Source organism: Actinomadura rayongensis, assembly GCF_009831215.1.
Lineage (GTDB): Bacteria > Actinomycetota > Actinomycetes > Streptosporangiales > Streptosporangiaceae > Spirillospora > Spirillospora rayongensis.
Window position 1 is genome coordinate 1 of the sequence record NZ_WUTW01000006.1, and the last position, 114,781, is coordinate 114,781.

Below are 114,781 nucleotides of genomic sequence, written 5' to 3' on the forward strand. Positions count from 1 at the left end.
GAACCCGGAAGTTAAGCCTTTCAGCGCCGATGGTACTGCATGGGAGACTGTGTGGGAGAGTAGGACACCGCCGGACTCACAGTGGTTGAGGGCCATCCCGCGAGGGGTGGCCCTCAACGCATTTCTGGGGGCTTCGCCGATGGCGAAGCCCCTTTTGCGTTTCCGAGGACATTTGGGGGTCCCGCCAGTTGGCGGGACCCCCTTTCTGTTCCCAGGGGCCGTGGCTGTGCTCGCGGTGCGGCACTCGCGGTCCGGCGCTGGAGGTGGGTTTTCCACAGGTTGGCGGACGGGTTGAGGCGCGGGCCGGCGGGCCGGGAGACTGGAGGTGTACGGTCCGCCCCCGGGCGGGAGGGGCGTCGTTTGGGGCTTGGGTTTTGTGGGGTTGGGCTGGCTGGGGCGTCGGTGGTGGTGGGTGGGTTACGCGGGCTGACCTGGGGTTCTTTTTGGTTGGTGTGGGGTGGGATGTCTCTGGGATGTGGCATGGTGGTCGTGTGAATCTGGACGACCTCGTCCGCCTGCGTCGGGCTCGTGACCTCATGGATCGTGAGTACGCCCAGCCACTGGACGTCCCAGCGCTGGCGCGTGCCGCGCTCATGTCGCCGGGCCATTTCTCGCGTAGCTTCCGGGCCGCCTTCGGCGAGACGCCCTACAACTATCTGATGACGCGTCGGATCGAGCGGGCCAAGGCGCTGCTGCGGCGCGGTGATCTGACGGTGACCGAGGTCTGTTTCGAGGTCGGGTGTACGTCGCTGGGGTCGTTCAGCTCGCGGTTCACCGAACTCGTCGGGGAGAGCCCTAGCGCTTATCGGTCTCGGAGCCACGATGACGGCGCGGTGATCCCGGCCTGCATCGCGAAGATTCATACGCGTCCGATCCGGTCCGGAGGGGCGAAGCCGACCGGCCGGTCGTAGCATGACCTGCATGGACATCCAGCTTGCCCAGTGTTTCATCGCCGTGGACGACCATGACAAGGCGCTCGCGTTCTACCGGGACGTCCTGGGCTTCGAGGTGCGCAGCGACGTCGGCTTCGAGGGGATGCGCTGGGTGACCGTCGGGTCTCCGGCCCAGCCCGATGTGGAGATCGTGCTGGAGCCGCCGCTGGCTCACCCGAACTCCTCGCCGGCCGACAAGGAGGTCATGGCGGAGCTGCTGGCCAAGGGCCTGCTGCGCGGTGTCATCTTCCGGACGGACGACTGCGACGCGACGTTCGAGCGCATTCGCGCGGCGGGCGGTGAGGTGTTGCAAGAGCCGATCGACCAGCCGTACGGGGTCCGGGACTGTGCGTTCCGCGATCCGTCCGGGAACATGCTGCGGTTCAACCAGCCGCTCAAGAGGTAGCCCCTACTCGTCGCCAAGAGTGGCGGCGGCTCGGGGCCTACGCGCGTGTCGGCTGGAATGGTCTCCCGGTGGTCAGTGTGTGGGCGTCAGGATTGCGTCGAGGGTCTTGGCCCATTGGCGTAGAAGGCGGTCGCGGCGGGCCGAGTCGTCGGTGAGCAGGTCGGCCAGGCCGAGGCCGCGCATCAGGTCGAGCGTCGCCTGCACGGCTTCCCGGACGCCGGGCACGGATTCGTCCGCGCCGAGCGCCTCGACCGTCAGTCGGTGCGCCTCCCGGCCAACGCGGGCCTCCAGCGGGACGACGCTGGCGCGGAGCTGGTCGTCCGAGCTGGCCGCCACCCAGAGCTGGAGCGCTGCGCGGAACAGCGGGCTCGTGTACATGTCGCCGAGCATGAGGACGACCTCCAGCGTGGTCGGCCGTCGGCCCGGCGTGGTGTCGAGGCGTTCGCGCATCCGTGCCCGGCGCACCTCGCTGCCGTACTCGACGGCGGCCGTCACGAGTTCTTCCCGCGTCCGGAAGTGGTGCTGCGCGGCCCCGCGCGAGACCCCGGCGCGTTCGGCGACGACGGCGACGGTCGTGCTCGCCCACCCGACCGAGGCGAGGCATTCGATCGCCGCCTCCAGGAGGCGCTGCCGGGTCGCGCGGCTGCGGTCCTGGCGGGGTTGCCGGGGGGTCGCCTGGGTGGTCATCGCGTCCTTCGGTCGGTGGTTCACCAGTCAACCAAACCGGCGGCACTGAAAACAATCATGCACGATTGATTTTTTCTGGCCGGGCTGGCAGGCTGCGGGCCATGACGCGACCCTTGCGGATCGGGAACGCCTCCGGCTTCTTCGGCGACCGGTTCTCCGCGGTGCGGGAGATGCTGGACGGCGGCCCGCTCGACGTCCTCACCGGTGACTATCTCGCCGAGCTGACCATGCTCATCCTCGGGCGCGGCCGGATGAAGGACCCGGACGCCGGATACGCGACGACGTTCCTGCGGCAGATGGAGGAGTCCCTCGGGCTGGCGGCCGAGCGCGGCGTCCGGATCGTCACGAACGCGGGCGGGCTCAACCCGCGCGGCCTCGCGGCGCGGCTGCGGGAGATCGCGGCGCGGCTCGGCGTCGACGTCCGGATCGCGCACGTCGAGGGGGACGACCTGCTGCCGCGCGCCGCCGACCTCGGCCTGACGTCCCCGGTCTATGGCGCGCCGCTCACCGCGAACGCCTACCTCGGCGCGTGGGGGATCGCGGCGGCGCTGGAGGCGGGCGCGGACGTGGTCGTGACGGGACGGGTGACCGACGCGTCCCTCGTCGTCGGGCCGGCCGCCGCGCACTTCGGGTGGGCGCGGGACGACTGGGACGCGCTCGCGGGCGCGACCGTCGCCGGGCACGTCCTCGAGTGCGGCGCGCAGGCGACCGGGGGGAACTACGCGTTCTTCACGGAGGTCCCGCTGGGGGAGCCGGTGGGCTTTCCGCTGGCCGAGGTCCGCGCGGACGGGTCCAGCGTCATCACCAAGCACCCCGGCACGGGCGGCGCCGTGACGACCGAGACCGTCACGGCGCAGCTCCTGTACGAGATCGGCGGGCCCGCCTACGCCGGGCCGGACGTGACGACGCGGTTCGACACCGTCCGGCTGCGGCAGGACGGGCCGGACCGCGTCGAGATCAGCGGCGTGGTCGGCGCGCCCCCGCCGCCGGACACCAAGGTCTGCCTCAACCATCTCGGCGGGCACCGCAACGAGATGACGTTCGTGATCACCGGGCTGGACGTCGACGCGAAGATCGCGCTGGCGCGGCGGCAGCTCGACGCGGCGTTCGGCGCGCGGAGGCCCGCCCGGATGGAATGGACGACGATCGGTGTCCCGGCGTCCGATCCCGTCACGCAGGGCGAGGCGACCGTGCTGCTGCGGTGCGCCGTCCTGGACGCCGATCCGGGCCTGGTGGGGCGGACGTTCAGCGGCGCGGTCGTGGAGCTGGCGCTCGCCGGGTATCCCGGGTTCACGATGACGTCGCCGCCGGGGAAGGGGTCGCCGTTCGGCGTGTACACGGCGGCGTTCGTGCCGAACGGGGAGGTGCGGCAGGTCACCGTGCTGCCGGACGGGGACGAGGTGGCGATCGAGCCCGCGTCCGTCACCGCGCCGCTGCCGGAGGCGCCGGACGGGTCCGAGCGGCGCGCTGCGGAGGAAAGTGAATCCGCCTCAGATCAGCCCCCGCCCGCCCAGGGGGGCGACCCCACTTCCATTGTCCAACGAGAGAACGCCCCCGCGAAAGCCACCGCCGATCCTGTGGATAACCCACAGACCCCCAGCGTAAGCGCTCCCACCGTTCGAGCCACCGCAGGCGCTCCCACCGCAGGCGCTCCCACCGCAGGCGCTCCCACCGCAGGCGCTCCCACCGCAGGCGCTCCCACCGCAGGCGCTCCCACCGCAGGCGCTCCCACCGCAGGCGCTCCCACCGCAGGCGCTCCCACCGCAGGCGTCGCCGCCGTGGCCGCTTCCGCCGGGGGAGTTCCCGCTGCAGGAGCCCCCACCGTGCGGGCCCCTCTCGGACGCATCGTCGGCGCCCGCAGCGGCGACAAGGGCGGCAACGCCAACATCGGCGTCTGGGCCCGCACCGACGCGCAATGGCACTGGCTCCACTCCTACCTCACCATCGACCGCCTCCGCGACCTCCTCCCCGAAACACGCCGCCACACCGTCACCCGCCACACCCTGCCCCACCTGCGCGCCCTCAACTTCGTCATCGAGGGCATCCTCCAGGACGGCGTCTCCGCCTCCACCCGCTTCGACCCCCAGGGCAAGGCCCTGGGCGAATGGCTGCGCGCCCGCCAGGCCGACATCCCGGAGTCACTTCTATGACCTTCAAAAGCGCCCTGGACCCCCAGAGCCCCGAATACCAGAGCCGCCGCGCCGCGATGCTCCAGAAGATCCAAGAGCTGGAAGCCGAGCACGCCAAGGCGCTGGCGGGCGGCGGCGAGAAGTACGTGACGCGGCACCGCAAGCGCGGCAAGCTCCTGGCCCGCGAGCGCATCGAACTGCTCCTCGACCAGGACTCCCCGTTCCTCGAACTCAGCCCCCTCGCCGCCTGGGGCAGCGACTTCCAGGTCGGCGCGAGCGTCATCACCGGCATCGGCGTCGTCGAGGGCGTCGAATGCATGATCGTCGCGAACGAGCCGACCGTCCGCGGCGGCTCCAGCAACCCCTGGACGGTCAAGAAGAGCTTCCGCGCGTCCGACATCGCCCTGGAGAACCGTCTCCCGGTCATCAACCTGGTCGAGTCCGGCGGCGCCGACCTGCCCACGCAGAAGGAGATCTTCATCCCGGGCGGCCGGATGTTCCGCGACCTCACCCGCCTGTCCGCCGCCGGGATCCCGACGATCGCGCTCGTCTTCGGCAACTCCACCGCCGGCGGCGCCTACATCCCCGGCATGTGCGACCACGTCGTGATGGTGAAGGAGCGCGCGAAGGTGTTCCTCGGCGGCCCGCCGCTGGTGAAGATGGCGACCGGCGAGGAGTCCGACGACGAGGAGCTGGGCGGCGCCGAGATGCACGCCCGCACGTCCGGCCTCGCCGACTACATGGCCGCCGACGAACCCGACGCGCTGCGCCTCGGCCGCCAGATCGTCCGCAACCTCAACCACCGTAAGCACGGCCCAACGCCCGCAGAGACGGTCCCACCCCGCTACGACCCCGAGGAACTGGCCGGGATCGTCCCCGAAGACCTCAAGGTCCCGTTCGACCCCCGCGAGGTCATCGCCCGCATCACCGACGCCTCCGCGTTCGACGAGTTCAAGCCCCTCTACGGGACGAGCCTCGTCACCGGCTGGGCCCGCGTCCACGGCTACCCGATCGGCATCCTCGCCAACGCCCAGGGCGTCCTGTTCGGGGACGAGGCGCAGAAGGCCGCCCAGTTCATCCAGCTCGCCAACCAGACCGACACCCCGCTCCTCTTCCTCCACAACACGACCGGCTACATGGTCGGCAAGGAGTACGAGCAGTCCGGGATCATCAAGCACGGCGCCCTGATGATCAACGCGGTGGCCAACAGCAAGGTCCCGCACATCACGATCGTCATGGGCGCGTCCTACGGCGCGGGCAACTACGGCATGTGCGGACGGGCCTACGACCCCCGCTTCCTGTTCACCTGGCCCAGCGCCAAGTCCGCGGTCATGGGGCCGCAGCAGCTCGCCGGCGTCCTGTCCATCGTCGCCCGCCAGGCCGCCGAGGCGCGCGGCCAGGTCTACGACGAGGACCAGGACCGCGCCATGCGCGAACTGGTCGAGACCCAGATCGAGGCCGAGTCCCTTCCCTTCTTCCTGTCCGGACGGCTCTACGACGACGGTGTGATCGACCCCCGCGACACCCGCACCGTCCTCGGCCTGTGCCTGTCCGTCGTCCACAACGCGCCCGTACGCGGAGCCGACGGCTTCGGCGTCTTCCGGATGTGAGCCGATGATCGAGACAATCCTGGCGGCCAACCGGGGCGAGATCGCCCGCCGCGTCTTCCGCACCTGCCGCGACCTCGGCATCGGCACGGTCGCGGTCCACTCCGACCCCGACGCGGGCGCGCCGCACGCCCGCGAGGCCGACCGCGCCGTCCGGCTCCCCGGCGCCGCGCCCGCCGACACCTACCTGCGCGGCGACCTGATCATCGACGCCGCCCGGGCCGCCGGCGCGGACGCGATCCACCCCGGCTACGGCTTCCTGTCGGAGAACGCCGCGTTCGCGCGGGCCGTCCTGGACGCCGGACTGACCTGGATCGGCCCGCCGCCCGCCGCCATCGCCGCGATGGGCTCCAAGATCGAGGCGAAGAAGCTCATGGCCGCGGCGGGCGTGCCCGTCCTGCCCGAACTCGACCCCACGGCGGTCACCGAGGACGACCTCCCGATCCTCGTCAAGGCGTCGGCGGGCGGCGGCGGACGCGGCATGCGCGTCGTCCGCGCCCTCGCCGACCTGCCCGGCGAGGTCGCCGCCGCCCGCCGCGAGGCCGAGTCCGCGTTCGGCGACCCCGCCGTCTTCTGCGAACCGCTGCTGGAGAACGCCCGCCACATCGAGGTGCAACTCCTCGCCGACGCGCACGGGACGGTCTGGGCGCTCGGCGAACGCGAGTGCTCGATCCAGCGCCGCCACCAGAAGATCGTCGAGGAGGCGCCGTCGCCCGCCGTGGACGACGCGCTGCGCGCCCGCCTGTGCGGCGCCGCCGTGGACGCCGCCCGCGCCCTCGGCTACACCGGCGCCGGGACCGTCGAGTTCATGCTGACCGCCGACGGACGGTTCTACTTCCTGGAGATCAACACCCGCCTCCAGGTCGAGCACCCCGTCACCGAGTGCGTCTACGGGCTCGACCTCGTCCGCCTCCAGATCGAGGTCGCCGAGGGCGCCCGGCTCCCCGCCGAACCGCCCGCCCCGCGCGGCCACGCCATCGAGGTCCGCCTGTACGCCGAGGACCCCGCCGCCGACTGGCGGCCCGGCACCGGCACCCTGCGCGCCTTCGACGTCCCCGGCGTGGACGCGGAGTTCGCCGTCCCCGCCGGGCACGGCCTGCGCCTCGACAGCGGCGTGGCGGCCGGGGACACCGTCGGCGTCCACTACGACCCGATGCTCGCCAAGGTCATCGCGTGGGCGCCCACCCGCGCCGCCGCCGCGCGCCGCCTCCGGGCCGCGCTCACCGGCGCGCGCCTGCACGGCGTCACCACCAACCGCGACCTGCTCGCCACCATCCTGCGCGAGCCCGCGTTCCTCGCCGGGGACACCCACACCGGCTACCTGGACGCCGTCGGACTCGGCACCCTCGCCGCGCCGCTCGCCGGACCGGACGCCGTCGCCCTGTCCGCGCTCGCCGCCGCCCTCGCCGACGCCGCCGCCAACCGCGCCGCCGCGCGCGTCCTCGGCGGGCTGCCGTCCGGGTGGCGCAACGTCCCGTCCCAGCCGCAGCGCAAGACCTACGAGACCCCGGACGGCGCGACGATCGACGTCGAGTACCGCCTCACCCGCGACGGCCTCCACGGCCACGACGCCGACCTCGTGTCCGCGACGCCGGACGAGGTCGTCCTCGACGCGGGCGGCGTCCGGCACCGCTTCGCCGTCGCCGCCGCCGGGGACCGCGTGGACGTCGACTCCCCGCTCGGGCCCGTCGCGCTGCGCGCCGTCCCGCGCTTCGCCGACCCCGCCGACCTCGTCGCGCCCGGCTCCCTCCTCGCCCCCATGCCCGGCACGGTCGTCCGCGTCGAGACCGCCGCCGGGGCCGACGTCGCCGAGGGCCAGACCCTCGTCGTCCTGGAGGCCATGAAGATGGAGCACCGCATCACCGCCCCCGCCGCCGGCACCGTCGCCGTCCTCGACGTCCGCGCCGGGCAGCAGGTCGAGGCCGGAGCCGTCCTCGCCGTCATCGCCGCACCCCCCGAAAGGACCCCCGCGTGAACTACACCGAATCCGAGGAGCGGCAGGCCCTGCGCGCCGCCGTCGCCGACCTCGGCGCCAAGTACGGCCCCGACTACTTCATCCGGAAGGCGCGGGCCGGGGAGAAGACCGACGAGCTGTGGCGGGAGGCCGGACGGCTCGGCTACCTCGGCGTGAACGTCCCCGCCGAGTACGGGGGCGGGGGCGGCGGCATCGGCGACCTCGCCGCCGTCTGCGAGGAACTGGCCGCCGCGGGCTGCCCGCTGCTGCTCATGGTCGTCTCGCCCGCGATCTGCGCGACGATCATCGCGCGGTCCGGCACCGAGGACCAGAAGAAGCACTGGCTGCCCCGCTTCGCCGACGGCTCGGTCAAGATGGCGTTCGCGATCACCGAGCCCGACGCCGGGTCCAACTCCCACCGCATCACCACGACCGCCCGCCGCGACGGCGACGGCTGGGTCCTGAGCGGGCAGAAGACGTTCATCTCCGGCGTGGACGAGTCCGACGCCGTCCTGTTCGTCAGCCGCAGCTCCGACCAGAAGGGCAACCTGCGGCCCTCGCTGTTCATCGTCCCCACCGACACGCCGGGCTTCACCTGGACGCCCATCGAGATGGAGATCGTCTCGCCGGAGAAGCAGTTCGTCTGCCACCTCGACGACGTCCGGCTGCCCTACGACGCGCTCGTCGGCGACGAGGACGGCGGCCTCCTGCAACTCTTCGCGGGCCTCAACCCCGAGCGGATCATGGCGTCGGCGATGGGCGCGGGCATCGGCCGCCTCGCCCTCGGCAAGGCCACCGGCTACGCCAAGGAGCGGCAGGTCTTCAAGACGCCCATCGGCGCGCACCAGGGCCTCGCCCACCCGCTTGCCGCCGCCAAGATCGAGATCGAGGTGGCCCGGCTCATGGCGCAGAAGGCCGCCGCGCTCTACGACGCGGGCGACGACCTCGGCGCCGGCGAGGCCGCCAACATGGCCAAGTACGCGACCGCCGAGGCCGCCGTCCACGCCGTCGACACCGCCATCCAGGTCCACGGCGGCAACGGCCTCACCAGCGAGTACGGCGTCGGGATGCTCGCCGGCGTCGTCCGGCTCATGCGCATCGCGCCGGTCAGCCGCGAGATGATCCTCAACTTCGTCGCGCAGCACACCCTCGGGCTCCCCAAGTCCTACTGAGCCGCCGACGCCGACGGGCCGCCTCCCCGCACCCGGGGGAGCGGCCCGTCGCCGTGAGATGGGCCACAGAAGCCCGTTCGGGTGTGAGATGCGCCACGAAACCGGGCATCCAAAACCACAGGTCAACGGCGACTCATGAACCTGCCTGCCAAGAAACCGGCTAAAACCTCGCCTGAATTGAGGCATTGCATGTGCTAAAACCCGTCTGAGGTTCGCGGGAAGGCACAAGACGGCGGACGGGAAGCGCCCCGTACCGCCCGATCGCCCGTGCCCGCGCGGAGAGGATCTTCATGAGCACCGTGGAAGTCCCGACCATCGGGCAGGTCGTCGACACCGATCGTTATCCCCTCGAAGAACCCGGCGGGCCCGCCTGGAATTCCATTGTCGCCCGCACCCGGAAAGAACTGCGCGAGACCGGCTGCAGCGTCCTGCCCGACTTCGTCCGCCCCGCCGGCCTGGACGCGCTCCGGGCCGAGGGCGCCGCCATCGCCCCGCACGCCCACTACGACGTCGAGACCGTCAACGCCTACAACATCGACCTCGCGACCCCGCTCCCCGACGGCCACCCGGGACGCATCACCGTAGAACGCGGCAACGCCTTCGTCCCCCGCGACCGCATCCCCGCCGAGCACATCGTCCACCGGCTCTACACCGACGCCGGATTCCAGCGCTTCGTCGCCGAATGCTTCGGGCTGCCCCGCGTCCACGAGCTGGGCGACCCCCTCGCGGGCCTGTGCCTCAACGTCGTCGCGCCCGGCATGGAGCACCCCTGGCACTTCGACACCAACGAGTTCACCGTGAGCATGCTCACCCAGGAGGCCGACGAGGGCGGCGTCTTCGAGTACTGCCCCGGCATCCGCAGCGCGGCCGACGAGAACTTCGACGACGTCCGCGCCGTCCTCACCGGGCGCGGCGGCCGGCTCGTCCGGCGGCTCGCGCTGCGCCCCGGCGACCTGCAGCTCTTCAAGGGCCGCTACTCCCTGCACCGCGTCAGCCCCGTCGCCGGCCGCACCGCCCGGCACTCGGCGATCTTCGCCTACAGCGAGCGCCCCGGCGTGATGGGCAGCGTCGCCCGCACCCGCCAGCTGTTCGGCCGCGTCCTGCCCGAGCACCTCGCCGCCGAGGGCCGCGCCGTCCGGGTCGACGCGCTCCTGGACTAGGGCGGCTCCCCGGGGACCGGCGCCCCCGCCGGCCCCCGCCCGCCCCGTCCCCTCCCGGAAGGACCCTTCGTGCAGTCCAGCACCGCCACCGGAAAGATCTCGCTCGACCACATTTACACCCAGCCTGACCCGCGCGATTACTTCACCACGCTCCGTCGGCTCGAATACCAGATCCCGCAGCAGGCCCAGCCGTTCTTCCGGGCCCTCGTGGACGAATACAAAACGGTGACGGGAACCCCCCTGCCCACCGTTCTCGACATCGGCTCCTCGTACGGGATCAACGCCGCGCTGATGAAATGCGGCGCCACGATGGACGACCTCTACGACCGCTACGCCGGACCCGACGCCGCCGCGCTGGACCGCGTCGCCCTCCTGGACCGCGACCGCGCGCTCGTCCGCTCCCGCCGCGACCCCGGCGTCCGGTTCACCGGCCTGGACGCGTCCGGGGAGGCCCTGGCCTACGCGCTCGCCGCCGGGTTCCTCGACGACGCCGTCCACGCCGACCTGGAGGAGAACGACCCGACGCCGATGCAGCGCGCCCGCCTGTCGCGCGCCGACCTCGTCGTCTCCACCGGCTGCGTCGGGTACGTCACCGAGCGCACCCTCGCGCGCGTCATCGAGGCCCAGGACGGACGGCGCCCCTGGATGGCCCACTTCGTCCTGCGCATGTTCCCGTTCGACTCCGTCGAGGACGTCCTCGACAGCGCCGGCTACACCACCACCCGCTACGAGCGGCTGTTCCCGCAGCGCCGCTTCGCGACGCCGGACGAGCGGGCCGACGTGCTCGACACGCTCCGCGCCGAGGGCGTCGACCCCGCGGGACGCGAGACCGAGGGCTGGTTCTACGCCCGCCTCTTCGTGTCGCGGCCCCGGGACGCGGCCGGCCGCGCCATCATCGACCTCGCGCCCGCGAGCAGCGCCGCGACGGGCGGCACCGCCGCAATCCCCCACACCAAGGAACGACGTGAACACGACTGACGAACCCTCCGCCCGCACCTTCGGCAACGAGGACGCCCTGCCGCGCGTCCCGCTGCCCACGCTGGAGGACACCTGCGAACGGTTCCTCGCCTGGAGCGCGCCGCTGCTGACCCCGGCGGAACTGGAGGAGACCCGCGCGGCCGTCGACGAGCTGCTCGCCGACGGCGGCGCGGGCCGCGTCCTGCACGCCGCGCTGGAGGAGTACGACCGGAGTGAAGGCGTCCACAGCTGGCTCGACACCTTCTGGCCCTACCGCTACCTCGGCCGCCGGGACCGCATCGCCCTGAACGCCAACTTCGTCTTCCTCTTCCAGGACGCCGACCTCACCCAGGAGGAGCGCGCCGCCGCCCTCATCACGGCGGCCGTCGACTACAAGCTGCGGCTCGACACCGAGAGCGTCCCGCCGGTCGCGCAGCGCGGACGCCCCCTGTCGATGGAGCAGAACAAGTACCTGTTCTCCGCCACCCGGATCCCGGGGGAGAAGCAGGACACCGTCCGCGTGCCGTACACCGACGCGTGGCCCGGCCCGTCCGACGCGCGGCACATCATCGTGTTCCACCGCGCCAACGCGTTCCGGATGGACGTCATCGGCCCCGACGGCGTCCCGCACAGCCCCGCCGACCTCGCGGACGGGCTCCGCGCCGTCCGCGCGGAGGGTGCCGCCCGCGCCGCTGCCGGGACCGCGCCCGGCCACCTCACCACCAAGGCCCGCGCCGAGTGGGCCGCGTCCCGCGCCGCGCTGCTCGCGCTCGACCCGGCCAACGCGCAGGCCCTGGACACGATCGAGACCGCGCTGTTCTGCGTCTGCCTGGACGACGTCACTCCCAAGGACGACCACGAGGCGACCGACCACCTGCTGCACGGCGACAGCGGCAACCGCTGGTTCGACAAGGCCGTCTCGCTGATCGTGTTCGCCGACGGGTCCGCCGGGATCAACATCGAGCACTGCGGGCTCGACGGCACCACCGTGCTCAGCTTCGTCGACGACATGATGAACACCTCCACCGAGGACCACGCCCGCAGCTCCGGCGCCCGGCCGCAGGGCACCCCGGCGATCGAGCCCGTCCGGTTCGTCCTGGACGACGCGCTGCGCGCCGACGTCCACGCCGCCGCCGTCGCGTTCGCCGACTATGCGGCCGCGACCGCCACCGAGACCGTCGCGTTCGACGATTTCGGCGCCAACGACGCCAAGAAGCTCGGGATCTCGCCGGACGCGTTCGTCCAGATGGCCTACCAGCTCGCCCACCAGCGCGCCAAGGGTCGTGTCGGCGCGACTTACGAGTCCATCGCCACCCGCCAGTACAACCGGGGACGCACCGAGGCCATGCGCGTCGTCACGCCCGAGGTGCTGGCGTTCGTCCGGACCCAGAACGACCCCGCCGCCACCGCCGACGAGCGCCGCGCCGCGCTGCGCGCCGCCGCCGAGGCCCACGTCGCGCGCGCCAAGGACTGCCAGGCCGGCCGCGCCCCCGAGCAGCACCTGTGGGAGCTGCAGCTCATCGCCGAGCGGCGCGGCGCGGAACTCGGCGTCACCGAGGCGCCCGCGCTGTACTCCTCGCCCGGCTGGCGGATCATGCGCGACGACTACCTCAGCACCAGCTCCGCGCCGTCGGTCAACGTCAAGTACTTCGGATTCGGCTCCACCAGCCCGCAGTGCATCGGCGTCGCGTACGTGCTGCTGCCCGACCGGTTCAACGTGTACCTGAGCACGCCGCGCACGGTCGCGGACGCGATGGAGTCCTTCGCCGGGCACCTGCGCGCCGCGGTCGCCGAACTGCGCGACCTGCTCGCCGGCGGCTGACGCGCCCGGGCCCGCGGGACGTCCCGCGGGTCCTCAGCCCGCCAGCGCCGCGACCTGAGCGGCCAGGGACGCGGACGCGGTCAGCCGGTTGTCGATCGCGTCGTGCGGGACGGGCGGCGGCTCGTCCGGGCGCATCCGCTCGACGAACGCCCCGAAGGCCGCCAGCTTGCCCGCGTCGCGGGGCGAGTTGCGGGCGAGAAGCCGGTGCCGCAGCGTCGCGGCGTCCGAGCGGATCCACACCAGGCGGACGTCCGGGCCGCCGAGCGCGTCCGTCCACGCCGCCCACCGCTCCGGGTCCCGGATCTGCCCGGTGAACGGGCCGCTCAGCAGCACCGGGCAGCCCGCCGCGCGGACCTCCCGCGCCGCCGCCGTCAGCCCCGCGTACTCGTGGGCCTTCACGTGCTCGTCGTACCAGGGGCCCTCGCGCTCGCCCGGATCGCGGCCGTGCGCGGCCAGCGTCGCCGCGACGAACGGGCCGAACAGCGTGTCCTTGTCCAGCAGCGCCGGGACGGGCCGCAGCCGCTCCAGCAGCAGCCCGCACACCGTCGACTTGCCCGCGCCCGGCGGCCCCGCCACCACCCACACGGTCCCGCTCACGCGGGCAGCCGCATGCGGCGGGTGGCGAGCTTGCGGATCCGCTCCTCGTCGATCGCGTGGCCGAGGCCCGGCTGCGTGAGCGGCACTCCCACGACGCCGCCCGCCGACCGCACCGGGGGCGTCACGAACACCGGGCCGCCCGCCGGGTCGGTCACCCCGCTCGGCAGCGTGCAGCCCGGCAGCGCCGCCAGCGCCACCGCCGCCGCCTGCCCCACGCCGAACACGCCGACGCCCGTGCACCACACGTCCCAGCCCGCCGCGTACGCGCGGTCGTGCGCTGCGCGCGCCGCCGTCAGCCCGCCCAGCCGGTCGTAGCGCAGGTCCAGGGCGCGGCCCGCGCCGAGCGTGATCGCCGCGTCCAGGCCCTCCACGTCGCGCACCGCCGGGGCCACCGCCGCGTCCACCCGCCGCTGCAGCCGCGCGTGGGCGGCCAGGTCGTCCGCCGGGAACGGGTGCGCGATCGCCAGCGGGCCGTAGGCGTCCAGCGCCTCCAGGGCCGCCAGGTGCGCCGCGTCCTCGGTGTAGGCGTTGCCCGCGTCCGCGACGATCGCGAGCGCCGGGAACGCCGCCCGGACGGCCCGGACGCGCTCCACGTCCCGGCCCGGCCGCACGTCCAGCGTCACCCGCGTGTGGCCCGCGCCGACCGTCCGGTTCACGAGGGCGGGCAGCGCGTCGGGAGCGCCGTCGACGGCGATCCGCGCGCCCGTCACGATCGACGTGCGCGTCCCGCCGAGCGCGTGCGCCAGCGGCAGGCCCCGGTTGCGGCACCACAGGTCCCAGCAGGCGACGTCCACGGCCGCCGCCGCGCTGCGCCCGCCCAGCTCCGCCGCCGCCGAGACGTCCTCGGGACGGTCCCAGTCCAGCCCCAGCAGCGCCGGGCCGAGCCGTTCCTCCAGATCCGCCCACGCGCCGCCCGCGAGCGCCGGATCGGCGCCCGGCGCGACCTCGCCCCAGCCCACCGAGCCGTCACCGCCCGCGAGCCGGACGAGGATGCTCTCCGGCCGCCGTCCGTGCGGCATCCGCACCCGGAAGGCGTCACAGCCCACGATCTGGGGCACCCGAACACGTCCCTCCACAGTCGGCCATCGTCACGTTCCATGATTCACCCGCCGGGCCGCCCGCCGCGCCACGGGGCCGCCGTCAGCGCCGGAACGGCCACCGGATCGGGTGCGGCGTGTACCCGCCGTCGGCGAGCCCCGCCTGCCGCTCGAACGGGTTCGCGGACGCGTGGTCGCCGCAGAGCAGCAGCGACACGCCCGCGCACACCAGGTACAGGGGGATCATCAGCGGGCCGAGCAGGAACGCGTACTGCGTCGCGTGCCGTCCCTCGTGCCGCAGCAGCGCCGGACGGTCCAGCAGGTCCGCCGCCGCGCGCCGCGCCGTCACCACGTTGCCGACCGTGAACACCGGCGCGGCCGGGAGCGGCCAGCGGTAGCCGCCGGCGAGGACCAGCCCGTCCGGGCCCGGACATCGCCCGCGCTCCGGCGAGCCGCGCGACCCGGCCGCCGCGAGCAACAGGCCGAGCGGGGTCGACAGGTTGACGGCGTTGACGATCCGGCGGATCCGGAGGGGACGGTCCACCCGTCCATTGTGCCGCGCGTCACGACGGGCAGGTCGCCTCCAGCGACACCGGATGCGAGTCCCCGCCGCCGACCGGGTTCTCCTCCCCGCCCGCCGCCACCGGCCGCGACGTCGACGGGGACGCCGTCGGCGCCGCCTGCGCGGACTTCTCCTTCGGCGCGACGGCCTTGGCCGCCAGCCGCCGGATCAGCGCGTAGTCCGGGTTCGCCGTGCTGATCAGCGGCGGGACGAACTGGAGGCTGTCGATCTTGGCGCCGTCCTTCATCTTCCCCGACAGCTCGATCAGCCCCGGCAGGAGCTTCTGCGGGATGTCGGTGGACAGCGTGTGCTTGGCGGCCGTGGCGAGCTTGTCGAACTTCGTCAGGACGGTCCGCGCGTCCGCCTGCCGCGCGATGGCCCGCAGCAGGCACTTCTGCCGTCCCATGCGCGTGTAGTCGTCGCTGTCGGTGCGCGACCGCCCGTACCAAAGGGCCTCCTTGCCCCGCAGCGTGCGGTAGCCGGGCTGCAGGACGCCGCCGTTGCGCCCGTAGGGGATCGGCTGGGTGATCCGCACCTTGACGCCGCCCATCGCGTCCACGATGTCGGCGAAGCCGAACATGTCCACGAGGATGTAGTAGTCCACCGGCTGCGCGAGGACCCCGGCGATCGTCTTCTTCAGCAGCTCGGGACCCCGGTGGTTGCGCGCGACGCCCGGCACGACGTCCGGGTGGTCCTCGGCGTACTCGTAGACCTCGTTGAGCAGGCCGGGCGTGCCGGGGCCGTCGCCGGTGAAGCCGTAGGGGAAGCGGTCGCGCGCCGGGCCCGCGGGCAACTGCACGCGCTCCAGGTTGCGCGGCAGGCTCAGCAGCACGGTGTCACCGGTCTTGGTGTCGATGCTCGCCACCGTCATGCTGTCGGTGCGCACGCCCGTCCGGTTCGCCGCCGCGTCGCCGCCGAGCAGCAGGATGTTGACGCGCGGCCGGTCCTTCCACGGGTCGTCGGCGTCCACGGGACGGCCGTCGCCGCCGAACCCGCCCGTCTTGAAGATGCTGGTCAGCGTGTCGCGCCAGACGTACATGTGGTGCGTGGCGAGGGCGAACGGCGCGGCGATCACCAGGCACAGCGCGAGCGTCGCGGCGACGCCCGCCGCGCGGGACACCGCCGCCAGCCCGTCCGGCCGGACGACCAGGTAGCTGCGCACGACGACCGCGATCCACACGGCCGCCAGCACGACGACGCCCGCCGCGATCGAGTTGATGAGGTCCGGGCGGCCGGCGAGCGGGTACAGGTCGTCGCGGTAGGACGACCAGGCGATCAGCCCCGCCGCCACCAGCGCCCCGTAGAGGGCGAGCAGCAGCGCGCCCGCCACGCGGCGTCCGGCCCACAGGTGCGCGATGCCCCACACCAGGGCGGACGCGAGCGTCAGCACGAGCGCCGTGGGCAGCCCCGCCGCGCGCCCGCCGACGGGGCCGTCGTCCCCGGGGTCGTCGCGAGGTGTTCGCCCGTCGTTGGTACGACTCGCCATGTACGCTCCGATTCCCCGGGCGGGGTGCTGTCAGCACCAGACCTACTCTATGGACGCGCAAAACCGGGGCAAGGTTGGCGCGAACGGGCATCAAGCCGCCCCGGGATGATCTTCTACCAGCTCGTCGCGAGCGGCATCCCCTCGGCGTAGCCCGCCGCGCCCTGCACGCCGACCGTGGCGCGCTCGTGGAACTCCTCCAGCGTCCGCGCGCCCGCGTAGGTGAACGAGCTGCGCACGCCCGCGACGATCGCGTCCAGGAGGTCCTCGACGCCCGGCCGCGCCGGGTCCAGGAACATCCGGGACGTGGAGATGCCCTCCTCGAACAGCGCCTTGCGCGCCCGGTCGAACGGGGAGTCCTCGGCGGTGCGCAGCGCCACCGCCCGCGCCGACGCCATCCCGAAGCTCTCCTTGTAGAGCCGCCCGTCGGCCGCGCGCTGCAGGTCGCCCGGCGACTCGTAGGTGCCCGCGAACCACGAGCCGACCATCACGTTGGACGCGCCCGCCGCGAGCGCCAGCGCCACGTCGCGCGGATGCCGCACGCCGCCGTCCGCCCACACGTGCCGGCCGAGCCGCCGCGCCTCGGCCGCGCACTCCAGCACCGCCGAGAACTGGGGACGGCCCACGCCGGTCATCATCCGCGTCGTGCACATCGCGCCCGGCCCGACGCCGACCTTGACGATGTCGGCGCCCGCCTCGACCAGGTCCCGGACGCCCTCGGCCGTCACCACGTTGCCCGCCACGACCGGCACCGCCGGGTCCAGCTTCCGGATGGCCGCGAGCGCCGTCAGCATCTTCTCCTGGTGGCCGTGCGCGGTGTCGACGACGAGGACGTCCGCGCCCGCCTCCAGCACCGCCGCCGCCTTGGCCGGGACGTCGCCGTTCACGCCCACCGCCGCCGCGATCCGAAGCCGTCCGGCGTCGTCCACGGCCGGGCGGTACAGGGTCGCGCGCAGGGCGCCGGTGCGGGTCATGAGCCCGGCGAGGTTCCCGGCGGCGTCCACGACGGGCGCCAGCCGGTGCCCGCCCTCGTGCAGCCGCGTGAACGCCTCGCGCGGGTCGATGCCGAGCGGCAGCGTCAGGACGTCGGCGGACATCACGGTGCGGAGCTGGGCGAAGCGGTCCACGCCCTGGCAGTCCGCGTCGGTCACCACCCCGACCGGGCGCTCGCCGTCCACCACGACGACGGCGTTGTGCGCCCGCTTGCCGAGCAGCGCCAGCGCGTCGCCGACGGTGTCGGTCGGCGACAGCCGCAGCGGGGTGTCGACGACGAGGTCGCGTCGCTTCACCCAGGAGACGACCTCGGCGACGACGTCCAGCGGGATGTCCTGCGGCAGCACCGCCATCCCGCCGCGGCGCGCGATCGTCTCGGCCATCCGCCGGCCCGACACCGCCGTCATGTTCGCGACGACGATCGGGATCGTCGTGCCGGACCCGTCCCCGCTGGCGAGGTCGACCTCCAGCCGGGAGCCGACCGCCGAGCGGCGCGGAACCATGAAGACGTCGTTGTAGGTGAGATCGTGAGCGGGACGCTCACCGTTCAGCAGACGCACGGCCGGACCACGCACCAATCGGAGATCGAGGGTGTCTACCGCCTCACATTCTCCTTCATACCGGGATGTGCCGCCGACATCGCCCCCATCGTCACCGGAGCGGGCGTCCGTCTGGCCGGTTCCGGCAGCGGGCCGCTGACCTGCGACGTTGCGAATCCCCTGTCCCGAAGGGGCTCCCAGAGGTGACGCCGGTCCCGACGTGGCGTTGACGGCTGGGTAAAGTCACCTCTTGACGTTCTTGGACGCTCGTTGCACTTTTCTTACATGTGCTTCGGGAGATCACGGGTTCGTCATGGGCCGCCGCAGAGGAAGACCGGGAGTCGCGCATGCAGGTCACGCCGCAGGAGCCCGCAGCGTGCGCACCCGCGCCGAGGGGGCGCGGAGGCCCGTCCAGTGACCAGGGCCACGCACCGGCGCGCGCGCCGCCCGCTCCCGCTGCCCCGGCGGTCCTGGTCTCGTTGCGCTCCCGCGCCGGTCGGCACCGCGTCGGAAACGTCGTCCCCGGAGACGAGCGCCGACGCTTCGACGGCCATGGGACACCCGAAACACGAGCAGGATCAATATTTGACGGGATACCGCCCGGAAATGGAATGATCTTGCAGTTACCAAATAAACGATCTTTCTACGCATGTCGAGGAGGAGAGCCGTGCTGGATGCGGTCGACGCCGTGCTCGTCCGCGAGCTCCAGCGGGATGGCAGGGCGACGTTCCAGGCGCTCGCCGACCGGGTCGGGCTGTCCCGGACGGCCGTGCGCGCGCGTGTGCAGAACCTTCTCGAAACCGAGGTCGTCCGCGTGGTGGGCATCGTGCACGCCGCGGTCGTGGGCGCCGAGGCCATCGGGCATGTGTCGGTCACCGTGGAGGGAGCCGCGCGCGAGGTCGCCGCGGCAGTCGCCGAACGTCCCGCCGTCAGCTTCGCCGCCCTCATCGCAGGGCCGTACGACCTCGTCGCGCAGGTCCGCACCCGCGACGACAACGCACTGGCGACCGAGATCGACCAGATCCGCGCCGTCCCCGGAGTCCGCTCCGCCGAGGTGTTCCGGTCGGTGGCCACCGTCCGGGACGCGCACGCCGTCGTCCGCGACCTCGGCGAGGTCACGCTCGACGACATCGACTGGCGGCTGCTCCAGGAGCTGCAGCGCGACGGGCGCGCGCCCTACACCCGCCTCGCGGGCATCATCGGGCTGTCGCAGGCCGCGACGCGGGCCCGGGTGGTGCGGCTGATGCGGTCGGGCGTGATCCAGGTGACCGGCCTGGCCGACCCGCTCGCGCTCGGCGCCGCCGAGCAGGGCGGGTTCGGGCTGTCGGTCACCGGGTCGCTGCGGCGCGCGGCCGACGCGGTCGCCGAACTGGAGGGGGTGCGCTACCTCGCCACCGGCTTCGGCCGGTACGACGTGGTGGGGCTCGCCGAGGCGGCCTCCCGCGCCGAGCTGGTCGCCGTGCTGGACGCCGTCCGAGCGGTGCCCGGCGTGACGGTCCGGGAGTCCTGGCACCACCTGGACGTGGTCAAGGAGTCCTACGCGGTGGAGCTGCCCGAGAAGCCGCCGAACGGAATGTGAGGGACGGGACCCGCGGGGAGGCCGCTCACCGACGGCTGAGGGCGGCCTCCTCCAGGTCCAGTTCGTGCAGGACGCGGTTCAGCACCTCGTCGTCGATCCGCCGCTCGTCGCGCATCCGGACGAACGCGGCGCGCTCGGCCGCGAGCATCTCCAGCCGCAGCCTGCGGTAGGTGGCGCTCGGGACCTCGGCGCCGCCCTGCCCGGTGCCGCCGCCGAGCCGTTCCCACGCGCGGAGCTGCTGCTGCTCGGCGAGGTTGCGCAGGCGCTGGACGACGTCCTCGTCCAGCGGCTCGTCGCTCGCGCCGGTCAGCTCGTCCAGCCGCTCCAGCGCGGCGCGGGCGGCGGCCTGGTGCGCGCCGGCCTCGGCCACCGTGTCCTCGTAGCGCTCGCGCTCGCCCCCGGCCCCGAGCCGGCGGATCAGCGCGGGGAACGTCACGCCCTGCACCAGCAGCGTGGCGAGGACGGTCGTGAACGTCAGGTACACGATCAGGTCGCGGCCCGGGAAACGGGCGCCCGACGAACTCGCGAACGGGATCGCGAACGCCGCCGCGAGCGACACCACCCCGCGCATCCCCGCCCAGCTCACCACGACATGGCTCCGCCACCCGGCGCGCCGCTGCACCTCCCGCTGGCGCTCCGACACCAGCGCCGGGCCGTACGTCGTCGCGAACACCCACACGAACCGGGCGGCGACCGTCGCGCCGAACACCGCGACCGCCCACCAGGCCAGCTCGCCCCAGCCCCGGCCCGACAGGCCCTGCACGACGGGCGGGAGCTGCAGGCCGATGAGCAGGAACACCACCGACTCCAGCAGGAAGACGACGACCTTCCAGAACGACTGGCCGATCAGCCGCGTCGCCGCCGGGGACTCGGTGAACCGGTGCCCGAGGTACAGGCCGCTGACGACCACCGCGATCACGCCCGACGCCTCGACGACCTCGGCGATCAGGTACGCGGCGAACGGCGCCACGACCGAGACCGTGTTCTCGACCAGCGGGTCCCGCACGCGCGTCCGCAGCCAGTGCAGCGGCGGGCCGAGCGCGAGGCCGATCACCGCGCCCGCGACCGCCGCGAACGCGAACCGGCCGACCCCCTCGGCGATCGAGAAGCCCGCGCCGACGGCCGCCGCCAGCGCGACCCGGAACAGCGTCAGCGCCGTCGCGTCGTTGAACAGGCTCTCGCCGACGAGGATCGTCACCGTGCGGCGCGGCAGGCCGAGCCGTTGCGCGACGCTCACCGCCGCGACCGCGTCCGGCGGCGCCACGATCGCGCCGAGCACGAACGCCGACGCCAGCGGCAGGCCCGGGACGACCAGCCACGCCACGTAGCCCACGACGAGCGTCGTGAACAGGACGAGGCCGACCGACAGCAGGCCGATCGGGCGCAGGTTCTCCCGCAGGTTGTAGTACGAGCTCTGCCACGCCGCCGAGAACAGCAGCGGCGGCAGGAACACGTACAGGACGAACTCGGGTTCCAGCCGGAACTCCGGGACGCCCGGCAGGTACGCGAAGGCGAGCCCGGCGACCACCAGCGCCAGCGGCGCGGCGATCCCGGCCCGCCGGGCGAACCCCGCCACGACCAGCGCGGTCACGGGTACGGCGAGCAGCCAGAGTGCGTGTGTCGCTCCCACCAGGCGATCATGGCACGAACCGGGCGCGGGCCGGTCGGGCGCGGGTCAGACCAGGGTCTCGTCCACGAAGCACCAGCGCCAGTCCTCGCCCGGCTCGAACGAGCGCATGACGGGGTGGCCCTCCTTCGCGAAGTGCGCCGACGCGTGCCGTTGCGGCGAGGAGTCGCAGCAGCCGACGTGCCCGCACGTCAGGCAGAGGCGCAGGTGGACCCAGCGGGTCCCCTCGGCCAGGCACTCGGCGCAGCCGTCCGGCGTCTGCGGCGCGGGCGGTTCGGCGGGCAGCTCCGTCAGATGGTCGCAAGCGGTCATACCGGTATCGTCGCACGTCCCCGGCCGGGGACGGTCACCAGTGGTCGGGGCTGGCGGGCTCCTCGTCGGGCCGGCGGGAGCCGCCGAGCAGCCGCAGGTCCGACTCGACCATCATCGTCACCAGCTCCTCGAACCCGACCTCGGGCTCCCAGCGGAGCTGCTCGCGGGCCTTCTTCGGGTCCGCGCACAGCAGGTCGACCTCGGCGGGACGGGTGTACTTGCCGTCCAGGACGACGTACCGCTCCCAGTCCAGGTCCGCCGTGCGGAACGCGAACTCCACGAGGTCGCGGACGGACCGGGTCCGCCCGGTGCCGATCACGTAGTCCTCGGGGGACTCCTGGGCGAGCATCATCCGCATCGCGCGCGCGTAGTCGCCCGCGAAGCCCCAGTCGCGCCGGGCGTCCAGGTTGCCGAGGCGCAGCTCCGTGGCGAGGCCGAGCTTGATCCGCGCGACCCCGAGCGACACCTTCCGGGTGACGAACTCGGCGCCCCGGCGGGGGGACTCGTGGTTGAACAGGATCCCGCTCACCGCGAACATGCCGTACGACTCGCGGTAGTTCTGCGTGATGTAGTGGCCGTAGGTCTTCGCGACGCCGTACGGGCTGCGGGGATGGAACGGCGTCTTCTCGTTCTGCGGCGTCTCCCGGACCATGCCGAACATCTCCGAGGAGGACGCCTGGTAGAAGCGGATCTGCTCGCGTCCCGGCGTGCGGGACGCGCTGACGCCCGACACCACCCGGATGGCCTCCAGCATTCGCAGGACGCCCATCCCGGTGACCTCGGCGGTCAGCTCGGCCTGCTGCCAGGACATCGGCACGTAGGAGATCGCGCCGAGGTTGTAGACCTCGTCGGGCTGGACCCGCTCCACGGCGGAGATCAGGCTGCCCTGGTCCAGGAGGTCGCCCGTCGTGATCCGGACGTCGCCGATGTGCTTGCGCAGCCGCGACACGTGCGGGTTCGCCTGACCCCGCACCAGACCCCACACCTCATACCCCTGCTCCAGCAGATGCTCGGCGAGGTACGAGCCGTCCTGCCCGGTGATGCCGGTGATGAGTGCTCGCCTGGACAGCGGATCCTCCTGGCTGAATAGGTCAGACGACGGACCCGTACCGGACGAATTCCGCAACGGGCATGAAACACGAGGTTAGCGACCCATGGGGGATGCTGACGAGCGAGGGCGCCCCAATTGAACCGAATTTGCTTCGACCGGCCGGTGAGGGGCGCGTGGCGCGCCGCGGCGGGATGTGCGACCGTTCGGTCATGCCTTCCGCCGACACCGCCGCGCCGCTGCGCCCGAACGGCCGTCCGCTGCCCCGCCGCGCGGTGATGGCGGTCGTCAACCGCACCCCGGACTCCTTCTACGACCGGGGCGCGACGTACGCGTTCGAGGCGGCGCTGACGGCCGTGGACCGCGTCGTCGCCGCCGGGGCCGACATCGTGGACATCGGGGGCGTCCGGGCCGGGCCGGGGGAGGACGTGGACGCCGCCGAGGAGCGCCGCCGCGTCGTGGACCTCGTCGCGGCCGTCCGGGAGCGGCACCCCGGCGTCGTGCTGAGCGTGGACACCTGGCGGGCCGAGGTCGGCGCGGCCGTCGCGGCGGCCGGCGCGGACCTGATCAACGACACCTGGGGCGGCGCGGACCCCGAGCTGGCCGCCGTCGCCGCCGAGTACGGCACCGGGCTCGTCTGCGCGCACCCGGGGACGCTGGAGCCCCGGATGCGCCCGCACCGGACGGCGTTCGAGGACGTCGTCGCCGACGTCCTCGACAAGGTGCTCGGGGAGGCCGAGCGGGCCCTGGCGCTCGGCGTGCCGCGCGAGGGGATCGTCATCGACCCCGCGCACGACTTCGGGAAGAACACCCGGCACTCGCTGGAGATCACGCGGCGGCTCGGCGAGCTGACCGGGACGGGCTGGCCGGTCCTCGTCGCGGTGTCCAACAAGGACTTCGTGGGGGAGACCCTGGACCGTCCGGTGGATCGGCGCGGGCCCGGCACGACGGCCGTGCTGGCGGTGTCGGCGTGGCTCGGGGCGAGCGTGTTCCGCGTCCACGACGCGGCCGGGACGCGCCGGGCGCTGGCCGCCGTCGAGCGGCTCGCCGGGGGCTAGCCGGGGGCGGCCTGGCGGCGCCGCGCCCGGTAGGCGGCGACGTGCGTCCGGTTCCCGCAGGTGCGGCTGTCGCAGTAGCGGCGGCACCGGTTGCGCGACAGGTCCACGAGGACGCGGGAGCAGCCGGGCGCCGCGCACGTCCGCAGCCGGTCCAGCTCCCCGGCCGACACCACGAACGCCAGCGCCATCCCGCAGCTCGCCGCGACCCGGTCCCGCAGCGGGGCGCCCGGCGCGGCGAAGTGGACGTGCCAGTCGTGCCCGTCGTGGTCGGTGAGGTACGGGCTCGCGCGCACCTGGGCGATCACGGCGTTGACGAGCCGCGCCGCCGCCGGGACGTCCGGGGCGAGGAACACGGCGTGCAGGCCGTCGCGCAGGCACCGCACGGCGTTCAGGTCGGCTCCGGCGGGCGGGACGGCACCGCCGAGCCCGGTGCGGTCGGCGAAGGCGCGCAGCGCGGGCAGCCCGTCCAGCCGCTCCGCGCCGCACGCCGCCGGGCCGGTGTTGACGAGGTCGGCTGCGGCCGTGAGCGCGAGGACGGCGTCGTGGGCGAAGACCAACGGGGACTCCCGTCTCCGGGGGGCCGGGGGGCTCACAGCCTATGCGGCGCCCCGCGGGCGCTCAGCGCGCGTAATGCGGATCGGCCACCACTGGATAGAACGAGCCTTCGTGCTGGACGCGCATGGTGAGCGACTGGCCCTCCAGCGCGTAGTCGGCCTTCACGGGGCGGAACATCGCGTCCGACGCCCACGGGTTGTACAGGCGCCCCACCGTCGCGCCGTACCGCAGGTGGACGATGTCGTACCCGCCGGACGGCATGGCCTCCAGCGCGAGCCCGTCGGGCAGCGACAGCGAGAAGCGGAACTCGGTCGGGGCGTCCGGGCCGTGGATCACCGTGAGCAGGCGCACACCGCCCGCCGTCGTCTGCGCGAGCAGGTCGGTGTCGACGTCCACGCCCACGAACGCGCGCAGCGTCGGCCGCAGCACCTGCGCGACCGCGTCGCCGCCGACCGCGCCGAGGCCGATGTGGACCCGCTGGCCGTCCCGGGTCGGCACCCAGACGCCGTCGCGCGCCCGCTGCCCCCAGGCGACGTCCGGGTCCTCCTGCTCCTGGGGCTCGTTCCTGCCGCGTGCGACCAGCACGCGGGACGCCGCGCTCATCGCCGCGGCGGCCCCGTCCTGCGCGTGCCTCATGGCGGCCCCCTCGCCTTCCCGGCGCCACCGTCGCGCCGCCGACCCAGTCCCGCGGGAGGGCCGCCGGACCGGCCCGGCCGACCCCGCGTTCCACCCGCGCGACGTTGGACTTTACACCAGGTTTATCTGATTCCGGTGCAGGTCGCCCGGTGGACGGGACCGTCCGGCGCCGCCGTCACCGACCGTGGCGCGGCAGTTCCGCGAGGACGTCCGAAAGGCGGTCCAAAGCTGTCGCGATCCACGGCAGCGCGGCCGGGTCGGGGGCGTCGAGCGCGGCGAGGCGGTGTTCGCCCGTCGTGCCGTAGAGGAGGCTCGGGGCGACGCGCATCCGCAGGGCGCGCGGGTCGTCGCCGAACACCTCTCCGGGCAGGACGCCGACGCCGTGCCGGTCCAGGAGCAGGGACGCCAGGTCCCTGCCCGTCCGGACGCCGGACAGCGCGTCCCGCAGCGGCTCCAGGTCGGGATAGAGGTAGAACGCCGCCGCCGGCTCGGGCACCAGCGCGCCCGCCGCGCGGAAGCGGTGCGCGACCGCCCGCGCCACGGCGGCGTGCAGGCGGCGGCTGCGGTCCACGCGCTCGGCCAGCTCGGGCGGCTCGGTCAGGGCGAGCGCGGCGGCGTGCTGCATCGGCGCGGGCGCGCTCGACCAGATCTCGCTGCCGATGCCGAGCAGGGACGTCCGCAGCGCCCGTCCGAACGGCCCGCCGGGCAGCCGGGCGACGCCGATCCGCCAGCCGCCCGCCGCGAACTGCTTGCTCAGCGCGGTGGTGACGACCGTCCGCTCCGGCGCGCACAGCGCCGCCCGGGGCACCGGACGGGACGGGTCGTGCACGAGGTCGCCGTAGATCTCGTCGCTGATCACCACGAGGTCGAGGTCGCGGGCCGCCGTGCAGACCCGGCTGACCGTTTCCGGCCGCGCGAGCGTCCCGGTCGGGTTGTCGGGGAGCGTGAGGACGACCGCCCGGACCGTCCGGCCCCGCGCCCTGGCCCGCGTCACGGCGTCGGTGAGCGCGGCCGGATCCGGCACCCCGCCCTCGTCCGGCGGCGTCGGGACGCGGACCGGCGCGGCCCCCGCCAGCGCCGTCTGCGCCGCGTAGGTGACCCAGCTCGGCGCGGGCACCACGACGTCGCCGCCGAGCGCGGTCAGCAGGCCGAACAGCAGCGCCTTGCTGCCCGGGCCCGCGACGACCTGGCCGGGGTCGGTGGGCAGGTCCCGGCGCGTCCAGTACCCGGCCGCGGCGGCGCGCAGCTCCGGCGACCCCGCGACCGGGCCGTACGCGGCCTGCCCGGCGGCCGACGCCAGCGCCTCGGTGAGCAGCGGATGGACGGGGATCCCGGCCTCCCCGAACCCGAGCGGCAGCACGGGGTCGCCCGCGCGGCGCCTGCGGTCCAGCGTCTCGTTCACCGCGAGCGTCGGCGACAGCGGAACGGGCCGGAGCGAGAACGACGGATCGGTGGTCGAAGGGCCGTCTGGAACGACGGAAACGGACATCCAAGGGCTCCAAGGATGGTGGAAGAAAGGACTGAACCGGCCGGTTCCTTTCTCTCACCCTGCCCCGGCGCCTAGCATCGTGACAAGCGAGTCTCTTCGATGCCGACCCCAGGGAAGTCCGATGCTCGAACTGCGCAGGCTGCGGCTGCTCGCCGAGTTCGGGCGGCGCGGCAGCATCGCGGCCACCGCCGCCGCCCTCGGCTACACCGCGTCCTCGGTCTCCCAGCAGCTCGCCGTGCTGGAGCGGGAGGCGCGCGTCCCGCTGCTGGACCGCACCGCCCGCAGCGCCGAGCTGACCGACGCCGGCCGCCGCCTCGCCCGCCGCGCCGAGGAGATCCTCGACCTCGTCGAGCGCGCCGAGGCCGAGCTGTCCGCGCACGCCGACGCCGTGACCGGACGGGTCGTCGTCACCGCGTTCCCGACGGCCGCCGTGGCGTTCGCGCCCGCGCTCGCCCGCAGCCTCGCCGAGCACCGCGGGCTCACGTTCGTGCTGCGGCAGGGCCGCCCGGACGACGCGATCCGCCAGGTCCGCGGCGGCGAGGCCGACATCGCGCTCGTGGACGACTGGACCGGCGCGCTGCCCGACGAGGCCCCGCCGGCGCTGGAGTTCTTCCGGCTGCGCCGCGACCCGCTCGTCCTCGCCGTCCCCGCCGACCACCCGATGGCGGACCCGGCCCGTCCGGTGGACCTGCGCGAGCTGCGCGACGAGCCGTGGATGGCGGCGCCGCGCGGCGAGCCGTCCCGCGAGGCGTTCGAGCGGCTGCTGGACGCGGTCGGCGGCGCGCGGCCCGTGCCGTGGGAGTTCGAGGGGCTGCACGCCATCCTCAGCCTGGTCGCGCGCGGCATCGGGATCACCGCCGTCCCCGCGCTGGCGCTCGCGGCGGGCGACGAGGGCATCGCGGTCCGGCGCATCCCCGGGACCGAGCTGTCGCGCGAGGTGCACGCGGTGACGCGCGGCGCGAGCGTGCGGCGCCCGCCGGTCGCGGTGACGCTGCGCGCCCTCTACGCCGCGGCCCGGACGGCCTGGCCGGGACCGCCCGCCGGATGATCACCCCTGGTCGAACCAGCCCTGCAGCCGCGCCGCGAACAGCAGGTCGCCCGAGACGTGGATCCGGCCCGTCATCAGGCCCTTCACGCCGTTCAGCGTGCCCGCCGACAGGCGCAGCAGGTCGGGCAGGCTCAGCGCCAGCGCGACCTTCGGGCGTCCGTCCGGGGCGCCCCGGACGACCTCGGCGCGGCCGTGCCCGATCTGGACGGTGTAGACCGCGACGCCGTCGGGTCCCTGGACGTCCCACCGGACGGCCCCGCGCGCCCGGCCCGCCTTCTCCGGCAGGAACCGGGACGCCATCACGGTGAAAAGGCGGTCGAGGATTCCGTCAATTCCGGCAGATCTGGCGAAATCGCCGATCACCGCGTCGTCGACCCCCGGAACCGCCAGCAGCGCGCGCAGTTCGGCCGGTGTCCCGACCGCGTGGAGCACCTCGTCCGCCCAGCCGCCGCCGGGGTCCCGATCCGCCTCGCCCATCGCCGTCCCCTCCCTCGTCACCCGGAACTATTCAATCCTTCATCCAATAAGGTCAAGGGGGTGACGGTTCCGTGCGTCCCGCCGTGACCACGCCGGACATCACGTACGGTGGGGCGAAAGTCCGAGACACACGACCCCTGGCCGGCGGGCCGGGCCGACCTCTCGGGGGGAGCACGCCCGATGGACGACGCGACCTCACACCCGCACCTGCACCCGCATCTGCACCGCCCGCACACGTTCGAGCTGCCGCGCGTGCGCGCCCTGCTCCTGCACGCCGCCCCCCGGTTCATCGAGGGCGTGATCGCGCCCGTCGCCGTCTTCTACGCCGCGTTCGCCGTCCTCGGCCTGACCGGCGGCATGATCGCCGCCGTCGCCTGGGTCTACGGCGGGATCGCCTGGCGGCGGCTGCGCGGCCATCCCGTCTCGGCGACGCTGCTGATCGCCGCCGTCGGCGTGACGGTCCGCGCCGCGCTCGGCGTCGTCACCCACAGCGCGGTCATCTACTTCCTCCAGCCGACGCTCGGCACGCTGCTCATGGCGGTGGTGTTCCTGGCGTCCGTGCCGCTCGGCCGTCCGCTGGCGCAGAAGCTCGCCACCGAGATGGTCCCGATGCCCGAGGCGTTCCTGAAGCACGCCCGCGTCCGCCGGTTCTTCCTGCGGATCTCGCTGCTGTGGTCGTTCGTGCTGTTCGCCAACGCCCTGGTCAGCCTGTGGATGCTGTTCCACCAGTCGGTCGGGACGTACGTGTGGGCGCGCACCGGGCTCGTCGTGGGCATCGGCGCGGTCGGCGTCGTCGTGTCGGTGTGGGGCTTCCGGCGCCTGCTGCGGCATGTGAACGCGCGTCCCGTGCCCGCCTGATCCGTCCCGCTTCCGTCGGCCGTGAACTTTTCCGAGTTCACGGCCGTCTTTGTGTCTGGAGAACGGGACGCGCGCGGCGATCCGCGGCATCCCGGTCTCCGGTGACGGTGCGCTCGCGGGCCGTCACGCACGGCCGTCATCGGGTCCCACGAGTCGAGTTGCAACGCTTTGATCTCAGACGTCGCGGAAACCCCATGACGTGGCAGAATCGTCGGCTTTTATCGCTAATGTCGGTGCCGACGGCGGCGGGGTTTCGGGAGGAATGACGGTGCAGCGACGGGTGACCGCGGGAGTGGGCGTGGCGGGGGCGGCCGTGCTGGTCTTCGCCTCGGGATGCTCCGGCGGCGAGAAGGGCGACGGCGTCACGGTCGGCGACACCGCCGAGGCCGGCGCGCCCCAGGTGACCGTCACCCCCGGGAACGGCGAGGGCAGGGCCCTGCCGGAGCGCGGTGTGCAGGTGTCCGTCGCGGGCGGCACGTTGCAGCAGGTCACGGTGACGCGGAAGGGCAAGCCCGTCACGGGCCAGCTCACCGCCGACAAGACGGGCTGGAAGTCCCGCACGCTGCTGCCCGGCTCGCAGTACGACGTCTCCGCGACGGCGACGAGCCCCAAGGGCAAGACCACCACCGTCACCGCGCGGTTCAAGACGATCAAGGCCGCGAACGAGCTGCGCGTCGTCGACGTCACCCCGAGCGCGAACGAGAAGGTCGGCGTCGGCATGCCGGTCCAGGTGACCTTCAACCGGCCCGTCGGGGACAAGAAGGCCGTCGAGTCGGCGCTGCGGATCACGTCCGACAAGCCCGCGACCGGCGCCTGGTACTGGGTCGGCGACACCCAGGTCGTGTTCCGCACCGAGAACGGCAAGTACTGGCAGCCGAACCAGCGCGTCCGGCTGCGCGCCGAGATCGGCGGCGTCAAGTCCGGCAAGCGGACCTACGGCGCGGCCGACTTCGGCCGCACGTTCCGCATCGGCGACGAGCACATCATCAACGCCAACACCAAGACCCACCGGCTCACCGTCCGGAAGAACGGCGTCAAGGTCAAGAGCTGGGGCATCAGCGCCGGGCGCGGCGGACGCGTCGTCAACGGCGTCGACACCTACCTCACGACCAGCGGCGTCCATCTGACGATGGGCAAGGAGAACCCGGCGATCATGACGTCGGAGTGGATGGGCGTCGACCCCGACGACAAGAAGAACGGCGGGTACAAGGAGGTCATCCCCTTCGCGGTGCGGATCTCCAACAGCGGCGAGTACATCCACTCGATGGCCGCGACCGTGTGGGCGCAGGGGCACCAGAACGTCAGCCACGGCTGCCTGAACTCCCCGCCGTCCGCCGCCCAGTGGTTCTACAACTTCTCCTACCGCGGCGACCCGGTGATCATCAAGGGCACGTCCCGCAAGCTGCAGTGGGACAACGGCTGGAGCTTCTACCAGATGCCCTGGTCGAAGTGGGTGAAGGGCAGCGCCCTCGGCCGGACGGTCACCACCGGCTGATGATTGCGCGGACGGCGCGCGGGGCACGGGGCTAGGCACACAGCCCGTCTCAGATCGGGGGACTCGTGCCGGGCCGTACCCTGCCGCGCCGCGCGCTCCGCCGCGCCGGACGCCTTCCGCTCGCCGCCGCGCGCCGTGCCGCGCTGGTCCTGCTGCGGACGCTCGTCCGCCGCCGTCCCGCGCCGGGTCCTTCGAGGCGCCCGCGCGTCCGGATCCTGCTGCGCCACGCGTACGGGACGGGCGGGACGATCCGCACCGTCCTCGCCACGGCGGGCCATCTCGCGCGCGACCACGACGTGGAGATCGTCAGCCTGCTCAAGGAGAAGGACGCGTCGTTCTTCCCGGTGCCGCCGGGCGTCGCGGTGTCGTTCGCCGACGACCGGACCGTCCCGCCGGGCCGCGCCGCGCGGCTGGTCGGGCGGCTGCCGAGCCTGCTGTTCTCGGTCGGCGGGAGCCCCGCCACGCGCGAGACGCTGTGGACGGACCTGCGGGTCGCGCGGCTGCTCCTCGCCGGGGACGCGGACGTGCTCGTCGGCACCCGTCCGGCGCTGAACCTGCTCGTCGCCGAGGTCGCCCCGCCCGGCACCGTGACGATCGGGCAGGACCACATGAACCTGCGCGCCTACCCGCCCGGGACGCGGGCGGCGATCCGGCGCGCCTACCCGCGGCTGACGGCGCTGGCCGTGCTCACCGAGGCGTCCCGTGCGGAGTACGCGGCGGCGCTTTCGGGGACGGCGGTCCGGATCGTCCGGATCCCGAACGCGCTCGCCACCCCGCCCGGCGCCCCGTCGCGCCGCACGGCGAAGGTCGTGCTCGCGGCGGGCCGGCTGACCCGGCAGAAGGGCTTCGACCTGCTGCTGCGCGCCTACGAGCCGCTGGCCGCCGAGCACCCGGACTGGACGCTGCGGATCTTCGGCTCCGGACCGCACCGCGCCCGGCTCGCCAAGCGGATCGCCGAGCGGGGCCTGGCCGGGCGCGTCGAGCTGAACCCGCGCACGGCCGACCTGCCGGGGGAGATGGAACGGGCGGCGGTCTATGTGCTCTCGTCCCGGTTCGAGGGGATGCCGATGGTCGTGCTGGAGGCGATGAGCAAGGGCCTGCCGGTCGTCGCGTTCGACTGCCCGACCGGCCCGGCCGAGATGATCTCCCACGAGAGCGACGGGCTGATCGTCCCGCCCAAGGACGTCGCCGGGCTCACCGCCGCGCTGCGCCGCCTCATGACCGACGCGGACCTGCGCGACGAGCTGGGCGAGCGGGCGCGCGCGTCCGTCCGCGCCTACGACCCGGAGTGGATCGTCCCGCGCTGGACCGACCTGATCGACGAGCTGCTGGCACCGCGCCGGCGTCGCGTCAGAACGCCAGTGCCAGGGCCATCCCGGTGAACGCGGCGGCCAGGCCCGCCGCGATGCTCGCCGCCGCGTTGGCGACGGCGGCGCGTCCGGCGCCGGTCTCGGCGAGCCGCAGGGTCTCGTAGCCGAACGTCGAGTAGGTCGTCAGCGCGCCGCAGAAACCCGTCCCGGCCAGCGCCGACACCGCGTGCCCCGCCGGGAGCGCGGTGACGAAGCCGAGGATCGCCGAGCCGACGACGTTCACCGCGAACGTCCCCCACGGGAACGCCGACCGGTGCCGGGCCTGGACGGCGCGGTCGGCGAGATAGCGCAGCGGGGCGCCCACGGCGGCGCCGAGCACGATGAGCAGCAGTGTCACCGGCGTCCTCCCAGGACGCGGCGGGTCACGGCGGCGCCCAGCGTGACCGCGGCGAGCGCGGCGGCCAGGGTCGCGGCCAGGTAGGCGACGGCGACGCCGGGGGCGCCCGCACGGACGGCCTGCTGCGCGTCCACGACGTACCCGGAGAACGTCGTGTACCCGCCGAGCACGCCGACGCCGAGGAACGGCCGCGTCAGCGCGGGCAGCCCCGGCCGCGCGGCGAGGACGGCCATGAGCACGCCGATGAGCAGGCAGCCCGAGACGTTGATCAGGAACGTCGACCACGCGAACTCCGTCGCGGCGTGGGGGAGCGCGGCGCCGACGCCGTAGCGGGCGAGCGCCCCGAGCGCCCCGCCCGCCGCGATGGCGGTAAGCACCGGACGCGGCACGCGGGGGAGGATCGGCGGTTCGACGTCGGGGTCGACGGGTTCCTGCGGCATCGGTCACTCCCACCAGAACGGGCACTGGCAGGGACCGTTGGCGGCGGCGCCGCGGTTCTCCCCGGGACGGCTCGCCCGGGGGCGGCAGGCCCCACTGCCGCGACCCGGCCGATTATAGCGACGGGCGGAACGCCGTGCTTCGACCGCGAACCAGCGGGCATGTCACCGCATCTCAACAGGAGGACGGCGCGCGGGGGACGCGCCGCGCGCGACACCGAGGGGGATGCCTTGAACAGGACGATCGTGAAGGCGGCGCTCCCGCTCGCACTGCTCGGCGGCACGCTGACCGCCTGCAGCGACGGGAACACGCCGAAGGCGAACGGAACGCCCACCCCGGGGGCGTCGGACTCGCCGTCGGAGGTGCCGTCCGCCGGGCAGCCGAACGCCCCCGCCGCGACGCCCACGACGACGGCGCCGAACGGGGGGCCGACGTCCCGTCCCGTGGCCCAGCCGGGGCTCTCGCGCTGCCACACGTCGATGCTGTCGGCGTCGCTGGCCGCCACGGACGCCGCCGCCGGGCACCGCTACGCCTACCTCACGCTGACGAACCGCTCGGGCACGCGCTGCCGCCTGTACGGCTACGTCGGGATGCAGCTCCTCACGGCGTCCGGCGCGCCGCTCACGACGAACGTGGAACGGCTCGGGCAGCCCGCGCCCGCCACGGTGACGCTCGCGCCCGGCACCTCGGTCCGCACGCGCGTCGGGTGGACGGTCGTCCCGACCGGCTCCGAGCCCGTCGACGGCCCGTGCGCGCCGACCCCGGCCCGCGTCCAGGTGACGCCGCCCGACGAGCTGGACCACCTCACGATCCCGTGGACGCAGGGCATGGTGTGCGGCCTCGGCCGGCTCGCCGTCACCCCGGTCGGCGGCGTGTGACGTGCGTGAACCGAGCGGCGTTCGGTCGTGCCGGACCCCCGCTTTAGCGAGACCAAGGCGCGCTCGCCTACGATCCGTCCCATGACGGTCCCGCCTGATGAACTCGACCTGGCCGCCGCGTTCCCCCCGGTCGACCGCGACCGGTGGCGGGACCTGGTCCGGGGGGTCCTGCGCAAGTCCGGGGCGGCGACGGACGACACGCCGCTCGCCGACGTCGAGGGACTGCTGACCCGCGACTCCTACGACGGCGTTCCGCTCGCGCCGCTCTACACCGCCGAGGACGCGGTGCCCGGGCGGCCCGGCCTCGCGCCCGCGCCGCGTCCCGTCCGGCCGGACGGCGAGGGCCTCGCGGGCTGGGACGTCCGCCAGCACCACGCCGACCCCGACCCCGCCGCGACCCGGGACGCGATCCTGGCCGACCTGGAGAACGGCGCGACGTCGGTCTGGCTGGCGCTCGGCGCGGGCGGGGTGCCCGTCGCGTCCCTGGCCGACGCGCTGCGCGGCGTCTACCTCGACCTCGCGCCCGTCGTCCTGGACGCGGGCGCCGAGACCGCCGCCGCGGCCGAGGCGTTCTTCGAGCTGCTCGCGGCCCGGGGCGCCGCCGCGTCGGCCGCCGGGAACCTCGGCGCCGACCCGCTCGGCCGCACCGCGCGCACCGGCGCCGCCGCCCCCCTCGCCGAGGCCACCGACCTGGCCGTCCGGTGCGCGCGCGGCTTCCCCGCCCTGCGCGCGATCACCGTCGACGCGACCGTCTACCACGACGCGGGCGGCTCGGACGCCGACGAGCTGGGCGCCGCGCTCGCCGCCGTCGTCGCCTACCTGCGCGCGCTGACCGACGCCGGGCTGACCGTCGACGAGGCGTTCGGCCAGATCGACCTGCGGCTCGCCGTCAACGCCGACCAGTTCCTGTCGATCGCCAAGCTGCGCGCCGCGCGCCGCCTCTGGGCGCGGGTCGCCGAGGTCTGCGGCGCGGCCGAGGACACCGCCGCGCGCCTGCACGCCGTCACGTCCGCCGCGATGATGACGCGCCGCGACCCGTGGGTGAACATGCTCCGCACGACCGTCGCGGCGTTCGCGGCGGGCGCGGGCGGCGCGGACGCGGTCACCGTCCGGCCGTTCGACGCGCGGATCGGGCTGCCCGACGCGTTCTCCCGCCGCATCGCCCGCAACACCCAGACCCTCCTGCTGGAGGAGGCGAACCTGGCCCGCGTCATGGACCCGGCGGGCGGCTCCTGGTACGTCGAGGCGGTCACCGACGGCCTCGCGCACGCCGCCTGGGACCGGTTCACCGAGATCGAGCGGGCGGGCGGGCTCGCCGCCGCGCTGGAGTCCGGGCTCGTCGCCGAGCGGATCGCCGCGACGTGGGAACGCCGCCGCGCCGACATCGCGCACCGCCGCGCGCCGCTCACCGGCGTCAGCGAGTTCCCGAACCTCGCCGAGACGCTGCCCGAACGGCCCCCGGCCCCGCTCGTGCCGGGCGGGGGGCTGCCGACCGTCCGGTACGCGCAGGACTTCGAGGACCTGCGCGACCGCGCCGACGCCCACGCCGCCGCGACCGGCGCCCGGCCCCGCGTCTACCTCGCCGTCCTCGGGCCCGTCGCCGTCCACACCGCGCGCGCGAGCTTCGCCGCCAACCTGTTCCAGGCGGGCGGGATCGAGACGGTCAGCGGGCCGCCCGAGGAGTTCGCCGCGTCCGGGGCGCCCGTCGCGTGCCTGTGCTCGTCGGACCGGCTGTACGCAGAGCAGGCCGAGGACGCTGCGCGCATCCTCAAGGAGGCGGGCGCCCGCCGGGTGTGGCTCGCCGGCAAGGGCTCCTTCCCCGGCGTCGACGACCGGATCTTCGCCGGATGCGACGCCGTCGCGGTGCTGACGACGACCCTTGGCGACCTGGGAGTGAACCGATGATCCCCGACTTCTCCGCGCTCGGCCTCGGCGACGCCGAGCCCGCCCGCAAGGCCGCGGACCGCTGGCGCGCCGGGGTCGCCGCCGCGACCGGCGCCGACCCGTCCGAGCAGGCGTGGGAGACGCCCGAGGGCATCGCCGTCCCGCCGCTCTACACCGCCGACGACCTCGACGGCGTCGACTTCCTCGGCACCTACCCCGGCGTCGCGCCCTACCTGCGCGGCCCCTACCCGGCGATGTACGCGACGCAGCCGTGGACGATCCGCCAGTACGCCGGGTTCTCCACCGCCGAGGAGTCCAACGCGTTCTACCGCCGCAACCTCGCCGCCGGGCAGAAGGGCCTGTCGGTGGCGTTCGACCTTGCGACCCACCGCGGCTACGACTCCGACCACCCGCGCGTCGCGGGCGACGTCGGCATGGCGGGCGTCGCGATCGACTCCATCTACGACATGCGGCAGTTGTTCGACGGCATCCCGCTGGATCGCATGAGCGTGTCGATGACGATGAACGGCGCGGTGCTGCCCGTCCTCGCGCTCTACATCGCGGCGGCCGAGGAGCAGGGCGTCAAGCCCGAGCAGCTCGCCGGGACCATCCAGAACGACATCCTCAAGGAGTTCATGGTCCGCAACACCTACATCTACCCGCCCGCGCCCTCGATGCGGATCATCTCCGACATCTTCGCGTACACGTCGCAGCGGATGCCGAAGTACAACTCCATCTCCATCTCCGGCTACCACATCCAGGAGGCCGGGGCCACGGCCGACCTGGAGCTGGCGTACACGCTCGCCGACGGCGTCGAGTACATCCGCGCGGGCCGCGAGGCGGGCCTGGACATCGACGCGTTCGCGCCCCGGCTGTCGTTCTTCTGGGCCATCGGCATGAACTTCTTCATGGAGGTCGCCAAGCTGCGCGCCGCGCGGCTGCTGTGGGCGCGGCTGGTGAAGGGGTTCGACCCGCGGAACCCGAAGTCGCTGTCGCTGCGGACGCACTCGCAGACGTCCGGCTGGTCGCTCACCGCGCAGGACGTCTTCAACAACGTCGCCCGCACCTGCGTCGAGGCGATGGCCGCCACCCAGGGCCACACCCAGTCGCTGCACACCAACGCGCTGGACGAGGCCCTCGCGCTGCCCACCGACTTCTCCGCGCGCATCGCCCGCAACACCCAGCTCCTGCTCCAGCAGGAGTCCGGCACCACCCGCACCATCGACCCGTGGGGCGGCAGCGCCTACGTCGAACGCCTCACCTACGACCTCGCCCGCCGCGCGTGGGGGCACATCACCGAGGTCGAGCGGGCGGGCGGGATGGCGCGCGCGATCGACGAGGGGCTGCCCAAGCTCCGGATCGAGGAGGCCGCCGCGCGCACCCAGGCCCGCATCGACTCCGGGCGCCAGCCCGTCATCGGGGTCAACAAGTACCGGCCGGACGCCGAGGAGTCCATCGACGTCCTCAAGGTCGACAACGCGTCCGTGCGCGCGCAGCAGATCGAGAAGCTGCGGCGGCTGCGGGACGAGCGCGACGAGCCGTCCGTGCGGGCCTCCCTGGCCGCGCTCACCGCCGCCGCGCGCGCCGCCGACGACGGGACGCGCCCGTCCGACCTCGGCCACAACCTGCTCGCCCTGGCCATCGACGCCGCCCGCGCCAAGGCCACCGTCGGCGAGATCTCCGACGCGCTGGAGGCCGCCTACGGGCGCCACGCCGCGCAGATCCGTACCATCTCCGGCGTGTACCGGGAGGAGGCGGGCGAGGTGAGCGCCATCGAGGAGGCCCGCGCCGCGACGGCCGCGTTCGCCGAGGCCGAGGGGCGGCGGCCCCGGATCCTCGTCGCGAAGATGGGCCAGGACGGCCACGACCGCGGCCAGAAGGTCATCGCGACCGGGTTCGCCGACCTCGGCTTCGACGTCGACGTGGGCCCGCTGTTCCAGACGCCGGCGGAGGTCGCGCGGCAGGCCGTGGAGGCCGACGTCCACGTCGTCGGCGTGAACTCCCTCGCCGCCGGGCACCTCACGCTGGTGCCCGCGCTGCGGGCGGAGCTGGCCGCGCTGGGCCGCGACGACATCATGATCGTCGTCGGGGGCGTCATCCCGCCGCAGGACTTCGACGAGCTGCGCGCCGCCGGGGCCGCCGCGATCTTCCCGCCCGGCACGGTGCTCGCCGAGGCGGCCCTCGGGCTGCTCGCCGACCTGGCCGGACGGCTCGGGCACGAGGCGGCGTGAAGCCGGGCGCCGCCGAGTACGTCGCCGGGGTCCGGGAGGGCTCGCGCGCGTGGGTCGCGCGGGCGATCACGCTGGTGGAGTCGTCGCGTCCCGACCACCGCGCGCTCGCCCAGGAGGTCCTGGTCGCGCTGACCCCGCACACCGGGGGCGCGCGGCGCGTCGGGATCACCGGGGTGCCGGGCGTCGGGAAGTCCACGTTCATCGACGCGCTCGGGACGGACCTGACGGCAGCCGGGCACTGTGTCGCGGTCCTCGCCGTCGACCCGTCCTCGACGCGGACGGGCGGCAGCATCCTCGGCGACAAGACCCGGATGCAGCGGCTCGCGACCGATCCTCACGCGTTCATCCGTCCGTCGCCGACCGCCGGGACGCTCGGCGGCGTCGCCCGCGCCACCCGCGAGGCGATGGTCGTGATGGAGGCCGCCGGATACGACGTCGTGCTGGTGGAGACCGTCGGGGTCGGGCAGTCGGAGACCACGGTCGCGGACATGGTCGATTCGTTCCTGTTCCTCACGTTGGCGCGCACGGGCGACCAGCTCCAGGGGATCAAGAAGGGCGTCCTGGAGCTGGCGGACGTCATCGCCGTCAACAAGGCCGACGGCGAGCACGCGCGGGAGGCGCAGCGGGCCGCGCGGGAGCTGGCGGGCGCGCTGCGGCTGCTGCGCAGCTCCGAGCGCGAGCACGACGTGCCGGTGCTGACGTGCAGCGGGCTCGACGGGACGGGGCTCGGCGACGTCTGGGCCAAGCTGGTCGAGCACCAGGACCGGATGCGCGCCTCCGGCGAGCTGGACCGGCGGCGCCGCCGGCAGCAGGTCGGCTGGACGTGGGCGATGGTGCACGACCGGCTGCTCGGCGAGCTGCACGCGTCCCCGGCCGTCCGGGCGCTCGCGCCGGAGCTGGAGGAGGCCGTCGCCGCCGGGACGCTGACCCCCGCTCTCGCCGCCGAGCGCCTGCTGGCCGCGTTCGCGCGCTGACGCGCGGTTCGCCGCGTGTCGGGCGCGGCCGATCCTGTAAAAAAGGCGGATGGACGTCATCGAGCTGTCCGACCCGACCGACGCGCAGATCCGGCAGTGGCACGACGTGCTCGCGGCCGTGAGCGCGGGGGACCCGTCCGCCGGTCCGGCGCCCGGGGCCGAGCACACCGCCGCGCGGCTGCTCGGCGCCGACCGGGGCTCGCCGGAACGGTTCTGGGCGGTGCCCGCCGGGGACGGCTACGCGGCCGTCGCGGCGCTGCGGCTGCCCGGCGGGCCGGGGGCGGACCGGCCGGGGGAGATCGACGTCCGGGTGCGTCCGGAGCGGCGCCGCGCCGGGCTCGGACGGCTGCTGGTGCGCTCGGCCGCCCGCGCGCTGCGCGCCGACGGACGGTCCGGGGTCATCGCGCAGGTGTCGGCGGGGACGCCCGCCGTCCCGTTCCTGGAGGCGCACGGGTTCACCTGCGTGCTGACGCTGCGGGGCCTCGTGCTGCGGCTCGCCGACCTGCCGCCGGGACGGGTCGCGGGGCTGCTCTCCGCCGGGCCCGCCGGGTACGCGCTCGTCCGGTGGCGGGGGACGGTGCCCGACGAGCACGCCGGCGCGCTCGCCCGCGCCAAGGACGCGATGGCCGACCTGGTCGAGTACGAGGGCGTGCCGTGGGACGCCGACCGCGTGCGCGAGATGGGCGAGCTGGTCGCCAAGCGCGGGGACGACCTGTACACCGTCGCGGCCCTGCACGACGGGGCGATCGCGGGGTTCACCGAGCTGGTCGTCCCGGCGGGCGGCGGGGACCGCGCTGCGCAGTACGACACGGCGGTCGTACCCGAGCACCGGGGGCGGCGGCTCGGGATCTGGATGAAGGCCGCGATGCTGGACTGGGTCCTGTCCGACCTGCCCGGCATCCGGGAGATCGAGACGGACAACGCGGGCGACAACCCGCACATGCTGGCGGTGAACGAGGAGCTGGGGTTCGTTCCGGAGCGGGAGACGCGCGAGTACCACGCGCTGGTCGCCGACCTGCCCTAGCCCGGGTTTATCCCCAGAACGGCATTCGGGTTTCGGTGCCGGGGGTGCTCCGGCGAGCCTGGTCGCACGGTTCCCGCCCGGGGGCCGTTCCGACGGGAGGCCCGCCGTGCACGCTCATCTGGAGATCCCCGCGCCCCGCGCATCAGCCGGCCGGTTCCTCGTGGCCGGCCCGGTCGCGCCGCCCCGCGCCGCCGCGCTGCGCGCGTCCCTCGCCCGGGGGAGGGGACGCACGGCGGCGCTCGCCCTGGACCTGCTCGGGTCGCCGTACCTGACGCTGACGGCGTGCCCGGCGCCGCCGCTGCCGGACGAGCTGACCGGACCGGGGATCGCGGTGGTGCGCCGGGCGGCGCGGCACACGCTCGTGACGCTCCGTCCGGATCCCGCGGCCGGCCTTTCGTGGACGGGCCGCCGGTTCCTCGCGCAGCGCCTCGTGGCGCGCGCGGCGGCGCACATGTCGGGCGGGCACGTGGTGGACCTGGACGCCCGCAGGATCCTCGACCACGACGTGGGGCCGCCGCACGAACCGGACCTGTTCGTGCTGGACTCCACCTGGCTGAGCGTGTTCGTCATGGGCGCGGGCCCGAGACGGATCCGCGCGTTCACGCGGGGCCTCGCACGGTTCGGCCTGCCGGAGCTGTCGGTGCGGAGGGCGCCGCTCGGGCACCTGCTGACGGCAGCGAACGTCCTGCGCGGGGCGGCGGCGGACCTGCTCGACGAGTACCTGACCACCGGACCGCGTCCACGCCCGCCCAGCGCCCCGCCCACCCGCCCGGGCGGCAAAGCCTCCATCCACCCGCCCACCAGCACAACGAGCACCAGCCCGCCCACCAGCGCAGCGAACGCCAGCGCGCCCGGTAACGCAACGCGCGCCAGCCCGCCCGGCGGCGCGGCGAGCACCGGCCCGTCCACCGGCACGGCGTGCGGCGGCTCCAGTGGCGCGGCGAGCGCCAGTCCGTCTGGCGGCGCAGCGTTCACCAGCCCGCCCGGCGGCGCGGCGTGCGGCGGTTCCAGTGGCGCGGGGAGCGCCGGCTCGTCTGGGATTCCGTTCGCTTCTCCGTCGGGCGATCGGTCTGGCGGCCCGGCCGAGGCCGTGGCCGGGTGCGCGCTGCGGGGCGGGGTGTGGCGTGTTCGTGCGGACCGGGTCGTCGATCCGGACGACGTGCTGCGCTACTGGGGCGCGGACACGCTTCCGCGGAGGCGGAAGCGGGGGCTCGCGGTGCGGTTGGTGATGCCCGGTCCGTCTGGTGGGGTCGGGGAGCCCGGCGGGTGGATGTTGCAGGTCGCTCCGCCGCCGGGGCGCGACGGGCCCGGGTGGTGGGACGAACGCGCCGCCCGGCTGATTCCGCCGCTCTGCCGTCCCGTGAAGAACCGGTGAATACTCGCGCCGCCCGTCCTTTCCGCAGGGGAAACCCGCCGCGTTCTCGCTGCGGCCTGCGGGTTCCCGACGGATATCCCGGCACCCGGAAAACAAGGAGCGAACCGATGATTGCGCGTCTTCCCGAGCCCCTGCGCCCCGTGGCCGCAGGCGCCGAGGCCGTCCGGGACCGGCCGCGATCGGCGGAAACGTCGCCGCGACCCGGTAAATGGCGTCGTGTGCGCGGTATCCTCCAGTTCGTAAATACCTTGCCGTCACCGGCCCGGCTGGGCATTCTGAGGAAGCCCGCGAACGCGGGAGCGAAACGGAATGCCATTTCCCCCGGCCGCCGGACCCGGCGGCGCGGGAAACCGGGTTCGAGTCCCGGCCGGGGAGCGGGCGCACGAGCGGCAGGAGGCGACCGATGGACGTACTGGTCCTCAACGCGTCGTACGAGCCCTTCCAGAAGGTGGACCTGCGGCACGCCATACGCATGCTGGTCCGCGAGGTGGCCGTGGTCGAGGAGGCGGAGGAGGGCCGTACGATCGGGCAGTTCCCCGTGCCCCGCGTGCTGCGCCTCGTCCGTTACGTGGCGATGCGCTGGCGCCACGGCCGCCGCCCCCCGTGGAGCAAGCGCGGCGTCTACCTGCGCGAGCGCGGCACCTGCGGCTACTGCGGCGGACGCGGCCACACGATCGACCACGTCCTCCCGCAGTCGCGCGGCGGCGCCGACACCTGGGAGAACACCGTCCTCGCCTGCGGCAAGTGCAACAACCGCAAGGGCGACAAGACGCCGGCGGAAGCGGGCATGCGCCTGCGCGTCGCCCTGCGCGTCCCGACCTGGAACGAACTGTTCGACCTCTGACCGTCCCACCCACGCTGATCCGGCGCCCGGCCCGACCCGGGCGCCGGTCCCACCCCTCCCGACCCGCGCACCCCGACCACCGGCACCCGCGCCTCCACCCCATCAGCGCCCCGACGCACGCCATCCCTGCCGCACGCCACCCGGGCCGCACGCCATCGCGTCCCGGTCGCCATTCCCGACCCTGGCCGCCACCTGGCGCGCGCCACCCGAGCCGCACGCGCCCGAACCCCGCTCATCCGATTCCCGCAACGCGAGCTGATCGCTGTGAAGGACACGTCGGCGTGGTCGTCTGCTGGGCTGACTCGCAGAACGCGACGATGAGGCGAGGGCGCTTTCAGGCCCGGATGCGCGCGACCTGGAGCCCGTCCGGCTAGAGCCCGTCCAGACCGTGGACGAGATCGCGATGGTTCTGCGCGTCTTCGCTTGCCGCATGACCTGTTTGCCGACCCGACTCGGCTGATCAACCGGTCTTCCTGCGCAGGATCGGCGAGCGACGTATGACCGCGTGGCTGACGAACCGCGACGTCTGAGCACGGCCTCTGACCACGCCGTGACGGATCTGGCGGGCGGGCGGATCAACCCCCACTGTGTGATGCGGAGAGGGCCGACCGGCTGTGGTGCGCTGTTGCCGTTCGGTGCGCTGGTTGCCGCGGGTCTGCCTGCGTGGCCAGGATGGGCGCATGAGGCTGACGACGATGACGCAGGTCACCGTGGACGGTGTGATGCAGGGCAATGGTCACGCGACTCCCGAGGAACTGGCGAGCGGGTTCACGCGGGACGGCTGGGCGCTCGGGGCCTTCGCCGATGACACCGGCGAGATGATCACCGCGACGTATCAGCGGGCGGATGCGTTCCTGTTCGGGCGGCGCACGTACGAGATGTTCGCCGAGACGTGGGGCACCCGGCCGGAGATGCGGGCGCATCCCATCGGGGTCGCGCTCAACGGGGCGCACAAGTACGTCGCGTCCAACAGTCTCGAGCAACCGTCGTGGGGGCCGGTCACGCTGCTGTCCGGGGACGTCACCACGGCGATCAAGGAACTGAAGGAATCGTCGTCGGGCGAGATCCAGGTGCACGGGAGCGCGACCCTGATCCGCTCGCTGCTCGCCGCCGATCTCGTGGACGAACTGACGCTGCTGGTCGTTCCCGTGCTTCTGGGACAGGGCATGCGGCTGTTCCCCGACGAGGGGCCCGCCGCCGCGCTCGAGGTCATCAGCTCCCACACCGACGCAGAGGGCGTCGGCGTGCACGTGTACCGGCCGGCAGGAGAACCGGAGTTGCACCCGGCGCGGCCGACGTAGGCAGACGGCGGCGCCCGTCGGCTGCTCCGCGTCCTGCGCGGCCGAAGTAGGCAGGAGGCGGGGCCTGCCCGCTGCTCCGCCTCCTGCGCCGGCCGGACCGCCGGGCCGGTGCTCCTGGTCGACCGCCGCGCCCCGCCGAACGGCCGCGCGCCCCGAAGGGGGGTGCGGGGTGGGGTTATGGGGCGATGGGGGTGCCGGTTCGGGCGGAGATTTGGGCGGCTTCGATGATTTCTAGGCCGGTGATGGCGTCGGCGAGGGTGACGGGAGGGGGTTCTTCGCCGGTCAGGGTGCGGGTGACTGCGGCGTAGAACTCCTGGTAGGCGCCCGGGTCGGTGGGTTCGGGGGTTGTCGCGCCGGGGGTTCCCAGGCGGCCGTAGTGGGGTGGGGGGACCTGGCCCCAGCCTGCGTCCAGGGGAGTGCCGCCGGCGCGCAGGGCGTCCTCCTGGGGGTCCATGCCGTGGACGGTGTAGGACGCCGCCGAGCCGAGGACGCGGAAGCGCGGGCCGAGGTCGGACGCGACCGCGCTCATCCACAGGTGGGAACGTTCCCCGCCGGGGTGGGCGAGGGCCACGAAGACGTCGTCGGGGGTCCGGGCGCCGGGGCGGCGCGTGTCGATCTCCGCGTGGACGAGTTCGGGACGGCCGAACAGCGCGACGGCCTGGTCGATGAGGTGGGAGCCGAGGTCGAACAGGATGCCGCCCGCGTCGCGCGGGTCGGCGCTCTCGCGCCAGCCCGCCTTCACCTCGGGCCGCCACCGCTCGAAGCGCGACTCGAAGCGGCGGACCGTGCCGAGCGCGCCGCTCTCGACCAGGCGCCGGACGGTCCGGAAGTCGCCGTCCCAGCGGCGGTTGTGGAACGGGATGACCGGCAGGCCCCGCACGGCGCTCAGCGCGGCCAGCGAGCGCGCGTCGGCGGCGGACGCGGCCACCGGCTTGTCCAGGACGACCGGGATGCCCGTCGTCAACGCGGTCCGGGCAAGCGGAACGTGGTACCGGTTCGGGGCCGTCACGACGACGAGGTCGTACCGGCCGGTGGACTCCCACAGCCGGTCCGCGCTGTCGAGCACGGACGCCTCGGGGTAGCGCTCGCGCACCGCCGCCGCCCGCCCCGCGTCCGCCGTGACGACGGCGTCGAGCCGCAGCCCCGGCGTCGTCGCGATCAACGGCGCGTGGAACGCCGAGCCTCCGATTCCGTACCCGATGAGCGCCACCCGCAGTGTCATGCTCCGATCATGGCCGATCGGGTGACGGGGCGTGACGCCGGGGGGCGCGGCGAACCGTGATGATCCGCGCACGTCGTACGCTGTCGGGACGTGCCGCAACGCAAGGGGTGAACGTGTCCAAACCTGTGATCCTTACGGTCGACGACGACCCGAGCGTCTCCCGGGCGGTCGCGCGCGACCTGCGCCGCCGCTACGCGGAGGAGTTCCGGGTCGTCCGGGCCGAATCCGGACCGCTGGCGCTGGACGCGCTCGCCGAGCTGAAACTGCGCGGCGACGACACGGCGGTCCTGCTCGCCGACCACCGGATGCCGGAGATGACCGGCGTCGAGTTCCTCGAACGCGCGATGGACCTGTACCCGTACGCGCGGCGGGTCCTGCTGACCGCCTACGCCGACACCGACGCCGCCATCCAGGCGATCAACGTCGTGGACCTCGACCACTACCTGCTGAAGCCGTGGAACCCGCCGGACGAGAAGTTCTACCCGGTGATCGACGCGCAGCTCGACGCGTGGCGGCGGACCGAGCGGCGCAGCCCGGCGGACCTGCGCGTCGTCGGGCACCGCTGGTCCGCGCGGTCCTACGAGGTCCGCGACTTCCTGGCGCGCAACCAGGTCCCGTACACGTTCCTGCTCGACACCGTCCCGGAGGCCGTGGAACTGGTCAAGGCGGCGGGCTCCCCGGACCTGCCGCTCGTCGTGACGGCCGACGGGTCGTTCCTCGCCGCGCCGACCGACGCCGAGCTGGCCGCCGCCGTCGGCCTCACCACCGAGGCGGGCGCGGACTTCTACGACCTGGTCGTCGTCGGGGCGGGCCCGGCCGGGCTCGGCGCGGCGGTGTACGGGGCGTCGGAGGGCCTGCGGACGGTCCTCATCGAGCAGCACGCGTCCGGCGGGCAGGCGGGTCAGAGTTCGCGGATCGAGAACTACCTCGGGTTCCCCGACGGGGTGTCGGGCGCGCAGCTCGCCGACCGCGCCCGCCGCCAGGCCGAGCGGTTCGGCGTCGAACTGGTCACGACGGGCCAGGTCACGGGGCTGGAGGCGCGCGGGCAGGCGCGGGTCGTCCGGCAGGCGGACGGGACGGAGATCGCCGCGCACGCCGTCATCCTCGCGACCGGCGTGTCGTACCGGCGGCTGACCGCGCCGGGCCTGGACGCGTTCACCGGGCGCGGCGTGTTCTACGGCGCCGCGACGGCCGAGACGCCGGGCTGCGCCGGGCAGGAGGTGTTCGTCGTCGGCGGCGCGAACTCCGCCGGGCAGTGCGCGGTGCACCTGGCGCGGACGGCCGAGCGCGTCCACCTCGTCGTCCGGGCGGCGGGCCTGGAGGCGTCGATGTCGCACTACCTGATCGAGCAGATCGCCGCGCTGCCGAACGTCCGGGTCCACTGCCGCACGGCCGTCACGGCGGCCGAGGGCGACGACCACCTGGAACGCCTCACGCTGACCGGCCCGGACGGCGAGTGGACGGCCGACGCGCAGTACCTGTTCGTGTTCATCGGCGCCGAGCCCCGCACGGACTGGCTCGGCACGGTCGTGGAACGCGACGCGGCCGGCTACGTCCTCACCGGGCCGGACCTGCCGGCGCCGGGCGGGACGGCCGTCCGCGCGCCCTACTTCCTGGAGACGAGCCTGCCGGGCGTGTTCGCGGCGGGCGACGTGCGGGCCGGGTCCATCAAACGGGTGGCGGCGGCGGTCGGCGACGGTGCGATGGCGGTGGCACTCGTCCACCGCTACCTGGAGGGATCATGACGGAGGTCGCGCCCGCGCGCCTGGGCGAGCTGTTCCTGTTCGAGGACCTGGACGAGCGCAAGCTCGCCTGGCTGGCCGAGCACGGCGCCGTCCGCTCCTACGCCGAGGGCGAGGCGGCGTGCGTGCAGGGCGAGCCCGCCGAGTTCTTCTTCGTGCTGCTGGACGGCTCGGTGTCGATGGTCCAGATGGTGCGCGGCCACGAGGCGGAGCTGACGCGCAGCTCCCAGCCCGGCGTGTACGGCGGCGCGGTCCAGGCGTACATCGGGGACCGGATCGAGCAGCGCTACCAGCACACGCTGCGCGCGGTGCGGCCGTCCACCATGTTCGTGCTGCCCGCGCGCAAGTTCGCGATGGCCGTCCGCAAGTGGTTCCCGATGGCGACGCACCTGCTGGAGGGCGTGTTCTTCGGGATGAACAACGCGCGCCGGATCGTGGACCAGCGCGAGCGGCTGACCGCGCTCGGCACTCTCACGGCGGGCCTGACCCACGAGCTGAACAACCCGGCCGCCGCCGCGTCCCGCGCGAGCGCCGAGCTGGGGGAGCGGCTGGGATCGGCGCAGCGGCGGCTCGGCGAGCTGGCGGCGGGCGGCGTGGACTGCGAGCGCATCGCGGCGATCGTGTCGCTGCGCGAACGCCTCGCCGGGTCGGCCGCGTGCAAGGTCGCGCGGGACCCGATCGCCGTCAGCGACGCCGAGGACGAGATCGGCGCGTGGCTGGACGAGCACGACGTCCCCGACGCGTGGGACCTCGCGCCCGAGCTGGTCGCCGCCGGGATCGGCCCGGCCGAGGCCGAGCAGGTCGCGGCGGCGGCGGGCGACCGGCTCCCGGCGGCGATGGCGTGGCTGGCGGAGGTGCTGGAGGTCGCGCAGCTCCAGGCCGAGATCGCCGAGGCGACCGGGCGGATCAGCGCGCTGCTGGAGTCGGCCCGCCAGTACTCCCAGCTCGACCGCGCGCCCTACCAGCCGGCGGACCTCGGGTCCCTGCTCGACAGCACGCTGACGATGCTGCACCGCAAGATCGGGCCGAAGGTGACCGTCCGGACGTCCTACGACCCGGAGCTGCCGCCCGTCCCGGCGTTCGCCGCCGAGCTGAACCAGGTGTGGACGAACCTCATCGTCAACGCGCTCTACGCGATGGAGGGCGCGGGCACGCTGACGATCACGACGGCCCGCGACGGCGACACGGCCGTCGTCGTGGTCGGCGACACCGGCACGGGCATCGCCGAGGAGGACATGGACCGCCTGTTCACGCCCTTCTTCACCACCAAGCCGGTCGGGCAGGGCACCGGGCTCGGCCTGGACATCTCCTGGCGGATCGTGGTGGACCGGCACGGCGGCGACATCCGCGTGACGTCGCGTCCGGGCGACACGCGCTTCGAGGTCCGGCTCCCGCTGACGGCCGAGCGCACGCCGTGACGCGCGCTCACGCGCGGAACGCCTAGCCAGGCCCGGACGCGCGGCCACGTGCCGAACGCCCCGGTGGTAACCGGGGCCGGGCGCGCGGTCACGTGCGGAACGCGAGGTCGTAGCCGGGGCCGGACGTGCGGTAGACGGGCCCGGTCCCGAACGCGAGCACCTCGAACCGGACCGGGACGGCGTGGACGCGCCGTCCGGTGAGCGCCGCCATCATCGGCTCGGACAGGTCGATGATCGCGGGCGGCGCGTGCTGCGCGACCGCCCACGCGGCGGGCCCGAAGTCCTGGACGACCCCGTCCGCGCTCCGGCCGCCGTAGCTGACGCGGACGCGCGTGCCGAGCGGCCAGTACGGGCTCGCGACCGTCCGGGCCGACATGCGGGCGCCGCGCGCGGTGGCCGCGTCCCAGAACGACGTGGCGGTCGCGACGCCGTGCGGCAGCCGCGCCCCTCGCCCGCCCCCGCGCCCGGGCCAAGGCCCGGCCCCGCGCGAAGCCCCGGGCTCGGCCCAGGGCCCGGCTCCGCGCGAAGCTCCGGGCACGGCCCCGCGTTCGGTCGCGGGCGCGGTCCCGTGCGAAGGCCGGGGCGCGGTCCCGTGCGAGAGCCGGTGCGAGGCGGTCGGGCGGGCCGGACGGTAGCCGGTGGCAGCGGCGGGCCGGGTGCCGTCGGGGAGCGGCCCGGTCCGCACCGGGCGCGGCGCCTCCGCCTCCGGGACCTGCAAGGCGAACGCCGCCGCGCCGCCCGCGACGATGAGCGCCGTCGCGCCCGGGGCGGCGAACAGCGCGAGCATCCCGCGCCGCCGCCGGGCCCGCCGCGCGTCCGGACGCTCGACGGCGGGCGTCTCCGGCAGCGCGAAGTCCCCGAGCAACGCCCGCAGATGGTCCTCCACGGCCCGCTCGCTGATCTCCAGCAGCGCCGCGAGCCGCGCCGTCCGGCGGCCCGCCACGAGCAGGCCGAAGACGTGCTGCTCGGCCGCGGTCAGCTCGGCCCGGTTGTGCCGCAGGACGCGCGTCCGGGGCGCGGCGGCGCCGGGCGGGACGCCGTCGGCCCGCAGGAGCAGGCGGGTGAGGAGCATGAGCTGATCGGCGGCGTCCCGAGCGCGTGCGTCCACCGCGTCCCTCCGGTCCTGGTGGCCCCGTCCGTCATGGATCGGGTACTCAGCGTAGGGATCAGGACGCGCACAGAAGGAGGAACGACGAAACGCTCTGAAAAGTCAGGAAAGTCGGATTCCTACTCGAACAGGTCCGGCTGCTCCCGCGTGATCTGGTCGTGCAGCGGCTGGTAGTTCACCCAGCCCGCGATGTCGTTCCCGATCTGCTTGTGCGTCAGCGCCGCGTTGGCGGGCTCGATCGGCACGACCGTCCCGGCCGCCTTGGCGACGAGCTGCACCTGGCACGACCGCTCCATCGTGATGAACCACCACGCGGCGGCGTCCACCGTGCTGCCGACCGTGAGCAGGCCGTGGTTGCGCAGGATGACCGCCTTGTTGTCGCCGAGGGCGGCGGCGATGCGCTTGCCCTCCTCCAGGTCGGTGACGACGCCGGTGTAGTCGTCGAACAGGCCGTGGTCCTCGTAGAACGCGCAGACGTCCTGTGTGATCGGCTCCAGCTTCTGGCCGAGCGCCGACAGCGCGCGCCCGTAGGTGGAGTGGCTGTGCGCGGCGGCGACGACGTCCGGACGGGCCTGGTGCACCTGCGAGTGGATCGCGAACGCCGCCTCGTTCACCGGGTACCGGCCCTCCACGACCTGGCCCTGGTGGTTGACGAGGATCAGGTCGCTCACGCGGATGTGCTTGAACGACAGCCCGAACGGGTTCACCCAGAAGTGGTCGGTGTGCTCGGGGTCGCGCGCCGTGATGTGCCCGGCGACGCCCTCCTCGAACCCGAGCTTCCCGAACAGCCGCAGCGCCGCCGCCAGCCGCTCCTTGCGATGCTTGCGCTCCTCCTCCACCGTCGCGAAGGACGGCGGCAGCCGGAAGATCAGATCGGTGGGGATGTTCTTCGTCAGATCCTCGTTGTTGGCCATGAACCCTCCTCGGCGAGCGCGTTGCCCCCACCTTACGGCCGGATTCCTGCCCCTAACGAGCCTGCTGACCGAAACGGCCGCCGGTCACTCGTAGAGCTGCCCGCAGACCGCGATCCGCGCCAGGTCCTCCCAGGTCACCGTGGTCAGCGGCCGGACGGGCGACCGCGTCGGCCCGCCCTCGGACGGGACCCGCGCGCCGTCGGACACGTCCCAGCCGCCGACGCCGCCCGCCACCGCGCACTCCAGGTACGTCGCCGGGTCGAAGTTGCACCAGCGCGCCGGCGTCGGGCGCGGCCCCGACCCGGACGGGCGCGGCGCGTCCACGCCGAACCGGCCGCGCGGCCCCGGCGGCGCGACGACGAAGTCCTCCAGGTCGGCGATCTGGGCGAGCAGGACGCGCTCCCAGTCGGCGTGGTCGCGGGGCGCGGCGCCGGGCAGCAGCAGGTCCCGGCCGGACCACTTGGGGTCGAACGGCGCGGGGGAGACCGCGACCGCCGCCGAGAACAGCGCCGCCGCGTCGTCGGCCTCCAGCTCGTCGCGCTCGCGCAGCGGCAGGCTCACCTTCCACAACGCGCGCAGGAACCCCGACAACGACCACGAGCCCGCCCGCGTGTCCCGGCCGACCCGCAGGACGTGGAGGTACAGGTCGCGGTTGGTGCGGACGGACGGCGCGAACGGCCCCTCCACCCAGTAGATCTGGCGGTGCGGGACCCCGCTCTCCAGGACGAGCACCTGCGCCAGCGCGGCGACGCGGGAATCGTGCGCGGACACATGGAACTCGTTGCCCAGGTCGTCCTGACGCATGACGTCCCATGTGCCCATGCGGTCTCCCCGTTCGGCTGTCGCTGTTGGTGACGGCGATGCCCGTCCGCGCGATTGTCGCATCGAAGGGCCGGTCGCCGCGGCGCGGGGCGCGCCGGTCACCGCCGCGCCCGGTGGACGACCTGCAGCTCGGTGAACCCGTGCAGCCCGTGCGGCCCGTTCTCGACGCCGAGCCCGCTCCACTTGAACCCGCCGAACGGCTGGTGCGGCGCGAGCGCGAGATGGGTGTTGATCCAGGCGGTCCCGCATTCGAGCCGGCCCGCGATCTCGGCGGCGCGGTCGGCGTCGGCGCCCCACACCGAGCCCGACAGCCCGAAGTGGGTGCCGTTGGCGCGGGCGACGGCCTCCTCGACCGTCCGGTACCGGACGACGGGGAGCGCGGGGCCGAACTGCTCCTCGTCCACGACGCGCGCGCCGTCGGGGACGTCGGCGAGGATCGTCGGCGCGAAAAAGTAGCCGGGGCCGGGCAGCGGCCCGCCGCCCGCCGCCGCGCGCGCCCCGCCCGCGAGCGCCTCGGCGACCAGCTCCCCGACGCGCTCGAACTGCGGACGGTTGTTCACCGGCCCGTACTCGACGCCCTCGGTCATCCCGTCGCCGACGCGCGCCGCGCGGGCCCGCTCGGCGAGCGCGTCGACCACGTCCTCGTACAGGGCGTCGGGGACGTAGACCCGCTTGATCGCCGAGCAGACCTGGCCGTTGTTGGCGAACGCGGCGCCGAACAGCCGTCCGGCGACGGCCGCCGGGTCGACGTCGTCCAGCAGGATCGCCGCGTCGTTGCCGCCGAGTTCGAGCGTCACGCGCTTGAGGTCGGGCGCCGCCGCCGCGGCCACCCGCCGCCCGGTCGCGACGCTGCCGGTGAAGCTGATCTTGCGCGGGACGGGATGGGACGTCATCCACGCGCCCAGCTCGTCCCCGCCCGTCACGACGTTGAGGACGCCGGGCGGCAGCACGTCCCGCAGCGCCTCGCCGAGGACGAGGCTGGACAGCGGCGTGTACGGCGACGGCTTCAGCACGACCGTGTTGCCCGCGAGCAGCGCCGGGGCGAGCTTCCACGCGGCCAGCAGCAGCGGATAGTTCCACGGCGTGATCGCCGCGACCACGCCGACGGGGCGGCGGACGACCTCCACCAGCGCCCGCTCGTCGTCCTGGACGATCTCCCGGGGCAGGTCCAGCTCGGCGTAGTACTTGAACCAGACCCCGGCCCCGGCGACCTCCAGCGCCCCCTCGCCGAGCGGCTTGCCCTGCTCCAGCGTGACGATCCGGCCGATCTCCTCCGAACGGGCGAACAACAGGTCCGCGACGGCGAGCAGGGCCTTGCGCCGCGCGTCCTCGTCCGCCCGCCAGGCGGGCAGAGCCCGGGCCGCCGCCTCCATCGCCGCGTCGAGCTGGGCGCGCGAGGCGTCCGGCGCGTGCTCGGCGACGCGGCCGGTGGCCGGGTTCACCACGCCGAACGCGGCGTCCCCGGCGACGGCCCGGCCGTCGATCGTCATCGTCAGGTCGGCCACCGCGGTTCCTCCTCGGGCGAATCCGAATGGTGTTCAGTCAGTATTCACCCGGGACCGCGGCGGACTCCACGAAACTCAGGATCCGAGGACCCGGTCCAGGAGCGTCCGGTACTCGCGCAGCGCGAGCCGCAGCCGCTCGGTGTCGGACGCGGCGTCGTCCTCGTCGCGCGGGGACAGGGCCAGCCGGCGCTGGGCGAGCGCGCGGCCGAGCGCGTCCACGGCCTCGCCGGTGAGCTCGTCGGCGCGGCGGACGGCGTCGCCGGGGTCGTCCACGAACGCGGCCTGCACGTCGTGCCAGCGGCGCCGGAACCCTTCGGCCTCGCCGGTGTCGAGCAGCCGGTCGCTCTGAGCGGGGCGTGCGTCGGCCTCCGGGCGCGGGTGCTCGCCGGGGACGGCGGCCGGACGGTCCGCGACCGTCCGCAGCGGCCCGGTCCCGGGTCCGTCGCCGGGGCCCCGGCCGGGCGGCGAGCCCGCGACGCGGCGGTCCGGCGTGCGCCGGGGCAGGGCGGCCGGTCCGGGCGGAGCGGGCGGCCCGGACGGGCGCACGGCGCCGTCCGGGCCCGTGCGGTGATCCGTGCCGCGGCCCGTGCCGTCGCCGGTACCGGGTCCGATGCCGTTACCGGGGCCGGTGCCGGTGACGTGGTCCGGATGCTGGTCGGTCGAGTGGCGGTCCATGAGGTCAGCTCCTCCGGGCGGTGTCGGCGGCGGTGTTGGCGGCGGTGCCGTGGGCGGGCGCGGCGGGCTGGATCGGGCCGTCGGGGCGCGTGGCCTCGGCGGGCCGGACCTTCGGCGCGGCGGCGCGCTCGTTCGCCGGGACGGCGAGCAGGTCCTCCACGAGGGCGCGGTAGTGGACCATCGCCTGCCGCAGGTCCTCGGTCGAGGCGCCGCCCTCGGCCGCGCGGGCGCCGAGCGCGTGGCCGCGCCGGTAGTGGTCGAGCGTGCGGCCGTGCTCGACCGACAGCTCGCGGACGTTGGCGTCGAAGTCGCCGGTCGGGTAGCCGCGCTCGGTCATGACGACGGTGACGAGCTTGTCGGCGTCGGCGACGGCCGCGACGGGCTCGTCCACGAAGCGCTCCTGGAGCCCGGTCCACCAGGCGCGGTACTCCTCGCGGCGGGACGGCTCCAGCTCGCGCAGGTCCAGGTCGCGGTGGCGGCGCTCGCGCTCCATCAGCTCGCGCTCGGCGCCGGCGCGGCCGTGGTGGCGCTCGACGGCGCGGTCGTACTCGGTGCCGAAACGCGACCGGAGCCGGTGGGTGCGGGCCTGGCGCCAGGCCAGGTACCCGAGCCCGGCGAGGACGGCGGCGGCGATCACGATGACGACGACCATGAGGGCGGTCGGCATGGGGGATCCCTCCTGTCGGTGTGACGTCCGGATGGACCTTGCGCCGATGCCCTGGTCAAGGGAAGGTAAACCGACGGAGCGCACGCGGCCTCCTCAGCAGGGAGAACGCGGACGCACCGAAGGAAATGACGGATAAATCGGGATGTACTGCGCAGGCCGCGCGGGTCGTGTTCTGATGGACCGTCGACCGTCCCGAGGGCCGGGTCCACGGCCCGTTACGAGAGGTGATGCGTCGTGCGCCACGCCTTCGGTCTCGTCCTCGGCCTCCTGCTGACCCCCGCGCTGCTCTACGGCGCCGCGTGGGGCTTCGTCCAGGCCGGGAGATCCTTCGACGCGCTGGAGGGGGCGGTCACCGATCCGCGGCGCATCTACGGCTCGTTCGCGCTGCTCGCGGCGGCCGGTCTCGTCGTCGGCGTGATCGTCGTCGCGCGCTGGGCCTCGCCGCTGGTGTCCCTCGTGCCCGCGCTCGCGCTCATCGCGCTGTCGGCGTACTTCCTCGCCGACCCGGCCGCGGCGCTGGACCTGCCCGGCCGCGTCCCGCCCGGCGGCGCGCTCGACACCGGGCTGCAGGCCCTGCTCGGCTCCGGCGTGGACGCGCTGCTCGGCTTCGCGCTGCTCGTCCCGGCCTGGGCGCCCGGCCGCTGGGGCGGACGCGACGAGAGCGACGACGCCGCCTGGCAGGAGCGCGCGGCCGGCGCGCACGGCCGCAGACGCGCGGAAGGCCCCTCCGGGGTGTAGGAGCCGGAGGGGCCTTCCATCCTCAGATGAGCCTTGAGGACTGCACCGGGTCAGACCCGGCAGATCAGTGGAACTGGCCCTCTTCGGTCGAGCCCTTGAGCGCCGTGGTGGACGAGTCCGGGGCGATCGCGGTGCTGACCTGGTCGAAGTAGCCGGTGCCCGCCTCGCGCTGGTGCTTGACGGCGGTGAAGCCGCGGTCGGCCGAGGCGAACTCGCGCTCCTGCAGCTCGACGTAGGCGGTCATGCCGTTGCGGGCGTAGCCGTAGGCCAGGTCGAACATCCCGTGGTTGAGGGCGTGGAAGCCCGCCAGGGTGATGAACTGGAACTTGAAGCCCATGTGGCCCAGCTCGCGCTGGAACTTCGCGATGGTCGCGTCGTCCAGGTGCGCCTTCCAGTTGAAGGACGGCGAGCAGTTGTAGGCCAGCATCTGGTCCGGGTACTCGGCCTTGACGGCCTCGGCGAACTTGCGCGCCAGCTCCAGGTCCGGGGTGCCGGTCTCCATCCAGATGAGGTCGGAGTACGGCGCGTAGGCCTTGGCGCGGGCGATGCAGGGCTCGAGGCCGTTGCGCACCCGGTAGAAGCCCTCGGCGGTCCGCTCACCGGTGATGAACTCGCGGTCGCGCTCGTCCACGTCCGTCGTGATCAGGGTCGCGGCCTCGGCGTCGGTCCGCGCGATGATCAGGGACGGCACGTTGGAGATGTCGGCCGCGAGACGGGCCGTGTTCAGGGTCTTGATGTGCTGCGAGGTCGGGATGAGGACCTTGCCGCCGAGGTGGCCGCACTTCTTCTCGGAGGCGAGCTGGTCCTCCCAGTGCACGCCCGCCGCACCGGCGGCGATCATGCCCTTCATCAGCTCGAACGCGTTGAGGACGCCGCCGAAGCCCGCCTCGGCGTCGGCCACGATCGGCGCGAGGAAGTGCGTGTCGCCCTCGCCCTCGGCCCACTGGACCTGGTCGGCGCGCAGCAGCGCGTTGTTGATGCGGCGGACCACCTGCGGCACGGAGTTGGCCGGGTAGATGCTCTGGTCCGGGTAGGTCTGGCCGGCCAGGTTGGCGTCGGCCGCGACCTGCCAGCCCGACAGGTAGATGGCCTTGAGGCCGGCCTTGACCTGCTGGACCGCCTGCATGCCCGTCAGCGCGCCGAGCGAGTGGACGTAGTCCTCCTCGTGCAGCAGCTTCCACAGGCGCTCGGCGCCGAGGCGGGCCAGGGTGGCCTCCTCCTGCACCGATCCGCGCAGCCGGACGACGTCCTCGGCGGAGTAGGTCCGCTCGATGCCCGCCCAGCGCTCGTCGGTCTCCCACTGCCGCCGCAGCTCGTCGGCTGCGCCCTTGAGGCGACTGTCGCTCATCGCATTGCCCTTCTGTGTCGTCCCCTGGGTGCTTGACCACGACTATGCCCCGGAATCTTGGCATCAAGAAACCCGGAGGTAACGAAAGAACTGCGATATTTCCGCTACCATCAACCCATGACGACCTTGCGGCCAGAAGAACCCCTCAACTTGACGAGTGACGTCGATCTCGTCACCTTCGGGCAGCGGCTCCGTCATCTCCGCCGCAGCCGGGGGATGACCCTCTCCGACCTCGGCGCGCGCGTCGGCCGCGCCCCCTCCCAGCTCTCCCTGCTGGAGAACGGGCGGCGCGAGCCGAAGCTGTCGTTGCTGCAGTCCCTGGCGTCCGCGCTGGACGTCCCGGTCGAGGAACTGCTGCGCCGCCAGCCGCCGAGCCGCCGCGCGCAACTGGAGATCGCGCTGGAGGAGGCCCAGCGCGACCCGCTCTACCGGACGCTCGGCCTGTCGCACCTGAAGGCGGGCAAGCGGCTCCCCAACGAGGTCATCGAGCACATCCTCGCGCTGTACGGGGAGCTGCGCCGAAGCCGCACCAAGCCGACCGCGAGCCCGGAGGAGGCCCGCAAGGCCAACGCCGAGCTGCGCCGCCAGATGCACGAGCGCGGCAACCACTTCGCCGACATCGAGAAGATCGCGGCGCAGACCCTGGACGCGGTCGGCTACCGCAGCGGCGCGGTGTCGCAGGGGACGCTCATGACGCTCGTCGGCCACTTCGGGTTCGGGCTCCAGTACGTCAAGGACCTGCCGCGCTCGGTCCGCTCGATCACCGACCTGCGCAACCGGCGGATCTACCTGGAGCGCGAGCAGCTCGGCATGCACACGCCGCGCACGATCCTGCTCCAGACGCTCGGGCACATCGCGCTCGACCACGACCAGCCCCGCGACTTCGCCGACTTCCTGCGCCAGCGCGTCGAGGCGAACTACTTCGGCGCGGCGATCCTCATGCCCGAGCGGGCCGTCGTCCCGTTCCTGCAAGAGGCCAAGGCCGCGCGGGAGCTGTCGGTGGAGGACCTCGCGGACGTGTTCTCGGTGTCCTACGAGATGGCCGCGCACCGGTTCACCAACATCGCGACCCACCATCTGGGCCTGCAACTGCACTTCACCAAGAACGACGAGAACGGCACGATCTACAAGGCGTACGCCAACGACGGCCTGGTGTTCCCGCAGGACGAGGCCGGCGCGATCGAGGGCCAGCGGATGTGCCGCGAGTGGGCGGGCCGGCACGTCTTCAACGCCGAGGACCGGTTCTCGGTCTACTACCAGTACACCGACACCCCGACCGGGACGTACTGGTGCCTGTCGCACATCGACCCGAGCCACGAGCGGGACTTCGCCATCACGCTCGGCGTGCGGTTCGAGGACTCGCGCTGGTTCCGGGGGCGCGAGACCACCAACCGCGTCCGGTCGGCGTGCCCGGACGGCGACTGCTGCCAGCGTCCGCCGCAGGACCTCGCCGAGCGGTGGGAGGGCATGGTGTGGCCGTCCGCGCGGGCGCACTCGCACGTCCTGTCGGTGCTGCCGCCCGGCGCGTTCCCGGGCGTCGACGAGGCGGACGTCTACGCGTTCCTGGACAAGCACGCGACCGAGTAGGCCGCGGAGGGGGCGCGCAAGCGCGGTGCGGAAGATGGCGGCGGTGTGACGGCGCGGACCGGTCCGACCGGGCGAATCCGGCGTGGAATGACCACTGTGTTGTGCGGGTGTTAACTCTTCGGGTCAGACGCTTCCGGCCCGTTCCAACAGGGGGCCATCTGCGATGACATCGGGTTCTCTGTGATCAGGAGCCCGTCAGGGACGTTCGCCCGAAGGGGAGGAGTGCCCATGCTGCCCGAGGCCGCGTCGTGGATGCACCGCCGTACGAGTTGCTCGGCCGACTGGCCGGTCGAGGCGCTGCTCGCCGCCAAGGGGACCACCCGCGTCAGCGTGGTCCTGCCCGCCCGCAACGAGGAGGAGACCGTCGGCGTCATCGTCGGCGCCATCCGCCGGGACCTCGTCGAGCGGGCGCCGCTCGTCGACGAGATCCTCGTCGTCGACTCCCGGTCCACCGACCGCACCGCCGAGGTGGCGGCGGCGGCCGGGGCGGAGGTCGTCGCCCAGGACGCCGTGCTGCCCGGCGAGGGCCGGATGTCGGGCAAGGGCGAGGCGCTGTGGAAGTCCCTCGCCGCCACCACCGGCGACATCGTGGTGTTCGTGGACGCCGACCTGCGCGGCTTCAGCACCACCTACGTGACCGGGCTGCTCGGCCCGCTGCTCGCCGATCCCGAGATCGGGTTCGTCAAGGGCTGCTACGACCGGCCGCTGATCACCGCGTCCGGGACGGCCGAGGGCGGCGGCGGCCGGGTCACCGAGCTGGTCGCGCGCCCGCTGATCAACCTGCACTGGCCCGCGCTCGCCGGGGTGATGCAGCCGCTCGGCGGCGAGTACGCGGGGCGCCGGACGCTGCTGGAGCGGCTGCCGTTCGTCACCGGCTACGGCGTCGAGCTGGGGATGCTGCTGGACGTCCTGCAGACCGCGGGCCTGGACGCCATCGCCCAGGTGGACCTCGGCCGCCGCGTCCACTCGCACCAGACGACCGAGGCGCTCGGCGCGATGGCGGGCCAGATCCTGCTGACGGCGTGGTCGCGGCTGCAGCGGCACGGCCGGATGCTGCCGCTGGAGGAGCCGGCCACCGCGCTGACCCAGTTCCGCCGCGCGCCGGGCGGCCACGACCTCCGGGTGAGCGACGTGGGGGTCGGCGAGCGCCGTCCGATGATCGAGGTGCCGGAGTACGCGGCGGGCCGGGGGTCGCTCCTGTCGTGAAGGAGTGAGTGGCCGCGCCGCGTTCTTGCGCAATTTCCCGACAATCTCGCAGATCACGCTGCGGAACCCCTGTGACCCTGGCCACGGTGTTACCCGTGGTAACTCAACCGGGTGCTACCGTTGGTAACACGCGATATTGGAGAAAGGGTCAATAGATGAGCAACGAGGGAGCCCCGTTCTCGCTGGACCTCAGCGAGGACGTCCGCGAGGTTCAGCAGTGGGTCCACGAGTTCGCCAAGGACGTCATCCGTCCCGCCGCGGAGGAGTGGGACGAGCGCGAGGAGACCCCGTGGCCGATCATCCAGGAGGCGGCCAAGATCGGGATCTACTCCCTCGACTTCTTCGCCACCCAGTGGCTGGAGCCGACCGGCCTCGGCGTCCCGGTCGCCTTCGAGGAGCTGTTCTGGGGTGACGCGGGCATCGGCCTCGCCATCGTCGGCACCGGCCTGGCCGCCGCGTCCGTCGCCGCCACCGGCACGCCCGACCAGGTGACCGAGTGGGTCCCGCAGATGTTCGGGACCGCCGACGACGTCAAGCTCGGCGCGTTCTGCGCCTCCGAGCCCGACGCCGGGTCCGACGTCGGCTCCATCCGCGCCCGCGCCGTCTACGACGAGGCCAAGGACGAGTGGGTGCTCAACGGCACCAAGACCTGGGCCACCAACGGCGGCATCGCCCACATCCACGTCGTCGTCGCGTCGGTGTACACCGAGCTCGGCAGCCGCGGCCAGGCCAGCTTCATCATCCCGCCGAACACGCCGGGCCTGAAGCAGGGCCAGAAGTTCAAGAAGCACGGCATCCGCGCGTCCCACACGGCCGAGGTCATCCTCGACAACGTCCGCATCCCGAGCCACCTGATCGTCGGCGGCAAGGAGAAGTTCGACGAGCGCATCGCCCGCGTCCGCGAGGGCAAGCGCGCCAAGGGCCAGGCCGCGATGAAGACGTTCGAGACCACGCGTCCGACCGTCGGCGCGATGGCGCTCGGCGTGGCCCGCGCCGCCTACGACTACGCGCTCCAGTACGCCCAGGAGCGCGAGCAGTTCGGCCGCAAGATCGGCGACTTCCAGGCCATCGCCTTCAAGCTCGCCGACATGAAGGTCCAGGTCGACGCCGCACGCCTGATGGTCCACCGCGCCGCGTGGATGGCCCGCAACGGCAAGGACTTCAACGCGGCCGAGGGCTCGCAGGCCAAGCTCATCGCGTCGGAGACCGCCGTGCGCGTCACCGAGGAGGCCATCCAGATCCTCGGCGGCAACGGCTACACCCGCGAGTACCCGGTGGAGCGCATGCACCGCGACTCCAAGATCTTCACGATCTTCGAGGGCACCAGCGAGATCCAGCGCCTGGTCATCGGCCGCACCATCACCGGCCTGCCCATCCGCTGACCCCCTCCTTCCCAGGGGGGACGAGCGTCCGGCGAGGCCCGGCACCGCACGGTGCCGGGCCTCGTCCCGTCTCCCGGCGCATAAGGCCGCCGGTTCCGGGCAGGAGCCGGAACCGATGCGCTGGGAGGTGGACGAGATGACTTCGATCAGACCCGACCTCGACGGCCAGGCCCGCACGACGCAGCGCCGGACGCCGGAGGAGAACACCGGCGAGCTGGTCCGGCAGGCCGCGCAGCAGACGTCCGAGCTGCTGCGCGCCGAACTGCGGCTGGCGGTGGCCGAGGTCAAGGAGAAGGGCCGCAGCGCCGGGAAGGGCGCCGGGATGTTCGGCGGCGCCGGCCTGGTCGCGCTGTACGGCCTCGGCGCGCTCGCCGCGGCGGCGATCGCGGCGCTCGCGCTGGTGCTGCCGGTCTGGCTGGCCGCGCTGATCGTCGCGGCGGTGCTGTTCGCCGGCGCGGGCGTGCTCGCGCTCGCCGGACGGCGCGAGACGGCCCGCGCGGTGCCGCCGGTGCCGCAGGAGGCGATGGAGAGCGTCCAGCGCGACGTCGCCGAGATCCGGGAGAGGAGCCACCGATGACCGACGGCCCCGACCTCACCCCGCCCGAACTGCGGGCCGACGTCGAGCGCGCCCGCGCCGACCTCGGCGACACCGTCGCGGCGCTCGCCGCGAAGGCCGACGTGAAGGCGCGCGTCCTGGACCGGGCCGAGGGCCTGCGCGACGGCGCCGCCGCCCGCGCCCGGCGGTCCGCCGCGTCCGCGCGGGCGATGGCCCACGACGACTCGGTCCGCCGGGGCGGCGCGCGGTTCGCGCTGGCGGCCGGCGGCGCGGCGCTCGCCGCCGGGGCCGTCGTGTACGGGATCCGCCGGCGCCGCAGCTCATGACGGCGGGCACGTCCCGGCGGGCGGCCCTGCGCCGCGCCGTCACCGGGTACACGCGCGACGGGCTGCCCGACCGGGCGGCGGCGCTGACGTACTACGCCGTCCTGTCGATCTTCCCGGGGATGCTGGCGCTCGTGTCGCTGGTGGGGCTCGCGGGCACCTCCACCGTCCAGAACATGATCGACAACGTGCGCCGGACGGCGCCGGCCGCGATCCGGCCCGTCCTCGTCGACGCGCTCACCGACCTCCAGGGCGCACGGGCGGGGGCGACCGTCGCCGGGCTGCTCGGGCTCGCCGCCGCGTTCTGGTCGGCGTCCGGGTACGTCGGGGCGTTCATGCGCGCGGCCAACGCCGTCTACTCGGTGGAGGAGGGACGGCCGATCTACAAGACGCTGCCGGTCCGCGTCGGCATCACGTTCACGACGCTGGTGCTGCTCGCGGCGTCGGCCGTCACGGTCGTCGTGTCCGGGCCGCTCGCGCGGCGGGCCGGGGACGCGCTCGGCCTCGGCTCCACGGCGGTGAAGGCGTGGGACATCGCCAAGTGGCCCGTTCTGCTGCTCGTCGTCGGGTTCGTGTTCGCGCTGCTGTACTGGGCGGCGCCCAACGTCCGGCAGAAGGTCCGCTGGGTGACGCCGGGCGTCGGTCTCGCGCTCGCCCTGTGGCTGCTCGCGTCGGCGGTGTTCGCCGTCTACGTGGCCAACTTCGGGAACTACAACAAGACCTACGGCAGCATCGCGGGCGTCATCGTGTTCCTGGTGTGGCTGTGGATCAGCAATCTGGCCCTGCTGCTCGGCGCCGAGTTCGACGCGGAACTGGAGCGCGGACGGGCGATCGCGGCGGGCCGTCCGCCGGACGAGGAGCCGTTCGCCGAGCCGCGCGACACCCGCGCGTTCGACGGCAGGTGAACCGTCCGCCACGCGTTGACATCATTGTCATCACCGGACAGCCGAAACAGCGGAAAACCATTCGTTCCGGACAGTTCTCGGTCCCGTGGCGCGTCCTAGACTCCCGGGCACACCACCCCTGGACCACGAGGCGGACACCAGTGGCAACAGCCGACGGCACGCTCCGGAAAAAGTCCCCCGAACAAATAGCCCGGCAGTACTACACGCTCGTGGACGACGGGGACGTGGACGCGCTCGTCGCGCTGTTCCACTCCGCCGTGCGCTACGAGCGGCAGGGGACGCCCGACATCGACGGGATCGACGCGCTGCGCCGGTTCTACACGGGCGAACGCGTCATCGCCGGCGGACGGCACACGCTCGACCAGGTGCTGAGCGGCGGGGACTGGGTCGCGGTGCGCGGCCGGTTCGCCGGGGTGCTGCGCACCGGCGAGGAGGTCGCGCTGCGCTTCACCGACTGGTGGCACTTCACCCCGGACGGCCTGGTCGACCGGCGCGAGAGCCTGTTCCCGGGCCGTCGCGTCTGAGCACGCGTCTGAGCGTGGGCGCGCGTCCCCGGGCGGGGACGCGCGCCCCCCGGGCTCAGCCGAAGCCGATGCCCCACGGGTCGCCCTGCGGAGCCTGCGCCGGGACGGCGGCCGGCGCGCGGTCCGCGCGTCCCGGCTCCGGCCGGTCGGCAGCGGCGCGGACCCTGCGCACCGGACGGCGGCCGGTCTCGGCCTCGCGCGCCTCGGGGCGGCGCGGGACGGTGGCCGTGATCTCGCCGGGCATGGTGCCTCACCTCGTTCTCTGCGACGGGGACGTGGGGGGACCGAGGTCGAGTCTGACGGCCGCGGCTACCGAGAGCAAGGAAGATGTAACTGTTTGTATATCGTGTCGCCGGGGAATGCTGTCGGGTCGGCCGCGACCGGGCCCCGTTCGCAGGCCAGGCGGTGTTGTCACCGGGTAACACCCCCGAGTAGCGTTCGCTTATGTCTCCGAGCCGCCACCGTCCGCGTTCCCCCCGCCGCGCCCCCGGGACGCCGTCGTGACGGGCACGGGCACGCGTCCGGCGCCGCGCCGCGACCCGGGCCGCCGCCGGGCGCTGCTGGAGGCCGCCGACCGCGTCATCCAGCGCGAGGGCCCGGAGGCGTCGATGGCCGCCATCGCCGCCGAGGCGGGCATCAGCAAGCCGATCCTCTACCGCCACTTCGGCGACAAGAGCGGGCTCTACCAGGCGCTCGCCGAGCGGCACACGCGGCGCCTGATCGCGGGCATCCGCGCGGAGTTCTCCGGCACGGGCTCGCCGCTCGCCCGCGTCCGCTCGACCATCGACACCTACCTGACGACCGTCGCGGCGAACCTGCACCTGTACCGGTTCCTCATCCACCGCGCGAGCGCCGAGGACGCGGCGACGCACAGCGCGATGAGCACGATGATCCGCGAGGTGAGCCGCGAGCTGGCCGAGGTGCTGTTCGCCGAGGGCGCGATGGTCGACCAGGACCGCGCCTACGTGTGGGGGCACGCGCTGGTCGGCATGGTCCAGACGGCGGGGGACTGGTGGCTGGACCATCCCGAGGTGCCCCGCGAGGTCGTCGTGGACGGGCTGGCCGACCTCGTCCTCGGCGGGCTGTCGGCCGCGTCCGAGGGCCGGGTGCTCGAACTCTTCCAGGACCGCTGAGCCCGGCCCCCTCAGGTCCCGGGCGCCAGGTCGAGGTCGTCGACGCGGGGGTCGTCCCGGTCGGCGAGGTAGTCCGATGCGCGCGTGACGTCCGTCCCGTCCGGCGCCCCGATGCGCCGCAGGACGAGCGTCGCTACGACCGCCACGGCGACGTTCACGGCGAGCGCGAGCATCCCCGCGTAGACCGTGGTGGTCGTGTGCAGGCCGAGGTCGTTCAGCGGGTACGCGGTGCCGCCGAAGTGCACCTTGTGCTTGGCCGGGTTCGGGATGCGGTACATCATCCACAGCCCGGCCGCGAGCCCCGCGACCCAGCCAGCGAAGAGCGCCCACCGGTGGAACCACCGGGTGAGGAGCCCGAGCCCCACCGACGGCAGCGTTTGCAGGATGAGGACGCCGCCGATGAGCTGCAGGTCGATGGAGAACTGCGGGTCGAGCAGCAGGATGCACGCGACCGCGCCGACCTTGACGACGAGCGACACGACCTTGCTGACCCGCGCCTCCTCCGCCGCTCCCGCGTCCGGCCGGAAGTACTCGGTGTAGATGTTGCGGGTGAACAGGTTCGCCGCCGCGATCGACATGATCGCCGCCGGGACGAGCGCGCCGATCCCGATCGCCGCGAACGCCAGGCCCGCGAACCAGCTCGGGAACTCCTGGTCGAACAGGACGGGCACGACCGTGTTGGTGTCGGGCGTGCCGCCGTCGGCCAGCGGGTGGACGTCCGCCGCGATCGCCATGAAGCCGAGCAGCGCGATGAGGCCGAGGACGAAGCTGTAGGCGGGCAGCGCCGCCATGTTCCGCTTGATCGTCCCCCGGTCGCGGCTCGCCAGCACGCCGGTGACGCTGTGCGGGTAGAGGAACAGCGCGAGCGCCGAGCCGAGCGCGAGCATGGCGTAGTTGAGCCGTCCGCTGCCGCCGAGCGTGACGCCGTCGGCCGGGTTGGGGGACTTGGCGAACTTGGCCTGCGCGGCGTCGAACACGTCGCCCCAGCCGCCGAGCTTGGCGGGCAGGTACAGCACGGCCGCGATGACGACGACGTAGATCAGCGCGTCCTTCACGAACGCGATGAGCGCCGGGGCGCGCAGCCCCGACTGGTAGGTGTAGGCCGCGAGGACGGCGAACGCGATGACGAGCGGCCAGTGCCCGCCGACCTCCATCGACTTCAGCACGGCCTCGATGCCGACGAGCTGCAGTGCGATGTACGGCATCGTCGCGACGATCCCGGTCACCGCGACGGCCAGCGCGAGCAGCGACGACCCGAACCGCGCGCGGACGAAGTCGGCCGGGGTGACGAACCCGTGGACGTGCGACACCGACCACAGCCGGATCAGCACGAGGAACACGAGCGGATAGACCACGACCGTGTACGGGACGGCGTAGAACCCCGCCGCGCCCGCGCCGAACACCAGCGCGGGCACCGCGACGAACGTGTACGCGGTGTAGAGGTCGCCGCCGATGAGGAACCAGGTGATCCAGCTCCCGAACGACCGGCCGCCGAGGCCCCACTCGTCCAGCGTGTCAAGGCCGGGGCCGCGGCGCCACCGGGACGCGGCGAAGCCCAGCCCGCTGACCAGCAGGAACAGTGCGGCGGCGATGGACAGTTCGACGATGTGCGCGTCCGACACCGGCTCAGCCCCGCTTCCGCGTCGCGCGGTACACCGCGACGGTGCACAGGACCCCGACGGGGATGAACGCGAACTGGAGCCAGTAGAAGGCGGGGACGCCGCCGATCTCCGGGCCCTCGCGGTTGAACAGCGGGACGGCCAGCGGGAGCAGCACGGGCGGCACCAGGAGCCAGTTCCACCGGCTCCGGTCGGACCGCGGCTCGGTCGGCCGCTCGGGTGACTGCGAGGACATGGGAGCGCTCCTCGTGCGTCGGCGCGGCCCGTGCGGCGGGCCGCGACTGCGGGACGGGCCGCGCGAGCGTATCCCGGATCGGGTCACGGGCCGGTCTCGGCGGCGGCACGACTCGGCCGCCGCCCGCCCGATCACACGGTCCGGTCGGCCTCCGTGCGCGGCGCGTGCGCGACCTCGTCCGGCAGCCCGGACGGACGCCGCCGCCACGCCGCGAACTCGACCAGGATCCCGTCGGGGTCGCGGAAGTACAGCGACCGGACGTACACCCCGTCGTGGACGTCCCGGGCGACGCCGAACTCGCTGTCGTCGTGGTTGAGCACGACGCCGACGTCCACCCCCTTGGCGACGAGCCGGTCCCGGTACTCCTCGATCCGCTCGGGCGCCACGTCGAACGCGACGTGGTTCATCGACCCGGCCGCCGACGTCAGCCCGCCCCGGTCGGGCAGGTCGCGCGGCCCGGTCACGCCGGGGACGGCGTCGGGCGCGTCGGGGAACCAGAAGAACGCGAGCGCGTCTCCGCCGCCGCAGTCGAAGAAGAAGTGCTGCCCGAGGCCGCCCGGCAGCTCGATCGTCCTGATCAGCGGCATCCCGAGGACGCCCCGGTAGAAGTCCACGGTGGCCTTCATGTCCCGGCAGACGAGCGCGAGGTGGTTGACCCCGCGCAGCTCGAACTCGGTGTCGCCGCCGGCCATGCGCCGCCCTCCCGGATAAGTGGACGCTTTCGCCTCATCCTCCCAGCGCGGCGGACAGAACTGAACCCCCGGCGCGGTGACTTGGCCCCGGCCCGCGCGAGCGGGTACTGTCGCTCCATGCGAACCGATCATCGCCAGTGGTGGTGGCGCCGCTGAGGCGGCGCCGGTTCTCGCACGTTCGACTTCCAGCGACCGCCCCGTCCGGCGGTCGTTTCGTTTTTCCGGCCACCGGCCGCGGGGCCTGACCACGAGGGGCCGCCACGGTGGAGTCCACCGACCAGCAGCCGACGATCGGCCGGTTCGTCACGGCCGGGGGGATCCGCGTCACCCGGACCGCCACCCCCGTCGACTCCGAGCGCAAGTCCGACGTCCTGAACGGGCTCGTCGCCGCCGCGGGGGAGCGGCGCGGCGGCGTGCTGTCCTCCGGGATGGAGTATCCCGGCCGCTACAGCCGCTGGCACATGGCCTACGTCGACCCGTGCCTGGAGATCGTCGCGCGCGGCCGGGAGCTGGTGGTCACGGCGCTCAACGCGCGCGGCGAGGTGCTGATCCCGTCCGTCGCCGCCGCCCTCGCGCCGACGGGGGAGCCGCGCGGCACCGACGCCCGGCGGACGGCGGTGTTCGTGCCCGAGTCGGCGGAGTTCTTCACCGAGGAGGAGCGCAGCCGCCGCCCGACGGTCTTCACCGCGCTGCGCGCCGTCGTGGACCTGTTCCGCTGCGACGACCCGCACCTCGGCCTCTACGGCGCGTTCGGCTACGACCTGTCGCTGCAGTTCGAGCCGCTGCGCACCCGGCTGGAGCGCCCGGACGACCAGCGCGACCTCGTCCTGCACCTCGCCGACGAGATGGTCGTCGTGGACCGCAAGCGCGAGACGTCGCACCGCATGGCCTACGAGTTCGCCACCGCCGACGGCGGCGACACCACGGGCCTGCCGCGCGCGACCGAGCCCGTCCCGGTGCGGGCGCCCGCGCCGCTGCCGCCGCAGCCCGTCCCCGGCGTGTACGCGCAGATGGTCCGGGACGCGCGGGACAAGTTCGTCCGCGGCGACCTGTTCGAGGTGACGCCCGGCCACGCGATGCACGCCCGCTGCACCTCGCCCGCCGCGTTCTTCGAGCGGCTGCGCGAGTCCAACCCGGCGCCGTACGAGTTCCTGTTCAACCTCGGCGACGGCGAGTTCCTCGTGGGCGCGTCGCCGGAGATGTTCGTCCGGGTGTCGGGCGACCGCGTCGAGACCTGCCCGATCGCCGGGACGATCCGGCGCGGCGCCGACGCGCTGGAGGACGCCGAGCAGATCCGCGCGATCCTGTCGTCGGCCAAGGACGAGTCCGAGCTGACCATGTGCACCGACGTGGACCGCAACGACAAGTCCCGGATCTGCGTGCCCGGCAGCGTCCGCGTCCTCGGCCGCCGTCAGATCGAGCTGTACTCGCGGCTGATCCACACCGTCGACCACATCGAGGGGCGGCTGCGGCCCGGCTTCGACGCGTTCGACGCGTTCCTCACGCACATGTGGGCCGTCACCGTCACCGGCGCGCCGAAGACGTGGGCGATGCAGTTCATCGAGGACCACGAGGACGCGCCGCGCCGCTGGTACGGGGGCGCGGTCGGCTGCGTCGGGTTCGACGGGTCGATGAACACGGGCCTGACGCTGCGCACCGCGCAGATCCGCGACGGCGTCGCGACCGTCCGGGCGGGCGCCACGCTGCTCTACGACTCGATCCCCGAGGAGGAGGAGCGCGAGACGCACCTGAAGGCGAGCGCGCTGCTCCAGGCCCTCGCCGACGCCGAGGCGGCCGTGGACGCCGAGCCAGCGCCGCAGGCCGGGCCCGAGCCGGAGCGGGCCGGCGCCGGGACGAAGGTGCTGCTGGTCGACCACGAGGACTCGTTCGTCAACACGCTCGCCGACTACTTCCGCCAGCACGGCGCGGACGTCGTGACGCTCCGGCACGGCTTCCCGATCCGGATGCTGGACGAGCACGCGCCCGACCTCGTCGTCCTGTCGCCCGGTCCGGGCCGTCCGGCGGACTTCGCGACGGACGCGCTGCTCGGCGAGCTGGACGCGCGCGGCCTGCCGGTGTTCGGCGTCTGCCTCGGGCTGCAGGCGATGGTCGAGCACGCGGGCGGGAGCCTCGCCCTGCTGCCCGAGCCCGCGCACGGCAAGCCCGGCGAGGTCAAGGTCACCGGCGGCGAGCTGTTCGCGGGCCTGCCCGACCAGTTCACCGCCGCCCGCTACCACTCGCTGCACGCCACGCCCGACCGGGTGCAAGGGTTCGAGGTGACCGCGCTGACCGGCGACGTCGTCATGGCCATCGAGGACCCCGCGCGGCGGCGGTGGGCCGTCCAGTTCCACCCCGAGTCGATCCTGACGGCGGCGGGCTCGTCCGGGCACACGATCGTCGGGAACGTCCTGCGGCTGGCGGCGCGCGAAACCTGACGTCGGCTGTCATGTTTCCCGGGCAGGATCGGGAGCATGGAAGCGAACGCACCGAAGATCTGCCTGGTCGCGGGCGCGACGCGCGGCGCGGGCCGGGGCATCGCCGTCGCGCTCGGCGCGGCCGGGCACGTCGTGTACGTCACCGGCCGCACCACCCGCGCGGCGCGGTCGGAGATGGACCGGCCCGAGACGATCGAGGACACGGCCGACCTCGTCACGGCGGCGGGCGGCACCGGCGTGGCCGTCCCCGCCGACCATCTCGACCCGGCCGCCGTGACGGCCGTGGTCGACCGGATCCGCGCCGGCCACGGGCGGCTGGACGTCCTCGTCAACGACATCTGGGGCGGCGACCACCTCGCCGCGTTCGGCAAGCCGCTGTGGGAGCAGCCGCTCGACGACGGGCTGCGGATGCTGCGCCTCGCGGTCGAGACCCACATCGTCACCAGCCACCGCGCGCTGCCGCTGCTGCTGGAGAACCCCGGCGGGCTCGTCGTGGAGATCACCGACGGGACGGCCGAGTTCAACGCCGAGTACCGAGCCGACGTCGGCCTGTTCTACGACCTGGCCAAGTGGTCGGTCATCCGGCTGGCCGCCGCGCAGGCGGCCGAGATCGGCCCGCACGGCGGCACGGCGGTCGCGCTCAGCCCCGGCTTCCTGCGGTCGGAGGCGATGCTGGAGCATTTCGGGGTCACCGAGGAGAACTGGCGCGACGGCGTCGCGAAGGACCCGCACTTCGCGATCTCCGAGACGCCCGCGTTCGTCGGCCGCGCCGTCGCCGCGCTCGCCGGGGATCCGGGCCGGACGCGGTGGAACGGCCGGTCGCTGTCGTCGGGCGAGCTGGCGCTCGCGTACGGGTTCACCGACCTGGACGGCAGCCGTCCCGACGCGTTCCGCTACATCACCGAGGTCGCGCTCGGGGGCAAGCGCGGCGACGCGGCCGACTACCGGTAGAGCGCCGCGAGCCGCGCGCCCGCCTCGGCCAGGCGGGCGCGCAGGCTCGCCGGCTCCAGCACCTCGGCCTCCGGGCCGAGCCGCAGCAGCTCGAAGTAGGCGACGTCCTCCGACTCCACCGGGATTGTCGCCGTCACCCAGCCGCGCTCGTCCGGCTCCCCGGCGGACTCGGCCGCGCGCCGCGCCGCGTAGCCGTCCACGGCGTGCCGCAGGCCGCGCAGCCCCGCCGGGCTCAGCCGCAGGACGACCTCCGCGCGGAACATCGACCGCAGGAACCGGTCGGCCTGGCCCGTCCAGAACGCGGCGAGGTCGAAGCGGGAGTCCCGGTCGAACGCCGCGCCCGTCGCCCGGACGGCCGTCACCCGGTCCGCGCGGTAGGTGCGGTGCTGCCCGCCCACCGCCGCGACCAGGTACCAGACGCCGTTCTTCAGGACCAGCCCGTACGGGTCGGCCGTCCGCTCGACCTCCGCGCCGGACGGACGCCGGTAGCGCAACTCGACCACCGCGTCGTCCCACACCGCGCGCGCCAGCTCGGGCAGCAGGGCGGGCGGGGCGTGCGCGGTGTGCCAGCCGGGCGCGTCCAGATGGAACCGCTGCCCGGCGCGGGCGGGCGCGTCCCGCAGCGCCGCCGGCAGGGCCGCGACGACCTTCAGCTCGGCGGCGGCCACCGCGTCCGCGAGGCCCATCTCGGCGGCCGGGCCGGGCAGGCCCGCGAGGAACAGCGCCTCGGCCTCGGCGCGGCTGAGCCCGGTGAGCCGCGTCCGGTACCCGCCGACGAGCCGGAACCCGCCGTGCCGCCCCCGGTCGGCGTACACCGGGACGCCCGCCGCCGACAATGCCTCGACGTCGCGGTGGATCGTCCGCTCCGACACCTCCAGCTCGGCGGCCAGCTCGGCGGCGGTCATCGTCTCCCGCGACTGGAGCAGCAGCACGAGCGAGATCAGGCGCGCCGCGCGCACGGGCTCAGACCTTGCGCCAGCGCGGGATCCAGGCGCCGTCCTCGACCTCGTAGTCGCCGAACAGCGCGGGCGCCTCGGCGCGGACGACCTCGCCGACCTTCCCGAACAGCAGCCGGATCTCCTCCTCGGCGCCCTCGGCGGTGCGCGCCTCGATCGTGTGGCGCAGCGTGCGGACGTTCGCCGTCCAGACCAGGCCGGTGCCGACGCCCTCGGGCGCGAACCGCCGCATGAACGACGTCCGGTGCTTCTTCTCCTTGAACGGGACGCCCTCGTCGTCCAGCCCGAAGTGCCCGGCCATCCAGAGCTGGAACTGCTCCATCTGCTCCAGCAGCTCGGTGGCGCGCTCCATCAGCTCCTTGTCGTCGCGCGCCCACTCGGGGAACCAGAACGGGATGTCCTGGAGCCGGACGAACCGCATCGACTCCTGGGAGATCGCCGTCCCCGGGCGGTGCCGGACGAGTTCGTGCGTGAGCACCCGGCTGACGTTGTGCAGGACGAAGCTGAAGCTCACGTGCTCCAGCACCGAGCCGTGCATGCTGCGCAGGATGTTCTGGAGGTACTCGTCCTGGTCGGTGCGGACGCGGACGACGTTCGGGTTCAGGCCCGGCTCCCACGAGCGGTAGCAGAGCCGCCCGGCGAACTCGGCGAGGTTCTGCGGGTCGTTCAGATCGGCGTCGAGGTCGCCGCGGTCCAGGCGCTCCAGCCAGCTCTCCCCGCCGACGTCGCGCAGATACCGGGCGATCTCCGCGTAGTCGAGTTCCGGCTTGGCCACGAGGAAGACCTCGGGTTCCACGCTTTTCACTGCACTCCCCTTTGTGGTCCGACCCGTCAAGGTTGCCAGGTCGCGGACCCGCTCGCGACCGCGGGGGGACCCTGGCCGAGACGTCGCGGATGCGCCAGAGTGTGGCGGCATGACTGACATCAGCATCGCCGTCGACGGCATCGAGCGGTCGGCGTACCTGGCCGTCCCCGAGGGGGAGGGGCCGTGGCCCGCCGTGGTCGTGCTCTTCGAGCTGGTCGGCGCGAACGCGGACATGCGCGCGCAGGCCGACCGGCTCGCCGCCAACGGCTACCTCGCGCTGCTGCCCGACCTCTACGACGGGAAGCCGTGGATCCGGTGCGTCAGCCGGGCGATGCGCGAGTTCCGGGCGGGCCGGGGGCCGAGCTTCGCGTTCCTGGAGGCGTCGCGCGCGTGGCTGGCGGCCCGCGCGGACTGCACCGGCCGCGTCGGCGTGGCGGGGTTCTGCCTGGGCGGCGGGTTCGCGCTGCTGGCGGCGGCGGGCGGCGCGTTCGACGCGGCGGCCGTGAACTACGGGATCCTGCCCGGCGACCTGGAGGAGACCCTGTCCGGCGCGTGCCCGGTCGTCGCGAACTACGCCGGACGGGACCGGCTGCTGAAGGGCGCGGCGGCGAAGCTGGACCGCACGCTCACCGTCCTCGGCGTCGACCACGACGTGAAGGAGTACCCGGACGCGGGCCACGGCTTCCTCACCGAGACGCCGGTGCCCGCGCTCGCCGCGCCGCTCGTGAAGGTGACGCTCGGCGTCGGGATCGGCCGCCAGTTCGGCGACGAGGCCTGGGAGCGCATCTTCGCGTTCTTCGGCGCCCACCTCGCGAGCGGATCTACAACGTAAAGGCGGCGGGCGCATGACCTCGGGCGTCATGGCCGCCGTGATCCGCGCGTCGTTACCGTGGGGCCCGTGACCACGATGACGACCGCGCTCGCCGACGTCCGTCCGATCGGCGAGCACCTGCGCGCGTGGCGGCAGCGCCGCCGGATGAGCCAGCTCGAACTCGCGTCCGAGGCCGACGTGTCGACCCGGCACCTCAGCTTCGTGGAGACGGGACGGTCCGCGCCGAGCCGCGAGATGGTGCTGCGCCTCGCCGAGCACCTGGACGTCCCGCTGCGCGACCGCAACCTCATGCTCGTCGCGGCCGGGTACGCGCCCGTCTACGCCGAGACGCCGATCCAGGAGCCCCGCATGGACGCGGTGCGCGCGGCGCTGCGGCAGGTCCTGGACGGCCACGAGCCGTACCCGGCCGTCGTGGTGGACCGGTTCTGGAACCTCGTGGAGTCCAACGCCGCCGCCGGGCTGTTCCTGGAGGGCACGCCGGCGCACCTGCTGGCGCCGCCGGTGAACGTCCTGCGGCTCAGCCTCCACCCCGACGGCATGGCGCGGCACGTCGCGAACCTGCCCGAGTGGCGCGCGCACATGGTCGGGCGGCTGCGGCGGCACGTCGCGCTGACCGGCGACGCGTCGCTCACCGCGCTGTACCGGGAGATGCGCGACTACCCGGACGCCGGGCCGGTCGGGGACGCGTTCCCGCCGCCGTCCGGGGACGAGGTCCTGGTCCCGCTGCGGCTCCGCGCCGAGGGCCGTGAGCTGGCGTTCTTCAGCACGATCGCGACGTTCGGCAGCCCGCTGGACATCACGGTCGCCGAGCTGGCGATCGAGTCGTTCTACCCGGCGGACCCGGCGACGGCCGCGTACCTGCGCGAGCGCGCCGACCGCTGACCACCGGCCGCTGACCACCGGGCGCGCGGGAACGGGATCCCGGCCCGCCCGCGCCGCGGGCCGGGATCTCTCCCCCTGTTCCCCCCTTCGGAGGCCCCGCGGCTCCCCTTCCACGGCGCGGCGGGCGGTCTCGGCGGGTCGCTAGGCGTGCACGACCGGGCGTCCGGCGGCGCCGGGCAGGAGGGTCTCGCCGGTCGCGGCCAGCTCGTGGCGCACCCGGTCGGCCGGCACGCCGCAGCGGTCGAGCGCGCCGAGCGCGGCGCGGACCATCGCGGGCGGCCCGGCCACGTAGACGTCGTGGCCTGCGGGGTCGGGGACGGCGTCGAGCAGGTCGGGCAGCGCGTCCGGCAGCGGGCCGAACTCGTCCTGCGGGACGGCCGTCACCCGGACCGCGGGCCGGGCCGACTCCAGCCGCCGCAGGTCGGGCAGGTCGTAGAGGTCGTCGGCCGAGCGCGCCCCGGCGAACAGGCGGACGGCGCGGCCGGGCTCGCGCGCCGCGGCCCGCTCGGCGAGCGCCTTGAGCGGGGCGAGGCCCGTCCCGCCGCCGATCAGCAGCAGGTCGCGGCCGGACCCCGGGTCGAGGGTGAGGCCGCCGGCGGGCGGGCCGAGCAGCAGCGTGTCGCCCGGCCGGGTCTCGCGGACGAGCGCGCCGCTCACCCAGCCGCCCGGCACCGACCGGACGTGCAGGCGGAGCGTCCCGTCCGGGCGCGGCGCCCCGGCGAGCGAGTAGGGCCGCCACACGCGGGGCCAGCGGGACGTCTGGACGGTCGCGTGCTGCCCGGCCTCGAACGGGTACGGCCGGTCGGGCACGAGCGTGAGGACGGCGAGGTCGGCGCGCCGCCGGTCGTGCTCGGCGACCTCGGCGACCCACCAGGGCGGGCGGGCCGCCGCGTCGTCCTCGGCCGCCGCGATCATGAGCGCGGCGGCGCGGTCGTAGGCGGCGGTCCAGGCGGCCTCGGCGCGCGCGCTCCACGCCGCGCCCGCGAACCGGCGGAGGGTGGCGACGAGGGCGTCGCCGAACACGGGGTAGTGCTCGGGCAGCACCCCGTACTTGCGGTGCGCGCGGCCGAGCGGTTCGAGCAGGCCGGCGAGTTCCGCGGGCTCGTCGGAGCGGAACACGACGACGGTGAGCGTTCGGAACAGACGGTCGCGGGAGACGTCCATCGCGGGCGGGAACAGCGCGCGCAGACGCGGTTCCGCCGCGAACAGGCGGCCGTAGAAATAGGCGGCGGCCTTGTCCTCCGTGACGTCTCCGGGGAGATATGTCGCTTTGAGAATATCGGGTTCCACGGACATTACCGTTTTTCGCCCCCCAAGGCTTGGTGGCCGTTGACCGGTGTTCCCCGGCGTCTCTCCACGCCCCCGGTCGTCCGGCTTGGTGAGATTCTCGCATCGGAAGCCGCAGGTACTCAACCGATTCCCGGCAAGCCGCACAGATCACTGCGAAGAGTAATCGGCACGGGATTTGGCGTAATCGGGCTCGCGGACGGGGCCGGGTGGAGCATACTGATCGGTATTCGTGAGGGTTCCTCAAAGGGCGGATCGCGCTTTTCGGGGGACGTGCCGGAAATCTGGTGGACGATCCTTATTCTCGGGGGAGAATTCTTCGACCCGGGGTGGGGTGCGCCGGCCGCCGCGAGGATGCGCGATGATGCCGGACGGGCGGTGCCGGGCCGTCGGATGGATCACAGTCCGGAATGCCCGCGCCGAACCGGGGAACCGCACGGACGACGACGAAGGAGGCCCGTCATGGCACTGCACCCGCAGACCGCCCGGTTCCTGGAGCAGCTTCGCGGTCTGGCGGCGCTGGCCGCCGTCGAGCCGCCCTCGATCGAGGAGTCCCGGCGCGTGCTCGACGCCGAGTACCCGTTGGAGCGCCCCGAGCTGGCGCGCGTCGAGGACCTGGCGGTGGACGGCCCCGGCGGTCCGGTGCCCGTCCGGCTGTACCGGCCGGTGCCCGGCGCGGAGCGGCTGCCCGCCCTCGTCTACCTGCACGGCGGCGGCTGGGTGCTCGGCGGGCTGGAGAACGTCGACGTGTCCTGCCGCGACCTCGCCGCCGCGGCCCGCTGCACCGTCCTGTCCGTCGACTACCGGCTCGCGCCCGAGCACCCGTTCCCGGCGGCCGTGGAGGACGCGTGGGCGGTGACCGAGGCGCTGTCGCGGACGCCGGAGCGGTTCGGGATCGACCCCGCGCGGATCGCGGTCGCCGGGGACAGCGCGGGCGGCAACCTCGCCGCCGCCGTCGCCCTGCTCGCCCGCGACGCGGGCCTGCCGCTGGCGCACCAGCTCCTCGTCTACCCCGTCACCGACACCGCGCGCGACACCGCGAGCTGGGGCGACTACGGCTCGGGCTACGGGCTGGACGCCAAGGAGATGGCGCGGTTCATGGACCTCTACCGGGGCGACGCCGACCCGCACCATCCGCTGCTGGCGCCGCTGCGCGCCCCGGACCTGTCCGGCGTGGCGCCCGCGACGGTCATCACGGCCGAGTACGACATCCTGCGCGACGAGGGCGAGGCGTACGCGCGGCGGCTCGCGGCGGCGGGCGTCCCGGTCGAGCACCGGCGGTTCCCGGGCGTCGTCCACTCGTTCTTCCTGCTGCCCGAGCTGTTCGACACGGGCGCCGAGGCGCGGACGTGGGCGGTGGACCTGCTGCGGGTGGCGCTCGGCATTGACCGGGAAGTGGACCGGGAGCCGGTGTCCGGGCCGTCCTGACGGTCAGGGGAAGCGGCGGGCCAGCGCCTCCAGCCCGCCGCCGTAGATCCCGCCGGAGAACGTCCGCTCCATCGCGCGCTCGTCGGCGGGGTCGGCGGTGAACGTCCCCGTCCACTCGATGAGCGCGCGTCCGGTGCCGGGGACGGGCGCGACGCGGATGCTCCCCCGGACGTCGCGGACCGGCAGCGGGCACGACAAAGTCTCGTAGGCGTAGAGGCGGGCGGCGTCGTCCAGCGCGACCAGCCGTTCGCGGAACACCGAGCCGGGGCCGATGAGCCGCCGGACGCAGCCGATCCGGTCGGCGGGGCCGCCGTCCTCGATGACGGCGGTGTCGACGCCCGGCATCCACGCGGCGAGGCCCGCGAAGTCGCGGACGTAGGCCCACACCTCGTCGGCGGTGGCGTTGAGGACGGCGCTGGCGTAGGGGGTCGGCATCGGGACTCCTGCGGGCGGGGCGGGGCGGGAGGTGCCCCCATGCTGCGCCGCCGATGTGATCCGCGCAACACCCCGGGCGGTCATTCCGGCGGGGTCAGTCCCAGCGCGCGGACGACCAGGCGCGCGATCAGCCGGGCCGTCCGGTCCGGCGGCAGCGAGGGCAGCACGATGTGGCTCATCACCAGCCGGACGGCGGCGTCGGCGACCTCGGGGAAGTCCGGTCCGATCAGGTCCGGCCAGCGCGCGCGGGCGTGCTCCACGACGCGGGCGCTCGCGGTGAACAGCACCGGCTCGGCGCGGGTCGTCAGCAGCGGCAGCAGCTCGTCGCCGCCCGCGCCGGTCAGGACGACCTTCTTGATCGGGTCGTCGGCGGACAGCTCCAGCGTGAACTCCACCGCCGCGAGCACGGCCGAGTACAGGTCGTCGTGCGCGGTGAGGATGCGGTCGATGCCGTCCAGGTAGCGCTCGTTGTCGCGCAGCACGACGGCCTGCGCGAGCCCCCACTTGTCGCCGAACTCGTTGTAGACGGTCTGCCGGCTGACGCCCGCCGCGTCGGCGACGTCGCGCATGCGCACCGCCCGGTAGCCGCGGCGGACCAGCAGGTCGGCGGCGGCGTCGAGCAGCGCGTCGCGCACCGGGGAACCCATCGCAGACCTCCGTTCCGGGCGGCGGGGCCGGTGACCCGCCGTGATCCGATTATCGCCGGGCGAACGCGGCGCGGACGCCGGGGTCGGCGCGCACCCGCGCGGGCGGCCCGGCCGCGACGACCCGCCCCCGGTCCAGCACGTACAGCGTGTCGCAGACGCCGAGGACGCGGTCCAGGTCGCGGTCGGCGACCAGCACGGCGACGCCCTCGGCGGCCAGGTCGCGCAGCAGGACCTCCAGCGCCCGCGCGGCGGGCACCGGCAGGCCGGCGGACGGGTCGTCCAGCAGCAGGACGCGGGGGCCGGCCGCGAGCGCGCGGGCGATGTCGAGCAGCCGCGCCGTCCCGAGCGGGACGGCCGCCGCCGCGCGGCCCGCGTGCGCGGCGATCCCGGTGCGGGCCAGCAGCGCGTCGGCGGTCGCGCCGGACGCCCGGCGCAGCGCCCGGCGGCGGCGCCGCACGTCGCGCCACCCGCGTCCGGCGACCGGGCGGGTCCGCGCGTGGACCTCGACGGCCGCGCGGACGTTGTCGCGGACGGTCAGCGACCCGAACGGCGCGGCGGCGGCGAACGTGCGGGCCAGCCCGTGCCGCGCCCGGACGCGCGGGGCGGCGCCGGTGAGGTCGGCGTCGTCCAGGCGGACGGTCCCGGCGGCGCGCACCAGGCCGGTGACGGCGTCGGCGAACGCGGTCTTGCCCGCGCCCGGCGGCCCGACGAGCCCGGTGACGGCGCCGGGCGGGGCGAGGAGGTCGACGCCGTCCAGGACGGTGAGCGGGCCGATCCGGACGGTCAGGCCCGTCGCGCGCAGGCCCTCAGCGGCGGGCATCGAGGACCCTCCGGACGGGGGAGCGCGACAGCGCGGCGACGACGGCCGCGCCGGTCAGGAGCGTCGCGGCGGCCGGGAGCGCGCCCGCCCAGTCCCCGGCGCCCGCGGCGGCGGCCAGCGGCGGCCCGGCGGCCCCCGCGACGCCCGCCGCGCACGCCCACAGGCCCGCCCGGACGGCGGTCGCGTGCGCGCCGAGCAGCGCCGCCGCGTCCGGGTCGTCCAGGACGGCGCGCGCGAGCCGTCCGCGCGCCCCGCGCCGCAGCGCGACGGCGGCGAGGGCCGCGACCGCCGTCAGCGCGAGCCCGGCGAGCGCGGCCGGGACCGGCGGCGCCTGCCGGGCCGGGGGCAGCACGGCCACCGCCGCGACGAGCACGGGCACACCGGCGGCGGCGCCCGCGCGGCGCAGCCGGGGACCTGGGCGGAGCACGGCGATCAGCGCCCCGGCGCCCGCCGCGACCGGACCGGCCGCGAGCCACGCCTGCCACGGGACCCCGCACGTGCCGCAGGCCAGGGCGCTCGCGCCCGCGACGGCGAGCGGCGCGGGGGAGACGCCGCCGCCGGGGGCGGCGAGCGGCACGAGGGCCAGCAGCGCGAGCGCGGCCCCGGCCGCCGCGACCGCGAGCACGGTGGGCGGCACCCCGGCGGCGAGCGCGAGGGCGGGCGCCGCGAGCAAGGCGGCGGCCCACGCGAGGACGAGCGGGGAACGGTGTCGCATCGCGCCTCCGGATGTGATGTGGATCACTCCCTGTCGCCCACCCTAATGATCCCGTCCGGTCCCGGCAACGCCCCGGCGCGGCTCGGCTAGGCTGGTACGTTCCGCCCTCGCCCACCCCACGCCCACCCCTCGTCCGGAGGTCCGTCAGCATGCCCGGGGGAACGCACGACGATCCGGAGCTCGCCGCCGAGCGGGCCTATCTCACCGACGCCCGCGCCGCGCTGCGCCGGATGCGCGAGCACGCCGAGGCCCAGTCCGCCGACACCGCCGCCGACTGGGTGTCGCGCCAGTTCCTGGAGTCCCTGCTCGACCAGCGCGTGGCCGCGCTCGCCGACCGGCCGGACGCGCCGCTGTTCTTCGGCCGGATGGACGGTGCCCCCGCGCCCGGCGTGCCCGGCACGCTGTACATCGGGCGGCGGCACGTCCACGACGGCGCCGAGGGTCGTCCGCTCGTCCTGGACTGGCGCGCCCCGGTCGCTCGCGCGTTCTACCAGGCCGGCCCCGCCGACCCGCTCGGCTGGACGCGGCGCCGCCGGTTCGGCTTCCAGGGCGGCGACCTGACCGCCTACGAGGACGAGCCGCTGGACGGCCGCGCGCTCGGCCCGTCGGCGATCCTCACCGCCGAGATCGAGCGGCCCCGCACCGGCCCGATGCGCGACATCGTCGCGACGATCCAGCCCGAGCAGGACGCGCTCGTGCGCGCGGACCTGCCCGTCACCGTCTGCGTCCAGGGCGCGCCCGGCACCGGGAAGACCGCCGTCGGCCTGCACCGCGCCGCCTACCTGCTGTTCGCGCACCGCGAGCGGCTGGCGCGGTCCGGCGTGCTGATCGTCGGCCCGAACCGCGCGTTCCTCGCCTACATCGCGGCCGTGCTGCCCGCGCTCGGCGAGGTCAGCGTCGAGCAGGCCACCGTGGACGACCTGCTCGGCGCCCCGACCGCCGCCGAGGACGCCGCGACCGCCGCGCTGAAGGGCGACGCGCGCATGGCGGGCGTGCTGCGCCGGGCGCTGTGGCTGCACGTCCGCAAGCCCGAGGACGGCCTGCTCGTGACGCGCGGCGTCAACCGGTACCGGCTCGCCGACCACGAGGTCCGCGAGATCGCCGCCGCGCTGCGCGGGACCGTCCGCTACGGCAACGGCCGCGCCATGTTCGCGCAGCGGCTCGCCCACCAGATCCTCGTCCGGATGGAGCGGCGCGGCGAGGCCCCCGACGACCGCGTGCAGGACCAGGTCGCCCGGTCCAAGCCGGTGAAGGAACTGCTGGACCGCGTCTGGCCGAAGGTGACGCCCGAGCAGGTCCTGTACCGGCTGCTGGCGGACGCGGACTTCCTCGCCGACGCCGCGCGCGGCGCCCTCGACCCCGCCGAGCAGGCCGCCCTGCTCTGGCCGAAGCCGTACCGATCGCACCGGTCCGCGAAGTGGACCCGCGCCGACCGCGCCCTGCTGGACGAGCTGGCCGACCTCGTCGAGCGGACGCCGTCGCTCGGCCACCTCGTCGCCGACGAGGCGCAGGACCTGTCCGCGATGCAGCTCCGCGCGCTCGGCCGCCGCTGCGCGAACGGGTCCGCGACCGTCCTCGGCGACCTCGCGCAGGGCACGACGCCGTGGTCGGCGCGCTCGTGGAAGGAGGTGCTGGAGCATCTCGGGCTGGACGGGGAGGTGGCCGAGCTGGCGACCGGGTTCCGCGTCCCCGGCACCGTCCTGGACTTCGCCGCGCGGCTGCTCCCGCACGTCGCGCCGGGCCTGGCCGCGCCGCGCTCGCTGCGCGCGGGGGCCGGGGCGCTCGCCGTCCGCCGGGCGCCCGACCTCGCGGCGGCCGTGGTCGAGGCCGCGGCGGAGGCGCTGGAGCGGCCCGGTTCGGTCGCGGTCATCGCGCCCGACGCGGCGGTCGCCGGGCACGCCGCCGCGCTGGCCGGGGCCGGGATCGCGCACGGCGTGCTCGGCCCGGACGGCGCGCCGGACGGGACGGACGCGCGGCTGCTCGTCGTCCCCGCGACCGTCGCCAAGGGCCTGGAGTACGACCACGTGATCGTCGCCGAGCCCGCCGCGATCGCCGCCGCCGAGGAGCGCGGGCTCGCCCGGCTCTACGTCGTGCTGACCAGGGCCGTCAGCACGCTGACCGTCCTGCACGCGGACGACCTGCCCGCCGCGCTGGCCTGACGGGGCGTTGACGCGGGCGGTCCCGGTTCCTAGGGTGAGCGGCATACCGACCGGTTGGTATGTGGAGGTCCGCCCCGTGAGCACAGCCCCGCCGGACGAAGCCGAGCTGCACCGGCGCGTCCGGGATTTCCTCGCCGTCCACGACCCGGCCGCGACCGCCCCGCGCGACTTCCTGCGCGCCCGCTTCGACGCCGGGCTCGCCTGGGTCCACTACCCGCCGGGCCTCGGCGGGCTCGGCGCGCCGCGCGCCCTCCAGGCCGGGGTCGACCGCCTGTTCGCGGCGGCGGGCGCGCCCGGCAACCAGCCCGAGCGCAACGCCATCGGCCTCGGCATGGCCGCCCCGACGATCCTCGCGTTCGGCACTGACGCGCAGAAGGAGCGGTTCCTGCGCCCCCTGTGGACGGGCGAGGAGATCTGGTGCCAACTCTTCAGCGAGCCCGGCGCCGGGTCCGACCTCGCCGCGCTCGCGACCCGCGCCGTCCGCGACGGCGACGGCTGGACCGTGGACGGCCAGAAGGTCTGGACGTCGATGGCGCACGAGGCCCGGTTCGCGATCCTCGTCGCCCGCACCGACCCCGGCGTGCCCAAGCACCGCGGCATGACGTACTTCGTCTGCGACATGACCGACCCGGGCGTCGACGTCCGGCCGCTGCGGCAGATGACCGGCGAGGCCGAGTTCAACGAGGTGTTCCTCACCGGCGTCCGCATCCCCGACGAACACCGGCTCGGCGCCCCCGGCGACGGCTGGCGCGTCGCGATGGCCACGCTGATGAACGAGCGCGTCGCGATCGGCGGGCACGCCGCGCCGCGCGAGGGCGGCATGATCGGCGTCGTCGCCGCGCTCTGGCGCGACCGTCCCGACCTGCGCACGCCCGGCCTGCACGCGGAGCTGCTGCGGCTGTGGGCCGACGCCGAGGCGGCCCGGCTCACCGGCGAGCGGCTGCGCCAGCAGCTCGCCGTGGGCGCGCCCGGCCCGGAGGGGTCGGCGGCCAAGCTCGCCTTCGCCCGCCTCAACCAGGAGATCTCCGGGCTGGAGCTGGAGCTGCTCGCCGAGGACGGCCTGCGCTACGACGACTGGACGATGCGCCGCCCCACCGAGGTCGACTTCACCCGCCGCTCACCCGGCTACCGCTACCTGCGCGCCAAGGGCAATTCCATCGAGGGCGGCACCTCGGAGATCCTGCGCAACATCATCGCCGAGCGGATCCTCGGGCTGCCCGCCGAGCCCCGCGCCGACAAGGACGTGCCCTGGAAGGACCTCCCCAAGTGAGCGACCTGCTGTACTCCGACGTCGAGGACGACCTGCGCGCCGGGCTCCGCGCCCTACTTGCCGAGACCTGCGCCTGGCCCGACGTCCTCGCCGGGACCGAGAAGGACGCGCCCTACGACGCCGCGCTCTGGGCGCGCCTGACGGAGATGGGCGTGACCGCGCTGCCGGTGCCCGAGACGGCGGGCGGCGCGGGCGCGTCGTGGCGGGAGGCGTCGGTGGTGCTGGAGGAGCTGGGCCGGGCCGTCGCGCCCGTCCCGTTCCTCGGCGCGGCCGTCCTCGGGACCGCCGCGCTGCTCGCGGCGGGCGCCCCGGACCTCGCGGCGGACGCGTCGGCGGTCCTCGCCGTCCCGCTCAGCACCCCGCCCGGCGCGGTGCTCGACGGCGTCCGTGCGGCCGACGACGGGCGGCTGACCGGCGTGATCACGGCCGTGGCGGACGCGGGCGCGGCGGCGACGCTGCTCGTCCCGGCGGGCGACGGCCTGTACGCGGTGGACCCCGGCGCGGACGGCGTCCGCGTCACCGAGGTCGTCGCGCTCGACATGACCCGGCGGCTGTCGGACGTCGCGCTCGCCGACGCGCCCGCCCGCCGGATCGGGGACGCCGAAGCCGTCACCGCCGCGCTCACCACCGGCGCCGCGCTGCTGGCCGCCGAGCAGCTCGGCCTCGCCGAACGCTGCCTGGAGCTGACCGTCGAGTACGTGAAGACGCGGTACCAGTTCGGCCGCCCGGTCGGGTCCTACCAGGCGCTCAAGCACCGGCTCGCCGACCTGTGGGCGTCGGTCGCGCAGGCCCGCGCGGTCGTCCGGTACGCGGCCGGGTGCGCCGCGTCCGGCGACCCGGACCTGCCGGTCGCCGCCGCCGTCGCGCAGGCGCACTGCTCGGCCGCCGCCGTCCGCGCCGCCGAGGAGTGCGTGCAGATGCACGGCGGCATCGGGTTCACCTGGGAGCACCCGGCGCACCTGTACCTCAAGCGCGCCAAGAGCGCGTCCCTGGCGCTCGGCACCGCCGACCGGCACCGCGCCGCGCTCGCCGGGCTGGCGGACCTGCCCGCCTGACGGCCCGTCCGGGGACTCAGCCCGCGCGCCACCCGAAGCGGAAGCCCCGGCCGCGTCCGGACGGGCGTCCGCCGGCGGCCAGCGACTCCAGCAGCGCGTCCATCGCCGGGGGCCGCACGCACACCAGCGTCGCGCGGGCGCGCCGGGCGCAGTGCAGCCGCACCGACGGCCGCAGCAGCCGCGACAGCGCCGACCGCTCGCCGCGCCCGACCACGAGCAGGTCGTCCTCCCGGGCGATGCGGACGAGCACCGAGCCGGGCTCGCCGATCAGCACGAGCGTCTCGGGCCGGGGCACGTCGGCGGCGACCTCGGCGAGCAGCCGCTCCACGAGGTCGATCCCGGCCGCGTACAGCGCCTCGGTCACGCCGCCGCCGAGCTGCCCGGCCGCCGACACGTGCGGGGGCAGCGGCGCGGCGTGGACGACGAGCAGCGGCAGGCCGCGCAGCCGCGCCTCGCCGATCGCCCAGGCGAGGGCGCAGCGCGCGCCGGCCGAGTCGTCGACCCCCACGACCACGCGCGGGCCGCCCGCGGGCCTCACGATCACCTTTCCTCCCGGGGACGCCGGGCACGGGTGCGTGCGTCGGTTACGGCTTCCAGGGTGCAGGCTCGGCGGTCGCCGCGAAAGGGTTTTACCTTCACCCGCCGATGTTTTACCGCCTTGTGGCGTCGCGCGGGTCCGCCTGGACCGTTCTGTCGGTGCCGTCGCCTACGCTCGGGCCACCGCGACACCGTCCAGCAGCACCGTTCAGCGAAGGCGAACCACGATGCCGACCACCGCGCCCGACCGGGAGAGCGAGTTCCAGCGGCTGACCGCCGCGCACCGGCGCGAGCTGCTCGCCCACTGTTATCGCATGCTCGGTTCCATCCACGACGCCGAGGACCAGGTGCAGGAGACCTACCTGCGCGCCTGGCGGGCCTACGACGGGTTCGAGGGACGCTCCTCGCCGCGCTCCTGGCTCTACACGATCGCGACGAACGTCTGCCTGACCGCGCTGGAGCAGCGCGGGCGCCGTCCGCTGCCGAGCGGGATCGGCGCCCCGGCCGATCCCGAGCGCCCGGTCGTCGCGGCCCCCGAGGTCCCGTGGCTGGAGCCCGCGCCGGACGCGGTGCTCGCCGCCGGGCCGGGCGCCGCCGATCCGGCCGCCGTCGCGCAGTCCCACGAGGCCAGCCGGCTCGCGTTCGTCGCCGCGCTCCAGCACCTGGCGCCCCGGCAGCGCGCGGTGCTGCTGCTGCGCGACGTGCTGCGCTGGAAGGCCGCCGAGGTCGCCGTCCTGCTGGAGACGACGACCGCGTCGGTCAACAGCGCGCTGCAACGGGCGCGGGCGCGGCTGGCCGAGGTCGGGCCGGACCCCGACGCGCTCGCCGAGCCCGGCGACCCGCGCACCCGCGCCCTGCTGGACCGCTACACCCGGGCGTTCGAGGCCGCCGACGTCGGCGCGCTGGTCGAGCTGTTCCGGCGGGACGCGCTGTGGGAGATGCCGCCGTTCCCCGAGTGGTTCCGGGGCGCCGAGGCGATCACGCGGCTCATCGCGATCCAGTGCGACCCCGAGCCGGGGGAGCTGCGGCTGGTGCCGACGGCCGCGAACGGCCAGCCCGCGTACGGGATGTACCGGCGCGGCCCGGACGGCGTCCACCGGCCGTTCCAGCTCCAGGTGCTCACGATCTCCGGGGGCGTGGTCGTCCACGTCGCGGCGTTCTTCGACACGAGCCTGTTCGCGGTCTTCGGCCTGCCCGAGACGTGGCCGGGGGACGCCGTCGGCCGGTGAGACACAGGTCACGATCTGGCAGTGGCTGAAATTTTGCATCCTGCGCAAGTTCGTTCTACGGTGAGGATCACGACCGTGGACGCAGGACCGCGCGCGCCCGGCCCCTGACCGCCGGGAACCGCCCCACCGCCCGATCCTCGTGACCTCCGGGACGCCCGACCGCGTCCCGGCGACGATGGGACTCCCCCTCTTGGCCACCTTCCTGTACCGGCTCGGCCGGTTCTCCTTCCGCCGCCGGCGGCTCGTCGCCCTCGTCTGGGCGGCGCTGGTCGTCCTGTGCGGGGTGGGCGCCGCGACCCTGCACGGCCAGACCTCCGACGACTTCTCCGTCCCCGGCACCGAGTCCCAGCGCGCGATCGACCTGCTCAAGGACAAGATGCCGCAGGCCAACGCCGACGGCGCGACCGCGAGCATGGTGTTCGCGGCCGGGCCCGGCGGCACCCTGACGTCCGGCCCGGCCCGGGACGCCGTGGAGCGCGCGGTCGCCGCGCTGCGCACGAGCCCGCAGGTCGCGTCCGTCGCCGACCCCTACGCCGCCAGGGCCGTGTCGCCCGACGGCCGGACGGCGCACGCCGAGGTGGCCTACAAGGTCGTCCCGATCGACGTGACCGACCAGGCCAGGGAGGCGCTGACCGCCGTCGCCGCGCAGGCCCGCTCCACCGGGCTGACGGTCGAGACGCGCGGCACCGCGACGCAGGCGACGCCCGAGCAGAGCGCCACCGAGGTCATCGGCGTGGCCGTCGCCGCCGTCGTCCTGTTCATCACGTTCGGGTCGCTGATCGCGGCCGGGCTGCCGCTGCTGAACGCGATCCTCGGCGTGGCGATCGCGATGTCGCTGATCACGGCCGCCACCGGCTTCCTCGACATGAGCTCGTTCACCTCGACGCTCGCGCTGATGCTCGGCCTCGCCGTCGCCATCGACTACTCGCTGTTCATCGTGTCCCGCTACCGGCACGAGATCGCCGAGGGGCGCGAGCCCGCCGAGGCCGCCGGACGCGCCGTCGGGACGGCCGGGTCCGCCGTCGTGTTCGCGGGCCTCACCGTCGTCATCGCGCTCGCCGGGCTGTCGGTCGTCGGGCTGCCCGTCCTCACCCAGATGGGGCTCGCCGCGGCCGTCGCGGTCGTCGTCGCCGTCCTCATCGCGCTCAGCCTGCTGCCCGCCCTGCTCGGGTTCGGCGGCCGGCGCGTGGCCCGCGCGGGCTCGCGGCTCGTGCGCGGCGGCCCCCGGCCCGGCCGCGCCCCGGCGGGGGAGCGGTGGGCGCGGTTCGTGCTGCGCCGCCCCCTGCCGGTGCTGCTGCTGGCCGTCCTCGGGCTCGGCGTCGTCGCGGTGCCGACGCTGGACCTGCGGCTCGGGCTGCCCGGGGACGAGGTCGCCGCGCCGTCCACCACCCAGCGCAAGGCGTACGACATGCTGAGCGACGGGTTCGGGCCCGGCTTCAACGGGCCGCTGCTCGTCCTCGTCGAGGGCACGGGCGTCAAGGCCCGCGCGGAGGCGTTCGCGGGCGAGCTGCGGACGCTCCCGGACGTCAAGGTCGTCTCCCGGCCCGCCGTCAACACCGCGCGGGACACCGCGCTGCTCACCGTCGTGCCCCGCAGCGGGCCGAGCGAGGACGGCACCGAGAAGCTCGTCGGCGCCATCCGGGACCGGGCCGCCGCGTCCGGGACCGACGCGATGGTCACCGGGCAGACGGCCATGAACATCGACATCTCGGCCAAGATGTCGGGCGCGCTCGTGCCGTATCTCGCGGTCGTCGTCGGGCTGGCGTTCCTGCTGCTCCTGCTGGTGTTCCGGTCGATCATGGTGCCGCTGAAGGCGACCGCCGGGTTCCTGCTCACCGTGCTCGCCACGTTCGGCGCCGTCGTGGCGGTGTTCCAGTGGGGCTGGCTCGACGGGCTCCTCGGCGTCGAGACGACCGGCCCGATCATGAGCCTCATGCCGATCTTCATGATCGGCGTCGTGTTCGGGCTCGCGATGGACTACCAGGTCTTCCTCGTCACCCGGATGCGCGAGGAGTACGTCCACGGCGCGTCGCCGCACGAGGCGGTCGCCGTCGGGTTCCGGCACGGCGCCCGCGTCGTCACGGCCGCCGCCGTCATCATGATCGCCGTCTTCGCCGGGTTCCTCGCCTCGGACGAGACGATGATCAAGCTGATGGGCTTCGCGCTGTCGGCGGGCGTGCTGTTCGACGCGTTCGTCGTCCGGATGACGATCGTCCCGGCCGCGATGGCCCTCGCCGGGCGCGCCGCCTGGTGGCTGCCCCGGTGGCTCGACCGCCTTCTGCCCAACGTGGACGTCGAGGGCGAACGGCTGCGGCACCGGCTCGCCGCCGACCCCGGCCGCGAACCGGCCGCCGTCGGCACCTGACGGATCCGGGGGCCGTCCCGCGCGGACGGCCCCCGGGATCCGCACCCCGCCGCGCCGCGCACGACCCGGCGGACTCCACCCCCCGAAGGACCGCCTCATGACCGTCGCGCCACCGCCAGGAACCCCCGCGCCCGTCGCCGCGCCCCGCCGCGCCCGCGCCGCCGTCCGGCCCCATCCGGTGTGGGAACTGCTGTTCATCGCCGCGCTGTACTCGGTGTACCGGATCGGGCGGGTGCTCGCGTCCGGGCACGTCGGCGAGGCGATGCGCAACGCCCACCGTGTGTGGGACCTGGAGCGGACGGTGCATCTCCCGGGCGAGGAGCGCGTCCAGGCGCTGTTCCTGCACAGCGAGTCGGTCATCCGCGTCGTGAACTGCTACTACGCCTACGTCCACTTCCCGGCGATCGTGGTGTTCATGCTCTGGATGTACCTGCGGCGGCCCGCGTACTACCGGTGGGTGCGCTGGGTGCTCATCGGGCTGACGGGGCTGGCGCTCGTCCTGCACCTCAGCATGCCGCTCGCCCCGCCCCGGATGCTCGGGATCGAGGGCCTGATCGACACGGGCCAGCGGTTCGGGCCGGCGGTGTACGGGGCGCCGCAGGCCCACAGCATCGCCAACCAGTACGCCGCGATGCCGTCCCTGCACATCGGCTGGGCCATCGTCATCGCGATGGGCCTCATCGTGTCGGCCCGCACCCGGTGGCGCTGGCTGTGGGTCCTGCACCCGGTCGCGACCGTCCTCGTCGTCGTCGGCACCGCCAACCACTACTGGATGGACGGAATCGTCGTCTCGGCGCTGCTCGCCATCGTCCTGGTCGCGCTGCGGCCGTCCTTCCGCCGCGCGAGGGAGGCGGACGCGCCCGCCATCGGCGAGTATGGGTAGTACCACCCGAAGGTAAGGACGGTCTCATGAGCGACATGCCCCGCCGTGCGGTCACCCGGACCGCCAAGCTCGCCACGCTGCCGCTCGGGTTCGCCGGGCGGACCGCCGTCGGGCTCGGCAAGCGGACGGTGGGCCGTCCCGCCGAGGCCGTCGCCGCCGAGATGCAGCGCCGCACCGCCGAGCAGCTGTTCACCGTGCTCGGGGAGCTGAAGGGCGGGGCGATGAAGGTCGGCCAGCTCCTGTCGATCTTCGAGGCGGGGCTGCCGGAGGAGGTCGCCGAGCCGTTCCGGGCGAGCCTCACCAAGCTCCAGGAGGCCGCGCCGCCGCTGCCCGCCGAGACCACCCACCGCGTCCTCGCCGAAGGGCTGGGCCCGGGCTGGCGCAACCTGTTCGAACGGTTCGACGACCGTCCGGCCGCCGCCGCGTCGATCGGGCAGGTCCACCGCGCCGTCTGGCACGACGGCCGCGAGGTCGCCGTCAAGGTGCAGTACCCCGGCGCCGACGAGGCGCTGATGAACGACTTCAAGCAGCTCGCCCGGCTCAGCCGGTTCGCCGCGCCGCTGTTCCCCGGCGTCGAGATGAAACCGGTCATCGCCGACCTGCGGCGGCGGCTGGAGAAGGAACTCGACTACGTGGACGAGGCGCGCGCCCAGAAGGCGTTCCACGCCGCGTACGCGGGGGACCCGGACGTCCTCGTGCCCGCCGTCGTCGCCCAGTCCGGGAACGTCCTCGTCACCGAGTGGATCGAGGGCACGCCGCTCGCCCGGGTGATCGCCGACGGGACGCCGGCCGAGCGCGACCGCGCCGGGCTGCTGCTGTTCCGCTTCCTGCTCTCGGGTCCCGTGCGCTGCGAGCGCATCCACATCGACCCGCATCCGGGCAACTTCCGGCTCATGCCCGACGGGCGGCTCGGCGTCCTGGACTTCGGCGGCGCCGCCCGCGTCCCGGCCCGCCTCCAGCGGTCGATCGGGCGGCTGCTGCGCATCGGGACGCTCGGCGACCCCGAGGCCATGGCGGACGCGCTGCGCGCCGAAGGGTTCCTGGACGCCGCGGCCGACGTGGACGCCGGACGCGTCGCCGAACTCGTCGCCCCGCACGTCGAGCCGTTCACGACCGACACGTTCCGCTACACCCGCGCCTGGATGCGGGCGCAGACCGCGCGGGGCCTCGGCATGGCCGGGGACCTGCGGCCCGGCGGGCTCGCGCGGCACCTGCGGCTGCCGCCGGAGTACCTGGCGGTGAGCCGCGCCCTCGCCGCGTGCGGCGGCGTGCTGTGCCAGCTGGAGGCCGAGGGCGCGTTCCGGGCCGAGGCGCTGCGCTGGCTGCCCGGGTTCGCCGACGACGCGGCCGACGGGGCCGCCGAGCCGGACGCGGCCGGGGCCTGACCGCCCCGCCCGCCCGGCCGCGCGGTCAGCCGAGGGCGCGGGCCTCGTCCTCCTCGACCTCCCGGTTCCACTCGCGCTTGGACGACTGCCAGCCGTCCTCGTCCCGGCCGAGCCGCCAGTAGCCCGAGATCGACAGCCGGTCCAGCGGGATGCCGCGCTCGACGCGCAGGTACCGCCGCAGGTCCCGGACGAACCCGGCCTCGCCGTGGACGAACGCGTGGACCGTCCCGGCCGGGAACTCCAGCGCCCGCACGGCCGCCACCAGGGCCTCGCCCACCGGCCGTCCGGCGCGCTCCAGCCAGGTCAGCTCGGCGCCGCCGGGGACCTTGAGGTCCTGCCGCTCCGCCGCGTCCGCCACCTCGACGAACGCCCGGACGGGCACGCCGTCGCCGATCCGCTCCAGCGCCGCCGCGATGGCGGGCAGCGCGCTCTCGTCGCCCGCGAGCAGGTGCCAGTCCGCGCCCGGGTCGGGGGCGTAGGCGCCGCCGGGGCCGAGGAACGCGATCTCGTCGCCGGGCCGCGCCGCCGCGGCCCACGGCCCGGCCAGGCCGGTGTCGCCGTGGTACACGAAGTCGAGGGTCAGCTCGCCCGCGTCGCGGTCGTAGGACCGGACGGTGTACGTCCGCGTCACGGGCCACTGGTCGCGCGGGTACTCCGCGCGCACGGCGGCCATGTCGAAGGGCTCGGGGTACCGCACGCCCGGCCGGGGGAACAGGAGCTTGACGTAGTGGTCGGTGAACTCGCCCGCGCCGAAGTCCGCGAGCCCGGGGCCGCCGAGGACGACCCGGATCATGTGGGGGGTGAGCCGCCGCGTCCGCAGCACCGTGCCGGTGCTCACGGACGGGCCTTTGCGCTCCGTCGCCATGGGTCCTCCGATGCAGAGATGTTTGTTAGGCAAGCCTAACTTGTCTGTCGGGGTGAGGTGGGGCGACCGCCCGGATCGTCCGCCGCCGGGGTAGGTTCTCCCGGAACCCGCCGCCGGGAAGGAGCCCGCCCCCCTCATGGCCGACTTCGTGGGAGCGCTCGACCAGGGCACGACGAGCACCCGATTCATGATCTTCGACCGGAACGGCGCGGAGGTCGCCCGCCACCAGCTCGAACACGAGCAGATCCTGCCCCGCGACGGCCGGGTCGAACACGATCCCGCCGAGATCCGCGACCGCGCCGGCGACGTCGTCGCGGGGGCGCTGGACCGCGCGGGCCTCACCGCCGCCGACCTGGACGCGGTCGGCATCGCCAACCAGCGCGAGACCACGATCGTCTGGGACCGCCGCACCGGACGGCCCTTCGGCAACGCGATCGTCTGGCAGGACACCCGCACCCGCCGCATCGTGTCCGCGCTGGAGCGCGACGGGCGCGGCGACGTCGTCCGGCGGCGCGCCGGGCTCCCGCCCGCGACGTACTTCGCCGCCGGAAAGCTCCAGTGGATCCTGGAGAACGCCGACGGCGCCCGCGCCGCCGCCGAGCGCGGCGACGCGCTGTTCGGGACGGTCGACTCCTGGCTGCTGTGGAACCTCACCGGCGGCCCGGACGGCGGCGTCCACGTCACCGACGCCACCAACGCCAGCCGCACCATGCTGATGGACCTGGAGACGCTCGACTGGGACGACGAGCTGCTGTCCTTCTTCGGCGTGCCCCGCGCGATGCTGCCGGAGATCCGCCCGTCCTCGTCCGCCGAGCCCTACGGCACGACCCGGCCGGACGGCCCGTTCGGCGGGGAGGTGCCGCTCACCGCCGCGCTCGGCGACCAGCAGGCCGCGATGGTCGGCCAGGTCTGCTTCGCGCCCGGCGAGGCCAAGAACACCTACGGCACCGGCAACTTCCTGCTGCTGAACACCGGCACCGAGCCCGTCCGGTCCGAGGCGGGGATGGTCACGACCGTCTGCTACCGGTTCGGCGACGAGCCCCCGGTGTACGCGCTGGAGGGGTCCATCGCCGTCACCGGCTCGGCCGTGCAGTGGCTGCGCGACCAGCTCGGCGTCATCGACGGCGCGGCGCAGAGCGAGGCGCTGGCCGCGACCGTCCCCGACAGCGGCGGCGTCTACTTCGTCCCCGCGTTCTCCGGGCTGTTCGCGCCGTACTGGCGGAGCGACGCGCGGGGCGCGATCGTCGGGCTGTCGCGGTTCCACACGTCCGCGCACCTGGCCCGCGCGACGCTGGAGGCGATCTGCTACCAGTCCCGCGACGTCGTGGAGGCGATGCGCGCGGACGCGGGCGTGGCGCTGGACGTCCTCAAGGTCGACGGCGGCGTCACCGCCAACGCGCTGTGCATGCAGACGCAGGCCGACGTGCTCGGCGTCCCGGTCTCGCGGCCGGTCGTCGCCGAGACCACCGCGCTCGGCGCCGCCTATGCCGCCGGGCTCGCGACCGGGTTCTGGCGCGGCACCGACGAGCTGCGCCGCAACTGGGCCGAGGACCGGCGCTGGGAGCCGTCCTGGGACGAGGACCGCCGCGCGCGGGGCTACGCGGGCTGGCGCAAGGCGGTCGAACGCACGCTGAACTGGGTCGAGGACGACTGATCGGGCGCCTGACAGCGGAGGAAACACCGGGTCTCCGAACGAGTTGCCAGGAACCGCTTGTACTACGCGTGAGTACATGATGACCTTCCGTGAGCGCCGGGCCGCGTGGCCCGGACGGACTGGATCGGAGGGTCGACATGAGGCGAGTGACGGCGGCGGCCGTGGCGGTCGCGGTGTCCGCGGCGGGGCTGGCCGCGGTGACGCCGCGGGCGGACGCGGCGCAGGCGCCCAGGATCACGCGGTTCCTCGGCGAACGGCGGCTGCCGCACCTGACGAAGTTCCGGAACACGACGGTCGGGGGATTCTCCGGCGTCGACCGCGACCCGCGCACCGGCACCTGGTACCTGATCTCCGACGACCGGTGGCGCTACGAGCCCGCGCGGTTCTACACCGCGACGTTCCCCATCGACCGGCGGACGGGCCGGCTCGGCGCGGTCACGCTGACCGGCGTCCACACGCTCGCCAAGCCCGAGGGCGGCCCCTACCCGGGGTTCGGCAAGCCGCGCTCGGTGGACCCCGAGTCGATCCGGTTCGACCCGGTGACGCGGCGGCTGGTGTGGGGCAACGAGGGCGACCGCCCGGACGCGACGCACGACGTCCCGCTCGCGCCCGCGTCCGTGCAGTTCGCGGACGTCAGGGGCCGCTACGCCGGGGCGCTGACCCTGCCCGCGAACGCGCGGCTCACGGCGGCCGAGCAGGGGCCGCGCCGCAACGCCGGGTTCGAGGGCGTGGCCGTCACAAAGCACGCGATCAGCGCGATGCTGGAAGGCCCCCGCTACGAGGACGGCGCGCCGCCGTCGCCCGAGCACGGCGCGTCCGCCCGGCTCACCGTCTGGGACCGGTCCGGCCGCGTCCGCGCGCAGTACGCCTACCCGATCGACCGGCTGCCCGCCCGTCCCGTCCCGGCGGACGGCCAGAGCGACAGCGGCGTCTCGGAGATCCTGCCGATCGACGGGCACCGCTATCTGGCGCTGGAGCGGTCCTGGATCGAGGGCGTCGGCTACCGGACGAAGCTCTACGCGTTCGACGTGCGCGGCGCGTCCAACGTCCTCGCGCGGACCTCGCTGCGCGACCGCGCGCCCTACCGGCCGGTGAGCAAGCGCCTCGTCGCGGACCTGACGAACGTCAGCAAGCCCGCGCAGAACCTGGAGTCGCTGGCGTGGGGGCCGCGGCTGGCGACCGGCGAGTGCACGCTGATCGCCGGAAGCGACGACAACTTCGACAAGGGCGAGGTGACCCAGTTCCTCGGGTTCGCGCTGCGCGGAGCCTGCCCCGCTTGACCTGGAGAGCGCTCCAGGTGATCGACTGGCCCCCATGAAGTACACACGACTGGGACGCACGGGGCTGAAGGTCAGCCGGCTCGTGCTCGGCACCATGAACTTCGGCCCCGTGACCCACGAGGCGGACAGCCACAAGATCATGGACGCGGCGCTCGACGCGGGCGTGAACTTCTTCGACACCGCGAACGTGTACGGCTGGGGCGAGAACAAGGGCCGCACCGAGGAGATCATCGGGACCTGGTTCGCGCAGGGCGGCGGACGCCGCGACAAGACCGTCCTCGCGACCAAGGTCTACGGCGACATGGGCGACGAGAAGTCGCCGTGGCCCAACGAGGGACGGCTGTCGGCGCTGCACATCCGCCGGGCCGCCGAGGCGTCGCTGAAGCGGCTCGGCACCGACCGCATCGACGTGTACCAGTTCCACCACATCGACCGCACGACGCCGTGGGACGAGATCTGGCAGGCGATCGACGTCCTCGTCCAGCAGGGCAAGGTGCTGTACGCCGGATCGTCCAACTTCCCCGGCTGGGGCATCGCGCGCGCCAACGAGACCGCCGCGCGGCGCGGGTCGCTCGGCCTGGTCAGCGAGCAGTGCCTCTACAACCTGGCCGAGCGGCGCGCGGAGATGGAGGTGATCCCGGCGGCGCGGGAGTACGGGCTCGGCGTCATCCCGTGGTCGCCGCTGCACGGCGGCGTCCTCGGCGGCGTGCTGCGCAAGCGGGCCGAGGGCGCGGCGGGGCGGTCGGCGTCCGGACGGGCCGTGGACGCCCTGGACGACCCGGCGACCCTCGACCGCGTCGAGCGGTACGAGGCGCTGTGCGCCGACCACGGGCACGACCCCGGCGAGGTCGGGCTGGCGTGGCTGCTGTCGCGTCCCGGCGTGACCGGGCCGATCGTCGGGCCGCGCACGATCGGGCAGTTCGAGTCGGGCGTGCGCGCGGTCGACCTGGAGCTGTCCCCGGAGTTCCTCGCCGCGCTGGACGAGATCTTCCCCGGCCCCGGCCCCGCGCCGGAGGCGTTCGCCTGGTGATCCCGGCCGGGCGGGACGGCCGTGGAATGCGGTCCCGCCCGCGCCGGTTGAATTCCGTGAGCGCTCACCGACGCGCGCACCGACGAGAGGAGGCCGTGATGGCCACCGTGGAGCTGACCCGGGACACCTTCGACGCGACCCTGGACGACGGCATGGTCCTCGTCGACTTCTGGGCGTCCTGGTGCGGCCCGTGCCGGGCGTTCGCGCCGGTGTACGACCGCGTCTCCGACAAGCACCCGGACGTGACGTTCGCCAAGGTCGACACCGAGGCCGAGCCGGAGCTGTCCGCCGCGTTCGAGATCACCTCGATCCCGACGCTGCTGATCGTCCGCGACAAGGTCGTCCTGTACGCCGAGCCGGGCGCGCTGCCCGAGCAGGCCCTCGAAGACCTCATCGAGCAGGCCAAGGCCCTCGACATGGACGAGGTCCGCCAGAAGATCGCCGAGCAGGGCTGACCGGCGGCGGGGGCTCTGCCGATCCGGTCAGCCGATCCAGACGGTCTTGGCGTTGCAGAACGCGTGGATCCCCGGATCGGACAGCTCCCGCCCGTACCCGGACCGCTTCACGCCGCCGAACGGCAGCTCGGGGTAGGACGTCGTCATCCCGTTGACGAACACCTGGCCCGCCTCCAGCTCCCGGGCGAACCGGTCGCGTTCGGCGGCGTCCTCGGTCCACACGTTCGAGCCGAGGCCGAAGCCGGTGGCGTTGGCGAGGTCGATGGCGGCGCCCGCGTCCGCGACGCGGAACAGCGACGCGACGGGCGCGAACACCTCTTCGTGGAACATGCGCATGTCCGGCGTGACGTCCGCGACGACGGTCGGCGGGTAGTACCAGCCGGGTCCGTCCGGGCGCTCCCCGCCGCACAGGACGGTCGCGCCCTGCTCCACGGCGTCGGCGACCAGGGCCTCCACGCCCGCGCGGGCCTTCTCGTCCACCAGCGGCCCGACGTCGGTCTCCGGGTCGCGCGGGTCGCCGACGCGCCGCGCCGACATCTCCGCGACGAACGCCTCCTGGAACTCGTCCGCGACCTCCTCGGCGACGATGAACCGCTTCGCCGAGATGCAGCTCTGCCCGTTGTTGAGGCAGCGGGACACGGCGGCGACCCCGGCCGCGCGCTCGACGTCCGCCGACGGCATGACGATGAACGGGTCGCTGCCGCCGAGTTCCAGCACGGTCGGCTTGACCTCGTCGGCGGCGGCGCTCGCGACGGCCCGGCCCGCGCGCTCGCTGCCGGTCAGCGTCGCGGCGCGCACGCGCGGGTCGCGGACGATCCGGTCCACGGCCGACGACTCCACCAGCAGCGTCTGGAACACGCCCTCGGGGAACCCGGCGCCGAGGAACAGCTCCTCCAGCAACAGCGCCGTCTGCGGCACGTTCGACGCGTGCTTGAGCAGCCCGACGTTGCCCGCCATCAGTGACGGCGCCGCGAACCGGATCACCTGCCACAGCGGGAAGTTCCACGGCATGACGGCCAGCACGGGCCCGAGCGGTTCGTACCGGACGAACGCGCGCCGCGCCCCCACGGCGGGCGCGTCGGCCTCCCGGTCGGCGAGGAAGCCCTCGGCGTGGGCGGCGTAGTAGCGCAGCGCCGCCGCGCACTTGTGCGCCTCGGCGCGGGCGGACGTGAGCGTCTTGCCCATCTCCGTCGTCATGATCGCGGCGATGTGCTCGGCCCGCGCGTCCAGCAGCTCGGCGGCGGCGTTCATCCAGCGCTCCCGGTCGGCGAACGACGTCCGCCGGTAGGTGCGGAACGCGGTCGCGGCGCGGTCCAGCGTCCGGTCGATCTCCTGCTCCGACATCGGGTCGAAGGTCTTCTCCACGTGCCCGGTGGCCGGGTCGGCGGTGGCGATGGCCATGATCGCTTCCCCCCTGTCCGTTGGGTCGACGGGGAGGCCCTGCCCGGGGCGGGCTAGGAGAAACCCGGCGCGCCGACCAGGCAGACGGGCGTCGGGACGGCCGCCGCCGTGCCCTTGGGGACCGGGACGCCGTCCGCGCCGAGCCGGAACGTCGTCACCCCGCCGCCGCGCTCGTTGGCGACGTGGACCCACGGGTCGTCGACGTGGAGGTGGCGGGGCCAGGAACCGCCCGTCGGCACGTCCGCCACGGGCGCGAGGACGGCGCCGCCGTCGGCGACGCGGTGCGCGGTGAGGACGTCCGGGCCGCGCGTGGTCGTGTAGGCGAACGTCCCGTCGGCGCCGAGCGCGAGGCCCGCGCCGAGCGCGCCGGTCCCCGGGTCGGCGGCGGTGGCGGGCGACTCGGCCGTCACCGCGAGGTCGGCGTAGGACGCGCGGGGCGTCAGCACCAGCAGCCGGGGCTCCAGCTCGCAGATCACGTAGACGTACCCGGCCGGGTGGACGGCCAGCTGGCGCGGCCCGTACCCGGCGGGCACCCGCGCCTCGCCCACCGGCAGCAGCCGGCCGCCGTCGGCGCGGAACGCCCGCAGCACGTCGGCGCCGAGGTCGGTCGCGAGGACGGTCCCGTCCGGCGCGACCGCGACGGCGTGCGGGTGCGCGCCGTCCTGCCGCTCGGTCTTCGGCCCCGACCCCGAGCAGACGGCGACGTCCGGCTCCCCGGCGAACGTGCCGTCCGGGGCGAGGGGGATCGCGGCGACGGCCCCGCCGCCGTAGCAGGCGGCGAGCAGCGTGCGCCCGTCCGGCGCGACGGCGAGATGGCACGGCTCGGCGGGCAGCTCGCGGGTGCCCGCCAGCAGCAGCCCGTCGGTCTCCTCGACGTAGACCGACACCGCGCCCGGATCGTTCTCGCCGACCGCGTACAGCACCGTGTGGCGCGGATGGACCGCAAGCCACGACGGGTTCTCCGCGCCCGCGACCAGCACGGGGTCCTCCAGCGCGCCGTCGCCCCGGCGGCGCAGCAGGTAGACGCCGTCCCCGTCGCCCCGGTCCCCGGTGTAGCAGCCCGCCCACAGCCATTCGGCGTCCATGCGTTCCCCCTCGCCCCTACGGTCCCCGGCCGCGCCGCACGGAAACCCCGCCGCGCGGGCCGCGAATATGATCACCTGGGGGAGGGCAGGACCCGTGGTCCCGTCCGGTACGGCGAGAGAAGAGGGGACGATGCCTGACATCACCGGGGCTGACATCACCGGCTCGGCGGAATGGTCCGCCCTGGCCGCGCACCACGACGAGATCGCCGGAACGAGCCTGCGGGAGCTGTTCGCCGCCGATCCGGGCCGGGCCGAGGCCATGACGATCACCGCGGGCGACCTCGCGCTCGACCTCTCCAAGCACCGCGCCACCGCCGAGACGCTGCGGCTGCTGACCCTGCTGGCCGACCGCGCCGGGCTGCGCGACCGCATCGAGGCGATGTTCACCGGCGCGCACGTCAACGTCAGCGAGGACCGCGCCGTCCTGCACACCGCGCTGCGGCTCCCGCCCGGGTCGGCGCTGACGGTGGACGGCCAGGACGTGGCGGGCGACGTCCACGCCGTCCTGGACCGGATGGCCGCGTTCAGCGACCGCGTCCGGTCGGGGGAGTGGCGCGGCCACACCGGCGAGACGATCACGACGGTCGTCAACATCGGCATCGGCGGCTCCGACCTCGGCCCCGCGATGGCCTACGAGGCGCTGCGCGACTACGCCGACCTGCCCGGACGGCCCGGCGAGCGGATCGCGGCGCGGTTCGTCTCCAACGTGGACCCGGCCGACATCACGGGCGTCCTCGCCGAGGCCGACCCGGCGCGGACGCTGTTCGTCGTCAGCTCCAAGACGTTCGGGACGCTGGAGACCCTCACCAACGCCCGCGTCGCCCGCGACTGGCTCGTCGGTCGGCTCGGCGACGAGAAGGCCGTCGCGCGCCACTTCGTCGCGGTGTCCACCAACGCCGACCGCGTCGCCGAGTTCGGCATCGACACCGGCAACATGTTCGGGTTCTGGGACTGGGTCGGCGGACGCTACTCCTTCGACGGCGCCATCGGCCTCTCCCTGATGATCGCGATCGGCGGCGAACGGTTCCGCGAGATGCTCGCCGGGTTCCACGCCATCGACCGGCATTTCCGGTCCGCCCCGTTCGAGGTCAACGCGCCCGTCCTGCTCGGCCTGCTCGGCGTCTGGTACAACGACTTCTTCGGCGCCGAGACCCGCGCCGTCCTGCCCTACAGCCAGCGGCTCGCGCGGTTCCCCGCCTATCTCCAGCAGCTGACGATGGAGTCCAACGGCAAGTCCGTCCGCGCGGACGGCACGCCCGTCACGGCGGCCACCGGCGAGATCTTCTGGGGCGAGCCCGGCACCAACGGCCAGCACGCCTTCTACCAGCTCCTGCACCAGGGGACCCGGCTCGTCCCGGCCGACTTCATCGGGTTCGCCGAGCCGTTCGAGGACGCGGCGGCCGGCGGCCCCGGGATGCACGACCTGCTCACCGCGAACCTGCTCGCGCAGACGTCCGCGCTGGCGTTCGGGAAGACCGCCGCCGAGATCGCCGCCGAGGGGACGCCCGCCGCGATCGTCCCGCACAAGGTCATGCCGGGGAACCGGCCGTCCACCACGATCCTCGCGCCGAAGCTGACGCCCGCGACCCTCGGGCAGCTCGTCGCGCTGTACGAGCACGTCGTGTTCGTGGAGGGCGTGATCTGGGGGATCGACTCCTTCGACCAGTGGGGCGTCGAACTCGGCAAGGTCATGGCGAACGACCTCGTGCCCGCGCTGACGTCCGAGGCGCCTCCGGCGGACCTGCCCGACCCGTCCACGGCCGCGCTCGTGCGCCGTTACCGGGCTCTGCGGGGACGCGCCGTCTGACACGCGGGAACGCGCGTACCGGGCCGGCGGCGCGGGCCGGCCCGGCGGCGGTGGTCAGCCGTGCGCGGCGGCCGTGCCCTGCGTCGTCCAGCCCTGCGTGCGCAGCAGTTCGCCGAACTCTGCAAAGGAGATGAATCCGTCACGGTCGAAGTCGGCCAGCTCGAACCGGTGCTGCACCTGGGCCTTGTTCCAGGACAGTCCCAGCAGGTCCAGGACCAGGGAGAACTCCATCAGATCGAGCTTTTCGTCACCGCCGAGGTCCGCGCGCGAGAACACGGCGAGAAGGTCGTCCTCGGTCGGCTTGGTGGTCATATCGCTCCTTGGCGTGGGTCCGAATGTGCCCCGCATCATGTCATGACGATCGGGAACTCATGAAGCGAAACGCCGAACTCGCCGCGCCGGTTCCCGATGCGCCCATTCCGGCCGGTGAGAATTGCGTGACGCGTACGAAACCGGAGCGGGTCGCGGAGATAAAGCCCCAATTCCGCCGCCGTTAATCGGGCGCGGAACCCGTCCGGTACTCCTGCGGGCTGACGCCGTGCGCGCGTTTGAACGCGGTGCTGAGCGCGAACGGCGTCCCGTAGCCCACACGCCGCGCCACCGCCTCCAGCGTCGCGTCGCTCTCGCGCAGCAGGTCCGCCGCCTGCGCGAGCCGCAGCCCCGTCAGGTACGCCATCGGCGGCTCGCCGACGAGCCCGGCGAACCGGCGGGCGAACGCGGCGCGCGACGCCCCGGCCCGCGCCGCCAGCTCCGCGACCGTCCAGAGCCGGGACGGGTCGGCGTGCAGCAGCCGCAGCGCCGGGCCGACCACCGGGTCCCCGTGCGCCCGGTACCAGCCGGGCGGCGCGGCGCCGGGCCGCGCGAACCAGGCGCGCAGCACCGCGATGAGGACGACGTCCAGCAGCCGGTCGAGGACGACGTCCTGGCCCGGCTCGTCCCGGCGGATCTCGGCGTCCAGCAGCGCGGCGAGCGGCGCCGCCGCCGCGCCCCCGGCGTCGGCGGGCAGGACGAGCAGCGGGGGCAGCGCCGCGAGCAGCCGCCCGGTGACCGCGCCGCGCAGCCCGTAGGTGCCGATGAGCAGGACGGTCGAGCCGTCCGGGTCGTTGCCCCACGCGCGGAACCCGAACGTCATCCGCTCGGTGAGCGGCTCCCCGTCCGGCGTCGCGCAGCGCTGCCCCGGATGGACGACCGCCTGGACGGGCGTCGCCGGGTCGCCGCCGACGGTGTAGGGGTCGGGGCCGCGCGCGATCGCGACGTCGCCGGGCCGCAGCCGCAGCGGCGCGCCGTCCGCGCCGGTCAGCCACGCCTCGCCGCGCGTCAACGCCATCAGCGTGAGCGGCGCGCGGTCGCGGATCAGCACCGACCACGGCGGCGTGAACGTCGCCCGCAGCAGGAACGCGCCCCGGGCGCGCGGGCCGTCGAGGAGGTCGGCGAGCGCGTCGGTGCCCAGTTCCTCAACGGTGCCCGGGTCCACGGTGCCCGGCTTGTCCACGGTGCCCGTCGCGTCCATGGACGTCACGGTAGCCGTGGACGCTCGCGTATGCCCACGCGCGTCCCGGCGATGGGACTTTCCGCGTCCGGGCGGTGGACTGGAGGAACACGGCGGGCGTCCCGGCCCGTCCGACGTTCCGGCCCGACGGCCGGGGGAGGGGGACCGCCATGCGCACGGCACTCGCCGCGCTCCCCGGCGCCCTGGCGCTGCTCATGTCCGCCGCGATGGCGGGGACGTTCTTCGGCTTCTCCGTCGGCGTCATGCCCGGCCTGAACGCGTCCCCGGGCGCGGCGGCGATCACGGCGATGCAGGGGATCAACCAGCGCATCCAGAACCCGCTGTTCCTCGCCGCGTTCATGCTGGCGCCGGTCGCCGCCGCGGCGGCGGGCGCCGTCCTGTGGTCGATGGACCGGAAGACGGCCGCGCTGCTGTTCTTCGCGTCGGCGGTCGTCTACGTGCTCGGGGTCTTCGTCCCGACGGTCGCCGTCAACGTGCCGATGAACGACGCGCTGGCCCGGCTGCACGCCCCGGTCGCCGACGCCGCCCGCGAATGGGACCGCTACTCCGGCCGCTGGACGGCCTGGAACCACGTCCGCGCCCTGCTCGGCGGCGCGGCGACCGCGCTGGCCGCCGCCGCGTTCTGGGCCTGGAACCGCTGACCGGGCACCGGGGGCCGGACACGCCGGCCCCCGGCCCGGCTACGCCTCGGCGACGGGCAGGTGCAGCCGCCCGCCCGCCGACCGGAACTCGGCCGCCTTCTCCTTCATCCCCTCGGCGAGCGCCGCCTCGGGGTCGAGCCCGCGCTCGTCGGCGAACCGCCGCACGTCCCGGGTGATCTTCATGGAGCAGAAGTGCGGCCCGCACATCGAGCAGAAGTGCGCGGACTTCGCCGCCGGGGCGGGCAGCGTCGCGTCGTGGAAGGCCCGCGCGGTGTCGGGGTCCAGCGACAGGTCGAACTGGTCCTCCCAGCGGAAGTCGAACCGCGCCCGCGACAGCGCGTCGTCCCACGCCTGCGCGCCCGGATGGCCCTTGGCGACGTCGGCGGCGTGCGCGGCGATCTTGTAGGCGATCACGCCCGCCTTGACGTCGTCGCGGTCGGGCAGCCCGAGGTGCTCCTTCGGCGTGACGTAGCAGAGCATCGCGGTGCCGTACCAGCCGATCATCGCGGCGCCGATCGCCGAGGTGATGTGGTCGTAGCCCGGCGCGATGTCGGTGGTCAGCGGGCCGAGCGTGTAGAACGGCGCGTCCGCGCACCACTCCCGCTGCAGGTCGACGTTCTCCTTGATCTTGTTCATCGGGACGTGCCCCGGGCCCTCGTTCATCACCTGCGTGTCGTACTCGGCCGCGATCGCCGTCAGCTCGCCCTGCGTCCGCAGCTCGGCGAACTGCGCCTCGTCGTTGGCGTCGGCGATCGACCCCGGGCGCAGCCCGTCCCCGAGCGACCACGTGACGTCGTACGCCGCGAAGATCTCGCACAGCTCGCGGAAGTGCGTGTAGAGGAAGTTCTCCTCGTGGTGCGCCAGGCACCACGCCGCCATGATCGACCCGCCGCGCGAGACGATCCCGGTCGTCCGGCGCGCCGTCAGCGGGACGTGCGCGAGCAGCACCGCCGCGTGGACCGTCATGTAGTCCACGCCCTGCTCGGCCTGCTCGACGACCGTGTCCCGGAACAGCTCCCAGGTCAGCGCCGCAGGGTCGCCGCCCGCCTTCTCCAGCGCCTGGTACAGCGGGACGGTCCCGATCGGGACGGGCGAGTTGCGCAGGATCCACTCCCGCGTCGTGTGGATGTCCTTCCCGGTGGACAGGTCCATGACGGTGTCGGCGCCCCACCGCGTCGCCCACGTCATCTTGGCGACCTCGTCCTCGACCGACGACGCCACCGCCGACGTCCCGATGTTGGCGTTCACCTTCACCAGGAAGTTCCGGCCGATGATCATCGGCTCGATCTCCGGATGGTTGACGTTGGCGGGCAGCACCGCGCGCCCGGCGGCCAGTTCCGCCCGGACGAACTCCGGCTCGACGCCCTCGCGCAGCGCGACGTACTCCATCTCCGGCGTCACGATCCCGCGCCGGGCGTACGCGCGCTGCGTGACCGCCCCGCCCGCCGCCCGGCGCGGACGCCGCGCGGGGAACGACGTCGTTTCCGCGCCGCGTCCGGGACGGCGCCCGTCGTCCTCCGGCCGGACGGTCCGGCCCGGGTACTCCTCGGTGTCCCCGCGCTCCTCGATCCACGCCGCCCGCAGCGGCGGGAGCCCCCGCCGCGGATCCGCCTCGAACGACGGATCGGTGTACGGCCCGGACGTGTCGTACAGCACCACCGCGCCGCCGTCGCTCAACGGCACCTCCCGCATCGGCACCCGCAGGTCCGGGCGGGACCCCTGCAGATACGTCTTGCGGGCGGGCTGCTTGGTGGACGTGTTTGACTGGTTGTCGTTCGTCACGACCCGATCTCTCCCTACGCCGGCATTACCCGGTCAGGTTCGAGCGGTCAGCGGCCGTCTCAGCCGCTATCTCAGCCCGGTTCGCCGGGCCCCCGCGATCTGTCGCCCACGACCGTAACCGCGCCGCCCCCGGTTGCCGCAACCGGCCCGTCCGGGTTATGGGCGTCAGCCGAACCGGTGCGCGGCGACCGCCCGCAGGTGCGCCGCGCGCTCGTCCTCGGGCAGGAACGCTGCGTGGAACGAGTTGGCCGCGAGCAGGCGCAACGTCTCGTCGTCCAGGCCGAGTTCGGCGCGCACGGCCGCGAAGTTGTCCTCCACGTATCCGCCGAAGTAGGACGGGTCGTCGGAGTTGACCGTGACGAGCAGGCCCGCGTCCAGCATCCGGGGCAGCGGGTGCGCCGCCAGGTCCGGGACGGTGCGCAGCCGGACGTTCGACAGCGGGCACACCGTCAGCGGCACCCGGTCGCGCGCCAGCCGCGCCACCAGCTCCGGGTCCTCCAGCGACCGGATGCCGTGGTCGACGCGCTCGGCGCCGAGCACGTCCAGGACCTCCCAGACGTAGGGCGGCGGCCCCTCCTCGCCCGCGTGCGCGACGCGGCGCAGCCCCGCGTCCCGCGCCCGCCCGAACACCTCGGCGAACGGCGCGGCCGGGCAGCCGACCTCCGTGGAGTCCAGCCCGACGCCCGTGACGAGCGTCCCGAACCACGGCCGCGCCGCCTCGAACACCTCCAGCGCCTCGGCGCCCGGCCGGTCCCGCAGGAAGCAGATGATCAGCTGCGTCGTGATCCCGTGCCGCTCGGGCGCCGCCGCGAGCGCCGCGCCGAGGCCGTCCAGCACCGTGTCCAACGCCACACCGCGCGTCAGGTGCGCCTGCGGGTCGACGAAGATCTCCGCGTGCCGGACGCCCTGCGCCGCCGCCCGCGCCAGGTACGCGTCGGCCAGTTCGGTGAAGTCCCGTTCCGTGCGCAGCACCGCCATCAGCGCGTAGTAGAGGTCCAGGAACGACCCCAGATCGGTGAACGAGTACGCGGCGCGGATCTCCTCCGCCGACGCGAACGGCAGGTCCACGCCGTTGCGCGCCGCGAGGGCGAGCGCCGCCTCGGGCTCCAGCGTTCCCTCGATGTGCAGGTGCAGTTCGGCCTTCGGGACGGGCACGGGGACGGGGACGGTCACGGCGGCCTCCGGAGCGGCGCGACGGCGATGTATCGGTCCAGGTCATGCTAGGGCCGCGACGCCCCTGGGACGCCCGCCGAACCGCCCGGTAGGGTCGGGCTCGACGGGGACAGGGGACGGATCGGAGCGCGGCCTGGTGGGGACGGACGACGGCGGCAACGACGGCGCGGCGCGCGAGGAGCGGCCCCCGGCGCAGAACAGGGTCCTGACCGTCCCGAACCTGCTGAGCTTCGCCCGGCTGCTCGGCGTCCCGCTGTTCCTGTGGCTCGTGCTGGCCGAACACGACGGCTGGGCGCTCGGCGTCCTCGTGTTCGCGGGCCTGTCGGACTGGCTCGACGGCCGCCTCGCGCGGGCGCTGAACCAGACCAGCAAGCTCGGGACGCTGCTCGACCCGGCCGCCGACCGCTTCTACATCCTCGCGACGCTCGTCGGGCTCACCGTCCGCGACGTCGTCCCGCTGTGGCTGGTGGTCGTGCTCGTCGCGCGCGAGGCCGCGATCGTCCCGATCGCGCCGATCCTGCGGCGGCTCGGCTACCAGGGCGCGCTGCCCGTCCACTTCGTCGGGAAGGCGGGCACGATGTGCCTGCTGTACGCCTTCCCGCTGCTGCTGCTCGGCGACCACGACGGCGCCGCCGCGACCGCCGCGAAGGTCGCGGGCTGGGCGTTCGCCGGCTGGGGGACCGGGCTGTACTGGTGGGCGGCCCTGCTGTACTGGGAGCAGACGCGGCGCCTCGTGCGCGACGCCCGCGCCGGCTCCCCACCCGAGCCGGGCACCGCGCCCGGCGGCGACCCGAAGGGAGCCCCGAACCCCCGATGAAGGCCGTCGTGATGGCGGGCGGAGAGGGGACGCGGCTGCGTCCCATGACCGCCAACCAGCCCAAGCCCCTGCTGCCCCTCCTCAACCGCCCGATCATGGAGCACGTGCTCCGGCTGCTGAAGCGGCACGGCTTCGACGAGACCGTCGTGACCGTCCAGTTCCTCGCCTCCCTGATCCGCGACTACTTCGGCGACGGCTCCGAACTCGGCATGACGCTCAGCTACGCGACCGAGGAGGTCCCGCTCGGCACCGCCGGCAGCGTCAAGAACGCCGAGGCCGCGCTGCGCGACGACCGGTTCGTCGTCATCTCCGGGGACGCGCTCACCGATCTCGACCTCACCGACATGGTCCGCTTCCACCGGGAGAACGGCGCGCTCGTCACGATCGGCCTCAAGCGCGTCCCGAACCCGCTGGAGTTCGGCATCGTCATCGCCGACGAGCAGGGGCGCATCCAGCGGTTCCTGGAGAAGCCCACCTGGGGGCAGGTGTTCTCCGACACGGTCAACACCGGCATCTACGTCATGGAGCCCGAGGTCCTCGACCACGTCGAGACCGGACGGTCCGTCGACTGGTCCGGCGACGTCTTCCCCCGCCTGCTCGCCGAGGGCGCGCCGCTGTTCGGGTACGTCGCCGACTGCTACTGGGAGGACGTCGGCACCCACGAGAGCTACCTCAAGGCCCAGGCCGACCTGCTGTCCGGGCTGGTCGACGCCCGCATCGACGGGTTCGAGACGTCCCCGGGCGTCTGGATCGGGGAGGGCGCCGAGATCGACCCCGGCGCGGTACTGCGCGGCCCCCTGTTCATCGGCGACTACGTCCAGGTGGAGAAGGGCGCCGAACTGCGCAAGTTCACCGTGCTCGGCAACAACGTCGTCGTCCGCGAGGGCGCGCAGCTCCACCGCGCCGTCCTCGGCGACAACGTCTTCGTCGGGCCGTTCGCGGACCTGCGCGGCTGCGCGGTCGGCAAGCGCACCGACCTGATGGCGGGCGCCCGCGTCGGCGAGGGCGCGATCATCGGGGACGAGTGCACGATCGAGCCCGAGGCCGTCGTGCACGGCGGCGTCAAGATCTACCCGTTCAAGACGATCGAGGCCGGCGCCGTCGTCAACACCAGCGTCATCTGGGAGTCGCGCGGGCGGCGGACGCTGTTCGGGCCGCGCGGCGTGTCCGGGCTCGTCAACGTCGACATCACGCCGGAACTGGCCGTCCGGCTGGCCGGCGCCTACGCCACGACGCTGCGCAAGGGCTCGACCGTCGTCACCGGACGGGACGCCTCCCGCGCCGCCCGCACCCTCAAGCGCGCCGTGATCAGCGCGCTCACCGCAGGGACGGTCAACGTCCAGGACCTGGAGGCGTGCACGCTGCCCGCCGCCCGGTTCCGCGCGGCGCGCGAGGAGTGCGCGGGCGGCGTCTACATCCGCACGACCCCCGGCGACTCCCAGAGCGTCGACATCATGTTCTTCGACCCGTCCGGCGCCGACCTGTCCCAGGCCGCCCAGCGCAAGCTGGAGCGCGTCTTCGGCCGCCAGGAGTACCGGCGGGCGTTCCCCGGCGAGATCGCCGAGCTGACCTACCCCCCGCGCTCCGCCGAGGCGTACACCCGCGACCTGCTCGAACGCATCGACATGTCCGGCGTCCGCGAGGCGGAGCTGAAGATCATCTTGGACTGCGCGGGCGGGACGGCGTCGCTCGTCCTGCCGAGCCTGCTCGGCCGCGTCGGCGTGGAGTTCCTCACGCGCGGCAACGCCCTGGACGAGGTCACGCCCACCGAGACCGCCGGGCAGCGCGCCGCAGGGCTGGCCCGGCTCGGCGAGCTGGTCGCGTCGTCGCGGGCGGCGTTCGGCGTCCGGTTCGACACCGTCGGCGAGCGCATCTCGCTGGTGGACGAGAACGGCGCCGTCATCCCCGACGACCGGGCGCTGCTCGTCCTGCTCGACCTCGTCGCCGCCGAACGGCGCGGCGGCCGGGTCGCGCTGCCCGTCACCACCACCCGCGTCGCCGCCGAGGTCTGCGCCCGGCACGGCGTCGAGGTGATCTGGACCACCACCGCCCAGCCCGACCTCACCCGCGCCGCCGCGGCCCCGGACGTGATCTTCGCCGGGGACGGGCGCGGCGGGTTCGCCGTCCCCGAGTTCGGCTCGTCGGTGGACGGCCTCGCCGCGTTCCTGCGCCTCGTCGGCCTGGTCGCGCGCGCCGGCCGGCCGCTGTCGCGCATCGAGGGCGCCATCCCCGCCGCCCACCTGCTGCGCCGGTCGGTGCCGACGCCGTGGGCGGCCAAGGGGAGCGTCATGCGGCGCGTCGTGGAGGCGGCGGGCGACGCGGTGATCGACACCACCGACGGCGTCCGCGTGGTCGACGGCGACCGGTGGACGCTCGTCCTGCCCGACCCGGCCGAGCCCGTCACCCACCTGTGGGCCGAGGCGCCCGACGACGACGCCGCCCGCGAGCTCGTCGACACCTGGGCCGCCGTCGTGGAGGGGGCCGTGTAGCGCTCGGGAGGCGCCCGGCCGGTTCCGGACCGTGACCGCCGTCACCCCGGTGATCGTCCGGCGCGCGAACCGGGGCGCGGGCGCGATACGGTCGGGGGACGAGGGACGAACGGCGAGGCCGCGACGTGCGGGAACGACCCGGCCGCCCGGCCGGCGCGGGCGCGGCGGCGGGTCCGGTCCGCGCGGCGGCGTGGACCGCGATCATCGCGGACGGTAGCGTTGGACGGTCGGCGCTCCCGTCCGGTTGACCCCTCGGGCACTACCCGCGTAAGTTGCGGCAACCGTCGAGTGAACGGGCGGGGAGCCGGACCGTGATCGGGGGCGGGTCCCCGGCGTGGGTTGGTAGAAGGATGCGCGCGGCGCGGGCGGTCCCCTCGGGGGCGGCGCGCGGCGCGCCGATGGTAGGAGGCCGAGCCGATCTATGCCGAGCGTCTACTGCACGCAGTGCGGTCACGCCAACCCGGATGATGCCCGTTTCTGCTCGAATTGCGGCACTCCGCTGGCCCGTGCCGGACAGCCTCCGCTGCCGCCCCCGCCTCCGCCGCGCGAGTCGCCCGGCGAGTCGACCTCGACCATCTCGATCGGCGGCTTCGAGGCGCTGGAGGCCGCCACCGAGCAGGCCGAGGCCGAACCGGCCGGCGCCGACCAGTTCGCCGTCGAGGCGCTGCCGCCGGGCACCGCGCTGCTCGTGGTGAAGCGCGGCCCGAACGCGGGCAGCCGCTTCCTGCTCGACAAGGACCGCACCTCCGCCGGGCGCCACCCCGGCAGCGACATCTTCCTCGACGACGTCACCGTCTCCCGGCGGCACGCCGAGTTCACCCGCCAGGGCGGCTCGTTCGCCGTGCGCGACGTGGGCAGCCTGAACGGCACCTACGTCAACCGGCAGCGCATCGACCAGGCCGGGCTCGCGGGCGGCGACGAGGTGCAGATCGGCAAGTTCCGGCTGGTCTTCCTGAGCAACGCCCAGCACGGCTGACGACGGGCGGCGCCGATGAGGGGAGGTCCATGAGCGCGGAGGCGTCCAGGGCGCCGATGACGATCGGCGACGTCCTCGGACTGCTGCGGCCCGACTTCCCCGACATCACGGTCTCCAAGATCCGCTTCCTGGAGGCCGAGGGGCTCATCGAGCCGCGCCGCAGCCCGTCGGGGTACCGCAAGTTCGGCCCCGGCGACGTGGACCGGCTGCGGTTCATCCTCACCGCCCAACGCGACCAGTACCTGCCGCTGCGGGTCATCCGGGAGCGGCTGCGGGCGCGCGACCGGGGCGAGGCCGTCCCGGCCCCGGCGGCGCCGGGCGACCGGCGCCGGCCCCGGACGCTCGTGGCCGCCCCGTCGGCCGCGGCGCCGGCCGGGCAGGCGCCCGCGCCCGAGCCGCCCGACGCGCCCGTCCGGCTGTCGCGCCGCCAGCTCCTGGACGGCGCGGGCATCCCCGCCGACCTGCTCGACGCGATGGAGGAGTACGGGCTCGTCCGCCGCGCCGGCGGTGCGGGCAGCCCCTACGACGCCGAGGCGCTGACCGTCGCGCGCGCCGTCGCGGCGCTGTGCGAGCACGGGCTCGAAGTGCGGCACCTGCGGGCGCTCAAGGCCGCCGCCGACCGGCAGGTCGGGCTGATCGAGCAGGCGGTCGCGCCGCTGCTGCGGCGGCGCCATCCCGGCGCGCACGAGGAGGCCGCCGAGACCGCGCGGTCGCTCGCCGATCTCGCCGTCCGGCTCCACACCGCGCTGGTGTGGGCGGGGCTCCGCGAGACGCTGGAACCCTGACGCCCGTCCCCTTCGCCCGATTCGCCCTTGCCGAAGAGACGGCATCTCGGACACGGGGTGTACGTTGGCATGAGGGACCGGTCACGGCCGGTCCCGCGCAGGGTCGTCCGGATGTCCGCCGAGTCCGCAGGGAGCCGCCGTGAAGCAGATGGAGGTCGTCGGCGTGCGGGTCGAGATGCCCTCCAATCAGCCGATCGTCCTGTTGAAGGAGACGGGCGGGGAACGCTACCTGCCGATCTGGATCGGCGCCGTCGAGGCCACCGCGATCGCCTTCGCCCAGCAGGGCGTGCTGCCCGCGCGCCCGCTCACCCACGACCTGTTCCGCGACGTCGTGGAGGCGCTCGGGGTCCAGCTCCGGACGGTGAACATCACGGCGCTGCGCGAGGGCGTCTTCTTCGCCGACCTCGTGTTCTCCAACGGCGTGGAGGTCAGCGCCCGTCCGTCGGACTCGATCGCGCTGGCGCTGCGCACCGGCGCCACGATCTTCGCCAGCGAGGACGTGCTGGAGGAGGTCGGCGTCGCGATCCCCGACGAGCAGGAGGACGAGGTCGAGAAGTTCCGCGAGTTCCTCGACACGATCTCGCCGGAGGATTTCGGCCGCGCCGGTTGAGGACGCGGGCCGCTCGCCATGAGAGAGTCGTCCCGAGGACGTCCGGACGTCTTCCGGGGGACGGTCTTCTTACGGCTCCGGTGAGCGGGACGTCGGCGGAGGGTCAACGATGATCTTCACCTGGGCGGTTCCGGCGGGTACGCCGGGCTTTCCGGGGGTCGTCCTCCTGGGAAACGGGTAGGGATTCGATGCGGCCGTAGGTGCGCCGGTTTGCCCACGTGGAGGCGGTTCATCCGGGCATGCGACGCGCCGACGGCGAACGTTGACCACACTCTGACCGGCACCTACCGTGCTGGTGGAACACCCGTGGCATCCGTTGAACCCCCTTGACGGAGCGCCGCGGGCTGATAGAAGCCGGAGGTCCGCGTGGCGGTGAGCAGCGGCGAGGGCAAGGCGACCCCCGACAGGCGCAGGGCGTCCGAGCACGCCGGTGAGCAGGGCCTGCTCTTCGACGCGCAGGTGTCGGCACCGCCCGGCGACGTCGGCTACCGCGGCCCCACGGCGTGCGCGGCGGCGGGCATCACCTACCGGCAGCTCGACTACTGGGCGCGCACGGGGCTGGTGACGCCGAGCGTCCGGTCCGCGCACGGCTCGGGCAGCCAGCGGCTGTACGGGTTCCGGGACGTGCTGGTCCTCAAGGTCGTCAAGCGGCTCCTGGACACGGGCGTGTCCCTGCAGCAGATCCGGACGGCGGTCACCCATCTGCGCGACCGGGGCGTCCACGACCTGGCGCAGATCACGCTCATGAGCGACGGCGTCAGCGTGTACGAGTGCACCTCGGCCGACGAGGTCGTGGACCTGCTGCAGGGCGGGCAGGGCGTGTTCGGGATCGCGCTCGGCCGGGTCTGGCAGGAGGTCGAGGGCAGCCTCGCCGAACTGCCCGCCGAGCAGGCCGCCGTCGAGGACGGCGAACTCCCGCAGGACGAGCTGGCCCACCGCCGCCGCGCCCGCAAGACCGGCTGAGCGCCCGTCAGATCGCCTCCTTGCGCTGGAGGTAGGCGAACGCGGCCCAGCCGGGCAGCACCGGCAGCCACAGCGTGAGCAGCCGGAACAGCAGCACCCCCGACGTCGCGGTCTCCGCGCTCAGCCCGGAGATCGTCAGCGCCAGCGTCAGCGCCCCCTCGACCGCCCCCAGCCCGCCCGGCGTGGGCGCGGCGTTGCCGAGGGCGTTGGCGGTGAGGTACACCACGACCATCGTCGTCCACGGCAGCGAGTCCCCGAACGCGCGGACCGAGGCGTCCAGGCAGGCGACGAACGTGACGGTCATGAGCAGCGTCCCGCCGAGGCCCGTGCTGAGCTTGCGGGGGGACTGCAGGACGTCCACCATCCGCGGCACGACGCCGGAGAACATGGCCCGCAGCCGCGCGGTGACCAGGCGCCGCACGCGCGGGATCGTCAGCGCCGCCGCCGCGACCGCCGCGACCGCGAGCAGCACGACGACGATCAGCCGGGACGGCGCGAGGTCGCGGGTGGCGTTGCCCGCCGACCCGGTGACGAACCCGAACACCACCAGCAGCAGGACGTGGCTGATCACGGCCGTGAGCTGGGACGCGCCGACGCTCGTCACGGCCGCGCCCGGACGCACCCCGGAACGTTGCAGGTAGCGGGTGTTGACCGCCACCGCGCTGACCGCCGACGGCGCCACGAGCTTCACGAACGAGGCCGCGACCTGGACGATCACCGTCCGGCCGAGCGGCAGCCGCTCGGGCACGAACCCGAGCAGCAGCAGCGCCGACGCCAGGTACGTCGCGGCGGACGCGGCGAGCCCGACGAGCACCCACCCCCACTGCGCGGTGGACACCAGGTGCATCAGGTTGATGCTGCTGACCTGCGGGATGACGATGTAGGCGGCGATGCTCGCGGTGACGATCGTCACGATCGTCCGGGGCCGGAAGCGTTCCAGCCGGACGGGCGGCGCCTCGCTCTCCGGCTCCAGCCGCAGGATCTGCTCGCGGATCCGGGCGAGGACGTCGCGTTCGCGGCGCAGGGCGGCGCGGGTGCCGCGCGACAGCGCCACACCCTGCAGCAGGGGGACGGCGGCGGCGAGCGGGGCCTCGCCGAGCACGGCGGCGGCGGTCGCGACGGCGCGCTCGGGCCCGGCGCGCAGCGCGAGCGTCGCGAGGAGCTGGGCGAGGTCGAGGCGGAGCGCGAGGTCGCCGGCGGCGGTCTCGCCGGAGTCCAGATGACCCAGCCAGACGCGTCCGGCCTCGTCGACGAGCAGCGCGTCGTCCTCCAGCCGCCGGTGCGCGAGCCGCGCGGCCTGGAGTTTGGCGAACTGGCGCCAGGCGTCGTCCAGGAGCGCGTCGGTGACGTCGGCGTCGGGCAGGTCGCGCAGGCTGCGGGCCGGGACGTGCTCGTAGGCCAGCAGCGCCGCCTCGGTGCCGACCTCGCACGCGCCGAGCAGCCGCTGCGTGCGGGCGCCGGACGCGTGGACCGCGTACGCCATCAGCGACTCCTGCTCCAGCGACCGGCGCAGGGACCGCACGGCGCGGCGCGGGACGGTGTCGCGGAACCGGACGAGCCGCCACACGCGGCGCAGCATCCCCGCGCTCTGGGCGTCGCGGTCCAGGACGTGGACGTCGAGGCGCCAGCCGTCCCGGTCCGGGTCGTCGGCGAGCGCGACGCCGTACCGGCGCGGATCCTCGTCGTCGGCGGAGATGCGGCGGGCGCGCGCGGGCCGCAGCCCGATCCGGGCGAGCGCCGCGACGACCGTCGCGCCGGACGGCCGGGGGTTCGGCGCCCCGACGGCGTAGAGCGTGCCGTAACCGATCGCGCGGCCGAGGAAGTAGGTCGCGGCCAGCGCCGCCACCGACGCGTACGACGCGGTGAGCCCGGTGAGCGCGGCCAGCCCGATCATCGCCCAGGTCGCGATCTGCCAGCGGCCCCGGCCCGCCATCCCGACCGCGCTGACGAACGCGATCACCGGCGCGATGTCGGTGTGGACGGGCTGGGACCCCGCGCCGCCCCAGATCAGCGAGTCCAGCACCCCGCCGGGCGCGGCGGGCGCGACGAAGTCGTCCAGCGCGATCGTCACGCCGAGCGTGATCACGGCGGCGAGCAGCGCGATGGCGACGCGGACGCCGTCGCGCCGCAGCACCCGCTCCACCGCGAACGCGACCGGGACGGCCAGCACGCCGAAGCTGGAGCACAGCGTCGCCAACGTCAGCAGCAGGCGCGGCGCGTGCGCGGTCCCGGCGGCGATGTCGGTCTCGATGCCGTGCGCGGTCTGCTGCGCGATCGACACGAGCAGCATGACCCCGGCGAGGCCGATCAGCGACGTCGCGAAGCGGATGGCGTCGGCGGGCCGGCGGATGCGCTCGGGGAGTCTCGGCTCGTCCACCCGGAGCGGGGCCGGGGGAGCCGCGGGGACGGGTTCGGGCGCCGTCGGGCTGGACGGCCGGTCCGGCCGGCGCACACGCTCCACCCAGCACCCCTCGTCTCCGTCGGCCGTTGAGCTGTGGTTATCGTACTGGCCGGGTCGCGCACCGGTTCCCGCACCGCCCGGACGGGCCGGAGTGCGGAACGCGCCGGGCCGTTGGATAGAGTCGATCGCGGACAGCCGTCGACCCCGCGCGGGAGAGATCCCGGGCCGCCAGCGCCGGGACGCCGAAGGGGCAACCCTCCCCGGAACCTCTCAGGCAAAAGGACCGCGCGGACGAGGCGCCTCTGGAAAGCGGGCTCCGCCGTGCGCGGAGCCACACCGAAGGGGAAACCCCGCCGCGCGGGGGAAGCTCTCAGGTGCCATGACAGAGGGGGAGAAGGCCGGAGCACCGACCGCTGCAGCCCAGGAGGCTCTCCCACATGACGGCTCGACACCTTTCCCCGGTGGCCACGCCCCGCCGGCCCCGGACGGTCTTCGCCGACCGCCACATCGGCCCGGACGCGTCCGACCGAGACCGCATGCTCGCGGCCGTCGGGTACTCCACCGCCGAGGCGCTGGTCGACGCGGCCGTCCCCGCCGCGATCCGCACCGACCGCCCGCTGGACCTGCCGCCCGCGCTGAGCGAGCCGGCGGCGCTGGCGCGGCTGCGCGAGATCGCGTCCCGCAACACCGTGCTGACCTCGATGATCGGGCTCGGCTACCACGGGACGATCACGCCGGGCGTGATCCTGCGGAACGTCCTGGAGAACCCCGGCTGGTACACCGCGTACACGCCCTACCAGCCGGAGATCTCGCAGGGCCGGCTGGAGGCGCTGCTGAACTTTCAGACGGCCGTGAGCGACCTCACCGGGCTGCCGGTCGCGAACGCCTCGATGCTGGACGAGGGCACCGCCGCCGCCGAGGCCATGACGCTGGCGCACCGCGCGACCCGCCGCAAGGAGCCGGGCGCGTTCCTCGTGGACGCCGACGCGCTGCCGCAGACGATCGAGGTCGTCCGGACGCGGGCCGTGCCGCTCGGCATCGACCTGGTCGTCGCGGACCTGTCCGGCGGGCTGCCCGACGGCGAGTTCTTCGGCGTGCTGCTGCAGTACCCGGGGGCGTCCGGGGCCGTCCGGGACCTGGCGCCGGTGATCGAGGCGGCGCACGAGCGCGGCGCGCAGGCCGTCGTCGCCGCCGACCTGCTCGCGCTGACGCTGCTGCGGTCGCCGGGCGAGGCGGGCGCGGACATCGTGGTCGGCTCGGCGCAGCGGTTCGGCGTTCCGTTCGGGTTCGGCGGGCCGCACGCGGGCTACCTGGCCGTCCGCGAGGGGCTGCAGCGGCAGCTGCCGGGCCGGCTGGTCGGGCTGTCGGTGGACGTCGACGGCGCGCCTGCTTACCGGCTCGCGCTCCAGACCCGCGAGCAGCACATCCGCCGGGAGAAGGCCACCAGCAACATCTGCACCGCCCAGGTCCTGCTGGCCGTCATGGCGAGCATGTACGCGGTCTACCACGGGCCGGACGGGCTCGCGGCGATCGCCCAGCGCGTCCACGGGCACGCCGCCGGGCTCGCCGCCGCGCTGCGCGACGGCGGGGTGGAGGTCGTCCACGGGGCGTTCTTCGACACCGTCCTCGCCCGGGTGCCCGGTCGCGCGGGCGCCGTGGTCGAGGCCGCCCGCGAGCGCGGCGTCAACCTGCGGCCGGTGGACGCCGACCACGTCGCGATCGCGTGCGACGAGCGGACGCTGCCCGAGCACCTGACCGCCGTCCTGGCCGCGTTCGGCGTGGCCGCGGACGTGCCCGCCGAGCCCGCCGAGGCGTTCCCCGACGCGCTGCGCCGCGAGTCCCCGTACCTGACGCACCCGGTCTTCCACGAGCACCGCTCCGAGACGGCGATGCTGCGGTACCTGCGCCGCCTCCAGGACCGGGACGTCGCGCTGGACCGCTCGATGATCCCGCTCGGCTCCTGCACGATGAAGCTGAACGCCACGGCCGAGATGGAGCCCGTCACCTGGCCCGAGTTCGCGGACCTGCACCCGTTCGCCCCGCTCGACCAGGCCGCCGGGTACCTGGAGCTGATCGGCGAGCTGGAGACCGCGCTCGCCGAGATCACCGGGTACGCGAAGGTGTCGGTCCAGCCGAACGCCGGGTCGCAGGGCGAGCTGGCCGGGCTGCTGGCGATCCGCGGCTACCACCGGTCGCGCGGCGACGAGCACCGCGACGTGTGCCTGATACCGTCGTCGGCGCACGGGACGAACGCGGCGAGCGCCGTGATGGCCGGGATGCGCGTCGTCGTCGTGGCCTGCGACGACGGCGGCAACATCGACCTGGACGACCTGCACGCCAAGCTCGCGAAGCACGGACCGTCCGTGGCGGCGATCATGGTGACGTACCCGTCCACGCACGGCGTGTTCGAGGAGACGATCACCGACGTGTGCGCGGCCGTCCACGCGGCGGGCGGCCAGGTCTACGTGGACGGCGCGAACCTCAACGCGCTGGTCGGCCTCGCGCGTCCCGGCGAGTTCGGCTCGGACGTGTCCCACCTCAACCTGCACAAGACGTTCTGCATCCCGCACGGCGGCGGCGGTCCGGGCGTCGGGCCGGTCGGGGTCCGCGAGCACCTCGTCCCGTTCCTGCCGACGCACCCGCTGCGCCCGGAACTCCCCGGAACCGGCACGATCTCGGCGGCGCCCTGGGGCTCGGCGGGCATCCTGCCGATCTCCTGGGCCTACATCGCGATGATGGGACCCGACGGCCTGCGCGCCGCCACCGAGGGCGCGGTCATCGCCGC

At 74.4% G+C, this 114,781-nt stretch carries 102 protein-coding genes, 1 rRNA gene and 2 riboswitches (1 of these 105 cut by a window edge); of the genes, 60 read left to right on the plus strand and 43 right to left on the minus strand.

Annotated elements, in window-relative coordinates; translation table 11 throughout:
- From rrf to GQ466_RS23785, 3 genes are all read left to right on the plus strand, one after another.
- Positions 1–76 (plus strand): 5S ribosomal RNA (rrf, locus tag GQ466_RS23775); the annotation flags it as partial.
- Between the two features lie 460 nt (positions 77–536).
- Positions 537–911, plus strand: a complete 375-nt coding sequence (locus tag GQ466_RS23780) for a helix-turn-helix transcriptional regulator (RefSeq protein ID WP_202421063.1) — start codon at positions 537–539, stop codon at positions 909–911.
- A 10-nt stretch (positions 912–921) separates the two neighbouring features.
- Positions 922–1,338, plus strand: a complete 417-nt coding sequence (locus GQ466_RS23785; protein ID WP_161105253.1) for a VOC family protein — start codon at positions 922–924, stop codon at positions 1,336–1,338.
- A gap of 72 nt (positions 1,339–1,410) precedes the next feature.
- Here GQ466_RS23785 and GQ466_RS23790 read toward each other — a convergent pair whose 3' ends face one another.
- Complete coding sequence (locus tag GQ466_RS23790) at positions 1,411–2,025, minus strand: TetR/AcrR family transcriptional regulator (RefSeq protein ID WP_161105491.1); 615 nt, start codon at positions 2,023–2,025, stop codon at positions 1,411–1,413.
- 101 nt (positions 2,026–2,126) lie between these two features.
- Here GQ466_RS23790 and GQ466_RS23795 point away from each other — a divergent pair, with 101 nt between their 5' ends.
- From GQ466_RS23795 to GQ466_RS23825, 7 genes are all read left to right on the plus strand, one after another.
- Positions 2,127–4,175, plus strand: a complete 2,049-nt coding sequence (locus tag GQ466_RS23795; protein ID WP_161105254.1) for an acyclic terpene utilization AtuA family protein — start codon at positions 2,127–2,129, stop codon at positions 4,173–4,175.
- Positions 4,172–5,764 (plus strand): acyl-CoA carboxylase subunit beta, encoded by a 1,593-nt coding sequence (locus GQ466_RS23800; protein ID WP_161105255.1) that lies wholly within the window; start codon positions 4,172–4,174, stop codon positions 5,762–5,764. The genes GQ466_RS23795 and GQ466_RS23800 overlap by 4 nt, the downstream gene beginning before the upstream one ends.
- Positions 5,765–5,768: 4 nt before the next feature.
- The gene (locus tag GQ466_RS23805; RefSeq protein ID WP_161105256.1) at positions 5,769–7,736 is read left to right on the plus strand and encodes an acetyl/propionyl/methylcrotonyl-CoA carboxylase subunit alpha; all 1,968 of its coding nucleotides are present in this window, start codon (positions 5,769–5,771) and stop codon (positions 7,734–7,736) included.
- Positions 7,733–8,887, plus strand: coding sequence for an acyl-CoA dehydrogenase family protein (locus tag GQ466_RS23810; RefSeq protein WP_161105257.1), 1,155 nt, complete (start codon positions 7,733–7,735; stop codon positions 8,885–8,887). Before GQ466_RS23805 ends, GQ466_RS23810 begins: the two co-directional genes overlap by 4 nt.
- A gap of 290 nt (positions 8,888–9,177) precedes the next feature.
- Positions 9,178–10,047 (plus strand): HalD/BesD family halogenase, encoded by an 870-nt coding sequence (locus tag GQ466_RS23815; RefSeq protein WP_161105258.1) that lies wholly within the window; start codon positions 9,178–9,180, stop codon positions 10,045–10,047.
- A 69-nt stretch (positions 10,048–10,116) separates the two neighbouring features.
- Positions 10,117–11,025 (plus strand): class I SAM-dependent methyltransferase, encoded by a 909-nt coding sequence (locus GQ466_RS23820; RefSeq protein WP_161105259.1) that lies wholly within the window; start codon positions 10,117–10,119, stop codon positions 11,023–11,025.
- Complete coding sequence (locus GQ466_RS23825) at positions 11,012–12,826, plus strand: choline/carnitine O-acyltransferase (RefSeq protein ID WP_161105260.1); 1,815 nt, start codon at positions 11,012–11,014, stop codon at positions 12,824–12,826. The genes GQ466_RS23820 and GQ466_RS23825 overlap by 14 nt, the downstream gene beginning before the upstream one ends.
- Positions 12,827–12,859: 33 nt before the next feature.
- Here GQ466_RS23825 and GQ466_RS23830 read toward each other — a convergent pair whose 3' ends face one another.
- From GQ466_RS23830 to GQ466_RS23850, 5 genes are all read right to left on the minus strand, one after another.
- Positions 12,860–13,423: an AAA family ATPase gene (locus tag GQ466_RS23830; RefSeq protein WP_161105261.1), complete on the minus strand. Its 564-nt coding sequence runs from the start codon at positions 13,421–13,423 to the stop codon at positions 12,860–12,862.
- Positions 13,420–14,481, minus strand: coding sequence for an enolase C-terminal domain-like protein (locus GQ466_RS23835; RefSeq protein ID WP_161105262.1), 1,062 nt, complete (start codon positions 14,479–14,481; stop codon positions 13,420–13,422). The genes GQ466_RS23830 and GQ466_RS23835 overlap by 4 nt, the downstream gene beginning before the upstream one ends.
- Before the next feature lie 82 nt (positions 14,482–14,563).
- Positions 14,564–15,004 (minus strand): hypothetical protein, encoded by a 441-nt coding sequence (locus GQ466_RS23840; RefSeq protein WP_161105263.1) that lies wholly within the window; start codon positions 15,002–15,004, stop codon positions 14,564–14,566.
- Positions 15,005–15,023: 19 nt separating this feature from the next.
- A complete protein-coding gene (locus GQ466_RS23845) occupies positions 15,024–16,508 on the minus strand; it encodes an LCP family protein (protein ID WP_161105264.1) in 1,485 nt (494 codons plus the stop codon).
- Between the two features lie 113 nt (positions 16,509–16,621).
- Positions 16,622–18,058: a GuaB1 family IMP dehydrogenase-related protein gene (locus GQ466_RS23850; protein WP_161105265.1), complete on the minus strand. Its 1,437-nt coding sequence runs from the start codon at positions 18,056–18,058 to the stop codon at positions 16,622–16,624.
- Between the two features lie 646 nt (positions 18,059–18,704).
- Here GQ466_RS23850 and GQ466_RS23855 point away from each other — a divergent pair.
- Entirely contained in the window at positions 18,705–19,616 is a 912-nt protein-coding gene (locus GQ466_RS23855) for an AsnC family transcriptional regulator (RefSeq protein ID WP_161105266.1), read from the plus strand.
- 25 nt (positions 19,617–19,641) lie between these two features.
- Here GQ466_RS23855 and GQ466_RS23860 read toward each other — a convergent pair whose 3' ends face one another.
- From GQ466_RS23860 to GQ466_RS23870, 3 genes are read right to left on the minus strand one after another with little or no spacing between them, the layout of a single operon-like run.
- Complete coding sequence (locus GQ466_RS23860) at positions 19,642–21,246, minus strand: Na+/H+ antiporter (protein WP_161105267.1); 1,605 nt, start codon at positions 21,244–21,246, stop codon at positions 19,642–19,644.
- A 45-nt stretch (positions 21,247–21,291) separates the two neighbouring features.
- Entirely contained in the window at positions 21,292–21,555 is a 264-nt protein-coding gene (locus GQ466_RS23865) for a ubiquitin carboxyl-terminal hydrolase 14 (RefSeq protein ID WP_161105268.1), read from the minus strand.
- Between the two features lie 34 nt (positions 21,556–21,589).
- Complete coding sequence (locus tag GQ466_RS23870) at positions 21,590–22,624, minus strand: GDP-mannose 4,6-dehydratase (RefSeq protein WP_161105492.1); 1,035 nt, start codon at positions 22,622–22,624, stop codon at positions 21,590–21,592.
- A gap of 191 nt (positions 22,625–22,815) precedes the next feature.
- Between GQ466_RS23870 and folP the strand changes: the two genes are divergently transcribed.
- Positions 22,816–23,661: a dihydropteroate synthase gene (folP, locus tag GQ466_RS23875; protein ID WP_161105269.1), complete on the plus strand. Its 846-nt coding sequence runs from the start codon at positions 22,816–22,818 to the stop codon at positions 23,659–23,661.
- Here folP and GQ466_RS23880 read toward each other — a convergent pair.
- The 3 genes from GQ466_RS23880 to GQ466_RS23890 all read right to left on the minus strand — a co-directional run bounded on the left by GQ466_RS23880 (position 23,658) and on the right by GQ466_RS23890 (position 26,341).
- Entirely contained in the window at positions 23,658–24,218 is a 561-nt protein-coding gene (locus GQ466_RS23880; protein ID WP_161105270.1) for a CGNR zinc finger domain-containing protein, read from the minus strand. The two genes, folP and GQ466_RS23880, sit on opposite strands and share 4 nt — an antisense overlap.
- A gap of 61 nt (positions 24,219–24,279) precedes the next feature.
- On the minus strand, positions 24,280–24,852 hold the full coding sequence (locus tag GQ466_RS23885) for a hypothetical protein (RefSeq protein WP_161105271.1): 573 nt from the start codon (positions 24,850–24,852) through the stop codon (positions 24,280–24,282).
- Positions 24,853–25,027: 175 nt separating this feature from the next.
- Positions 25,028–26,341: a pyridoxal phosphate-dependent aminotransferase gene (locus tag GQ466_RS23890; RefSeq protein ID WP_161105272.1), complete on the minus strand. Its 1,314-nt coding sequence runs from the start codon at positions 26,339–26,341 to the stop codon at positions 25,028–25,030.
- Positions 26,342–26,462: 121 nt separating this feature from the next.
- On the opposite strand from GQ466_RS23890, the gene GQ466_RS23895 reads away from it, so the two are divergent.
- Positions 26,463–27,389, plus strand: coding sequence for a LysR family transcriptional regulator (locus GQ466_RS23895; protein WP_161105273.1), 927 nt, complete (start codon positions 26,463–26,465; stop codon positions 27,387–27,389).
- On the opposite strand, the gene GQ466_RS23900 is transcribed toward GQ466_RS23895, so the two are convergent.
- Positions 27,390–27,866, minus strand: a complete 477-nt coding sequence (locus GQ466_RS23900; RefSeq protein ID WP_161105274.1) for an SCP2 sterol-binding domain-containing protein — start codon at positions 27,864–27,866, stop codon at positions 27,390–27,392.
- Between the two features lie 180 nt (positions 27,867–28,046).
- On the opposite strand from GQ466_RS23900, the gene GQ466_RS23905 reads away from it, so the two are divergent.
- The 3 genes from GQ466_RS23905 (at position 28,047) to GQ466_RS23915 (ending at position 31,601) form a co-directional block, all read left to right on the plus strand.
- Positions 28,047–28,724: a VC0807 family protein gene (locus tag GQ466_RS23905; RefSeq protein WP_161105275.1), complete on the plus strand. Its 678-nt coding sequence runs from the start codon at positions 28,047–28,049 to the stop codon at positions 28,722–28,724.
- A gap of 280 nt (positions 28,725–29,004) precedes the next feature.
- Positions 29,005–30,219 (plus strand): Ig-like domain-containing protein, encoded by a 1,215-nt coding sequence (locus GQ466_RS23910; RefSeq protein ID WP_161105276.1) that lies wholly within the window; start codon positions 29,005–29,007, stop codon positions 30,217–30,219.
- Between the two features lie 65 nt (positions 30,220–30,284).
- On the plus strand, positions 30,285–31,601 hold the full coding sequence (locus GQ466_RS23915; RefSeq protein ID WP_337193605.1) for a glycosyltransferase family 4 protein: 1,317 nt from the start codon (positions 30,285–30,287) through the stop codon (positions 31,599–31,601).
- On the opposite strand, the gene crcB is transcribed toward GQ466_RS23915, so the two are convergent.
- Positions 31,570–31,926 carry a fluoride efflux transporter CrcB gene (gene crcB / locus GQ466_RS23920; RefSeq protein WP_161105277.1) on the minus strand — a complete coding sequence of 119 codons (357 nt, stop codon included), beginning with the start codon at positions 31,924–31,926 and terminating at the stop codon, positions 31,570–31,572. The genes GQ466_RS23915 and crcB overlap by 32 nt on opposite strands.
- Positions 31,923–32,366 (minus strand): fluoride efflux transporter FluC, encoded by a 444-nt coding sequence (locus tag GQ466_RS23925; protein ID WP_161105278.1) that lies wholly within the window; start codon positions 32,364–32,366, stop codon positions 31,923–31,925. The genes crcB and GQ466_RS23925 overlap by 4 nt, the downstream gene beginning before the upstream one ends.
- A gap of 228 nt (positions 32,367–32,594) precedes the next feature.
- On the opposite strand from GQ466_RS23925, the gene GQ466_RS23930 reads away from it, so the two are divergent.
- The 8 genes from GQ466_RS23930 (at position 32,595) to GQ466_RS23965 (ending at position 42,875) form a co-directional block, all read left to right on the plus strand.
- The gene (locus tag GQ466_RS23930) at positions 32,595–33,242 is read left to right on the plus strand and encodes a DUF4232 domain-containing protein (RefSeq protein ID WP_161105279.1); all 648 of its coding nucleotides are present in this window, start codon (positions 32,595–32,597) and stop codon (positions 33,240–33,242) included.
- An 81-nt stretch (positions 33,243–33,323) separates the two neighbouring features.
- Positions 33,324–35,147: a methylmalonyl-CoA mutase subunit beta gene (locus GQ466_RS23935; RefSeq protein WP_161105280.1), complete on the plus strand. Its 1,824-nt coding sequence runs from the start codon at positions 33,324–33,326 to the stop codon at positions 35,145–35,147.
- Positions 35,144–37,357, plus strand: coding sequence for a methylmalonyl-CoA mutase (gene scpA, locus GQ466_RS23940; protein ID WP_161105281.1), 2,214 nt, complete (start codon positions 35,144–35,146; stop codon positions 37,355–37,357). The genes GQ466_RS23935 and scpA overlap by 4 nt, the downstream gene beginning before the upstream one ends.
- The gene (gene meaB, locus GQ466_RS23945; protein WP_161105282.1) at positions 37,354–38,331 is read left to right on the plus strand and encodes a methylmalonyl Co-A mutase-associated GTPase MeaB; all 978 of its coding nucleotides are present in this window, start codon (positions 37,354–37,356) and stop codon (positions 38,329–38,331) included. Before scpA ends, meaB begins: the two co-directional genes overlap by 4 nt.
- A gap of 49 nt (positions 38,332–38,380) precedes the next feature.
- Positions 38,381–39,355, plus strand: coding sequence for a GNAT family N-acetyltransferase (locus GQ466_RS23950; protein ID WP_161105283.1), 975 nt, complete (start codon positions 38,381–38,383; stop codon positions 39,353–39,355).
- A 106-nt stretch (positions 39,356–39,461) separates the two neighbouring features.
- Positions 39,462–40,730: a hypothetical protein gene (locus tag GQ466_RS23955; protein ID WP_161105284.1), complete on the plus strand. Its 1,269-nt coding sequence runs from the start codon at positions 39,462–39,464 to the stop codon at positions 40,728–40,730.
- Positions 40,731–41,133: 403 nt separating this feature from the next.
- Entirely contained in the window at positions 41,134–41,574 is a 441-nt protein-coding gene (locus GQ466_RS23960) for an HNH endonuclease (RefSeq protein ID WP_161105285.1), read from the plus strand.
- Between the two features lie 695 nt (positions 41,575–42,269).
- Complete coding sequence (locus GQ466_RS23965; protein ID WP_237418321.1) at positions 42,270–42,875, plus strand: dihydrofolate reductase family protein; 606 nt, start codon at positions 42,270–42,272, stop codon at positions 42,873–42,875.
- Positions 42,876–43,050: 175 nt separating this feature from the next.
- On the opposite strand, the gene GQ466_RS23970 is transcribed toward GQ466_RS23965, so the two are convergent.
- Positions 43,051–44,097, minus strand: coding sequence for a Gfo/Idh/MocA family oxidoreductase (locus GQ466_RS23970; RefSeq protein ID WP_161105286.1), 1,047 nt, complete (start codon positions 44,095–44,097; stop codon positions 43,051–43,053).
- A gap of 113 nt (positions 44,098–44,210) precedes the next feature.
- Between GQ466_RS23970 and GQ466_RS23975 the strand changes: the two genes are divergently transcribed.
- Both GQ466_RS23975 and GQ466_RS23980 read left to right on the plus strand, forming a co-directional pair.
- Positions 44,211–45,842 carry an NAD(P)/FAD-dependent oxidoreductase gene (locus GQ466_RS23975; RefSeq protein ID WP_337193606.1) on the plus strand — a complete coding sequence of 544 codons (1,632 nt, stop codon included), beginning with the start codon at positions 44,211–44,213 and terminating at the stop codon, positions 45,840–45,842.
- A complete protein-coding gene (locus tag GQ466_RS23980; protein WP_161105288.1) occupies positions 45,839–47,257 on the plus strand; it encodes an ATP-binding protein in 1,419 nt (472 codons plus the stop codon). Before GQ466_RS23975 ends, GQ466_RS23980 begins: the two co-directional genes overlap by 4 nt.
- Before the next feature lie 88 nt (positions 47,258–47,345).
- Here the strand turns inward: GQ466_RS23980 and GQ466_RS32465 are convergent, their stop codons facing one another.
- The 6 genes from GQ466_RS32465 to GQ466_RS24010 form a co-directional block, all read right to left on the minus strand.
- Positions 47,346–48,365 (minus strand): RlpA-like double-psi beta-barrel domain-containing protein, encoded by a 1,020-nt coding sequence (locus tag GQ466_RS32465; protein ID WP_161105289.1) that lies wholly within the window; start codon positions 48,363–48,365, stop codon positions 47,346–47,348.
- Between the two features lie 119 nt (positions 48,366–48,484).
- Positions 48,485–49,279 carry a class II aldolase/adducin family protein gene (locus GQ466_RS23990; RefSeq protein WP_202421042.1) on the minus strand — a complete coding sequence of 265 codons (795 nt, stop codon included), beginning with the start codon at positions 49,277–49,279 and terminating at the stop codon, positions 48,485–48,487.
- A gap of 84 nt (positions 49,280–49,363) precedes the next feature.
- Positions 49,364–50,101: a hypothetical protein gene (locus tag GQ466_RS23995; RefSeq protein ID WP_161105290.1), complete on the minus strand. Its 738-nt coding sequence runs from the start codon at positions 50,099–50,101 to the stop codon at positions 49,364–49,366.
- 98 nt (positions 50,102–50,199) lie between these two features.
- The gene (locus GQ466_RS24000) at positions 50,200–51,606 is read right to left on the minus strand and encodes an aldehyde dehydrogenase family protein (RefSeq protein WP_337193607.1); all 1,407 of its coding nucleotides are present in this window, start codon (positions 51,604–51,606) and stop codon (positions 50,200–50,202) included.
- A gap of 75 nt (positions 51,607–51,681) precedes the next feature.
- Positions 51,682–52,281: a hypothetical protein gene (locus GQ466_RS24005; RefSeq protein ID WP_161105291.1), complete on the minus strand. Its 600-nt coding sequence runs from the start codon at positions 52,279–52,281 to the stop codon at positions 51,682–51,684.
- Positions 52,282–52,285: 4 nt separating this feature from the next.
- A complete protein-coding gene (locus tag GQ466_RS24010) occupies positions 52,286–52,948 on the minus strand; it encodes a hypothetical protein (RefSeq protein ID WP_202421043.1) in 663 nt (220 codons plus the stop codon).
- A gap of 234 nt (positions 52,949–53,182) precedes the next feature.
- Here GQ466_RS24010 and GQ466_RS24015 point away from each other — a divergent pair, with 234 nt between their 5' ends.
- Complete coding sequence (locus GQ466_RS24015) at positions 53,183–53,686, plus strand: hypothetical protein (RefSeq protein ID WP_161105292.1); 504 nt, start codon at positions 53,183–53,185, stop codon at positions 53,684–53,686.
- A 64-nt stretch (positions 53,687–53,750) separates the two neighbouring features.
- On the opposite strand, the gene aceA is transcribed toward GQ466_RS24015, so the two are convergent.
- Positions 53,751–55,034 (minus strand): isocitrate lyase, encoded by a 1,284-nt coding sequence (aceA, locus tag GQ466_RS24020; RefSeq protein WP_161105293.1) that lies wholly within the window; start codon positions 55,032–55,034, stop codon positions 53,751–53,753.
- 150 nt (positions 55,035–55,184) lie between these two features.
- On the opposite strand from aceA, the gene GQ466_RS24025 reads away from it, so the two are divergent.
- The 7 genes from GQ466_RS24025 (at position 55,185) to GQ466_RS24055 (ending at position 61,517) form a co-directional block, all read left to right on the plus strand.
- A complete protein-coding gene (locus GQ466_RS24025) occupies positions 55,185–56,621 on the plus strand; it encodes a helix-turn-helix domain-containing protein (RefSeq protein WP_161105497.1) in 1,437 nt (478 codons plus the stop codon).
- 228 nt (positions 56,622–56,849) lie between these two features.
- Positions 56,850–57,827 (plus strand): glucosyl-3-phosphoglycerate synthase, encoded by a 978-nt coding sequence (locus GQ466_RS24030; RefSeq protein WP_161105294.1) that lies wholly within the window; start codon positions 56,850–56,852, stop codon positions 57,825–57,827.
- A gap of 155 nt (positions 57,828–57,982) precedes the next feature.
- Positions 57,983–59,209 (plus strand): acyl-CoA dehydrogenase family protein, encoded by a 1,227-nt coding sequence (locus tag GQ466_RS24035; RefSeq protein ID WP_161105295.1) that lies wholly within the window; start codon positions 57,983–57,985, stop codon positions 59,207–59,209.
- Positions 59,210–59,345: 136 nt separating this feature from the next.
- Positions 59,346–59,786: a phage holin family protein gene (locus GQ466_RS24040; protein WP_161105296.1), complete on the plus strand. Its 441-nt coding sequence runs from the start codon at positions 59,346–59,348 to the stop codon at positions 59,784–59,786.
- Positions 59,783–60,091, plus strand: coding sequence for a DUF3618 domain-containing protein (locus GQ466_RS24045; protein WP_161105297.1), 309 nt, complete (start codon positions 59,783–59,785; stop codon positions 60,089–60,091). Before GQ466_RS24040 ends, GQ466_RS24045 begins: the two co-directional genes overlap by 4 nt.
- Positions 60,088–60,993 (plus strand): YihY/virulence factor BrkB family protein, encoded by a 906-nt coding sequence (locus GQ466_RS24050; protein WP_161105298.1) that lies wholly within the window; start codon positions 60,088–60,090, stop codon positions 60,991–60,993. The genes GQ466_RS24045 and GQ466_RS24050 overlap by 4 nt, the downstream gene beginning before the upstream one ends.
- Before the next feature lie 140 nt (positions 60,994–61,133).
- Entirely contained in the window at positions 61,134–61,517 is a 384-nt protein-coding gene (locus tag GQ466_RS24055; protein ID WP_161105299.1) for a nuclear transport factor 2 family protein, read from the plus strand.
- Positions 61,518–61,572: 55 nt separating this feature from the next.
- Here the strand turns inward: GQ466_RS24055 and GQ466_RS24060 are convergent, their stop codons facing one another.
- Complete coding sequence (locus GQ466_RS24060; RefSeq protein ID WP_161105300.1) at positions 61,573–61,761, minus strand: hypothetical protein; 189 nt, start codon at positions 61,759–61,761, stop codon at positions 61,573–61,575.
- A gap of 256 nt (positions 61,762–62,017) precedes the next feature.
- Here GQ466_RS24060 and GQ466_RS24065 point away from each other — a divergent pair, with 256 nt between their 5' ends.
- Positions 62,018–62,650 (plus strand): TetR family transcriptional regulator, encoded by a 633-nt coding sequence (locus tag GQ466_RS24065; RefSeq protein ID WP_161105301.1) that lies wholly within the window; start codon positions 62,018–62,020, stop codon positions 62,648–62,650.
- An 11-nt stretch (positions 62,651–62,661) separates the two neighbouring features.
- Here GQ466_RS24065 and mctP read toward each other — a convergent pair whose 3' ends face one another.
- From mctP to GQ466_RS24080, 3 genes are all read right to left on the minus strand, one after another.
- Entirely contained in the window at positions 62,662–64,272 is a 1,611-nt protein-coding gene (mctP, locus tag GQ466_RS24070; RefSeq protein ID WP_161105302.1) for a monocarboxylate uptake permease MctP, read from the minus strand.
- A gap of 4 nt (positions 64,273–64,276) precedes the next feature.
- Positions 64,277–64,504 (minus strand): DUF3311 domain-containing protein, encoded by a 228-nt coding sequence (locus GQ466_RS24075; RefSeq protein ID WP_161105303.1) that lies wholly within the window; start codon positions 64,502–64,504, stop codon positions 64,277–64,279.
- Positions 64,505–64,635: 131 nt separating this feature from the next.
- Positions 64,636–65,196 (minus strand): VOC family protein, encoded by a 561-nt coding sequence (locus GQ466_RS24080; RefSeq protein WP_161105304.1) that lies wholly within the window; start codon positions 65,194–65,196, stop codon positions 64,636–64,638.
- 263 nt (positions 65,197–65,459) lie between these two features.
- Between GQ466_RS24080 and GQ466_RS24085 the strand changes: the two genes are divergently transcribed.
- On the plus strand, positions 65,460–67,631 hold the full coding sequence (locus GQ466_RS24085; RefSeq protein WP_161105305.1) for an anthranilate synthase component I: 2,172 nt from the start codon (positions 65,460–65,462) through the stop codon (positions 67,629–67,631).
- A gap of 36 nt (positions 67,632–67,667) precedes the next feature.
- Positions 67,668–68,582: an SDR family oxidoreductase gene (locus tag GQ466_RS24090; RefSeq protein ID WP_161105306.1), complete on the plus strand. Its 915-nt coding sequence runs from the start codon at positions 67,668–67,670 to the stop codon at positions 68,580–68,582.
- On the opposite strand, the gene GQ466_RS24095 is transcribed toward GQ466_RS24090, so the two are convergent.
- Positions 68,573–69,541: a WYL domain-containing protein gene (locus GQ466_RS24095; RefSeq protein WP_161105307.1), complete on the minus strand. Its 969-nt coding sequence runs from the start codon at positions 69,539–69,541 to the stop codon at positions 68,573–68,575. The two genes, GQ466_RS24090 and GQ466_RS24095, sit on opposite strands and share 10 nt — an antisense overlap.
- A gap of 4 nt (positions 69,542–69,545) precedes the next feature.
- Entirely contained in the window at positions 69,546–70,343 is a 798-nt protein-coding gene (thyX, locus tag GQ466_RS24100; protein WP_161105308.1) for an FAD-dependent thymidylate synthase, read from the minus strand.
- Positions 70,344–70,452: 109 nt separating this feature from the next.
- Between thyX and GQ466_RS24105 the strand changes: the two genes are divergently transcribed.
- Positions 70,453–71,175, plus strand: a complete 723-nt coding sequence (locus GQ466_RS24105; protein WP_161105309.1) for a dienelactone hydrolase family protein — start codon at positions 70,453–70,455, stop codon at positions 71,173–71,175.
- A 75-nt stretch (positions 71,176–71,250) separates the two neighbouring features.
- Positions 71,251–72,057, plus strand: coding sequence for a helix-turn-helix domain-containing protein (locus GQ466_RS24110; protein ID WP_161105498.1), 807 nt, complete (start codon positions 71,251–71,253; stop codon positions 72,055–72,057).
- A 141-nt stretch (positions 72,058–72,198) separates the two neighbouring features.
- Here the strand turns inward: GQ466_RS24110 and GQ466_RS24115 are convergent, their stop codons facing one another.
- On the minus strand, positions 72,199–73,353 hold the full coding sequence (locus tag GQ466_RS24115; protein WP_161105310.1) for a globin domain-containing protein: 1,155 nt from the start codon (positions 73,351–73,353) through the stop codon (positions 72,199–72,201).
- Between the two features lie 453 nt (positions 73,354–73,806).
- Here GQ466_RS24115 and GQ466_RS24120 point away from each other — a divergent pair, with 453 nt between their 5' ends.
- Positions 73,807–74,772: an alpha/beta hydrolase gene (locus GQ466_RS24120; RefSeq protein ID WP_161105311.1), complete on the plus strand. Its 966-nt coding sequence runs from the start codon at positions 73,807–73,809 to the stop codon at positions 74,770–74,772.
- A gap of 3 nt (positions 74,773–74,775) precedes the next feature.
- Here the strand turns inward: GQ466_RS24120 and GQ466_RS24125 are convergent, their stop codons facing one another.
- From GQ466_RS24125 to GQ466_RS24140, 4 genes are all read right to left on the minus strand, one after another.
- Entirely contained in the window at positions 74,776–75,207 is a 432-nt protein-coding gene (locus GQ466_RS24125) for an SRPBCC family protein (RefSeq protein ID WP_161105312.1), read from the minus strand.
- Between the two features lie 80 nt (positions 75,208–75,287).
- A complete protein-coding gene (locus tag GQ466_RS24130; RefSeq protein ID WP_161105313.1) occupies positions 75,288–75,854 on the minus strand; it encodes a TetR/AcrR family transcriptional regulator in 567 nt (188 codons plus the stop codon).
- Between the two features lie 49 nt (positions 75,855–75,903).
- A complete protein-coding gene (locus tag GQ466_RS24135; protein WP_161105314.1) occupies positions 75,904–76,674 on the minus strand; it encodes an ATP-binding cassette domain-containing protein in 771 nt (256 codons plus the stop codon).
- A complete protein-coding gene (locus GQ466_RS24140) occupies positions 76,661–77,389 on the minus strand; it encodes a hypothetical protein (protein WP_161105315.1) in 729 nt (242 codons plus the stop codon). Before GQ466_RS24140 ends, GQ466_RS24135 begins: the two co-directional genes overlap by 14 nt.
- Before the next feature lie 149 nt (positions 77,390–77,538).
- Here GQ466_RS24140 and GQ466_RS24145 point away from each other — a divergent pair, with 149 nt between their 5' ends.
- From GQ466_RS24145 to GQ466_RS24155, 3 genes are all read left to right on the plus strand, one after another.
- A complete protein-coding gene (locus GQ466_RS24145) occupies positions 77,539–79,548 on the plus strand; it encodes a HelD family protein (protein ID WP_161105316.1) in 2,010 nt (669 codons plus the stop codon).
- Between the two features lie 76 nt (positions 79,549–79,624).
- Positions 79,625–80,818 carry an acyl-CoA dehydrogenase family protein gene (locus GQ466_RS24150; RefSeq protein ID WP_161105317.1) on the plus strand — a complete coding sequence of 398 codons (1,194 nt, stop codon included), beginning with the start codon at positions 79,625–79,627 and terminating at the stop codon, positions 80,816–80,818.
- The gene (locus GQ466_RS24155; RefSeq protein ID WP_161105318.1) at positions 80,815–81,873 is read left to right on the plus strand and encodes an acyl-CoA dehydrogenase family protein; all 1,059 of its coding nucleotides are present in this window, start codon (positions 80,815–80,817) and stop codon (positions 81,871–81,873) included. Before GQ466_RS24150 ends, GQ466_RS24155 begins: the two co-directional genes overlap by 4 nt.
- Before the next feature lie 16 nt (positions 81,874–81,889).
- On the opposite strand, the gene GQ466_RS24160 is transcribed toward GQ466_RS24155, so the two are convergent.
- Positions 81,890–82,417, minus strand: a complete 528-nt coding sequence (locus tag GQ466_RS24160; RefSeq protein ID WP_161105319.1) for a universal stress protein — start codon at positions 82,415–82,417, stop codon at positions 81,890–81,892.
- A 136-nt stretch (positions 82,418–82,553) separates the two neighbouring features.
- Here GQ466_RS24160 and GQ466_RS24165 point away from each other — a divergent pair, with 136 nt between their 5' ends.
- From GQ466_RS24165 to GQ466_RS24180, 4 genes are all read left to right on the plus strand, one after another.
- Positions 82,554–83,639 (plus strand): sigma-70 family RNA polymerase sigma factor, encoded by a 1,086-nt coding sequence (locus GQ466_RS24165; protein WP_272918097.1) that lies wholly within the window; start codon positions 82,554–82,556, stop codon positions 83,637–83,639.
- A 190-nt stretch (positions 83,640–83,829) separates the two neighbouring features.
- A complete protein-coding gene (locus tag GQ466_RS24170; protein ID WP_161105321.1) occupies positions 83,830–86,004 on the plus strand; it encodes an MMPL family transporter in 2,175 nt (724 codons plus the stop codon).
- Between the two features lie 97 nt (positions 86,005–86,101).
- Complete coding sequence (locus tag GQ466_RS24175; RefSeq protein WP_161105322.1) at positions 86,102–86,887, plus strand: phosphatase PAP2 family protein; 786 nt, start codon at positions 86,102–86,104, stop codon at positions 86,885–86,887.
- 26 nt (positions 86,888–86,913) lie between these two features.
- Complete coding sequence (locus GQ466_RS24180) at positions 86,914–88,272, plus strand: ABC1 kinase family protein (RefSeq protein ID WP_237418322.1); 1,359 nt, start codon at positions 86,914–86,916, stop codon at positions 88,270–88,272.
- Positions 88,273–88,297: 25 nt separating this feature from the next.
- Here GQ466_RS24180 and GQ466_RS24185 read toward each other — a convergent pair whose 3' ends face one another.
- Positions 88,298–89,137: a siderophore-interacting protein gene (locus GQ466_RS24185; RefSeq protein WP_161105323.1), complete on the minus strand. Its 840-nt coding sequence runs from the start codon at positions 89,135–89,137 to the stop codon at positions 88,298–88,300.
- Positions 89,138–89,273: 136 nt separating this feature from the next.
- Here GQ466_RS24185 and glpK point away from each other — a divergent pair, with 136 nt between their 5' ends.
- From glpK to trxA, 4 genes are all read left to right on the plus strand, one after another.
- Positions 89,274–90,791, plus strand: coding sequence for a glycerol kinase GlpK (gene glpK / locus GQ466_RS24190; protein ID WP_161105324.1), 1,518 nt, complete (start codon positions 89,274–89,276; stop codon positions 90,789–90,791).
- A 137-nt stretch (positions 90,792–90,928) separates the two neighbouring features.
- Positions 90,929–92,071 carry an esterase-like activity of phytase family protein gene (locus GQ466_RS24195; RefSeq protein ID WP_161105325.1) on the plus strand — a complete coding sequence of 381 codons (1,143 nt, stop codon included), beginning with the start codon at positions 90,929–90,931 and terminating at the stop codon, positions 92,069–92,071.
- A 34-nt stretch (positions 92,072–92,105) separates the two neighbouring features.
- The gene (locus GQ466_RS24200) at positions 92,106–93,101 is read left to right on the plus strand and encodes an aldo/keto reductase (RefSeq protein ID WP_161105326.1); all 996 of its coding nucleotides are present in this window, start codon (positions 92,106–92,108) and stop codon (positions 93,099–93,101) included.
- 98 nt (positions 93,102–93,199) lie between these two features.
- Complete coding sequence (trxA, locus tag GQ466_RS24205) at positions 93,200–93,556, plus strand: thioredoxin (protein WP_161105327.1); 357 nt, start codon at positions 93,200–93,202, stop codon at positions 93,554–93,556.
- A 27-nt stretch (positions 93,557–93,583) separates the two neighbouring features.
- Here trxA and GQ466_RS24210 read toward each other — a convergent pair whose 3' ends face one another.
- Together GQ466_RS24210 and GQ466_RS24215 are read right to left on the minus strand one after the other, a co-directional pair.
- Positions 93,584–94,957 (minus strand): NADP-dependent succinic semialdehyde dehydrogenase, encoded by a 1,374-nt coding sequence (locus tag GQ466_RS24210; protein ID WP_161105328.1) that lies wholly within the window; start codon positions 94,955–94,957, stop codon positions 93,584–93,586.
- Positions 94,958–95,010: 53 nt separating this feature from the next.
- A complete protein-coding gene (locus tag GQ466_RS24215; protein ID WP_161105329.1) occupies positions 95,011–96,042 on the minus strand; it encodes a lactonase family protein in 1,032 nt (343 codons plus the stop codon).
- Between the two features lie 130 nt (positions 96,043–96,172).
- Here GQ466_RS24215 and pgi point away from each other — a divergent pair, with 130 nt between their 5' ends.
- Complete coding sequence (gene pgi, locus GQ466_RS24220; protein ID WP_161105330.1) at positions 96,173–97,849, plus strand: glucose-6-phosphate isomerase; 1,677 nt, start codon at positions 96,173–96,175, stop codon at positions 97,847–97,849.
- A gap of 54 nt (positions 97,850–97,903) precedes the next feature.
- Here pgi and GQ466_RS24225 read toward each other — a convergent pair whose 3' ends face one another.
- Both GQ466_RS24225 and GQ466_RS24230 read right to left on the minus strand, forming a co-directional pair.
- Complete coding sequence (locus tag GQ466_RS24225) at positions 97,904–98,161, minus strand: EF-hand domain-containing protein (protein ID WP_161105331.1); 258 nt, start codon at positions 98,159–98,161, stop codon at positions 97,904–97,906.
- Positions 98,162–98,342: 181 nt separating this feature from the next.
- A complete protein-coding gene (locus tag GQ466_RS24230; RefSeq protein WP_161105332.1) occupies positions 98,343–99,359 on the minus strand; it encodes an AraC family transcriptional regulator in 1,017 nt (338 codons plus the stop codon).
- Between the two features lie 149 nt (positions 99,360–99,508).
- On the opposite strand from GQ466_RS24230, the gene GQ466_RS24235 reads away from it, so the two are divergent.
- Complete coding sequence (locus GQ466_RS24235) at positions 99,509–100,000, plus strand: anthrone oxygenase family protein (RefSeq protein ID WP_161105333.1); 492 nt, start codon at positions 99,509–99,511, stop codon at positions 99,998–100,000.
- Positions 100,001–100,039: 39 nt separating this feature from the next.
- Here GQ466_RS24235 and thiC read toward each other — a convergent pair whose 3' ends face one another.
- Together thiC and GQ466_RS24245 are read right to left on the minus strand one after the other, a co-directional pair.
- Positions 100,040–101,782 (minus strand): phosphomethylpyrimidine synthase ThiC, encoded by a 1,743-nt coding sequence (thiC, locus tag GQ466_RS24240; protein WP_161105334.1) that lies wholly within the window; start codon positions 101,780–101,782, stop codon positions 100,040–100,042.
- A riboswitch (TPP riboswitch) is annotated at positions 101,775–101,888 on the minus strand. Its footprint overlaps the gene before it by 8 nt.
- A gap of 59 nt (positions 101,889–101,947) precedes the next feature.
- Positions 101,948–102,937 carry an adenosine deaminase gene (locus tag GQ466_RS24245; RefSeq protein ID WP_161105500.1) on the minus strand — a complete coding sequence of 330 codons (990 nt, stop codon included), beginning with the start codon at positions 102,935–102,937 and terminating at the stop codon, positions 101,948–101,950.
- Between the two features lie 154 nt (positions 102,938–103,091).
- On the opposite strand from GQ466_RS24245, the gene GQ466_RS24250 reads away from it, so the two are divergent.
- From GQ466_RS24250 to GQ466_RS24275, 6 genes are all read left to right on the plus strand, one after another.
- The gene (locus tag GQ466_RS24250; RefSeq protein ID WP_161105335.1) at positions 103,092–103,772 is read left to right on the plus strand and encodes a cardiolipin synthase ClsA; all 681 of its coding nucleotides are present in this window, start codon (positions 103,092–103,094) and stop codon (positions 103,770–103,772) included.
- Positions 103,769–106,261, plus strand: coding sequence for a mannose-1-phosphate guanyltransferase (locus GQ466_RS24255; protein ID WP_161105336.1), 2,493 nt, complete (start codon positions 103,769–103,771; stop codon positions 106,259–106,261). The genes GQ466_RS24250 and GQ466_RS24255 overlap by 4 nt, the downstream gene beginning before the upstream one ends.
- 421 nt (positions 106,262–106,682) lie before the next feature.
- Entirely contained in the window at positions 106,683–107,237 is a 555-nt protein-coding gene (locus GQ466_RS24260) for an FHA domain-containing protein (RefSeq protein WP_103566164.1), read from the plus strand.
- Between the two features lie 29 nt (positions 107,238–107,266).
- Positions 107,267–108,022, plus strand: coding sequence for a transcriptional regulator FtsR (gene ftsR / locus GQ466_RS24265; RefSeq protein WP_161105337.1), 756 nt, complete (start codon positions 107,267–107,269; stop codon positions 108,020–108,022).
- Between the two features lie 139 nt (positions 108,023–108,161).
- Positions 108,162–108,632 (plus strand): bifunctional nuclease family protein, encoded by a 471-nt coding sequence (locus GQ466_RS24270; protein WP_103566169.1) that lies wholly within the window; start codon positions 108,162–108,164, stop codon positions 108,630–108,632.
- 366 nt (positions 108,633–108,998) lie between these two features.
- Positions 108,999–109,595 (plus strand): MerR family transcriptional regulator, encoded by a 597-nt coding sequence (locus tag GQ466_RS24275; RefSeq protein WP_161105338.1) that lies wholly within the window; start codon positions 108,999–109,001, stop codon positions 109,593–109,595.
- A gap of 7 nt (positions 109,596–109,602) precedes the next feature.
- Here GQ466_RS24275 and GQ466_RS24280 read toward each other — a convergent pair whose 3' ends face one another.
- A complete protein-coding gene (locus GQ466_RS24280) occupies positions 109,603–112,056 on the minus strand; it encodes a lysylphosphatidylglycerol synthase transmembrane domain-containing protein (protein ID WP_337193609.1) in 2,454 nt (817 codons plus the stop codon).
- Positions 112,057–112,195: 139 nt separating this feature from the next.
- Positions 112,196–112,292, plus strand: a riboswitch (glycine riboswitch).
- Positions 112,293–112,433: 141 nt separating this feature from the next.
- Between GQ466_RS24280 and gcvP the strand changes: the two genes are divergently transcribed.
- Positions 112,434–114,781, plus strand: partial view of an aminomethyl-transferring glycine dehydrogenase gene (gene gcvP, locus GQ466_RS24285; RefSeq protein ID WP_161105339.1) — the 5' portion only. 520 nt of this gene lie beyond the right edge of the window; only the first 2,348 of its 2,868 coding nucleotides appear in the window; the start codon lies at positions 112,434–112,436; the stop codon falls past the right edge of the window.

Excerpts from the sequence above, each read along its gene's own strand:
- GQ466_RS23780 (WP_202421063.1), top strand. The coding sequence starts at position 537 with ATGGATCGTGAGTACGCCCAGCCACTGGACGTCCCAGCGCTGGCGCGT.
- GQ466_RS23785 (WP_161105253.1), top strand. The coding sequence starts at position 922 with ATGGACATCCAGCTTGCCCAGTGTTTCATCGCCGTGGACGACCATGAC.
- GQ466_RS23790 (WP_161105491.1), bottom strand. The coding sequence starts at position 2,025 with ATGACCACCCAGGCGACCCCCCGGCAACCCCGCCAGGACCGCAGCCGC.
- GQ466_RS23795 (WP_161105254.1), top strand. The coding sequence starts at position 2,127 with ATGACGCGACCCTTGCGGATCGGGAACGCCTCCGGCTTCTTCGGCGAC.
- GQ466_RS23800 (WP_161105255.1), top strand. The coding sequence starts at position 4,172 with ATGACCTTCAAAAGCGCCCTGGACCCCCAGAGCCCCGAATACCAGAGC.
- GQ466_RS23805 (WP_161105256.1), top strand. The coding sequence starts at position 5,769 with ATGATCGAGACAATCCTGGCGGCCAACCGGGGCGAGATCGCCCGCCGC.
- GQ466_RS23815 (WP_161105258.1), top strand. The coding sequence starts at position 9,178 with ATGAGCACCGTGGAAGTCCCGACCATCGGGCAGGTCGTCGACACCGAT.
- GQ466_RS23845 (WP_161105264.1), bottom strand. The coding sequence starts at position 16,508 with ATGGCGAGTCGTACCAACGACGGGCGAACACCTCGCGACGACCCCGGG.
- GQ466_RS23865 (WP_161105268.1), bottom strand. The coding sequence starts at position 21,555 with ATGACCGCTTGCGACCATCTGACGGAGCTGCCCGCCGAACCGCCCGCG.
- folP (WP_161105269.1), top strand. The coding sequence starts at position 22,816 with ATGCCTTCCGCCGACACCGCCGCGCCGCTGCGCCCGAACGGCCGTCCG.
- GQ466_RS23885 (WP_161105271.1), bottom strand. The coding sequence starts at position 24,852 with ATGAGGCACGCGCAGGACGGGGCCGCCGCGGCGATGAGCGCGGCGTCC.
- GQ466_RS23890 (WP_161105272.1), bottom strand. The coding sequence starts at position 26,341 with ATGTCCGTTTCCGTCGTTCCAGACGGCCCTTCGACCACCGATCCGTCG.
- GQ466_RS23895 (WP_161105273.1), top strand. The coding sequence starts at position 26,463 with ATGCTCGAACTGCGCAGGCTGCGGCTGCTCGCCGAGTTCGGGCGGCGC.
- GQ466_RS23900 (WP_161105274.1), bottom strand. The coding sequence starts at position 27,866 with ATGGGCGAGGCGGATCGGGACCCCGGCGGCGGCTGGGCGGACGAGGTG.
- GQ466_RS23905 (WP_161105275.1), top strand. The coding sequence starts at position 28,047 with ATGGACGACGCGACCTCACACCCGCACCTGCACCCGCATCTGCACCGC.
- GQ466_RS23925 (WP_161105278.1), bottom strand. The coding sequence starts at position 32,366 with ATGCCGCAGGAACCCGTCGACCCCGACGTCGAACCGCCGATCCTCCCC.
- GQ466_RS23935 (WP_161105280.1), top strand. The coding sequence starts at position 33,324 with ATGACGGTCCCGCCTGATGAACTCGACCTGGCCGCCGCGTTCCCCCCG.
- scpA (WP_161105281.1), top strand. The coding sequence starts at position 35,144 with ATGATCCCCGACTTCTCCGCGCTCGGCCTCGGCGACGCCGAGCCCGCC.
- GQ466_RS23950 (WP_161105283.1), top strand. The coding sequence starts at position 38,381 with ATGGACGTCATCGAGCTGTCCGACCCGACCGACGCGCAGATCCGGCAG.
- GQ466_RS23960 (WP_161105285.1), top strand. The coding sequence starts at position 41,134 with ATGGACGTACTGGTCCTCAACGCGTCGTACGAGCCCTTCCAGAAGGTG.
- GQ466_RS23965 (WP_237418321.1), top strand. The coding sequence starts at position 42,270 with ATGACGCAGGTCACCGTGGACGGTGTGATGCAGGGCAATGGTCACGCG.
- GQ466_RS23970 (WP_161105286.1), bottom strand. The coding sequence starts at position 44,097 with ATGACACTGCGGGTGGCGCTCATCGGGTACGGAATCGGAGGCTCGGCG.
- GQ466_RS23980 (WP_161105288.1), top strand. The coding sequence starts at position 45,839 with ATGACGGAGGTCGCGCCCGCGCGCCTGGGCGAGCTGTTCCTGTTCGAG.
- GQ466_RS23990 (WP_202421042.1), bottom strand. The coding sequence starts at position 49,279 with ATGGCCAACAACGAGGATCTGACGAAGAACATCCCCACCGATCTGATC.
- GQ466_RS23995 (WP_161105290.1), bottom strand. The coding sequence starts at position 50,101 with ATGGGCACATGGGACGTCATGCGTCAGGACGACCTGGGCAACGAGTTC.
- GQ466_RS24005 (WP_161105291.1), bottom strand. The coding sequence starts at position 52,281 with ATGGACCGCCACTCGACCGACCAGCATCCGGACCACGTCACCGGCACC.
- GQ466_RS24010 (WP_202421043.1), bottom strand. The coding sequence starts at position 52,948 with ATGCCGACCGCCCTCATGGTCGTCGTCATCGTGATCGCCGCCGCCGTC.
- aceA (WP_161105293.1), bottom strand. The coding sequence starts at position 55,034 with ATGAGCGACAGTCGCCTCAAGGGCGCAGCCGACGAGCTGCGGCGGCAG.
- GQ466_RS24030 (WP_161105294.1), top strand. The coding sequence starts at position 56,850 with ATGCTGCCCGAGGCCGCGTCGTGGATGCACCGCCGTACGAGTTGCTCG.
- GQ466_RS24035 (WP_161105295.1), top strand. The coding sequence starts at position 57,983 with ATGAGCAACGAGGGAGCCCCGTTCTCGCTGGACCTCAGCGAGGACGTC.
- GQ466_RS24040 (WP_161105296.1), top strand. The coding sequence starts at position 59,346 with ATGACTTCGATCAGACCCGACCTCGACGGCCAGGCCCGCACGACGCAG.
- GQ466_RS24045 (WP_161105297.1), top strand. The coding sequence starts at position 59,783 with ATGACCGACGGCCCCGACCTCACCCCGCCCGAACTGCGGGCCGACGTC.
- GQ466_RS24050 (WP_161105298.1), top strand. The coding sequence starts at position 60,088 with ATGACGGCGGGCACGTCCCGGCGGGCGGCCCTGCGCCGCGCCGTCACC.
- GQ466_RS24060 (WP_161105300.1), bottom strand. The coding sequence starts at position 61,761 with ATGCCCGGCGAGATCACGGCCACCGTCCCGCGCCGCCCCGAGGCGCGC.
- GQ466_RS24075 (WP_161105303.1), bottom strand. The coding sequence starts at position 64,504 with ATGTCCTCGCAGTCACCCGAGCGGCCGACCGAGCCGCGGTCCGACCGG.
- GQ466_RS24080 (WP_161105304.1), bottom strand. The coding sequence starts at position 65,196 with ATGGCCGGCGGCGACACCGAGTTCGAGCTGCGCGGGGTCAACCACCTC.
- GQ466_RS24090 (WP_161105306.1), top strand. The coding sequence starts at position 67,668 with ATGGAAGCGAACGCACCGAAGATCTGCCTGGTCGCGGGCGCGACGCGC.
- GQ466_RS24105 (WP_161105309.1), top strand. The coding sequence starts at position 70,453 with ATGACTGACATCAGCATCGCCGTCGACGGCATCGAGCGGTCGGCGTAC.
- GQ466_RS24110 (WP_161105498.1), top strand. The coding sequence starts at position 71,251 with ATGACGACCGCGCTCGCCGACGTCCGTCCGATCGGCGAGCACCTGCGC.
- GQ466_RS24115 (WP_161105310.1), bottom strand. The coding sequence starts at position 73,353 with ATGTCCGTGGAACCCGATATTCTCAAAGCGACATATCTCCCCGGAGAC.
- GQ466_RS24120 (WP_161105311.1), top strand. The coding sequence starts at position 73,807 with ATGGCACTGCACCCGCAGACCGCCCGGTTCCTGGAGCAGCTTCGCGGT.
- GQ466_RS24125 (WP_161105312.1), bottom strand. The coding sequence starts at position 75,207 with ATGCCGACCCCCTACGCCAGCGCCGTCCTCAACGCCACCGCCGACGAG.
- GQ466_RS24130 (WP_161105313.1), bottom strand. The coding sequence starts at position 75,854 with ATGGGTTCCCCGGTGCGCGACGCGCTGCTCGACGCCGCCGCCGACCTG.
- GQ466_RS24135 (WP_161105314.1), bottom strand. The coding sequence starts at position 76,674 with ATGCCCGCCGCTGAGGGCCTGCGCGCGACGGGCCTGACCGTCCGGATC.
- GQ466_RS24140 (WP_161105315.1), bottom strand. The coding sequence starts at position 77,389 with ATGCGACACCGTTCCCCGCTCGTCCTCGCGTGGGCCGCCGCCTTGCTC.
- GQ466_RS24145 (WP_161105316.1), top strand. The coding sequence starts at position 77,539 with ATGCCCGGGGGAACGCACGACGATCCGGAGCTCGCCGCCGAGCGGGCC.
- GQ466_RS24175 (WP_161105322.1), top strand. The coding sequence starts at position 86,102 with ATGACCGTCGCGCCACCGCCAGGAACCCCCGCGCCCGTCGCCGCGCCC.
- GQ466_RS24180 (WP_237418322.1), top strand. The coding sequence starts at position 86,914 with ATGAGCGACATGCCCCGCCGTGCGGTCACCCGGACCGCCAAGCTCGCC.
- GQ466_RS24185 (WP_161105323.1), bottom strand. The coding sequence starts at position 89,137 with ATGGCGACGGAGCGCAAAGGCCCGTCCGTGAGCACCGGCACGGTGCTG.
- glpK (WP_161105324.1), top strand. The coding sequence starts at position 89,274 with ATGGCCGACTTCGTGGGAGCGCTCGACCAGGGCACGACGAGCACCCGA.
- GQ466_RS24195 (WP_161105325.1), top strand. The coding sequence starts at position 90,929 with ATGAGGCGAGTGACGGCGGCGGCCGTGGCGGTCGCGGTGTCCGCGGCG.
- GQ466_RS24200 (WP_161105326.1), top strand. The coding sequence starts at position 92,106 with ATGAAGTACACACGACTGGGACGCACGGGGCTGAAGGTCAGCCGGCTC.
- trxA (WP_161105327.1), top strand. The coding sequence starts at position 93,200 with ATGGCCACCGTGGAGCTGACCCGGGACACCTTCGACGCGACCCTGGAC.
- GQ466_RS24210 (WP_161105328.1), bottom strand. The coding sequence starts at position 94,957 with ATGGCCATCGCCACCGCCGACCCGGCCACCGGGCACGTGGAGAAGACC.
- GQ466_RS24215 (WP_161105329.1), bottom strand. The coding sequence starts at position 96,042 with ATGGACGCCGAATGGCTGTGGGCGGGCTGCTACACCGGGGACCGGGGC.
- pgi (WP_161105330.1), top strand. The coding sequence starts at position 96,173 with ATGCCTGACATCACCGGGGCTGACATCACCGGCTCGGCGGAATGGTCC.
- GQ466_RS24225 (WP_161105331.1), bottom strand. The coding sequence starts at position 98,161 with ATGACCACCAAGCCGACCGAGGACGACCTTCTCGCCGTGTTCTCGCGC.
- GQ466_RS24230 (WP_161105332.1), bottom strand. The coding sequence starts at position 99,359 with ATGGACGCGACGGGCACCGTGGACAAGCCGGGCACCGTGGACCCGGGC.
- GQ466_RS24235 (WP_161105333.1), top strand. The coding sequence starts at position 99,509 with ATGCGCACGGCACTCGCCGCGCTCCCCGGCGCCCTGGCGCTGCTCATG.
- GQ466_RS24255 (WP_161105336.1), top strand. The coding sequence starts at position 103,769 with ATGAAGGCCGTCGTGATGGCGGGCGGAGAGGGGACGCGGCTGCGTCCC.
- GQ466_RS24260 (WP_103566164.1), top strand. The coding sequence starts at position 106,683 with ATGCCGAGCGTCTACTGCACGCAGTGCGGTCACGCCAACCCGGATGAT.
- ftsR (WP_161105337.1), top strand. The coding sequence starts at position 107,267 with ATGAGCGCGGAGGCGTCCAGGGCGCCGATGACGATCGGCGACGTCCTC.